102 protein-coding genes and 1 pseudogene (2 of these 103 cut by a window edge) are annotated in these 115,343 nt (G+C 30.5%); 49 read left to right on the top strand and 54 right to left on the bottom strand.

All coding sequences use genetic code 11. The features are described 5' to 3' along the window. Both Q0870_RS11880 and thrA read right to left on the bottom strand, forming a co-directional pair. Positions 1–570 carry the 5' portion of a homoserine kinase gene (locus Q0870_RS11880; protein WP_298555733.1) on the bottom strand. It extends 351 nt beyond the left edge of the window, so the window shows 570 of its 921 coding nt (coding positions 1–570); its start codon is at positions 568–570; its stop codon lies off the left edge, out of view. Between the two features lie 83 nt (positions 571–653). Beyond that, the gene (gene thrA / locus Q0870_RS11875) at positions 654–3,098 is read right to left on the bottom strand and encodes a bifunctional aspartate kinase/homoserine dehydrogenase I (RefSeq protein WP_298555732.1); all 2,445 of its coding nucleotides are present in this window, start codon (positions 3,096–3,098) and stop codon (positions 654–656) included. A 344-nt stretch (positions 3,099–3,442) separates the two neighbouring features. Between thrA and Q0870_RS11870 the strand changes: the two genes are divergently transcribed. Beyond that, complete coding sequence (locus Q0870_RS11870) at positions 3,443–4,993, top strand: NAD(P)H-hydrate dehydratase (protein WP_298555731.1); 1,551 nt, start codon at positions 3,443–3,445, stop codon at positions 4,991–4,993. 46 nt (positions 4,994–5,039) lie between these two features. Here Q0870_RS11870 and Q0870_RS11865 read toward each other — a convergent pair whose 3' ends face one another. From Q0870_RS11865 to Q0870_RS11840, 6 genes are all read right to left on the bottom strand, one after another. Continuing rightward, positions 5,040–6,413, bottom strand: coding sequence for a TlpA disulfide reductase family protein (locus Q0870_RS11865; protein WP_298555730.1), 1,374 nt, complete (start codon positions 6,411–6,413; stop codon positions 5,040–5,042). A 94-nt stretch (positions 6,414–6,507) separates the two neighbouring features. Further along, positions 6,508–7,362, bottom strand: a complete 855-nt coding sequence (locus tag Q0870_RS11860; protein WP_298555729.1) for a substrate-binding domain-containing protein — start codon at positions 7,360–7,362, stop codon at positions 6,508–6,510. Between the two features lie 13 nt (positions 7,363–7,375). Next, entirely contained in the window at positions 7,376–8,245 is an 870-nt protein-coding gene (locus Q0870_RS11855) for a nucleoside phosphorylase (protein ID WP_298555728.1), read from the bottom strand. Beyond that, positions 8,235–9,176: a DUF1835 domain-containing protein gene (locus tag Q0870_RS11850; protein WP_298555727.1), complete on the bottom strand. Its 942-nt coding sequence runs from the start codon at positions 9,174–9,176 to the stop codon at positions 8,235–8,237. Before Q0870_RS11850 ends, Q0870_RS11855 begins: the two co-directional genes overlap by 11 nt. A 3-nt stretch (positions 9,177–9,179) precedes the next feature. Then, entirely contained in the window at positions 9,180–9,509 is a 330-nt protein-coding gene (locus Q0870_RS11845) for a translation initiation factor (protein WP_298555726.1), read from the bottom strand. 27 nt (positions 9,510–9,536) lie between these two features. Beyond that, on the bottom strand, positions 9,537–10,487 hold the full coding sequence (locus Q0870_RS11840) for a 2-oxoglutarate and iron-dependent oxygenase domain-containing protein (RefSeq protein ID WP_298555725.1): 951 nt from the start codon (positions 10,485–10,487) through the stop codon (positions 9,537–9,539). Between the two features lie 222 nt (positions 10,488–10,709). Between Q0870_RS11840 and Q0870_RS11835 the strand changes: the two genes are divergently transcribed. Further along, positions 10,710–12,713, top strand: a complete 2,004-nt coding sequence (locus Q0870_RS11835; RefSeq protein WP_298555724.1) for a dehydrogenase E1 component subunit alpha/beta — start codon at positions 10,710–10,712, stop codon at positions 12,711–12,713. 88 nt (positions 12,714–12,801) lie between these two features. Here Q0870_RS11835 and Q0870_RS11830 read toward each other — a convergent pair whose 3' ends face one another. After that, complete coding sequence (locus Q0870_RS11830; protein WP_298555723.1) at positions 12,802–13,359, bottom strand: biopolymer transporter ExbD; 558 nt, start codon at positions 13,357–13,359, stop codon at positions 12,802–12,804. A gap of 595 nt (positions 13,360–13,954) precedes the next feature. Here Q0870_RS11830 and Q0870_RS11825 point away from each other — a divergent pair. Beyond that, on the top strand, positions 13,955–14,680 hold the full coding sequence (locus Q0870_RS11825) for a hypothetical protein (protein WP_298555722.1): 726 nt from the start codon (positions 13,955–13,957) through the stop codon (positions 14,678–14,680). 28 nt (positions 14,681–14,708) lie between these two features. On the opposite strand, the gene Q0870_RS11820 is transcribed toward Q0870_RS11825, so the two are convergent. Then, positions 14,709–14,876: a hypothetical protein gene (locus Q0870_RS11820; protein WP_298555721.1), complete on the bottom strand. Its 168-nt coding sequence runs from the start codon at positions 14,874–14,876 to the stop codon at positions 14,709–14,711. Positions 14,877–14,886: 10 nt separating this feature from the next. On the opposite strand from Q0870_RS11820, the gene Q0870_RS11815 reads away from it, so the two are divergent. Continuing rightward, the gene (locus tag Q0870_RS11815; protein ID WP_298555720.1) at positions 14,887–15,444 is read left to right on the top strand and encodes a T9SS type A sorting domain-containing protein; all 558 of its coding nucleotides are present in this window, start codon (positions 14,887–14,889) and stop codon (positions 15,442–15,444) included. Here the strand turns inward: Q0870_RS11815 and mgrA are convergent. After that, positions 15,441–16,454: an L-glyceraldehyde 3-phosphate reductase gene (mgrA, locus tag Q0870_RS11810; protein WP_298555719.1), complete on the bottom strand. Its 1,014-nt coding sequence runs from the start codon at positions 16,452–16,454 to the stop codon at positions 15,441–15,443. The two genes, Q0870_RS11815 and mgrA, sit on opposite strands and share 4 nt — an antisense overlap. A gap of 287 nt (positions 16,455–16,741) precedes the next feature. On the opposite strand from mgrA, the gene Q0870_RS11805 reads away from it, so the two are divergent. The 9 genes from Q0870_RS11805 to Q0870_RS11765 all read left to right on the top strand — a co-directional run bounded on the left by Q0870_RS11805 (position 16,742) and on the right by Q0870_RS11765 (position 26,194). Continuing rightward, positions 16,742–18,298 carry a DEAD/DEAH box helicase family protein gene (locus Q0870_RS11805; protein WP_298555718.1) on the top strand — a complete coding sequence of 519 codons (1,557 nt, stop codon included), beginning with the start codon at positions 16,742–16,744 and terminating at the stop codon, positions 18,296–18,298. A gap of 132 nt (positions 18,299–18,430) precedes the next feature. Next, a complete protein-coding gene (locus Q0870_RS11800) occupies positions 18,431–19,333 on the top strand; it encodes a hypothetical protein (protein ID WP_298555717.1) in 903 nt (300 codons plus the stop codon). 475 nt (positions 19,334–19,808) lie between these two features. Next, complete coding sequence (locus Q0870_RS11795; RefSeq protein WP_298555716.1) at positions 19,809–20,261, top strand: cold shock domain-containing protein; 453 nt, start codon at positions 19,809–19,811, stop codon at positions 20,259–20,261. A gap of 50 nt (positions 20,262–20,311) precedes the next feature. Further along, a complete protein-coding gene (locus Q0870_RS11790; RefSeq protein ID WP_298555715.1) occupies positions 20,312–21,226 on the top strand; it encodes an EamA family transporter in 915 nt (304 codons plus the stop codon). A gap of 16 nt (positions 21,227–21,242) precedes the next feature. Then, positions 21,243–22,058: a DMT family transporter gene (locus Q0870_RS11785; protein WP_298555714.1), complete on the top strand. Its 816-nt coding sequence runs from the start codon at positions 21,243–21,245 to the stop codon at positions 22,056–22,058. Positions 22,059–22,124: 66 nt separating this feature from the next. Further along, a complete protein-coding gene (locus Q0870_RS11780) occupies positions 22,125–23,171 on the top strand; it encodes a glycosyltransferase family 9 protein (protein ID WP_298555713.1) in 1,047 nt (348 codons plus the stop codon). Positions 23,172–23,306: 135 nt separating this feature from the next. Beyond that, a complete protein-coding gene (locus tag Q0870_RS11775) occupies positions 23,307–23,789 on the top strand; it encodes a DUF4251 domain-containing protein (protein WP_298555712.1) in 483 nt (160 codons plus the stop codon). Positions 23,790–23,908: 119 nt separating this feature from the next. Continuing rightward, a complete protein-coding gene (locus Q0870_RS11770; RefSeq protein WP_298555711.1) occupies positions 23,909–24,523 on the top strand; it encodes a hypothetical protein in 615 nt (204 codons plus the stop codon). A 369-nt stretch (positions 24,524–24,892) separates the two neighbouring features. Then, a complete protein-coding gene (locus Q0870_RS11765; RefSeq protein WP_298555710.1) occupies positions 24,893–26,194 on the top strand; it encodes an MFS transporter in 1,302 nt (433 codons plus the stop codon). A 152-nt stretch (positions 26,195–26,346) separates the two neighbouring features. Here Q0870_RS11765 and Q0870_RS11760 read toward each other — a convergent pair whose 3' ends face one another. The 3 genes from Q0870_RS11760 to Q0870_RS11750 form a co-directional block, all read right to left on the bottom strand. Next, complete coding sequence (locus tag Q0870_RS11760) at positions 26,347–27,276, bottom strand: M23 family metallopeptidase (RefSeq protein WP_298555709.1); 930 nt, start codon at positions 27,274–27,276, stop codon at positions 26,347–26,349. A gap of 205 nt (positions 27,277–27,481) precedes the next feature. Then, entirely contained in the window at positions 27,482–28,222 is a 741-nt protein-coding gene (locus Q0870_RS11755) for an acyl-CoA desaturase (protein ID WP_298555708.1), read from the bottom strand. 68 nt (positions 28,223–28,290) lie between these two features. Beyond that, positions 28,291–28,860 carry a Crp/Fnr family transcriptional regulator gene (locus tag Q0870_RS11750; protein WP_298555707.1) on the bottom strand — a complete coding sequence of 190 codons (570 nt, stop codon included), beginning with the start codon at positions 28,858–28,860 and terminating at the stop codon, positions 28,291–28,293. A gap of 184 nt (positions 28,861–29,044) precedes the next feature. Here Q0870_RS11750 and Q0870_RS11745 point away from each other — a divergent pair, with 184 nt between their 5' ends. From Q0870_RS11745 to Q0870_RS11730, 4 genes are all read left to right on the top strand, one after another. After that, on the top strand, positions 29,045–29,293 hold the full coding sequence (locus tag Q0870_RS11745; protein WP_363317961.1) for a cold shock domain-containing protein: 249 nt from the start codon (positions 29,045–29,047) through the stop codon (positions 29,291–29,293). 116 nt (positions 29,294–29,409) lie between these two features. Next, on the top strand, positions 29,410–30,723 hold the full coding sequence (locus Q0870_RS11740) for a DEAD/DEAH box helicase (RefSeq protein WP_298555706.1): 1,314 nt from the start codon (positions 29,410–29,412) through the stop codon (positions 30,721–30,723). A gap of 266 nt (positions 30,724–30,989) precedes the next feature. Continuing rightward, positions 30,990–32,444 (top strand): DUF3360 family protein, encoded by a 1,455-nt coding sequence (locus Q0870_RS11735; protein WP_298555705.1) that lies wholly within the window; start codon positions 30,990–30,992, stop codon positions 32,442–32,444. 15 nt (positions 32,445–32,459) lie between these two features. Then, positions 32,460–33,731: a hypothetical protein gene (locus tag Q0870_RS11730; RefSeq protein ID WP_298555704.1), complete on the top strand. Its 1,272-nt coding sequence runs from the start codon at positions 32,460–32,462 to the stop codon at positions 33,729–33,731. Between the two features lie 772 nt (positions 33,732–34,503). Here Q0870_RS11730 and Q0870_RS11725 read toward each other — a convergent pair. Beyond that, the gene (locus Q0870_RS11725) at positions 34,504–35,952 is read right to left on the bottom strand and encodes a toll/interleukin-1 receptor domain-containing protein (RefSeq protein ID WP_298555703.1); all 1,449 of its coding nucleotides are present in this window, start codon (positions 35,950–35,952) and stop codon (positions 34,504–34,506) included. A gap of 377 nt (positions 35,953–36,329) precedes the next feature. On the opposite strand from Q0870_RS11725, the gene Q0870_RS11720 reads away from it, so the two are divergent. From Q0870_RS11720 to Q0870_RS11690, 7 genes are all read left to right on the top strand, one after another. Then, entirely contained in the window at positions 36,330–36,974 is a 645-nt protein-coding gene (locus Q0870_RS11720; protein ID WP_298555702.1) for a hypothetical protein, read from the top strand. 4 nt (positions 36,975–36,978) lie between these two features. Continuing rightward, positions 36,979–38,058 (top strand): DUF2971 domain-containing protein, encoded by a 1,080-nt coding sequence (locus Q0870_RS11715; protein WP_298555701.1) that lies wholly within the window; start codon positions 36,979–36,981, stop codon positions 38,056–38,058. A 61-nt stretch (positions 38,059–38,119) separates the two neighbouring features. Further along, entirely contained in the window at positions 38,120–39,130 is a 1,011-nt protein-coding gene (locus Q0870_RS11710; protein ID WP_298555700.1) for an SIR2 family protein, read from the top strand. Further along, positions 39,117–40,988 (top strand): ATP-binding protein, encoded by a 1,872-nt coding sequence (locus Q0870_RS11705; RefSeq protein ID WP_298555699.1) that lies wholly within the window; start codon positions 39,117–39,119, stop codon positions 40,986–40,988. The genes Q0870_RS11710 and Q0870_RS11705 overlap by 14 nt, the downstream gene beginning before the upstream one ends. Before the next feature lie 841 nt (positions 40,989–41,829). Beyond that, complete coding sequence (locus tag Q0870_RS11700; protein WP_298555698.1) at positions 41,830–42,447, top strand: VTT domain-containing protein; 618 nt, start codon at positions 41,830–41,832, stop codon at positions 42,445–42,447. Between the two features lie 64 nt (positions 42,448–42,511). Beyond that, positions 42,512–42,802, top strand: coding sequence for a DUF3817 domain-containing protein (locus Q0870_RS11695; protein WP_298555697.1), 291 nt, complete (start codon positions 42,512–42,514; stop codon positions 42,800–42,802). Then, complete coding sequence (locus tag Q0870_RS11690) at positions 42,799–44,085, top strand: mechanosensitive ion channel domain-containing protein (RefSeq protein ID WP_298555696.1); 1,287 nt, start codon at positions 42,799–42,801, stop codon at positions 44,083–44,085. The genes Q0870_RS11695 and Q0870_RS11690 overlap by 4 nt, the downstream gene beginning before the upstream one ends. 276 nt (positions 44,086–44,361) lie before the next feature. Here the strand turns inward: Q0870_RS11690 and leuB are convergent, their stop codons facing one another. The 5 genes from leuB to Q0870_RS11665 all read right to left on the bottom strand — a co-directional run bounded on the left by leuB (position 44,362) and on the right by Q0870_RS11665 (position 50,186). Further along, positions 44,362–45,417: a 3-isopropylmalate dehydrogenase gene (gene leuB / locus Q0870_RS11685; protein WP_298555695.1), complete on the bottom strand. Its 1,056-nt coding sequence runs from the start codon at positions 45,415–45,417 to the stop codon at positions 44,362–44,364. A gap of 12 nt (positions 45,418–45,429) precedes the next feature. Next, positions 45,430–46,950: an alpha-isopropylmalate synthase regulatory domain-containing protein gene (locus Q0870_RS11680; RefSeq protein WP_298555694.1), complete on the bottom strand. Its 1,521-nt coding sequence runs from the start codon at positions 46,948–46,950 to the stop codon at positions 45,430–45,432. A 3-nt stretch (positions 46,951–46,953) separates the two neighbouring features. After that, on the bottom strand, positions 46,954–47,550 hold the full coding sequence (gene leuD, locus Q0870_RS11675; protein ID WP_298555693.1) for a 3-isopropylmalate dehydratase small subunit: 597 nt from the start codon (positions 47,548–47,550) through the stop codon (positions 46,954–46,956). A gap of 109 nt (positions 47,551–47,659) precedes the next feature. Beyond that, positions 47,660–49,054, bottom strand: a complete 1,395-nt coding sequence (gene leuC / locus Q0870_RS11670; RefSeq protein ID WP_298555692.1) for a 3-isopropylmalate dehydratase large subunit — start codon at positions 49,052–49,054, stop codon at positions 47,660–47,662. 244 nt (positions 49,055–49,298) lie between these two features. Beyond that, on the bottom strand, positions 49,299–50,186 hold the full coding sequence (locus Q0870_RS11665) for a DUF72 domain-containing protein (protein ID WP_298555691.1): 888 nt from the start codon (positions 50,184–50,186) through the stop codon (positions 49,299–49,301). Between the two features lie 268 nt (positions 50,187–50,454). On the opposite strand from Q0870_RS11665, the gene Q0870_RS11660 reads away from it, so the two are divergent. Then, positions 50,455–50,871, top strand: a complete 417-nt coding sequence (locus Q0870_RS11660; RefSeq protein ID WP_298555690.1) for a glyoxalase — start codon at positions 50,455–50,457, stop codon at positions 50,869–50,871. Here the strand turns inward: Q0870_RS11660 and Q0870_RS11655 are convergent. Further along, complete coding sequence (locus Q0870_RS11655) at positions 50,868–51,551, bottom strand: DUF2461 domain-containing protein (RefSeq protein ID WP_298555689.1); 684 nt, start codon at positions 51,549–51,551, stop codon at positions 50,868–50,870. The two genes, Q0870_RS11660 and Q0870_RS11655, sit on opposite strands and share 4 nt — an antisense overlap. 45 nt (positions 51,552–51,596) lie before the next feature. Then, positions 51,597–52,373, bottom strand: coding sequence for a tRNA pseudouridine(38-40) synthase TruA (locus tag Q0870_RS11650; RefSeq protein WP_298555688.1), 777 nt, complete (start codon positions 52,371–52,373; stop codon positions 51,597–51,599). A gap of 96 nt (positions 52,374–52,469) precedes the next feature. Here Q0870_RS11650 and Q0870_RS11645 point away from each other — a divergent pair, with 96 nt between their 5' ends. Next, entirely contained in the window at positions 52,470–52,883 is a 414-nt protein-coding gene (locus Q0870_RS11645) for a hypothetical protein (RefSeq protein ID WP_298555687.1), read from the top strand. A gap of 13 nt (positions 52,884–52,896) precedes the next feature. Here the strand turns inward: Q0870_RS11645 and Q0870_RS11640 are convergent, their stop codons facing one another. From Q0870_RS11640 to Q0870_RS11545, 20 genes are all read right to left on the bottom strand, one after another. After that, positions 52,897–54,300, bottom strand: a complete 1,404-nt coding sequence (locus tag Q0870_RS11640) for a right-handed parallel beta-helix repeat-containing protein (RefSeq protein WP_298555686.1) — start codon at positions 54,298–54,300, stop codon at positions 52,897–52,899. A gap of 71 nt (positions 54,301–54,371) precedes the next feature. Then, positions 54,372–54,971: a bifunctional phosphoribosyl-AMP cyclohydrolase/phosphoribosyl-ATP diphosphatase HisIE gene (hisIE, locus tag Q0870_RS11635; RefSeq protein ID WP_298555768.1), complete on the bottom strand. Its 600-nt coding sequence runs from the start codon at positions 54,969–54,971 to the stop codon at positions 54,372–54,374. 37 nt (positions 54,972–55,008) lie between these two features. Beyond that, positions 55,009–55,764, bottom strand: a complete 756-nt coding sequence (gene hisF, locus Q0870_RS11630; RefSeq protein ID WP_298555685.1) for an imidazole glycerol phosphate synthase subunit HisF — start codon at positions 55,762–55,764, stop codon at positions 55,009–55,011. Between the two features lie 57 nt (positions 55,765–55,821). Next, positions 55,822–56,556 (bottom strand): 1-(5-phosphoribosyl)-5-[(5-phosphoribosylamino)methylideneamino]imidazole-4-carboxamide isomerase, encoded by a 735-nt coding sequence (hisA, locus tag Q0870_RS11625; RefSeq protein ID WP_298555682.1) that lies wholly within the window; start codon positions 56,554–56,556, stop codon positions 55,822–55,824. A 48-nt stretch (positions 56,557–56,604) separates the two neighbouring features. Then, on the bottom strand, positions 56,605–57,186 hold the full coding sequence (hisH, locus tag Q0870_RS11620; RefSeq protein ID WP_298555680.1) for an imidazole glycerol phosphate synthase subunit HisH: 582 nt from the start codon (positions 57,184–57,186) through the stop codon (positions 56,605–56,607). A 60-nt stretch (positions 57,187–57,246) separates the two neighbouring features. Beyond that, positions 57,247–58,383, bottom strand: a complete 1,137-nt coding sequence (gene hisB / locus Q0870_RS11615; protein WP_298555678.1) for a bifunctional histidinol-phosphatase/imidazoleglycerol-phosphate dehydratase HisB — start codon at positions 58,381–58,383, stop codon at positions 57,247–57,249. After that, the gene (gene hisC / locus Q0870_RS11610; protein ID WP_298555677.1) at positions 58,383–59,417 is read right to left on the bottom strand and encodes a histidinol-phosphate transaminase; all 1,035 of its coding nucleotides are present in this window, start codon (positions 59,415–59,417) and stop codon (positions 58,383–58,385) included. The genes hisB and hisC overlap by 1 nt, the downstream gene beginning before the upstream one ends. Before the next feature lie 74 nt (positions 59,418–59,491). After that, complete coding sequence (hisD, locus tag Q0870_RS11605) at positions 59,492–60,778, bottom strand: histidinol dehydrogenase (RefSeq protein WP_298555676.1); 1,287 nt, start codon at positions 60,776–60,778, stop codon at positions 59,492–59,494. Positions 60,779–60,847: 69 nt separating this feature from the next. Next, on the bottom strand, positions 60,848–61,705 hold the full coding sequence (gene hisG / locus Q0870_RS11600) for an ATP phosphoribosyltransferase (protein WP_298555675.1): 858 nt from the start codon (positions 61,703–61,705) through the stop codon (positions 60,848–60,850). Positions 61,706–62,015: 310 nt separating this feature from the next. Beyond that, the gene (locus Q0870_RS11595; RefSeq protein WP_298555674.1) at positions 62,016–62,831 is read right to left on the bottom strand and encodes a prohibitin family protein; all 816 of its coding nucleotides are present in this window, start codon (positions 62,829–62,831) and stop codon (positions 62,016–62,018) included. Between the two features lie 10 nt (positions 62,832–62,841). Beyond that, positions 62,842–64,875, bottom strand: a complete 2,034-nt coding sequence (locus Q0870_RS11590) for a VWA domain-containing protein (RefSeq protein ID WP_298555673.1) — start codon at positions 64,873–64,875, stop codon at positions 62,842–62,844. 54 nt (positions 64,876–64,929) lie between these two features. Beyond that, the gene (gene fabG, locus Q0870_RS11585) at positions 64,930–65,676 is read right to left on the bottom strand and encodes a 3-oxoacyl-[acyl-carrier-protein] reductase (protein ID WP_298555672.1); all 747 of its coding nucleotides are present in this window, start codon (positions 65,674–65,676) and stop codon (positions 64,930–64,932) included. A 118-nt stretch (positions 65,677–65,794) separates the two neighbouring features. Continuing rightward, positions 65,795–66,667 carry a succinate--CoA ligase subunit alpha gene (gene sucD / locus Q0870_RS11580; protein WP_298555671.1) on the bottom strand — a complete coding sequence of 291 codons (873 nt, stop codon included), beginning with the start codon at positions 66,665–66,667 and terminating at the stop codon, positions 65,795–65,797. A 67-nt stretch (positions 66,668–66,734) separates the two neighbouring features. Beyond that, positions 66,735–67,667, bottom strand: a complete 933-nt coding sequence (locus Q0870_RS11575) for a UDP-3-O-(3-hydroxymyristoyl)glucosamine N-acyltransferase (RefSeq protein WP_298555669.1) — start codon at positions 67,665–67,667, stop codon at positions 66,735–66,737. Between the two features lie 5 nt (positions 67,668–67,672). After that, a complete protein-coding gene (locus Q0870_RS11570) occupies positions 67,673–68,437 on the bottom strand; it encodes a class I SAM-dependent methyltransferase (RefSeq protein ID WP_298555667.1) in 765 nt (254 codons plus the stop codon). A gap of 6 nt (positions 68,438–68,443) precedes the next feature. After that, the gene (gene efp, locus Q0870_RS11565; protein WP_298555665.1) at positions 68,444–69,010 is read right to left on the bottom strand and encodes an elongation factor P; all 567 of its coding nucleotides are present in this window, start codon (positions 69,008–69,010) and stop codon (positions 68,444–68,446) included. 4 nt (positions 69,011–69,014) lie between these two features. Next, entirely contained in the window at positions 69,015–69,800 is a 786-nt protein-coding gene (lpxA, locus tag Q0870_RS11560) for an acyl-ACP--UDP-N-acetylglucosamine O-acyltransferase (RefSeq protein ID WP_298555663.1), read from the bottom strand. Positions 69,801–69,802: 2 nt separating this feature from the next. Next, on the bottom strand, positions 69,803–71,209 hold the full coding sequence (locus Q0870_RS11555; RefSeq protein ID WP_298555661.1) for a bifunctional UDP-3-O-[3-hydroxymyristoyl] N-acetylglucosamine deacetylase/3-hydroxyacyl-ACP dehydratase: 1,407 nt from the start codon (positions 71,207–71,209) through the stop codon (positions 69,803–69,805). Then, the gene (gene lpxD / locus Q0870_RS11550) at positions 71,200–72,222 is read right to left on the bottom strand and encodes a UDP-3-O-(3-hydroxymyristoyl)glucosamine N-acyltransferase (protein ID WP_298555659.1); all 1,023 of its coding nucleotides are present in this window, start codon (positions 72,220–72,222) and stop codon (positions 71,200–71,202) included. Before lpxD ends, Q0870_RS11555 begins: the two co-directional genes overlap by 10 nt. Before the next feature lie 233 nt (positions 72,223–72,455). Further along, positions 72,456–73,676, bottom strand: coding sequence for an HD domain-containing protein (locus Q0870_RS11545; RefSeq protein ID WP_298555657.1), 1,221 nt, complete (start codon positions 73,674–73,676; stop codon positions 72,456–72,458). 135 nt (positions 73,677–73,811) lie between these two features. On the opposite strand from Q0870_RS11545, the gene Q0870_RS11540 reads away from it, so the two are divergent. From Q0870_RS11540 to Q0870_RS11525, 4 genes are all read left to right on the top strand, one after another. After that, the gene (locus Q0870_RS11540; protein ID WP_298555655.1) at positions 73,812–75,359 is read left to right on the top strand and encodes a bifunctional response regulator/alkaline phosphatase family protein; all 1,548 of its coding nucleotides are present in this window, start codon (positions 73,812–73,814) and stop codon (positions 75,357–75,359) included. 93 nt (positions 75,360–75,452) lie between these two features. Next, on the top strand, positions 75,453–75,863 hold the full coding sequence (tsaE, locus tag Q0870_RS11535; RefSeq protein ID WP_298555653.1) for a tRNA (adenosine(37)-N6)-threonylcarbamoyltransferase complex ATPase subunit type 1 TsaE: 411 nt from the start codon (positions 75,453–75,455) through the stop codon (positions 75,861–75,863). 190 nt (positions 75,864–76,053) lie between these two features. Beyond that, positions 76,054–76,278 (top strand): hypothetical protein, encoded by a 225-nt coding sequence (locus tag Q0870_RS11530; RefSeq protein ID WP_298555651.1) that lies wholly within the window; start codon positions 76,054–76,056, stop codon positions 76,276–76,278. Then, positions 76,247–76,780 carry a hypothetical protein gene (locus Q0870_RS11525; protein ID WP_298555649.1) on the top strand — a complete coding sequence of 178 codons (534 nt, stop codon included), beginning with the start codon at positions 76,247–76,249 and terminating at the stop codon, positions 76,778–76,780. Before Q0870_RS11530 ends, Q0870_RS11525 begins: the two co-directional genes overlap by 32 nt. Positions 76,781–76,802: 22 nt before the next feature. On the opposite strand, the gene Q0870_RS11520 is transcribed toward Q0870_RS11525, so the two are convergent. Further along, positions 76,803–79,226 carry an outer membrane beta-barrel family protein gene (locus Q0870_RS11520; RefSeq protein ID WP_298555647.1) on the bottom strand — a complete coding sequence of 808 codons (2,424 nt, stop codon included), beginning with the start codon at positions 79,224–79,226 and terminating at the stop codon, positions 76,803–76,805. 194 nt (positions 79,227–79,420) lie between these two features. Here Q0870_RS11520 and Q0870_RS11515 point away from each other — a divergent pair, with 194 nt between their 5' ends. The 4 genes from Q0870_RS11515 (at position 79,421) to Q0870_RS11500 (ending at position 82,811) form a co-directional block, all read left to right on the top strand. After that, entirely contained in the window at positions 79,421–80,623 is a 1,203-nt protein-coding gene (locus tag Q0870_RS11515) for an alanine dehydrogenase (RefSeq protein WP_298555645.1), read from the top strand. A gap of 32 nt (positions 80,624–80,655) precedes the next feature. Continuing rightward, positions 80,656–81,030 (top strand): hypothetical protein, encoded by a 375-nt coding sequence (locus Q0870_RS11510; RefSeq protein WP_298555643.1) that lies wholly within the window; start codon positions 80,656–80,658, stop codon positions 81,028–81,030. Position 81,031: 1 nt separating this feature from the next. Beyond that, entirely contained in the window at positions 81,032–81,625 is a 594-nt protein-coding gene (locus tag Q0870_RS11505; RefSeq protein WP_298555641.1) for a sugar transferase, read from the top strand. A 115-nt stretch (positions 81,626–81,740) separates the two neighbouring features. Beyond that, positions 81,741–82,811, top strand: a complete 1,071-nt coding sequence (locus Q0870_RS11500) for a polysaccharide biosynthesis protein (protein WP_298555639.1) — start codon at positions 81,741–81,743, stop codon at positions 82,809–82,811. Positions 82,812–82,815: 4 nt separating this feature from the next. On the opposite strand, the gene Q0870_RS11495 is transcribed toward Q0870_RS11500, so the two are convergent. After that, positions 82,816–83,991 carry a proline dehydrogenase family protein gene (locus Q0870_RS11495; RefSeq protein WP_298555637.1) on the bottom strand — a complete coding sequence of 392 codons (1,176 nt, stop codon included), beginning with the start codon at positions 83,989–83,991 and terminating at the stop codon, positions 82,816–82,818. A gap of 93 nt (positions 83,992–84,084) precedes the next feature. On the opposite strand from Q0870_RS11495, the gene aroB reads away from it, so the two are divergent. Next, complete coding sequence (aroB, locus tag Q0870_RS11490) at positions 84,085–85,155, top strand: 3-dehydroquinate synthase (RefSeq protein ID WP_298555636.1); 1,071 nt, start codon at positions 84,085–84,087, stop codon at positions 85,153–85,155. Between the two features lie 74 nt (positions 85,156–85,229). Here aroB and Q0870_RS11485 read toward each other — a convergent pair whose 3' ends face one another. From Q0870_RS11485 to Q0870_RS11455, 7 genes and pseudogenes are all read right to left on the bottom strand, one after another. Then, a complete protein-coding gene (locus tag Q0870_RS11485; protein ID WP_298555635.1) occupies positions 85,230–87,623 on the bottom strand; it encodes a polysaccharide biosynthesis tyrosine autokinase in 2,394 nt (797 codons plus the stop codon). Positions 87,624–87,638: 15 nt separating this feature from the next. Next, positions 87,639–88,415, bottom strand: a complete 777-nt coding sequence (locus Q0870_RS11480; RefSeq protein ID WP_298555634.1) for a polysaccharide biosynthesis/export family protein — start codon at positions 88,413–88,415, stop codon at positions 87,639–87,641. A 42-nt stretch (positions 88,416–88,457) separates the two neighbouring features. Next, the gene (locus tag Q0870_RS11475; protein WP_298555633.1) at positions 88,458–90,419 is read right to left on the bottom strand and encodes a nucleoside-diphosphate sugar epimerase/dehydratase; all 1,962 of its coding nucleotides are present in this window, start codon (positions 90,417–90,419) and stop codon (positions 88,458–88,460) included. After that, entirely contained in the window at positions 90,409–91,545 is a 1,137-nt protein-coding gene (locus Q0870_RS11470; RefSeq protein WP_298555632.1) for an aminotransferase class I/II-fold pyridoxal phosphate-dependent enzyme, read from the bottom strand. The genes Q0870_RS11475 and Q0870_RS11470 overlap by 11 nt, the downstream gene beginning before the upstream one ends. Positions 91,546–92,371: 826 nt before the next feature. Then, complete coding sequence (locus Q0870_RS11465; protein WP_298555631.1) at positions 92,372–92,728, bottom strand: transposase; 357 nt, start codon at positions 92,726–92,728, stop codon at positions 92,372–92,374. A 15-nt stretch (positions 92,729–92,743) separates the two neighbouring features. Then, positions 92,744–93,058 carry a transposase gene (locus tag Q0870_RS11460; RefSeq protein ID WP_298555629.1) on the bottom strand — a complete coding sequence of 105 codons (315 nt, stop codon included), beginning with the start codon at positions 93,056–93,058 and terminating at the stop codon, positions 92,744–92,746. Between the two features lie 63 nt (positions 93,059–93,121). Further along, a pseudogene (locus Q0870_RS11455) lies at positions 93,122–93,205 on the bottom strand (DUF4372 domain-containing protein); the annotation flags it as partial. 447 nt (positions 93,206–93,652) lie between these two features. Here Q0870_RS11455 and asnB (Q0870_RS11450) point away from each other — a divergent pair. Beyond that, on the top strand, positions 93,653–95,455 hold the full coding sequence (gene asnB / locus Q0870_RS11450; protein WP_298555627.1) for an asparagine synthase (glutamine-hydrolyzing): 1,803 nt from the start codon (positions 93,653–93,655) through the stop codon (positions 95,453–95,455). A 90-nt stretch (positions 95,456–95,545) separates the two neighbouring features. On the opposite strand, the gene Q0870_RS11445 is transcribed toward asnB (Q0870_RS11450), so the two are convergent. The 3 genes from Q0870_RS11445 to Q0870_RS11435 all read right to left on the bottom strand — a co-directional run bounded on the left by Q0870_RS11445 (position 95,546) and on the right by Q0870_RS11435 (position 99,847). Further along, entirely contained in the window at positions 95,546–97,390 is a 1,845-nt protein-coding gene (locus tag Q0870_RS11445) for an Ig-like domain-containing protein (protein ID WP_298555626.1), read from the bottom strand. Between the two features lie 375 nt (positions 97,391–97,765). Beyond that, positions 97,766–98,689, bottom strand: a complete 924-nt coding sequence (locus tag Q0870_RS11440) for a hypothetical protein (RefSeq protein WP_298555624.1) — start codon at positions 98,687–98,689, stop codon at positions 97,766–97,768. Beyond that, on the bottom strand, positions 98,690–99,847 hold the full coding sequence (locus Q0870_RS11435; RefSeq protein ID WP_298555622.1) for an MBOAT family O-acyltransferase: 1,158 nt from the start codon (positions 99,845–99,847) through the stop codon (positions 98,690–98,692). It lies immediately after the preceding gene. Positions 99,848–100,502: 655 nt separating this feature from the next. On the opposite strand from Q0870_RS11435, the gene Q0870_RS11430 reads away from it, so the two are divergent. The 13 genes from Q0870_RS11430 to Q0870_RS11370 form a co-directional block, all read left to right on the top strand. Further along, positions 100,503–101,549, top strand: coding sequence for a hypothetical protein (locus Q0870_RS11430; RefSeq protein WP_298555620.1), 1,047 nt, complete (start codon positions 100,503–100,505; stop codon positions 101,547–101,549). Between the two features lie 219 nt (positions 101,550–101,768). Continuing rightward, on the top strand, positions 101,769–102,752 hold the full coding sequence (locus Q0870_RS11425) for an SDR family oxidoreductase (RefSeq protein WP_298555618.1): 984 nt from the start codon (positions 101,769–101,771) through the stop codon (positions 102,750–102,752). 4 nt (positions 102,753–102,756) lie between these two features. Then, positions 102,757–104,136 (top strand): nucleotide sugar dehydrogenase, encoded by a 1,380-nt coding sequence (locus Q0870_RS11420; protein WP_298555616.1) that lies wholly within the window; start codon positions 102,757–102,759, stop codon positions 104,134–104,136. Positions 104,137–104,142: 6 nt separating this feature from the next. Beyond that, positions 104,143–105,423, top strand: a complete 1,281-nt coding sequence (locus Q0870_RS11415) for a nucleotide sugar dehydrogenase (protein ID WP_298555614.1) — start codon at positions 104,143–104,145, stop codon at positions 105,421–105,423. A 79-nt stretch (positions 105,424–105,502) separates the two neighbouring features. Continuing rightward, positions 105,503–106,453 carry a glycosyltransferase gene (locus Q0870_RS11410; RefSeq protein ID WP_298555613.1) on the top strand — a complete coding sequence of 317 codons (951 nt, stop codon included), beginning with the start codon at positions 105,503–105,505 and terminating at the stop codon, positions 106,451–106,453. Positions 106,454–106,463: 10 nt separating this feature from the next. Then, a complete protein-coding gene (locus Q0870_RS11405) occupies positions 106,464–108,017 on the top strand; it encodes a hypothetical protein (RefSeq protein WP_298555611.1) in 1,554 nt (517 codons plus the stop codon). Between the two features lie 18 nt (positions 108,018–108,035). Further along, a complete protein-coding gene (locus Q0870_RS11400) occupies positions 108,036–109,232 on the top strand; it encodes an O-antigen ligase family protein (RefSeq protein WP_298555609.1) in 1,197 nt (398 codons plus the stop codon). A 1-nt stretch (position 109,233) separates the two neighbouring features. Next, on the top strand, positions 109,234–109,812 hold the full coding sequence (locus Q0870_RS11395; RefSeq protein ID WP_298555608.1) for a serine acetyltransferase: 579 nt from the start codon (positions 109,234–109,236) through the stop codon (positions 109,810–109,812). A 19-nt stretch (positions 109,813–109,831) separates the two neighbouring features. Beyond that, positions 109,832–110,896: a glycosyltransferase gene (locus Q0870_RS11390; protein WP_298555607.1), complete on the top strand. Its 1,065-nt coding sequence runs from the start codon at positions 109,832–109,834 to the stop codon at positions 110,894–110,896. Between the two features lie 2 nt (positions 110,897–110,898). Further along, the gene (locus Q0870_RS11385; RefSeq protein WP_298555606.1) at positions 110,899–112,050 is read left to right on the top strand and encodes a glycosyltransferase family 1 protein; all 1,152 of its coding nucleotides are present in this window, start codon (positions 110,899–110,901) and stop codon (positions 112,048–112,050) included. A 1-nt stretch (position 112,051) separates the two neighbouring features. Then, positions 112,052–113,962, top strand: a complete 1,911-nt coding sequence (asnB, locus tag Q0870_RS11380) for an asparagine synthase (glutamine-hydrolyzing) (protein ID WP_298555605.1) — start codon at positions 112,052–112,054, stop codon at positions 113,960–113,962. 1 nt (position 113,963) lies between these two features. Next, positions 113,964–115,121 carry a glycosyltransferase family 4 protein gene (locus Q0870_RS11375; RefSeq protein ID WP_298555603.1) on the top strand — a complete coding sequence of 386 codons (1,158 nt, stop codon included), beginning with the start codon at positions 113,964–113,966 and terminating at the stop codon, positions 115,119–115,121. Positions 115,122–115,131: 10 nt separating this feature from the next. Continuing rightward, a protein-coding gene (locus Q0870_RS11370; protein ID WP_298555601.1) for a hypothetical protein crosses the window boundary here: on the top strand, positions 115,132–115,343 show its 5' end (the start). Its footprint extends 886 nt past the window's final position; the window shows 212 of its 1,098 coding nt (coding positions 1–212); the start codon lies at positions 115,132–115,134; its stop codon lies beyond the right edge, outside the window.

Raw genomic sequence — 115,343 nt, 5'->3', positions numbered from 1 at the left:
TTTGGGAAGCACTGCTCTAGATTCAGAGGTTTTAATTTCTATCTGCGGATGAATAATAGTTGCATATAAATTATCAGGAGAAGGAATTTCTAAAATTTTTAAAGGTGAAACACTTTTTACTAAAGTAAAGCCTCCAAAAAGGGCAGGAGCGAGGTTGTCAGCATGTTCACATTTACTTGCTAAAGCTTCACCTTTAATTGCGAATTCTGTGAGTTGTGTTTTATTGAATGGTCTTCCTAAAAGTTCATTCATACCAAAAACACTACCAACAGCACTTGCAGCACTACTTCCTATACCACTTCCTGGTTTGATGTTCTTATAAATTTCAATTTCAAAACCAAAATCAACATCAAGCGCATCATACATGGCTAGGGCAGAAACACCAGCAACATTTAACTCAGTTTCATAGGGTAAATCAAAATTTTTAATCTTGGTAATATGAATTCCTTTTTTATCAGTTTTTCTAATAACCATTTCATCTCCAATACTGTCTAAGCAAAAGCCTAAAACATCAAAACCACATGCTACATTAGCTACGGTTGCTGGAGAAAATATTTTTATTTCGTTCATTTCTATTGAGGAAAAAGAAAATAGAGAAGAGAAAATAGACAAAATATGTGTCTTGATTCTTGCTTCTTTACTCTCAGTCTTTTTTAATCGTTTCCAAGTCTAATAATATCTGCAAATAATCCTGAAGCTGTTACATCTGCACCAGCGCCAGCACCTTTAATAATCATAGGCTGTTTAGGGTAACGTTCTGTGTAAAACATGACTATATTATCACTTCCTTCTAAATTATAAAAAGGATGTCCTTCTGGGATTTCCTGTAAACTTACACTTGCTTTTCCATTATCAAATTTTGCTACATATTTTAATTGACAATTGTTCGCTTTCGCGGAAGCATATAAACTTTGATAATGTGCTTCATCTTCAATTAATGTTTGATAGAAATCATCAACAGTATCACTTTTCAACCCAGCTTCAGATAAGAAAGATGTGTTTTCAATATCTTCTAAATTCATTTCTACACCACTTTCTCTTGCCAAAATTAATATTTTACGTGCTACATCAACACCACTTAAATCTATCCTTGGGTCAGGTTCAGTATAACCCTCAGTGCCAGCTTGTTTTACAACATCGTAAAACTTAGTAGAATCATCAAAGTTATTAAATACAAAGTTTAAACTTCCAGATAAAACCGCTTGAATTGAGTTTACTTTATCACCAGAAGCAATCAAATTACTCAATGTGTCAATTACAGGTAAACCTGCACCAACATTCGTTTCAAAAAGGTATGGTGCGTTATAAGCTAACGATAACCTCTTTAATTCTTTATAATTGGTATAATCGCTAGAACACGCAATTTTATTACACGCTACAATAGCAATACTTTCTTTTAAATATTGAGGATATAAGTTTGCAACATCTGCATTTGCAGTAACATCAACAAAAATGCTATTACGCAAGTTTAATGCTTTTGCATTTTCTAAAAATCCTTGTAATGATGCTTTTTCACCATTAGCTAATTGCGTTTTCCAATCTTTTAAATTTAAACCAGATTCATCAAAAATCATAGTTCTAGAATTTGAAATTCCAGCTACTCGTAGATTAATTTTTAGGTTTTCTTTTAAATATTTCTTTTGCTGTTTTATTTGTTCAACCAAACGTTCACCAACATTTCCAACACCAGTAATAAATACATTAAGTTGTTTTGTTTTAGATTCAAAAAACTGTTCGTGCAAGGTGTTAAGTGCCTTTTTTACATCTTTTTCATCTATAACAGCAGTAATGTTTTTCTCTGATGCACCTTGAGCAATGGCTCTAATATTAATATTATTTCTACCTAAAGTACTAAACATTTTACCACTAATTCCTTGGTGGTTTTTCATACTATCTCCAACAAGAGCAATAATAGATAACCCTTTTTCTATAACGATAGGTTCAATTTTACCTAAGGCAATTTCATTTTCAAAAGTAGCATCAATGGCATCTTTGGCGTTCTCAGATTCTTTATCTTCTATCCCCAAACAAATAGAATGCTCTGATGATGCTTGCGTTATCATTATCACATTTATTTTCTCTTGTGATAAGGTTTCAAACAAACGTTTTGAAAACCCGGGAATACCAACCATTCCACTGCCTTCAAGCGTCAATAAAGCAATGTTGTTTATGTTGCTAATTCCTTTAACAGGACTTGAAGATTTTATGTCTTCATTAGAAATCACAGTGCCAACAGCATCAGGCTCTAAAGTATTTTTAATATGAATAGGAATACCTAAGCTAAGTACAGGCTGAACCGTTGGAGGATATAATACTTTTGCTCCAAAATGCGATAATTCCATAGCTTCTTGATATGAAATTTTACTAATTGGATACGCTTGTTTTACCAATTTAGGATTAGTTGTAAACATCCCACTAACATCTGTCCAGATTTCAAGTTGTTTAACATTTAGCGCAGCAGCAATAATAGCAGCAGTAAAGTCTGAACCACCTCGACCAAGTGTTGTCTGCTCACCAGCTTTAGAACTTGCTACAAAACCAGGTAAAATGGTGATGTTTTGAGGTGTAGAGCTAAAATAATCTTTTATGTTTTTGTTTGTAATTTTATAATCAACCTCTGCTTTTGTGTAATTAGAGTTTGTAATTACTAATTCTTGAGAGTTCTTTCTATCTGCAGATAAACCTCTATTTTTCATTGTTCCTGCTATGATAAAAGATGATAATCTTTCGCCATAACTCACTAATTTATCAGAAGTTTTTGGAGATAACTCATTAATTAAAAAGATGCCTTCCAATAAGTTTTTTAAACTGTTATGCCTTTCTTCGGCATACTCTAAAATGGAATCATTATTCTCAGGATTCAGTTCTTTTATAATACTAAAGTGTTTTTCTTTGATGAAGTTAAATGTTTCAACAAAGCTCCTATCTTTATTTTGAGCTTGTTTACCCGCTAACAATAATTTATCTGTAATTCCACCAACTGCAGAAACTACGCAAGCTATAGAATCTTCTTTTCCATAGTTTTCTAAAATATTGATGACGTTATTTATGTTTTTTGAAGAACCTACTGAAGTTCCTCCGAATTTTAAAACCTTCATGTTTTAATACCTTGTAAATTAAAAATAATGCTTGAAATATTGTAATTTTTTAAAATTACAAAAATAGTCTGCGGAATATATATAACTAGTAACCCCAAAGGGTTGTAGTATTTGTAGTTGTACCAAAAATAGACGTATTCCCTTTTGATAAAAAAGAAACAGCTGCAAATGTATTTTGGTTTAATTGATTCATTATAGTTATATAATACTCACCAAAAGTATTACTTTTAGCCTTATAAAAAAACTAAAATATTTTTTTTGCAATATTCTTATCTTGATTCAATATTCGTTTAAAAAAAACGACTAATTGTAATAAGAAATGAAAAATCTATAATTAATTATAAATGAAAGTATTTTCTAAAGAACAGATTTACGAAGGGGATGCCTTAACCTCAGAAAAACAAAAGATATCCTCAACCGATTTAATGGAGCGAGCTGGGTCACAAATTTTTAATTGGTTACATGCCCGTATGCAAGGTGCTCAAGTACCAATTCATGTGTTTTGTGGCATCGGAAATAATGGAGGCGATGGGTTAGTAATTGCTAGGCATTTAATTACTCACGGTTATAATGTAAATACGTATGTTATTAATTGTAGCGATAAGCGCTCTAAAGATTTCCTTATTAATTATGATCGTATTAAAAATGTTACTAAAAAATGGCCAACTCTATTAAGTTGTGCCGAAGAGTTTCCGGAAATGCATCCAGATGATATAATTGTAGATGCTGTTTTCGGAATAGGTTTAAATAGACCTATAGATGAATGGGTGAAGAAGTTATTTATGCATTTTAGAGCCAGTAAAGCATTTACATTATCTATTGACATGCCTTCTGGTCTCTATCCTGATAAAGCAATAGACGATGAAGATGCCGTTGTTTGGGCAGGATTCACGTTAAGTTTTGCATCGCCAAAATTAGTTTTCTTTTTACCAGAAACGGCTAAATACACTATACAATGGGAAGTTATTGACATTGGGTTAGATCAGGAGTTTTTGTTTACAACTGAAACCGAGGTTGAGTTAATAGGGAAGCATGAAGTATTACCTAATTACATTCCCAGAGAAAAATTTTCACATAAAGGACAGTTTGGTCACGCCTTAATTATTGGTGGTAGCTACGGAAAAATTGGCGCAGTTACTTTAACCAGTAGAGCAACTTTATCTGCAGGTGCAGGTTTAGTTTCAGCCTTTGTTCCAAAATGCGGATATCATGCTTTACAAGCCTCTTTTCCTGAAGCTATGGTGATTACTGATACAGATGAAGAAAAAATAACATCTATAAAATTTGACATTGAACCAACAGTTGTTGGTTTTGGAATAGGAGTAGGGACAGACGCAAAAACAATAACAGCTTTTACTTCTTTTTTGAAAAAAAACAAAGCGCCATTAGTCATTGATGCTGATGGTGTAAATATTCTTTCCAAAAAGAAAAATTTATTAAAATTATTACCGCAAGCTACCGTATTAACACCACATCCTAAGGAATTAGAGCGATTAATTGGTGTCTGGGAAAATGATTTTGATAAATTGAATAAAATAAAAGTATTTTCAAAAAAGTATAACGTCATAATAGTTGTAAAAGGCGCTAATTCAATTACCGTTTCTGAAGATAAACTTTATGTGAATACAACAGGAAACCCAGGACTGTCTACAGCAGGAAGTGGAGATGTTTTAACTGGCGTTATTACAGGATTAATTTCTCAAGGTTACAGCCCTTTAGTAGCCGCTATTTTTGGAGTGTATTTACATGGAAGATCTGCCGATATTGCTGTTGAAGATTTTGGATATCAAAGCCTAATAGCCAGCCATGTAATTGATTATATAGGAGAGGCTTACCTTGATTTATTTAAGCAACCAGAACAAGTTCAACCTCCGCAAGAGAATGGAAATGAATAATAAAAAAAGCCGCAAATTGCGGCTTTTTAAAATATAATTCAATTAGTTAAATATTATGACTATTAAATAATTCAATTAATTTTTCACTTGAAGGTCTTGGTGCATTTGAATCCACAATATTTCCTTCAGCATCTATTAAAATAAACTTTGGTATACCCTGAATTTGGTATTCTTGCACAAAATTAGAATTCCAATTATTATCTGCAATTAACTGTATACCACTTAATCCTTTTTCATTAACCATGGTCTTCCATTTTTCATGATTATTAGGCGTATCAATAGAAATACTTACAAATTCAATATTCTTATCATGATATTTTTTTTCTACCTCTTGTAAATAAGGTATTTGTTGTATACATGGCCCGCACCATGTTGCCCAAACATCAATATAAACATACTTTCCTTTTAAATCATCCAAAGACATTTTTCCACCAGCATGATTTTCATAATCAACAAATTTAGGAGATGGCTTTCCCTTCTTTAAAGCTGTAAGTTTATTATACTTTTCAGCAATTAATTTATTGTTTTTTTCGTTTGTAGAATTTTCAGTATACATCTTATAAAATGCATCAACATCTTTAGAGTATGGTATATTAAAGTTTGCAAAGTCAAATATGAGTGTATTTTTAATCGTTTCCTGTTCTATATTAGCCATACTACTTAAAAAAACTAAATCATAAGACATAGAATCTTTTTTACTTAACGCCCTTGCTTTAATACTATAATAGTCATTTACAAGACCCTTGTAATTACTAGAGAATTTAAAATCTTCAACATTAGTATAATCTAAATCTTTAAGCTCATTTAAAAAATTATCAGAAACTTTAAATTCCTGATTTTTTGTAAAATATTGATGTCCTCTTTCATAAGTATTCAGTTTACTTAAATACCCATAATTTAAGTCTCTCTTCTCTTTTTCAACATAATCACTTGGTAAACCTTTGGTATTATTTAATAATTTTTCTTGTGAAGCTTTAAATTCTAGCATACTCGTTTTATAGTCAGCTTCATTTTTTTGAAAAATTTCAGCACTCTTCTTTGAGAGATCCATTTCTGTTTTTCTTTTTGCAATAATATAATTATTAATCTCTGCGCCATTACCAGTTATAACTAATGAGTTTTCAAAATCTGTTGCATCGTAAGTTATATTTAAATTGTCCCCAGACTTAACTTTAAGAAAAACAGGATTTTTACTATCAAAAAGGATGTAAGAGCTTATATCTGTACTTAGTGTATCAGTAAAAGTACCGTCTGGAGCAACATCTATTTTCTCCTCAACACTTCTGTCTTCAGTATTAATAGTTAAATCTCCATTTTGTTTATTGGTTATTTTACCAGAAATGATAGCATATTCTGGTTTAACTTCATTTTTACATCCAATTAAAGTTATTGCAATAGCAATAAAAAAAAGTTTTTTCATTTTATGATTTTATTTAAGCACCAAAAATAGGGAATCGTAAAAGCGTTTCAATTCAATTTGATAAATTATTAACATTTAAAAAGCGTAGAGAACCTTACAACTTATAAATCAACTTTTCGTATTCAACAATCTCTGGGATAATATCAAGTGCAAACAGTTCTTTTTGAACATTCAAAACTGTTTTTTCATCAATTAACTCTTGAGACCATTCGGTAATACTTAACCATTCTTGAACATCTTCAAGCTTTTGCTCGTAACGGTTGGCAATGGATTTATCAATACTTGGTATATCTTTAAAGTCTGAAGTTGTGTTATTGATAATTTCTAAAATCGTTTTTAAATCGCTCTTATTGTTTTCAATAAAATCTTCTCTCACAGCAATAACAAAACAAGGCCATGGAGAAGGGCAGTTGTCAATGCGTCTAAACACACCACTATCTACAATAGGTTTTGTGGTGAATTTTTCCCATAAAAAATAATCAGCTTTACCTTTAGTTAAACCTTCAACAGCACCATCAAGATTTTTTATCACTTCAAAATCAAGATCTTTTTCTAAATTCCAATTGTTATTTTCAGCATTTATATATGCCATTAAATGCGAACCAGAACCATATCTACTAATTGCAGCTTTAGTACCTTTTAAATCTTTGACCTCTTTATAATTTGAATCGTGAGCTACATGAACACCCCATACAAGAGGTGTTTTTACAAATGTTTGCACAATTTTACTGGGGTTTCCGTCTATAATATCTTTAATAATTCCTTCAGTTAAAATTACAGCAATATCTATGTCGCCATTTCGTAATGCCTTACACATGGCACCAGTACCACCGTAATAATCATGCCAGCGCAAATTGATATTTTCATCTTTATATTCTCCGTTTTTTAGCGTTAAGTACCAAGCTAAGTTGAAATGTTCTGGCACACCGCCAATGTTTACTTTCTTCATTAAATCAATCCGTTTATTCTATAATTTTGTTAAGTGTGTATATTATTAAATTTTCAATAACTGTATTTGGGTTTTTACTAAAATCACCCAAAACTCTATTAGCTATAATGGCATTTAAAGATATAGCTTCATGTCCTAATAGCTTTGATAATCCGTAAATAGCCGAAGTTTCCATTTCTAAGTTAGTAATTTTAATACCATTGAAGTTGAAAGCATCCATTTTTGAATTTAATTCTGCATCTTGAATAGCTAACCTTAAAACCCGCCCTTGTGGACCATAAAATCCACCAGCTGTAGCCGTTAAACCTTTATGTGTTTTATTACTTTCAAACCTTTTTAAAAGCTTATCACTACTATTGACTACTATTGGTTTTGACTTGCTGGTATGCCAATGTGTTTGCTTAATAAAAGCATCTTCTATTTTTGTGTTACTTATTGTGTTTATTTGATACGCATGTAGCATTCCGTTAATATCAAGTGCATGTGCACTTAGTAGAAAAGAATCTACAGGAATATTATTTTGCAATGCACCAGAAGTTCCTATTCTAATAATATCAAGACTTATGAGTTTTTCTTTTACTTGCCTTGTTTTAAAATTGATATTAACAAGAGCATCTAATTCATTTAAAACTATATCAATATTATCAGGGCCAATACCGGTAGAAATTACAGTAATACGCTTCCCTTTGTAATGACCTGTTTGCGTTTTAAATTCGCGCTTTTGAGTTTCAAACTCAATAGAATCAAAATGTGCCGTCACTTTACTAACACGATCTTGATCTCCCACAAAAATGATAGTGTTTGCAATATTTTCAGGCTTTAAATTCAAATGATAAATACTTCCATCTGGATTTAAGATAAGTTCAGACTCTTTAATGAACATTCGTTACTGTTTTAACAAGTTTATTCAGTTTTTTGCTAAATTGAAAATCATATTTATTTACACCGCCAAATGCCATTTTACTATCAATTTTAGCAGAAAAATTTAGCTGACCAAGCAAAGCTTCATGCCCCATTCTATTGAGATTTAATAAATCATTTTCTTCAGTAAAAAAAATGTTTAACTTCTCTATTAGTCGTTCCAATTGCATATCGCCAAAACCATAGTAACCTTGGTAATTTAGCGCATAGCCTAATAAATGATGTTTTGATTTAATAGTGTTATCTCTTACAATTTCCAATATATTTCTTTCTAGAATATTTAATCCATCAATAGAGTCTGGAAAACGTTTAAGATGCGCTTTTAAACAATTACTTAAGTATTTAAATGAAGAACTTTGTACTATAAATGGTTTTAACAAATTATGGTCCTTACCACAATAAATACCCCAAACTGTTGTAGCTAAATTTATATCAGTTTTAGTTAAAATTACTTTGTCTTTATAATGGTTTAAGAGTTGTTCAGAATTTAGTTCACCTAAACCTTTTAAGGTTTTACTTCCAGATACTCTGCCACTACAAACTAAATATAGAGGAAGGCTTATCTTTTTTTGTTGAAGCAAGCTAATTACAGCTATCATATTTATATGACAAAACAAATCATATTCAAACCAAAGCACAATTTCAGAATAGCGTTCTGGATTACTCAATTGTTCTATTGCAAATTCTACTTTTTCTAGGTCTAATTCAACATTGTAAAACTTATTTAAAAAAGCCTCTCTTAATTCGATTAATTCTTTAGAATAAACTTTTTCTTTTGTGGGGCCCTCACAAAGCATTTCTTGCCAAGTAAGTTTCTCACCAACAATTTCTAACTCATTTAAATATTTAGTTACAACACCTCCGTTGGTAATATGTAATGGTTGTTTATTCATAAATTATCCGCCAACCCGTTTTACATTAAACCCTTTGTCTTTGAGCATTTGCATAATTTTATCACGGTAATCCCCTTGAATAATAATTTTATCATCTTTAAAACTACCACCTACACTCAATTTAGTTTTAATTTCTTTCGCTAGTATTTTGAAATCTTCTGTTGCACCAGTATAACCCTCAAGTATAGTTATTGGTTTCCCTTTGCGCTTTTCGTATTTGCAAAGTATAGGGTCATTCTGCATCCAAATACTTGAATCATTATTTGTATTAGGAGTTGTTTCTTCTTCAACATGACCTGGGAACAAATTTTTTAGTTGATCTTGTAAATCCATTGTTTTAGTATTTAATAAACTGAAAACTTATTTTTTCTTCAGTCCCAATTCAATTAAGCGCTCTTCTAGAAATTGGCCTGCTGTAATATCTTCAAATTGTTTTGGATTGTTTTCATCAATACAGCCTTCCAAAACATCTAATTTCATTTCACTAATAGGGTGCATGAAAAAAGGGATGGAATAACGTGATGTTCCCCAAAGTTCTTTAGGTGGGTTTATTACACGATGTATTGTCGATTTTAGTTTATTGTTTGTATGTCTTGAAAGCATATCGCCAACATTAATCATTAATTCATCAGCTTCTGCAATAGCATCAAGCCATTCGCCTTTATGATTTTGAACCTGCAAACCTCTTCCTTGCGCGCCCATTAATAGGGTTATTAAATTAATATCACCATGTGCAGCTGCTCTAACAGCTTCGTCGGGTTCTTGGGCTATTGGCGGGTAGTGTATTGGTCGCAAAATTGAATTTCCATTATGAATATAATTGTCAAAATAAGTTTCTTCTAATCCTAAATGTAAAGCCAAAGCACGTAACACATGTTTTGCCGTTTTTTCAAGCATTCTATAAGCTTCTTTTCCAATTCTATTGAATTCTGCTAGTTCGTTTACTACAACATTATCAGGGTATTCGGCTTTAAGTTTATCATTATTTTCAACATACTGACCAAAATGCCAAAACTCTTTTAGGTCTCCTTCTTTTTTACCTTTAGCACTTTCTTTCCCAAAAGACACATAACCACGTTGACCGCCAATTCCTGGGATTTCATATTTCTGTTTAGTTTCAGTTGGCAAACTAAAAAAGTTTTTTACTTCTTCATATAAATTATCAACTAAAGCATCATCTAAAAAATGCCCTTTAAGTGCCACAAAACCAATATCTTCATAAGCCCTTCCTATAGCTTCTACAAAATTTTGTTTTCTAACTGAATCATTAGAAAGAAAGTCTTTTAAATTAACACTTGGTATGGTATTCATAAGGTGCGATTTTAAAGTGAGTATAACACAAATGTACAAAAACATTCAAAGTTATTTATACTGCGTTATATGCAATTATTCCAACTAATAAACACTAATTATAGTATATTTGATAATGAAATAATCATTTCTTTGTGAAACTTCTAATATATCAGTCAAAACACAAAATGATAATTTTATGGAGGTTACATGTAACCATTAAAAAACAATAGATATTAGCACATGAAAACAATAAATTCTTTATCTAACATAGATTATAATACTACGCAATTAGATAATAGCATGCTACTTTCCCTATATAGGAATATGTTAAAATCAAGGTTGATAGAAGAAAAGATGCTTATTTTATTGAGACAGGGTAAAATTAGTAAATGGTTTTCTGGTATAGGGCAGGAAGCTATATCTGTTGGAGTAACTATGGCTATGCAAAGCAATGAATACATTCTACCAATGCATAGAAATTTGGGTGTTTTTACAACTAGAGAAATACCACTTTATAGATTATTTGCACAATGGCAAGGAAAAGCTTCTGGCTTTACAAAGGGTAGGGATAGATCATTTCATTTTGGAACCCAGCAATATAAAATTGTTGGAATGATTTCTCACCTAGGCCCACAATTGGGTGTTGCAGATGGTATTGCTTTAGCTTCAAAATTGAAAAACAAAAAACAAGTTACAGCAGTTTTTACTGGTGAAGGCGGAACTAGTGAAGGGGATTTTCATGAAGCATTAAATGTGGCATCTGTATGGCAATTACCTGTTTTATTTTGTGTTGAAAATAACGGTTACGGTTTGTCAACTCCAACAAATGAGCAGTATAACTGTAAAGATATTGCAGATAGAGGTTTAGGATACGGCATAGAATCTCATATTATAGATGGCAATAACATTCTTGAAGTTTACACTAAGGTTAGTCAATTAGCAGAAGATATTAGAAAAACCCCCAGACCTATATTATTAGAATTTAAGACTTTTAGAATGCGCGGACATGAAGAGGCGAGTGGTACAAAATATGTTCCACAAGAACTTATGGATACTTGGGCAACTAAAGATCCTCTAATAAATTTTCAAGCCTTTTTAAAAGAGAATAATATTTTAAATGAAGCTGATGAAGTGACTTTTAAAGAAGCCATTGTTCATGAAATTAATGAACATTTAAAAGTCGCTTTCGCGGAAGAAGACATCAAGCCAGATAAAACCAAAGAGTTAAATGATGTTTTTCAATTATTTAATTATCAAGAATTTAACCATAAATCAAACTCTGAAGAGATTCGTTTTATAGATGCGATTTCTAGTGCTTTAAAGCAGAGTATGGAAAAGCATTCTGATTTGGTAATTATGGGTCAAGACATTGCTGAATACGGTGGTGCTTTTAAAATTACTGATGGGTTTGTAGAGCAATTTGGAAAAGAACGCATACGGAACACTCCAATTTGTGAATCTTCAATCGTAGAAACCGCCATGGGGTTATCCATTGCTGATATAAAAAGTGTTGTAGAAATGCAATTTGCAGATTTTGTGACTTCTGGTTTTAATCCCGTTATAAACTATTTGGCTAAATCGTATTATAGATGGAATCAAAATGCCGATGTGGTTATCAGAATGCCTTGTGGAGGTGGCGTGGCGGCAGGACCATTTCATTCACAAACAAACGAAGCTTGGTTTACAAAAACACCAGGATTAAAGGTGATTTACCCAGCGTTTCCTTATGATGCTAAAGGCTTACTAAATACCGCAATTAACGACCCAAATCCTGTGTTATTTTTTGAGCATAAAGGCCTGTATAGAAGCATTCGGCAAGATGTACCTGTTGATTATTTCACACTACCTTTTGGTAAAGCATCACTTTTAAAAACAGGACAAGATATTACTATTATCGCCTATGGAGCAACTGTGCATTGGGCTTTAGAAACTTTAGATAATAATCTTGATATTTCGGCAGACCTAATTGATTTAAGAACACTTCAACCTTTGGATGTTGAAACTATTTATAATTCTGTTAAGAAAACTGGTAAAGCCATTATTCTTCAAGAGGATTCTCTTTTTGGAGGTATTGCTAGTGATATTTCAGCAGGAATTATGGAGCATTGTTTTAAATACTTGGATGCACCAGTAAAACGTGTTGCAAGTATGGAAACTCCAATCCCTTTTGCAAGTCAATTAGAACAACAATATCTTCCTAAAAACAGATTTGAAATGGAGCTGAAAGCTCTTTTAGCTTACTAAGTTTTTATTATTATTTAATACGGTATTTAAAACAAAAATGATTGAATCATTGTAGTTGCCGCCAAAATAACTCAATCATTTAACTATTTTATTTCGTTTCTGCTTCCGAAAGCATAAATGGATAAGCATCCTTTACTTGTTTTTCTTCTGTTTTTGATAACTTATCAGCAGTTTTACCAAGTACATTCAAACTATAAGTTTGTCGCAATTCATAATACGCTTTAGTTAATTCATTTTGAACAGCAACAAATGTTTTATAAGTGGTTTGCTTGCCGTTTTGTAAAGATACAACAGCTTCTTTTGGACTATCAGAAGACTTTACATCTTTAAATCCGTTACAATAGCTACAACTACCATCACCATTATTATCTAAGAAGGTTTTAGTGATGTCTTTTAAATATTCTAATGGGATGATTTCATTTTCAATCATGACTTCATCATTATTGTTAATTATAATTCGCAAAATGTTTCGTTCATTTATATTGCTCGTGCAATCTGTTCCTTGCGGACATGCTCTAGGGAGTAATCTGTTAATTCCTGCATCAGAAGATATTGTAGCGGTTACTAAAAAAAAGATGAGTAATAAAAATGCGATGTCTGCCATAGACCCCGCATTTACTTCTGGCACTAGTTTTGAATGTCTCATAAATTATAGATTTAAATGTTAATGTGTTGATTAATTCACAAAAACAATACCATAACTATAAGACCTTTAGATTAGTGAGCGTATCTCTTAGTACCTTTCCAGACGCCAAGATCTGAAGTTCGAAAATCTATAATACGCTTACTAGCCAATAAATTTTCTTGAGTAATACTATTTAAATGTTTTGATATTTTGATTATTGATTTCATTTTGATTGATTGATTGATTGATTGATTGATTGATGAAAGTTTGGTTTAAAAGGCGTTACTACTATTTGTAACGTCTTTTGCTATTCCATGTGTTACTTTTAGTGCCGTTTAATGTTCCTGTTAAATGGTTGTTGTTTAAAGTTCTCATAATTTTTGGTTTTAATTGATGATTAATTATTTATTGTTTTTTGATTATACTAGATAGACGACTAAATAATAATTTTGTTACAGTACTATGCATAACAAAGTAATAAATTAACAAATTTTAACAGTTTTTGGTAGGAGAGAAGTCATAAAAACAAATGATTATATGTTTTAGGAACGGTATTTGTTAAACCATTATTAAATAATATAATTAAATCAGGTGTATTTCTAATAAAGAAATATCTTTGAAAAATAATACAGCGTCATTTAGAATGATAAATTATATGAGATTGATGAAACCTTATGTTTTATTACTTTTTTTTATTGGCTGGTCAATAGCTACTCAAGCACAAATAGATAATAAAAAGAAATCTATTTCTATTCCTGCAGTTGAAAGCAAAAAAGACTCAGCAGACACAAGCTTACTAACCCCTTCAAAACCAATAGAAAACGAAAAAACTATTGGTTTGAATTTACCAAAGGCGACTCCAAACCTTGAATTACCAAAAAAAGAGTTTTCCATGTTTCCAGAAGAAAAATTTGGAAACCCTGGAGAATTGTATACTAAACAAATAAACAAAAATATAGATAATTTAAAGCTAAGCGAAAAGGAAGTAGCTTTAAGAAACGGTAGCAAAGTAGATCAATATTTTGGAGATTTTAAAAGCACAGCTAAGTTTGTAAATGTAGTATATCGTGATCACGGTTATGTTGACGGAGATATTATTCAAGTAAGGCTAAACGATGATATTATTCATGCCCGAGTATTTTTATCTGGAGGTTTTAAAGGCTTTAAGCTAGATTTACAAAAGGGATTTAATAAAATTGATTTTGTTGCCTTAAATCAAGGTGAGTCTGGACCAAATACTGCAGAATTTAAAGTTATTGATGATAAAGGCATCATAGTGTCACAAAACCAATGGAACCTTGCCACTGGTGTTAAAGCTACTGTTATTGTTGTTAAAGAGTAATCTTTTTATTACTTTAGCATAAAAATACTTACATGATGAAGTCACTGGTATTATCTTTTATTATTTTTTTATCATTTTCAAATTTTTCTTCATCACAGATGCTGGAAGAATACACTTGAATATTAGAAAACTTAAATATTAACAATGTAATATATCCTTCATCCTCGGAATACCCTATAACTGATGATGGCGGCAATAGAATTCTTTTGAATTTTAATGAATCCCTAAGTACATCTTTTGATACCTCAGTTTGTGGTTTGTTAGAATGTGAATTTAGTACAGTTCCAAATTCGTTAAATTTCGAAGTTTTATCTACTGAAACTACTTCTGATGCCTGTGCTAATTCAGGAGACCAAGAATTTGAAAATTTGTATTTTAATTTCTTTCAGCCATTGACCACATATAATTATTCAATAGGATGTCTACTTAGTGGCGATGCATGTTTCTTAACAATATTCGCACCAAATGGTGATGAGGCCAATTTTTGGAATGGCCTACTAACGACGACCACTAGTAAAAATAAAGAAATAGATGTATCAATCTATCCAAACCCCGTTAAAAACGAATTATTTATTTCATCTTCAAATAATAATCTAAAAAATAATGAAGTAGAAGTATATGATTTACTCGGAAAACTGAGAATTTCACAAACGCTATCTAATTCAAAATCTATACATGTGGAAGACTTATCAATAGGTGTTTACATGCTTAGAATAAAAGATGATTCTGGAAACACAACTACTCAGAAGTTTGTGAAAATTTAGCGAATAATTTCATCGATTATAATCAATTCCTCCTCAGAAAAATCCAAACAATCCAAAGCCTTCACGTTGTCTTTTAATTGATTAGAAGAGCTTGCACCAACCAATACAGAGGCTACCTGTTTCTGCCTCAATATCCAGGCAATGGCCATTTGTGATAGTTTTTGCCCACGTTTTACAGCAATAGTATTTAGGCTTTGAATCTTTTTAATATTAGTATTTACCGTATCAGCATTTAAAAATATCGAATCGTTTCCTGCTCTAGAGTTTTTTGGTATGCCTTTTAAATACCTATCAGTCAACATACCTTGTGCTAAAGGTGAAAAAGCAATACACCCAAGTCCAGTATCATCTAATGTATCTAAAAGACCATCTTCAACCCAACGGTCAAACATAGAATATTTTACCTGATTTAAAATAAAAGGCACATTTAAATCTTTTAGCATTGTAGCAGCCTTTTGAGTATCTTCTGGCCCATAATTAGAAATACCGGCATACAAAGCCTTTCCTTGGCGAACAATGTCTGCAAGTGCCCCCATAGTTTCTTCAAGAGGTGTGTCTGGGTCTGGTCTATGATGATAAAAAATATCAACATAATCTAAACCCATACGCTTTAAACTTTGGTCTAAACTTGAAATTAAATATTTTCTAGAACCAAAGTTACCATAAGGACCAGACCACATATCATAACCAGCTTTAGTGGCAATAAACAATTCATCTCTATAAAGCTTAAAATCTTGCTTAAAAATAGTTCCAAAATTAGTTTCGGCAGAACCGGGTGGTGGACCGTAATTATTTGCTAAATCGAAATGTGTTATACCTAAGTCAAAAGCAGTTCTAAGAATATCTCTTGAATTTTCAATATCATCAACAAAACCAAAGTTATGCCATAAACCTATAGACAACGCAGATAAGAGAACACCACTTTTTCCAGAACGTTTATAAGTCATTGAATCATATCTAGCTTTATTTGCTAAATATTTTTTTACTCCAGGTTTATCGTTGGTTTCCATGTTATAAAATTAATAGAATCAAATGTATAAATTGTAGTGATAAGATAAGTTATAGGTATTCAATAATTTTAGCAATTAAATTTAATCCTAAATAATAGATAGAGAATTTGGCTTTAATATTTTTAAATGAATTGTTTTTCAATAGCTTAGAAGTGTAATTTTAAAATAACTTCAAGAAATCATTTTAATTTTTTTCAAACTGTTAATATTACTTGAATAATTTCACCAAAATCATGCTTGAGAAACCCTTTAAAGATGTTATTTTTGCACGTTGCAAAATTTAAAGTATGTCTACAAAAGCAGAATTAGAATTAGAAGAAAGAGTAGAGGGCAAAAATTTATATAGTTACCAAAAAGGTGCTATAGATAAAATTTTTACAGCTTTTGAAGAGTCACCTGAAGATTACCACTTACTTTATCAATTACCTACTGGTGGTGGTAAAACAGTGATTTTCTCCGAAATAGTTAGGCAATATCTAAAACATCATAAAAAGAAAGTTTTGGTGATGACTCACCGTATTGAGTTGTGTAAGCAAACATCAAACATGCTAACAGAATTTGGTGTTCATAACAAAGTTGTAGATAGTAAAGCAGATTTAAGTGATCAAGCTGAGTATAGCTGTTTTGTAGCTATGGTAGAAACCCTAAATAATAGGCTAAATGATGACAAACTCGATATTTCTGATATTGGACTAGTTATTATTGATGAAGCACATTATAATTCTTTTACAAAACTATTTAAATTTTTTAGTCAATCTTTTATTTTAGGAGTTACAGCAACTCCTTTAAGTTCTAGTATTGAATTACCAATGACTGACAACTATGATGAATTAATTGTTGGTGAAAGTATAGAATCTCTTATAGAAAATGGTTTTTTGGCGCGTGCCGAAATGTTTACTTATAATGTTGGATTAACCTCGTTAGTAGTTGGTGCAAATGGTGATTACACTGTTAAATCATCAGAAGACTTGTATACAGATAACGACATGCTATCCAAATTGATACAAGCTTATGAGGAACGTGCAAAAGGTAAAAAAACACTTATTTTCAATAACGGTATAACCACGTCTTTACATGTGTATGACACTTTTAGAAGGGCTGGTTATCCTGTGGCACATTTAGATAATACAAATACTAAAAAAGAACGTGCTATGATATTAAAATGGTTTAAGGAAACACCTGATGCCATTTTAACTTCAGTAAGTATTTTAACCACTGGTTTTGATGAACCTACGGTTGATAGTATTATTCTTAACAGAGCCACAAAATCGTTAACACTTTACTACCAAATGATTGGTCGTGGGTCACGTATATTAAAAGACAAGAAAACGTTTTCGGTTATCGATTTGGGTAATAACTTCCATAGGTTTGGCCCTTGGGGAGATGGTTTAGATTGGCAACGTATATTTAAATCGCCTACCTATTATTTAGATTCTATTTTAACGGATGATGAGTTAGAAAGCAATTTTAGATATGAAATGCCTGATGCCTTGCGTGCTGAGTTTGCAAAATCTGAAGATGTACATTTTGATGTTCAAAAAACATATGTAGATTCTATTAGAGCTGGAGAATCTTCAAAAGTTGTGTTAGTTCGTTCTATAGAACAGCATGCTAAAATTTGCATTGAAAATAGTGAAGATGTTTATGATGCGCTTGCATTAGCCAAACAACTTGGTGATGATATTGATTTTAGAATACAACGCTATACCAAGTGCATAAGTAAAAGTACATACAATTTTGTAGATTGGTTAAAAGGAGATTATCGTAAAAAACTAAATTCTTATTTACGTACCAATTTTGATGAGGTATTTGAACAGATTCATGGGTTTCCGCCTGAGGATTAGTTTGTTAATATTATTTTGATTTCTATTGCTATTGTAAAAAAATTCAACTAACTTCGTTTAACGTCTGATATAAAACATTAAAACGTTTCATATCAACGGAACATTGTAGCCAATTTCAAAAAGCAATTTAGAATGTTGAATTTTTTAAAAAAAACTAAACCTAAAAACATTCAAATTAAGTGTTATGAAGCTCGATTAGAAATTAACGGAATTGTGCTAACTTTTCCAACTAACTACAAGACATTAGTTGAAATTTTTGGCGAGCCTTCTAAAAAAAGTAGAACAAAATTAACACGGTCATATATAAACTGTTGGGATAAATATGGGCTTTACTGTAATTATGCTTCTTCCGGTAATATTTTAGGATTTAGTCTTATTCTATCCAAAAATCACAGCCTTGAAAACTTCCCTAATCAATTCTTTAAGGGAGAAATTTTTGATTCTAACAAAAAAATAAACTATCACGAGCTTACACAAATAGGATTTGAAAATTATGTCTTGAAAAAAATGACATATCAAGGAAAAAAAAAGCCTTATGCTATTTCTATAAGGTTAAATCTAAACACTAGAAAAGAAATACCCCGCGATAAATATTTAATCAAAGAACAGAATGAGGAAAAAATCACTTTCAAGGATTTTGGGTTCAAATTAGCAATCATCCAAGAATTGATGTATAACAAAGAATTATTAAAACCGAAATTCAATCTAAATGAATTTGCTTTGTGGTATAAAAAGCGAAAAATTAATCTTGAAAAAGAGGGTTACGGACCGATTAAAGAAGTAACCCAGTATTTCAAAGATTTAACTATTCCCAAAAACTTAGCTTTCGAAATCAAGGAAATCTACCAAGATGGCGGAAACGAAATATATTTAAACTTGATACGTTTTGGGGACGGCAATGAAAAATATTGGGATATAGAGAGTTCTGAAGATGCGAAACACTTCGAAAATCTAAAAAAAGTGTCACTTTGTTATGCCAAAGAAAATGTTCTTAATGAGCTTAATGAAGCTGGAATAAAAACAGAATGGTTATAAAACTGGCTATAAAAAAACCTACAAACAATACGGGCATCGGGCTTAGTCGCAGGGTTTGCGTATTTTTATGATGTCCGCAAAATCTTTTGGATTTTGCTCTAGACAGGAAAAAACAAATCAAAACAAAAAATTTCGCTATGTGTGTGGCGGAAAGTAAACGCTAATTTACTCCCGTACTGTTCATAGCTCAACCGTAAACGAACCTCTACAAAAATCAACAATTTTCCATTTCAAAATATTATTTAGCAAACACGCACGCGTTAGGGATTGAGGCATTTGTTGAAGCTCCCCGACATAGGAGGGAGCGACTGCCGAAAGCCCGACCCTTGTGGTAACGCCCAAATAATTATTTTTATGCTTTTTATCCGATAATCCTGCGATGAGGCTATTAATACACTGATTATTATAGCGTCATGAAAATAAGGCGTATCTTTGTGATATATTAACTCATAAAACCCAGTAGGAGTATTAAACTATGGCAAAATCGCAAGTAACATTTAACAAAATTGAAAAAGAAAAAAAACGCTTAAAGAAGAGAGAAGAAAAGCAAAAAAGGAAAGAGGCTAGAAGAGCTGAAGCCAAAGAAAATCCACAAGGAATTCAGTTTGCTTATGTAGATTTTAATGGAAATTTAACAGATACACCGCCAGACCCGGCAATGCGTGAAAAGGTTGAAGCGGAAAGTATTGAATTGGGCATCCCAAAGAAAGAGGATAGAGAAGAGGAAGAGCCTGCAAACAAAGAAGGTAAGGTATCTTTCTTTGACCATTCTAAAGGTTTTGGTTTTATTATAGATAGTATAAACCAAGAAAAATATTTTGTTCATGTTAGTGGTTTACTTGAAGATATTGAGGAAAACGATAAAGTTACTTACGAGCTAGAGCGTGGGCAAAAAGGCATGAATGCTGTTAGAGTTAAGAAAATTTAAATTATAGTTTCTGGGGTTTTACCAGAAATTCATTATACAAAAGGCTAAATATGAATGTATCGCGAAAAACGATTCTTATCATTTTAGCCTTTTTTGCTGTTTATGTTATTTGGGGTGCTACCTATATGCTAAACAAAATAGCTGTGTCGCAATTAGCGCCCTTTTTTTTAGCTTCTATAAGGTTTCTTGTGGCAAGTGTTTTCATTTTTATTATGGCAAAATTGTCTGGTATTAGTCTTTCTATTACCAAAAAACAATTTATAAATGTAAGTATTGCAGGGTTACTATTTTTAACTTTAGGAAACGGATTAGCCGTTGTAGCTCTAAAATATATTGACAGTGGTTTTGCGGCATTAGAGATTTCTTCGCAACCGCTAGTAGTCCTAATTATGATGCGTGTTTTATTAGGAAAAAAAATAAAAATCATGTCTTATATTGGTGTGGCATTAGGGTTTATTGGTGTGTTTTTATTGGTAAGCCAAAAAGAACTTATTAGTAAAGATGGCCAAATATTTGGTATGATTCTAATATTTGTTTGTATGCTATGTTGGGCATATGCTAGCATTTTTGTGGGTAAAGCAGATATGCCAGTAAATCAATTTGTAAATACAGGTTACCAAATGCTTACAGGAGGTGTTATGCTAAGTATTACAAGTTTATGCTTAAATGAACCTTGGTTATTACCAAATGTTTGGCAAAAGGAAGTACAATGGTCCATGCTAGGACTTATTGTTTTTGGAGGCATAGTTGCTTTTACATCGTTTAACTATCTTTTAAAGGAGGTGTCGCCAGAGAAAGTGGCAACTTCAACGTACGTAAATCCTATTATAGCTTTAATTTTAGGCTGGTGGGTTTTGGATGAACATATAACCTTACAATCTATAATTGCAGCAGCAATTTTACTAACTGGCGTGTATTTTATAAATACTAAGCGCAAGTTTAAATTTAGAAATATTGGACGTTAAACAAGTCATAAAATTTATGATTATAAGCACTTTGTCCTTTGCTTGTATGAATGCTTTAGTAAAACATTTAACAGATATTAGTGCGTTTCAAATTGTGTTTTTTAGATCTGTAAGCTCGTTATTTTTTACATTTGGATTTCTACTAAAAAACAAAATTTCTATTTTAGGAAATAACAGAAAACTATTAGTTTTAAGAGGTCTAGTAGGCGTTACCTCCATGTCCTTGTTTTTTATGGCTACTAAATATCTACCTATAGGGGCCGCAGTTTCCTTGCGTTATATGGCTCCAATATTTGCCGCAGTTTTTGCTGTTTTCTTTTTAAAAGAAAAAATAAAATGGTTTCAATGGTTATTTTTTGCCATGGCCTTTGCCGGTGTTGTGATTTTAAAGGGTTTTGACTCAGACTTGGATGCTTATGGTTTAGTTTTAATTTTTATTTCAGCGCTTTTCAGTGGTCTAGTATATATTGTAATTAGCAAAATTGGAAAAGGTGATCACCCAGTTGTTGTGGTTAATTATTTTATGGTAATTTCTACTGTTGTAGGCGGAGTGCTATCTATTGGTAATTGGGTAAATCCTTTAGGCATACAATGGCCAATGTTATTAAGTTTAGGCCTATTTGGCTATTTTGGGCAAATTTATATGACCAAAGCTTTCCAAATAGCAGCCACAAACCAAGTGGCTCCATTAAAATATGTAGAAGTAATATTTACACTATTATTAGGAGTGTTATTATTTAGTGAAACATACACCCTTTATAGTCTTTTAGGAATAGCGATGATAATATCAGGATTAGTCTTGAACGCTTTATACAAAGGAAAAAATAGATGATACTAAAATTATAAATGGGATTATAATTTGTAATTTTGTTGCCATCTATTTTGTAAACCATAATTAATGACATTCAAAAACCGAATTAACAAATATAGAAGAAAAATCATGCACCGTATTACCAAAAATATTGGTAGTACATATTCTGAACCCAAAAAAGGTGAGATTGATATTTCTGAAATTAAACAGGTTTTAATTATAAGGCCAAATCATCGTCTAGGAAATCAATTATTACTAACACCACTTGTACAAGAGGTTATTAATACTTTTAAAGATTGTAAAATTGATTTATTTGTAAAAGGAGGTGTAGCACACCCGGTTTTTGAAAACTATACACAAATAAATACTATTATTAAGCTTCCTAAAAAGCCTTTTAATAACTTATTTCAATATGCAAAAAACTGGATATCAATTAAGCATAAAACTTATGATTTGGTTATTAATGGTGATAAAAACTCATCTTCTGGGCGCTTGCTAACGCAAATGGCTAAGGCAAAAATTAAAGTGTTTGGAGATGTTGATGAAATCGTACAAAAAAAATTTAAAGACTACGAACATATCTCAAAATATCCTATTTATAATTTAAGACATTATTTATCAAAACTAGGATTATCTGGCGAAGATAAAAGTATGCCTGTTCTAGATATTAAACTAAATGAAGCTGAAAAAGCAAATGGTAAAAAAATATTAAACGATATTACTAAAAACGAAAAAAAAACGATCTGTATTTATACTAATGCTACAGGAAATAAATGTTATTCGGAAGATTGGTGGGGAACTTTTTACAGCCAATTAAAAACGGAATATCCAAATTATAATATTATCGAAATGCTTCCTATCGAGAACATATCAAAAATTAATTTTAAAGCCCCGCATTTCTATAGCAAAGATTTAAGAGAAATGGGAGCTATAATACATAATACGAGCCTATTTATTGCGGCAGATAATGGCGTAATGCACTTGGCAAGCGCTTCTTTAACGCCTTGTGTTGGTTTCTTTAAGGTTACTAAACCAAAAATTTATGCCCCCTATGGAAATGGAAGCGTAGCCCTTCATACCAAAAAGACTAACATTGATGATTGGTTTGTGGCTATCGATAAGATTTTAAAATAAGTTTTAACAGACTATTTGGTATTAAATAAACTAAGATTTTTTAATTTTAGAAATAATGTTTATTTAATTGAAATGAAATTTTCCAGGTTTTTTGCTTGTTTGATTTTTATGGCTTTTTTGTCGTGTAAATCGTCAATGCCAAAGTATACGACTTCTCAACTAAAAACCTTTGAAACTCTTATTGAAAATAAAAAATTCACAATAGAGTCAGATAGGGCATATCCGCAGGTTAGTAATGCTATGCAACAAGTTTTAAACTCAGGTATTCTTTTACCTAATAGTTCCGCTGGTTCTATAAGCTTAATAGGGAATTCAAACTTTTTAACTATTTCTGGCAATAGCATATCGTCATATCTTCCATATTTTGGAGAACGTCAAATGAATATTGACTTTAGTGGTAGAGACAGTGCTATTCAACTTTTGGGGCTTATGGAAAACTATACAGTGATTAAAGGTAAAAACCATAGTATTTCCATAAAATTTGATGCAAAAAGTAAACTTGAAAGTTTTAAAACTTACATTATACTATATCCAAATTTAAAGGCTGATATACAAATAGTAGGAGCTACTAGATCTCCAATTTCTTATTCTGGCAAAGTAGAATTGTTGGATGAATAAGGCGTATTTTAAAATATGTATTTCATCTATTCATCGTGTAATTTCATAATTCAATCGATTTTTTTGCTCAACAACAACCGTAATTAGTTAATTTTGAGTCAATTAATAAAACATCCCTAATGAAAAAATTAATAGCCCTACTAAGTTTCACTTTCTTGTTTAATTGCTTTAACGCACTTCAAGCACAAGAAACGAGCGAAATTCCTGAGAATTACAAAAAACGCAGTCCTATCTACGATTATTCTGAAAGACAATTAAATAACGTTGATACTATTCCAGATTTTGCATCAAAATCACAAAAACTAAAAATCACAGGAACTATTTATGAAAGTGATGGTAAAACTCCAGCTAAAAATGTTCTATTATTTATTCATCATACAGATGAAAATGGAGATTTCAAGTTAAAAAGACAAAATAAAAAGCGTTATGTTCATCATAGAGGTTGGATAAAAACCAACGCAGATGGTAAATATACCTTTTATACTTTTGTTCCTGGAACTTATATTTATGGTAACGAATTAAAGCAAATACTGCCCATAATTAAAGTACCAGGTAAGCCAGAAACAAAAATTGAAACGTTTCTTTTTAATGACGACCCTCTATTAACAGGTAAATGTAGAACTAAAGTTGAAAAAACTAATCCAAACAGAATTCTTAAACTGGATAAAAAAGAAGGATTATTTGTTGCAATAAGAGACATTATTCTAGAGAAAGAAGCTACTACAGAGTACTAATATCTTATAGAAAACAAATTACAATTTCTATTTGATTTATGGCTGGTAAAATAAAACATCAATTGGTTAAAAAAAGTGATAAAATATCCATTTACATCCCTTAATTTTACAATCTTAATATTAGAATGAAACATAAAGTAATTGATTATTAAATCGCTAAAAAGAAACATTCAATAATTAAGAATATTTTAAAGCTCTCGTATATCGAGAGCTTTTATTTTTAAAGGAAATGTAACTTGAATATTACTACATTTGAATTTAAATAAAATCATTTAAAACATGAGAACTTCTTAGAATATTAAGCGCAGATAAATATTGAAGGAAGTTAGTTTTTTTGTATTAAAAAGTTAATTTCGCTTTTTTTAACTTATGTCCACTAATAGCTTTTCAATTATAAACCCTCAAAAATTCCCGTTTTTTTATGGGTACATCGTATTAGTTGTTGGCAGTATTGGTGTTTTATTTAGTATTCCTGGGCAAACTGTAGGTGTTTCAGTCTTTACAGACCCTGTGAAAGACGCTTTAAATTTATCTAGGAACCAATTTAGTAGTGCTTATATGATTGGTACTTTACTTAGTGCTTTTTTTGTAACGCGTGCCGGAATATTATTCGATAAATTAGGAGCAAGATATGTTGCCTTTTTTGCATCAGTATTATTAGGAGTAACCCTATTGCTATTTTCTCAATCTGTTAGCATTACTCAAACATTTCAAAATCTGTTTAGCACAACAAGTTGGCTGGTTGCTTTTACAATAATAACCCTACTTTTTTTCATACTTCGTTTTAGCGGTCAAGGAGTTTTAACGATGGCTTCTCGTAATATGGTGATGATGTGGTTTGATAAAAATAGAGGCAAAGTAAACTCTATAAGCAGCATTGCTGTATCCTTTGGTTTTTCAAGCTCTCCATTGCTAATAAATGCTCTAATTGATGATTATGATTGGCAAATAAGCTGGCAAATTATGGCTGTTGCATTATTTGTATTTTCTATCATTATACTTCAATTTTACAAAAACAAACCAGAAGATTTTGGTTTACAACCAGATGGCACAATGGTTTTAACTAAAACAAAAAGTAAAACCATTAATATACAGGTTAAAAATTTCACATTAAAAGAAGCAAAAAAAACGCGTGCATTCTGGATTATTGGATTGGTTTTAGCATTCAATAGCTTTTTTATTACAGGACTTACATTTCATGTGGTTTCAATTTTTGAAGCTCACGGTTATTTAAAAACGGAGGCTATTGCTATTTTTATACCCATTTCCGTTATAAGTATTATAGTTTCTACAGTAGCCAATATTTTAAGTGATTATATACAACATAGAATATATATATTAATCATGATTGCAAGTGGTATAGTTGCTGCTTTAGGACTATATTTTTTAGCATTTAAAACAGGAGTATACCTTTTAATTTTGGGACTTGGTATTTTGGGTGGCCTTTTTGCTGTGGTTAATGCTGTAACTTGGCCAAAGTATTACGGACGTAAACACTTAGGTGCTATTACTGGTAAAACTATGAGTTTTCTAGTTATTGCTAGCGCGTTAGCTCCAACCTTGTTTAGTTTTTCTTTTAGCATCTTTAATGATTATAAGTATGTTGCATTAATCGCTCTCTTATTCTTATTTGGATTAATTGTTGGTGCTTGGAGGTTAAAAAAGCCGTAATAGTGATTTGCATATTAACCATAATAAAAGTTAGCTTTAACTCAATACTGTTTAGTGTTTTTTTTGACAAAACACTATCTTTATTTTTTCAAAGGAAATTGAATCTGTTCTGAGAAGGCAATTAAAAAACTTTTGTTTTGCTAAAGGATTGATTAAGGGTATTTTTCAATCAATATTTTTTGTCCTATTTTAATCACAGAGTTGCGTCTAATATGATTAGCCTCACAGATAGAAGCAATACTTACATTATTGTTTTTAGAAATTCTAGATAAAGTATCACCAGGTCTCACCACGTAAATAGAACGCTGCTTAATTAAACTTGCTATAGCTTGTTCTTCAGTAAGCAAAGGTTTTATTTTGCTTTGTCTTGTTGAATTATGAAAAATAGGTTGTGTCCATTTTTTAGTTACCCAAAGTTCTTGGGCTCTAATTCTATTGTTATCATTAAAATGGAATAAATATTCTGGGTTTATAGAAATACCTTTATAATTTACAACCAAATGCAAATGGCTACCGCGGGCATTTCCTGAAACGCCTCCTTTACCTAAATAAGCACCTTTAGCTACAGTATCATTTTCTTTAACACCATATTTCGACAAATGGGCATACACCGTTTCTAGTCCGTTGTAATGCCTTATCACTACTGTTTTTCCATGACCGCTAGTGTATCTAGACATTCTTACAACACCATCAAGCATTGCAAAAATACTGTCGCCAGTAATAAGATCTATATCTATACCTTTGTGTGCTCTTCTACCTCTCCAACCATAGCGAGAAGTTATCACTTTAGCTTTTCCTATAGGAGAGCAGTATGTAGAATCTTCAAACTGTAATTGTAATGGAAATTGAAGTTTTATTTCTTTTTTATAAGGGTTATAAACAGTAGGGTTCCAATATTCAGCTTTAATATCTGGTTTTTCAGGTTTTGCAATGTTTTCTAATTTTGTTGTATTTACAGATTGAATAGAATCAGCAACAATAGCTTCTATAGCTTTAGAAAGCTTTAAAATATCATTTATTCGCTTTTGGCCAGAAGCATTCAATGATAAAAGAAAAAGTAAGGCAGCAATTAATAACTTCATTCTAAAAACTGATTAAATATAATTTTCAGGTTTTGCGAATTTAAATATTATTGGCCTCGTTTTAGTATTTCTAATATTTGAGTTATTAACATAGTATTTCACACAACTTAAATATTCTTATACTTAAAAAGTTATTTATGAAAGCAAATATGCAAGTTTATAAAGATGTGAGTCAGTAACAAAATAGCCGAACCACCCACAAATATTATTTCTTTACAGGAATTGGTTTTAATTTAATAAAACCTAAAGTATTTAATAGTTTTATAATTAAATACGTAATATCTATCTCATACCATTTTACACCAAAATTAGCTCTATTAGCATATTTGTGATGATTATTATGATAGCCTTCTCCCATCATCAAAAAATCAAACCGAAAAAGGTTTTTGCTCGTATTTTTCATTTTAAAATTCACATAACCATAAATATGACCAAACCAGTTTATAATTACACCGTGAATTGGAGCCATTAAAAACGTAATTGGTAATAATAGCCATTGCCACCAAGCCGTTACAAAAAAAGCGAAAAACAGAATGTAAATTGCTATCCAAAGTAATCTTGAAAAGCGAGAACTTGCAAATCCATCAAAACCTTTCCATTGCGGAACGTTTTTAGTAAAACGTTGATCAACAGTAATGCGCTCTTTATTAATATCTTGGTAGATGGTTTTTGTTCGCCACATCATAGCAAATAAATTAGCATCATGCGATGGCGAATGTGGATCCTTTTCGGTATCAGTATAGGCATGATGCATCCTGTGCATAATACCATAACCATACGCACTTAGATAACTAGAACCTTGAAAAACCCACGTTAAAATAAAGGTAATACGTTCCATCGTTTTCGACATGGTAAATACTTGATGTGCGGCATAACGATGTAAAAAGAAAGATTGAAAAAATAAACCTCCATACCAAAGTATTAAAACAAACAGAACAACAAGCATATATATTTTTTCACAAATATAATAGCACAATATGTTCTAAACAATGAACCTAAATCAATAAATATAAATTACAAACGTTTTCTAATACGGCTTAAGGCCTGTGCTGTAACACCTATATAAGAACTGATATATTTTAGCGGAATTACTTTTATAAGTTCTGGACGCTCTTTAAAAAGTTTTATATAACGCTCTTCAGCAGTAAGGTTTAATAAATTTTGCTCTCGTTTAGATTTTAATAAAAAAAGACGTTCTGCAGTTAATCGCCCAATTAAGTTTCCAATTTGAGTAGTTTTATAGACCGTTTGTAAATCATCATAAGTAATACTTACAATAGTTGTTTCTGTAAGAGCTTGCAATTGATATGCCGATGGTGTTTGTGATAAAAAGGAATCATAAGCACTTACAAATTGGTCTTTAAAGCTAAAACCGAAAGTGATTTCTTTTTCTGGGTTATCTTTTGGAATAAACAAACGCACCACACCAGACTCTATAAAAGAAATATGATTCTCTATAATATTTATCTTTAAAAATACAGCTTTTTTAGGTATAACACGACGCTGTAATTTGGATTTAAAAAAAGCCCAATCTTCTTGTGAGATGGTTGCCACCTGATCTAAATATGCTTTTATCTGTTCCACTACTAATAGACCTAAAAATTAAAAGTGTAAATATAAGGATTCATGTATTTAATAACACAAAATTAAAAGTGCGCCAGCTATAATTAAAGTATTTTTTTCAAACCCTTTTTTTTAACCTATTTTTGCAACTTTAGTAAATTAAAGAACTATTTAGTCAGACTTAAGACGAAAAATAATAGAAAAGATGTTTAGAAATTTTATAAATAAATTATTTAACCGAAATAAAGAATCGGACATTAAAGAAGGAAAGGTGAAATTTTTCAATTATAAAAAAGGATATGGTTTTATAACTGTTAAAGATTCTGGTGAGGAGATTTTTGTACACACTAAAAATCTTATCGATAAAATTAGAGATAAAAACAGAGTAACCTTTACTATTGAAAAAAGCGCAAAAGGCCCGATTGCCGTTAATGTGCGTGTCATAAAAAAATAGGTTTTAATACAAATTACAAAACCATCTTAGTTGATGGTTTTTTTATGACAGAAATGCTGAATATTTCGGCTAAAGGTTATTATCTAGCTTTTTAGCAAAAAATACAAAAAAATACTATGGTGCAAAGCATTAAAAACCAACAGGATATTTTAAAAAAATTAAATATTCAGTCCTTAAATCCAATGCAACAGGAAGCGATTCCTATAATCGAAGAAGCTACTAACACCATATTATTATCTCCAACAGGTACAGGAAAAACCTTAGCATTTTCATTACCGCTTTTAAAAGTATTAAATCCCGAATCTAAAGATATACAAGCTTTAATAATTGTGCCGTCAAGAGAATTAGCTATTCAAATTGAGCAAGTTATACGCTCAATGGGCTCTGGTTATAAAGTAAATGCGATTTATGGTGGCAGACCCATGTCTAAAGATAAAATTGAAATTAAACATAATCCTGCAATTTTAATAGGAACTCCTGGGCGCATATTGGATCATTTTGACGCTAATCGCTTCTCTAAAGAAAATATCAAAACCCTTATACTAGATGAATTCGATAAATCATTAGAAGCTGGGTTTGAAGATGAAATGAAGGCTATTATAACTCAATTAAAAACTATAAACAAACGCATTTTAACTTCTGCTACTCAAGGTATTACCGTCCCTGGTTTTGTTAGGTTAGATAAGCCAATAACTATCAATTATTTAAAAGAAAAAGGCGTTTCCAAATTAGCTATAAAAACTATAGTATCTCCAGATAAGAATAAATTAAATACATTATTAAAATTAGTTGAACATATTGGAAACGAACAAGGTATTATTTTCTGTAACTTAAGAAATAGTATTGATGTTGTTAGCAATTTTTTAAAGCGTAATAAAATTAGCCATTCTTGTTTTTCTGGCAGCATGGAACAAAAAGATAGAGAACGTGCTTTAATTACATTTAGAAATGGAACCTCGCAAGTTTTATTAGCTACAGACTTGGCAGCAAGAGGTATTGATATACCAGAAATGAATTATATTATTCATTATGAATTACCCCGTCATGAAGAAGAATTTATTCATAGAAATGGTAGAACAGCAAGAATGCACGCTAAAGGAACAGCTTATATTTTAAAATGGAAAGATCAACTTTTACCAGAGTTTATTCTAAATGTAAAAGGTATTAATATTGATAAAAAAGCTCCGCATAAACCGCAATACTGGCAAACTTTATTTATTTCTGGAGGAAGAAAGGATAAAATATCTAAAGGAGATATTGCTGGATTATTTTTTAAACAAGGAAATATAAACAAAAATGAACTAGGTATTATAGAGCTAAAACAAGACTGTGCGTTTGTAGCTATACCTTTATCTAAAGCGGAATATTTAGTGGGAAAACTAAATAATACCAGGTTAAAAAAGAAAAAGGTAAGGGTTACTATTTTGTAGAATCCTTGGTTTCTTGTTTTTTCTTCTAAAACTATATCTACAATTTTAATAGAACATACTTCTTTTACTTAGCAACAATAGGTATCCTTATTTTACTTTAAAATCTTAAAATCTCAAAAACTTAAAAAAGCTAAAAGCATAAGTATCTCATTTCTATCCGTCTTCAGAAATAATTTTAGTTAGTATTCACAAACCTGACAATTCTCATGTTTAAAAGTTATTTATGAAAGTAAATTTGTCGTTTCAAAAAGAGAACCATTTAAGCAATGAATAAAAACAATAAAAATTCTTATAATCAGAATCGTAAAAAATCTAGTGAGTTTGAAAAAAGAGAAGATTATTTAGAGCATGAGTTGCTAAGTATGAAATTCAGAAGGTGGAAAATTCATTTACCTTTTAGAGATTTTCATATAGAATTTGAAGATTTAGTTCCTGCACTAGCGGCCACAATAGGCAAAGTAGTTATGGTAACAGCAATGGTTGCTGCCTTTGCTGTTCAATTTGGGCTTTCTCCAGAGTTTGTAGCAGAAAATGTTAGATACGAATTACTAATTGCAGGCGGTATTTTTGTACTCATTTTTTCTGCAATCTTAAACCCTAGAGCAAATTTAGCAGGCACTCATGGCCCTATGATTCCTTTAATACCAATAATAGCAGCAGCTGGGGGGCATCCGTTAGCTCTGGGGATATTAATAGGTGTTTTTGGACTCATTCTAAGTATTACCAAAGGGGGTTCTAAATTAATGGAATTGACAGGCGTTGGTGTTAGAGGTGGACTTCTTATATACCTGGGAGCTGTTGGTTTAATAGGTCAGATATCTAAGTTTGAATTATGGGCTTCAAGTGAAAACGCAAGTACTGTATCTTTTGTGGTTATAGGAATAACCGTTTTAGTTTATGCCTATTTAGCAAGAATTAAAAAAAGGTGGTTGGCAATCCCTTTATGCTCTGCTATAGCAGGAATAACAGCTTATATAATGGGCGTTGGCTTTGAATTTACTACAGAGCCAGGCTTACCTCATTTTAACCCACTATGGTGGTGGGGAGAAGATACAGGTTGGCAAATAGGCTGGCCAGATTTTGGGCATTATGTTGCAGTAATTCCATTTGCCATTTTAGCTGTTGCTATGTGGTCTCCAGATTATCTAGGACATCGTGTTTTTCAAGAAATGAATTACCCAAAAAAAGCAAAAGATGTTTTAATGGATGTAGATGATACCATGACGGTTTCTTCAATCAGACAAGTAGTCGGAGCATTCTTAGGAGGTGGTAATATTGCTTCTTCTTGGGGTACCTATATGATTCCTGCAGCTATTGCAAAAAGACCCATACCTGGAGGCGCTATACTTACGGCAATATTATGTATTCTGGCATCAGTTTTTGGATATCCTATGGATTTAGCCATGTGGGAACCCGTATTAAGAGTAGCCTTAATAGTTGGTGTGTTTCTACCATTGCTTGAAGCAGGAATGCAAATGGTGAAAAAACAAAACGATTCTTTAAGTGCTGGTACATGTATTTTTGCCTGTGCCTTTGTTAATCCAGTATTTGGGTGGGCTTTAACTATGCTACTTGATAATTTAGGATTAATTGGTGATCGTGAAAGAGCAGAGAAATTAACATTAAAAGAGCGACTAATTATTCCAGGAGTTATGTTTTTAATATGCGTTATAGCACTAGCCTTAGTAGGTCAACTTCCTGGTATACCAGGCATATTCTAAAAAATGAAGGCAGTTATGGATAAAAAGATAGTCATTATAATGTTACTGTTAGCAATTCCTATGTTTTTGATAGCTCAAAAAAAAGAGCCAAAATTTACTGTAAAATTTAGTGGGTTTATTAGTAATGATGCTAGTTTAAATACGCGTCAAAGTATATCGGCTAGAGGAGAAGGTTTGTTTGTATTAGCCCCTAAGCCTGTTAAATTAGATGACGAAGGTAATGATATTAACAAAACACCTTCATTTAATTTTGTAGGAATTAATTCAAGAATTAGAACAAAAATAACAGGCCCAGATGCCTTTGGAGCAAAAACTTCTGGCATGATTGAAGGTGATTTTTTAGGAGTTAATACCGATTCAAAATTTAATTTTAGACTAAGACATGCCTTTGTGAAACTAGATTGGAAAAAGTCTCAACTATTAGTAGGGCAGTATTGGCATCCTACATTTGTTGTTGATTGCTACCCAGGAACAGTTTCTTTTGGTGCGGGTTCACCATTTAATCCTCTGGCAAGAAACCCTCAGTTTAAATATTCTTATAAACTTGGAAAAACAACCTTAAGCTTAACCCAATTAACCAATGGACATTTTACAAACAAAGGCGCTGTAGATGCACAATTTAACTCGTTAGTTCCAGAACTTCATTTTCAAATACAGTATAAAACCAATACATTTATTGGTGGACTAGGCTACGGACATCAAATTTTAAGACCTGAAATTGTTACTGCAAATAATTATATTATAAAACAGAAAGTACACAGTAATACCGTTTTAGCATTTGCAAAAGTAACTTCACCATTGCTTACCTTTAAAGGTTATGTTATTTACGGACAGAATAATGACAATCTAGTCATGATGGGTGGCTATGCAGCTATAGACAAAAACTACACTCCAGAGCAAATAACTAAAGGTATTGTAGAATATACAACATATAACAATTTTACATCTTGGTTAGATATTCATACTAATGGAAAAAAAATTATAGCTGGTGTTTTTGGAGGCTATTCTAAAAATTTAGGAGCCTCTAAAAATGTAGATGTTAGCACGTTTACAGGAAGATGGGGAGATGTAAAAGATATGATGCGTATTTCACCAAGATTAATATTTATTTCAGGTTCAACCATAATAGGAACTGAAATAGAATATTCATCTGTCAATTACAATAAAGGAAATCCAGATGGAGTAACAAATGAAGAAATAACAGGATATAATAGCAAAGGTTTAGTAACAAACTACAAAACTGCAAACAATTTAAAGTTCTTATTAAATGTTACTTATAAGTTTTAATTTGATTTTTTTATAAATAGTGAATCTCCTTATTATGATTGGTTAAAACCGAAAATTGTTACTACAGTTTCTTTAAAAAAACATTCTAAAAAGTTTCCTCTGCGGTTTTAACTGAGCACTTTTTATACAACGATATAGGAGGGAAGTGTAATGTATATGGAATAGTAATTTACTACTAAATAGATATTCCCTTAATAAAAAGTTTATTGTATTTTTAACACTCTTGATTTTAACAGCAGAAAAGTCTCCGACATTTTCCATGTCAAAATCATAGCTTACACCATCATTAGCATTATTTTTTTTTGGCGTTGGCAAGCGGCGGTAAATTGTGTTTAAAAATAAATGTTATTGAAACATTTAAATTTTTAAAAAGCAATCGAGCGATTGGCAGCGGCAATTTTACATAACGACAAATTATAATACAAATTTGTAAACGTAAAGTTTCTCGTGAATCGTTTATTTAAAAAAAACTTGAACAATTGTACAGAATATTAAAATTATACGAGAAGTACCTTACTAATGTTTAATGACCCAAGTACAAAGGTTTCTTATGAAAACAATACTTTCTGGGATATTTTACATAATACTACATTATAACTATCTAATTTTAATGGAATGAATTTGTATTATAATGTTCTGCGTTATGTAACTTGAGCTTTGGTTAAAAGCGAAAGTTGTTACTACAGTTTCTTTAAAAAATTTATTCTACAATGTTAATGGAATACTTTTTATGCGACGACGTAGGAGGGAAGCATAATGTGTGTGGAATGGATTATCCTTTATTAATAGTTTCTGCTAGTTTTTTATAGATACTTTTATCTGTGCCTTCCTTAAGTAATTTATACATCGGAGTTAATGGCGTATTAGCCATTTGAATAACGCCAAGACCTTCTTTTTCATAGTTACATTCTTCACAAAGTATTGTGTAAAGTCTGATTTTTTTCATTTCATATAACTTAAGTAAAGCAGGTAACTCAACGTTTATAACAGTCTTAGAAGCTAGATAGTTTTGACACAACATTAAAATACCAATATTTGAATTCTCTATCCCTTTGTTAATTTCTGCTAACCATTTTTCACCAGAATCAATATCATTTGTATCACGCCAGTACGAGATATCAGAATTGTGTTTTAAAAATTTTTCTAAAGTATTCGTGTATTTACTACTTGCACGAGCGTAACTTATGAAAATTCTGTTCTTAATGTTTGGGTTGTTTTTTCCATCATAAATGGACAATCTTTCATTAACCTTTGAAAATCCAGTAAAATGTTTATTAAAGAATTTGCTAATATTGAATGTTTTATCACTTAGCGGACTGTTAAATAGGTGTCTAATGCTATTTACGACTTTCGTTGTAACATTAAAGTTAAAATCTGCCATATTTAATTCAACTTTATTCATTAGAAAGTTTACATACTTAAATGAGCAGTAAAAATTTATTAGATGCAACCTAGTTTCTCTAAAATCAGACATATCGAATTTAGTGATGCTCTTTTTTCTTTCTAACAAAAATAAATCTAAGTTAGATATTTTACTGTTTTTATTGAGATAGTATGTATTGTAATTTAGTTTATAACTAAAATTTATTTTTTTCTTATATTTTGGCAGTTTATGGTATATGTGATCTTTATAATCAATTATTAATAAAGGCTTAAATACTTCAATATCACTTATATCTTTAAAAATTGAATCAACATTGCTTATTGAGTTATCCTTTATAGTTGGTGAGTAACAAATAATATTTTTAATCGATTTGGTTACAGATTCAATAGTTCCAGAACTCTTTATATCAAATTTGTTTTCTTCAATTGAAATATCTTTAGTAGCAATTTTAATTTGACTTATAAGCTCAATAAATTCATCAAAATTCACTTCGATATTATGTTTAGAAAAATTAAGGAATCTGATTCCAATTTCAATTCTAGAAGGACCATGACTATTATAAAAAAGGCGCCGAAAATCGTACTTTACTTTTAATTTTTTGAAAATGGGTTTACTTTGAGTTAGACTTGTTGTTATGAAGTTTGAAGCATCAAAATAGAAATCTTCATTATCTAAATAATCAATTGGACCTCTTGAACGTTTCTTTTGTAGACCAACTTTTTTAAAATAATATTTATTTTCATCAATAGGAACTTTTTTTAAATAATCATAAAAAGGTATTTGATCATTTTTCAAATGTCGAAGGTCTGCTATTGGATATACGATTGTTATAAACATATTTATATAGAAAAAACCTGAGTGCAATAAAGCACTCAGGTATAGGTATAATTAAGACATATACCTGATTCTCTCTTTTTTTAAGAATTAATATTCTATCATATAAAGAATTTGTCTAAATATAAATAAATTATTTAAGAATTAATAATATGAAAAATGAATAGGTCTTTCGAAATAAAAGGATTTCGTAAAATTTAGATTGATTTTAAATTATTGTCATACTTACTTTTACGGTTTTCCCTCAATACAATTCCTACAAAAATTGTTATATTTGATAGACAATATTTCTCCCTAATAGATTTAATTGATTTGCAATGACTGGAATGTTATAAAGATATTCAGTTGAATACTAATATTTTTAATTAAAATTAATTGATTTGGAAAAAGATAAAGAAGACCCAAAGGAGATTTCAAAAAAAGAATTCTTAAAAGAATTAAATGACTTCAATGATTTAGGGAAAAAAGAAAAGAAAGAGATTTTCAATATGGCTTGGGATTCAAGAAAGTTTGAGATAGAACTTTATTGGAAAAGAGCGGTTTATTTTTGGGCTTTTCAAGCTGTTGCTTTGGCTGGGTATTTTGCAATTTTATCTACTATTAATTTTTCAGAAAAAAATCATTCACTTTTTTACGCAACCTGTGTTGGTTTTATAACATCTTTAGGTTGGTACTTAATTAATAAAGGCAGTAAATCTTGGCAAAGACATTGGGAAAGTATAGTAGACATACTTGAAGATATGGTTATAGGGAAATTGTATAAGACAGTTACAACTAATAAGACTTTTTCAGTATCTAAGATTAATGAATTAATAAGCCTGTTTTTTACATTAATGTGGTTTGTAAATATGATTTCATTGCTGTTAGAAAATCATTTTGATTTTAAAGGTTCATTTGATTTTAAGGTGTTTATTCCATTAGCAATTACAATCTATATAAGTTATCAAATGTTTTTTGGAAAAGGCAGAGGCAGGTTTAAAGAACGTGAAATAAAGCTATATAGAAGAGCAATTAAAACCAAGTAATATTTTGATTGAGAAAGATTTTTACGAACATAATGGCTTCAAATATGAAGTAGAGTATAAGACTTATACCGAAAAAGACAAGATAAAGGTTGATCATAATATAGTTTATCCTAAAAAACTATTTAAATATTATTCTATTAGTGAATATAGTATCGATTCCTTTATTAATTCATATTTATATGCTTCTCATCCAATTGAACTTAATGATGTTTTAGATTGTTCTCCGTTTCTATGGTATACAGAACATCCTTTAGATTATAAATTATATGAAAGTTTATATCAAGATTCGTTGAGTCAAAAAGATTTGAAAGAACTTTATGATAATGATATTAAAAGGGATAGATGTAACACTTACATTGGAACTTATTGGGAGATATTATCTAATATGTACGGAATAATTTCTATGACTGGTAAAGAAAGTCATCCATTAATGTGGCCTCATTATACTAAAGAAAAAGGATTTAAGATAAAATTTGATTTAGAAAAATTACAAAATAGTCTAAAAAAAGGAGCAGAGCTAGATGGTTCATTGATGGGTTTGTTTCCAATGAATTATTCTAATGAACTTAAGCCAATTGACATATCACCATATTTACAAATGCTTGTTCCATTCTTTTATTCTGCTACAATTAAAGATATTGAATGGCAATATGAAGATGAGTGGCGTTTTATTTATAGTAAGCCACAAATGGGAGTTCCAAATAGAAAAATGGGGTTAACAAATAATAGAGTTGATTATCCTGGAATACCAGGTAATCGTAAAGCAAAATATGATTCAAATTTAGTAGAAGAGATAATGTTTGGTTTTGATTTTTTTAATGGAGAAGATTTTTTTATTAAATGGAATAAGGCACATACAAAATTCTCGATTTCTCCCAAAAAGAATAAAAAAGAAATAATTATGCTCCTTGATTATATATGCGATAATTTAAGCAATAAATTATTTTATTCTGGAGTAAAATATGAATTTAATGATGATAAAAAGTTGCAGTTATATAGAACAAAGGAAAAACTAAAAATAAAAAAAATTAGCATTCAAAAATATGAATTGGAAAGAACTAATGTTTTTGAAATTTTAAATTAAAATTTAACCATAATAATATCTAGTCTTAAATAAATGGACGAGTCATAAATCTATAATTGAAATGGAAGAAATAAGTATAAATGAATTGTCAGAAGTAATACAAAGTTCTAAAATTAACTTTCTTATAGGTTCTGGTGTTTCTAGACCTTTTCTTCCAGTTCTGAACAACATCGAAAAAAATCTAAACGATGCTACTACTTTAGCAGAAAAAGAAGTTTTTTATAAAGAATATTTAAAAGACGTTATGCTGCCTAATAAAAAGGTGGTTGAAAATAAACTGGACAAAGATGCAGATTTTCAGAAAACAAAAGCATCATATCAATCTTTTTGTCAAACTTTATGCTCAACTTTATTAAAAAGAAAAACTTCAATCTTACCAAAGCAAGCCAATATTTTTTCAACTAACATTGATGTATTAATTGAAACTGTTTTAGAATCCTTACAGTTTGATTATAATGATGGGTTTTCTGGTAGATTTACTCCTGTTTTTGGGCTTGAGAATTTTAAGAAATCCATTAATCAACGTAGTTTACATTTTGATCACATTTCTGAAATCCCAGTTTTTAATATTATTAAAATGCACGGTTCAATTACTTGGAAGTATAATAAATTAAAAGACAAAATCCTATTGTCTCCAAATTTAGATCACATAGATGATACTTTGATAATTAAAACAGGTTCAGATTTTATTGATGAATATAATAAAATACTTGTAGTAAATCCTGAAGAGGCGAAACATCTTGAAAGTGTTCTTATAGAATATTACTCTGAATTATTAAGACTATATTCAAGTGAGTTGGAAAAGGAAAATGCACTTTTGTTTATACTTGGGTTCTCAATGGAGGATAGACACATAAGAAAAATAACATTAAGAGCAGCCAAATCTAATCCAACCTTAAGAATATTTATATGTTGTTCTCAAAATAGTGAGGTAGCTATGAGAGTTAAAATGGAAACAGAAAAAAATCCTAATATTCATATATACACTCCAGACTCTGTTGGTGCTAAATATACTTTAGATTATTTTACTGATAATATCCTTAAAAAAGTAATTGAGAATGTCGATAAATAATTCAAATAGTATAAATAAAGCACTTTTAAAAGAGTCAATTTTTATAATTGGTACTGTTTCATCTGTAGAGGGTAGAAAAGTTAAAATAGAGGTTAAAAAAGATAAAAATTTATCTCACATTTCTTATAATGGTAAAACTATTAAAAATGTAGCTGTAGGTAGTTATGTTAAAATCGCTAAAGGATTTACTGAAATAATTGGAAAAGTTGAAGGAGAGTATATTACAAAAGAAAAAATATATAATAAGGAATATAAAAAGGAAGAGCTCAAAATTTTAAGATTTTTAGAAGTTGTATTATTTGGCAATTTCGAAAAAGGATATTTTAAACAGGGAATAAAAGAAATGCCTCTAATAGATAATGAATGCTATCTTTTAGATAAAAATGAATTCAATAAACTACATCAGTTTTATAATGAAAAAGAAAAAACTATTCTTCTTGGTTTTTTAACAGAGGAATCGTCTCAACCAATAAGATTGAGTATTAGAAAACTATTTGCCAGCCATATTGGGATTTTTGGTAATACTGGTAGTGGTAAATCAAATACTCTTGCAAAAATATATACTGAATTATTCCTCCAATCAAAAGAGTCAATAAACTTTAATAGGAAAGCTCATTTTGTTCTTATCGATTTTAATGGGGAATATGTAAGACCTAATCTAATCACTACAGACAAAAACATATATAATTTATCTACTAGATCTGTTGAAGGTGATAAGTTTTATATTAAGCAAGGAAATATAGAAACCCTTGAAATTATTTCAGTTTTATTAGAAGCTACAGAAAAAACTCAAAAACCTTTTTTAAGTAGAGCTATTAAAAACAATTTCTATGAAGATAATTTTGATGAAAGATCAAGAGAAAATATAAATAAACTATTAAAAGATATACTCCAAAAAGCAGATCCAAATTTACAGGTTAACATTTTTAGTGAAATATTTGAACACCTAAAAAAAATAGAACTTCCAAATCAAGAATATGGTTATATAACAGAAAGAATATTGTCAAAAATTGAAGGAGGAGAGCTTAAGTATCATTCAGATAGTAAAACATATTACGTTGGGAATATTTATTCAAATGCGAATTTACAAGGTGTTTTCGATACCATTTTCCCGAATATTGACCAAGTTAAAATAGATCCTTCTAAATTCGGTAAAATAAAATTTAAAATTCTTTCACAGTATTTTTTTGAGGTCACTAATGGATATTCTATTCAAGAACATATAAGACCTTTAATTGGTCGGATGATTAAAAAGTTTAATACTCTTGAAAGATTAATAACAATCGACCCGAATGAAAAGAAAGAGTATAAAAATCTTGAAGTGATTAATTTAAGTAATGCAAACCTTGAGATGAAGAAAACTTTACCACTAATTATCTCAAAGCAACTTTATGATGAACATAAAGAAGTAGGGGAGTTTGAGGATAAATCACTTCATATTATTATAGATGAAGCTCATAATATTTTATCTTCCACATCAGAAAGAGAAAGTGAAACTTGGAAAGATTACAGATTAGAAACTTTTGAAGAAATTATCAAAGAGGGAAGGAAATTTAGTACTTTCTTAACTATTTCAAGTCAAAGACCTTATGATATTTCACCAACAATTATTTCGCAACTGCATAATTATTTCATCCATAGACTTATTAATAATAATGATATTAATGCAATTCAAAAAACCGTTGCATATCTAGATAAATTATCTTTTGAATCAATTCCTTTGTTGCCAGTTGGAAGTTGTTTTGTTGCAGGTCAATCATCAGATATACCTGTTAAAGTTGAAGTTATTCTGTTAGATGAAAACAAGCAACCTAAAAGTGAAACTATCGATTTAGATAAAGCATGGTTTGATTCGTAGAAATATTATGTAAAATAGAATTTCGATGTTAAACTTGGCCTCATAAAATTTTGGATAAAACAATAGGTGAAATGAGCGTGCATATTTTAGGGGTTTTGTAATACAGTTTGTTAAGAGTTTCGATTTAACAAAGGATTTCAAAGTAATGTAAATAGTTACAATGTTTCCTAAAATATAGCGAATAAGCCGTTAATTGTTTCCAAAATTATATGCAGCCCTGATTTTTTTGTTTCTTTTTTTATCAAGAAAAAAAGATTAGAATATTTTAAAAAAGGATTTATTGAAGTTCTAAATTTAACAAGTGTATAGAAATTTATTTTTCTTAAATTTTATACTCTTGTGGCAAGCTTACGAGAATCGTCTAAAATTTTTTATTACGTACATTTTATCGAATACGCGATTTTTAATAAGAGCAAAAAGGTTAGCTTTTATTTTGGCGTTGGCAAGCGTTGGATAATTGTGTGTAAAATAAATTGTCAGAGCAATTTGATTTTATAAAACAATCGAGCGCTTGGTAGCGGTTATTTTACATAACGGCTAATTATAGATACAAATGTTTTTAAACGCTGCGAAGCAAACCGCTTATTAGTTTAATGACCCAAGTTCCAATTATTCTAATGAAAACAAATGCTTCTGGGATATTTTACATAATACTACATTATAGCTATCAAATGGACTCCTCTCATAAAATACCAATAATAACATTTGTACTATAATTTATATTATGTAAAATAGATTAATTAAAATACTTCTTACCCTGTTAAAGTTATTCTAAAACAAAAACTATATTTTCCTTAATAAAAATCAAGCCTTATATTTGTAGTCCCTTTATTTATTGAACATGAAACCTAAACAGAAAAACAAAACTGAAAAGTCGCGATTGCGATTACTACATCAGTACTATAATTACACAGGGTTCTACACATTTGTTTGGCAAGCCGTTAAAAAGGCATTTCCATATATTATAGCTATTGTTATTGCTATATATGCTTTAAATCATTTTTATAACATTAATGAAGCTTTAGTTCGTCTAACAGAAATATTGCCAGCTTATGGTGTTTTAAGTTTCTTTTTTGTTTCCGAAACACTTCTTGGTCTTGTACCACCAGAAATTTTTATAGCCTGGGCAGGTAAAATGTATAGCCCTTGGTTTTACTTGGGTCTTTTAGCATTTCTATCTTACGGAGGTGGATTATTATCATATTGGATGGGGCGTTCTATTACTAAAATGCCTTCTGTTCATAATTACCTAGAAACTAAAATGGAAAAGCAACTAAAAAACTCAAAAAAATGGGGTGGCTTTCTTATTATGGTTGGCGCAGTATTACCACTACCCTTTTCTATTGCTTGTATTGCTGCGGGTATTATAGAATTTCCTTTTAAAAATGTAATGCTCTATGGTTCATTAAGGTTTCTACGCTTTGCCATTTACGGGCTTATCATTTTTAACGTATTATAAAAAAAACTTAAAAATTACTGTTATTATTTGATTGTGAACTACTTTTGCACAAAAATAAATCAGTATGCTTTCTTCATTAAATACATTCAGAATTATTGCGCTTTTAGAAGGTGTTTCATACATCCTACTTCTGTTTATAGCTACTCCAATAAAATACTTGCTAGACGAACCTCAATATGTTAAATTATTAGGTATGCCACATGGTGTATTGTTTATAGCTTATGTGGCTTTAGCGTTTCTATTTAAAAAAGAATTTTCTTGGACTAATAAAGAATTTTTCATAGTACTTATAGCTTCAATCATACCTTTCGGTACCTTTTATATTGATAAAAAATATTTAAAGCCAGCAAAATGATTCAAGATAAAATCAATAATATTGAAGATACTGTACACCCCCACCAAGATTTAAAGCACATTATTTCTGAATATTTGATAAACCTTGGTGTTTCTGAAGCTGTGGCTCAATATCTAAATATGATTGTTTTAGTTATAGGTTTACTTTTAATAATATTTATAGTTGATATTGTTATTAGGAAATTATTAATAGGTGCATTTACACAGTTTGCAAAAAAATCTAAGACAAATTTTGATGACTTTTTAATTTCTAATAAGGTTCCAAGAAATATTGCACATATCATTCCTTTTTTAATAGCATTAAAATTTGCACCAAATGTATTTGCAGATTTTTATAATTTCGAAATTATAATAGAAAAAGGATTAAAAGTATTCGCTATAGTTTTAGCGTTATGGGTTGTTAGAAGCCTTTTAAACACGCTAAAAGATTATTTAAAAACCTTACCCAGATTTAGAGATAAACCCATAGATAGCTATATCCAAGTATTTATGATTTTTGCATGGTTAGGTGGTATTATGTCTGCTATTGCTATTATTACTGGAATCCCTTTCTTTAAATTTTTAACAGGTTTAGGAGCTATTTCTGCGGTTATTATACTTGTATTTAAAGATACAATTCTTGGTTTTGTGGCCAGTATTCAAGTTTCAATAAACGATATGGTAAGAATTGGAGATTGGATTACTTTTGAAAAGTACGGAGCCGATGGCGATGTTACCGAAATTACATTAGCTACAGTTAAGGTTCAGAATTTTGATAAAACCATAACCACAATTCCTACCTATGCCCTAATCTCTGACTCTTTTAAAAATTGGAGAGGAATGACTAGTTCTGAAGGCAGACGCATTAAAAGAGCCTTAAATATTAAACAAGACTCCATAAAATGTTTATCTGAAGTTGAAATAGAGTCGCTTAAAAATATTGAACTCTTAAAAACCTATTTAGAAACTCGTCAAGCAGATATTTCTGATTTTAATAATTCGAATAATGTTAATAAAGAGATTCCTATAAATGGAAGGAATCTAACTAACATTGGTGTGTTTAGAAAATATATTCAAACGTATATAGAAAATCATTCGGCTATAAATAAAGACATGACTATTATGGTGCGTCAATTAGCGCCAACTCCACATGGTTTGCCAATTGAGATTTATGCGTTTAGTTCTGATAAACGATGGGTAAATTACGAGTACATTTTGGCTGATATTTTTGACCATATTCTTGCTTCTGTTCCTTATTTTGGATTGGAAATATTCGAATTACCTACCTCGTTCTCTAATAGTTAATAGACTTTAGCTAAAATTTGATGCTTATTCCTGACTTTGGCGGATAGTTGCGTTAGGGGTTGCAACGGCATCCTTTTTTTTTAAAAGAAATTACAACTTTGTTTTGGACTAAAATTTAACAGATAGCCACGTCCTTCGTCCTCGCTATGACGTAAAAAAAAAAGATATAGTGGAAAGCCCGACCCCTTTTTGGGGTAACGCCCAAAAACATTTTAAACAACAAAAACCCTGTAAATAATCTATTTTACAGGGTTTTTAAATATAATTTTAAGATGTCTAGATATTAGCTGCTAGCCAATCTCCAACTTCTTTAGTACCATAAGATTTTCCACCATCGGCTAAGTCTTCAGTAACCATACCTTTTTCTAAAGCGCTATTTACAGCATCTCTAATGGCTTTACCTTCATCTTGTAAACCAAAGTTTTCAAACATCATTGCTGCAGACAAAACCGTAGCCATTGGGTTAGCAATATTCAATCCAGTAGCTTGTGGATAAGACCCGTGAATAGGCTCAAACAAGCCAATATCAGACCCTAAAGAGGCCGAAGGCATTAATCCCATAGATCCAGAAATAACCGAAGCCTCATCCGTTAAAATATCTCCAAATAAGTTTTCAGTAATCAACACATCGTAACTATTTGGCCATTGTACCAAACGCATCGCTACGGCATCAACAAACTCGTAACTTACTTCAACCTCAGGATAATCTTTTTCCATAGCTTGAACCGTTTCTCTCCATAATCTTGAAGTTTCCAAAACGTTAGCTTTATCAACACAACATAATTTCTTAGAACGTGTCATTGCTAATTCAAAACCTTTTTTTGCTAAACGCTGTACTTCTGCTCTTGTGTAAACACAGTTATCAAAAGCCGTTTCTCCACCATCTCTTCTACCCTTTTCACCAAAGTAAATACCACCAGTAAGCTCACGTAAAAACACCAAATCAGTACCTTCAATACGCTCTCTTTTTAAAGGCGATTTTTCTAATAATGAAGGAAATGTGAATGTTGGACGTACGTTAGCAAACAAACCTAAAGCTTTACGCATTTTTAACAAACCTTGTTCTGGTCGAACCTTAGCAGAAGGGTCATTATCAAATCTAGGATGACCAATAGCACCAAACAATACTGCATCAGAACTTTTACAAATCTCATGAGTTTCATCTGGATAGGGTTCACCAACAGCATCAATCGCTGCTGCTCCTGTTAATGCAGGTCTCCAATTAATATCGTGTCCAAATCTCTTTGCAACTGCATCACTAACTTTTACAGCTTGATTTATTACTTCTGGTCCAATTCCGTCACCAGCCAAAAGTGCTATATTTAATTTCATCTATTTATATTCTTAATTAATAATAATATTTAACATTTTTTCTGTTGCCTTAATTGCAGATACTGTTTGATCTGAATCTAAACCTCTAGTTTTAAATTCCTTTTCAGTATTCTTCCAAGTAATAATCGTTTCACACAACGCATCAGAATTACTACCAGGAGGAATCCTTACCGCATAATCAATCAAATTAGGCAATATCATTTTCTTTCTTTTAAAAACACTTTTTATTGCATTCATGAAAGCATCAAACTGACCATCACCTTGTGCGCTTACCTCAAAAGTCTCATCCTCAATAGTAATAGAAACCGTAGTAGATGGCTTTAAACCTTTAGAGTGTGTTAATACATAGGAGTTTACTTTTACCTTTTCTTCATACGTTCTATCTAAAACATCAGAAATAATATATGGTAAATCCTCTTTAGTAACTACTTGTTTCTTATCGCCTAACTCAATAATACGTTCGGTTACTTTCTTTAAGTCCTCATCATCAAGCTGAAGTCCTAATTGCTGTAAGTTTTTTTGAATATTAGCTTTTCCTGACGATTTTCCAAGGGCATATTGGCGTGTTCTACCAAAACGCTCAGGCATTAAATCGCTGAAATATAAATTATTTTTATTATCACCATCTGCATGAATTCCAGCAGTTTGCGTAAATACATTAGCGCCAATTATAGGTTTATTTGCTGGTATCATAACTCCTGAGAAATTTTCAACCAACTTACTAACTGTATATAGCATCTTTTCATTTACACCAATTTTAATATTTGGCATAAAATCATTTATCACAGCAATAGTACTAGACATGGGCGCATTTCCAGCGCGTTCTCCCATACCATTAACTGTTAAGTGTAATCCATCAGCACCGGCTCGTAAGCCTTCCATAGCGTTCGAGACTCCTAAGTCATAATCATTATGTGCATGGAAATCAAAATGTAAATCAGGATATGTATCTTTTATTTCCTTTATAAAATCATAAGATTCTCTAGTGGTTAAAACGCCTAAAGTATCAGGAAGCATAATTCGAGCAACATTTTGAGTACTTAAAAACGCTAAAAATTCATAAACATAGTCTTTAGAATTTCGCATTCCATTACTCCAATCTTCTAAATACACATTGGTTTCAATACCGTTTTTTTTCGCAGAAACGATATTCTCTTTTATTTCCTTAAAATGCTGATTTGGAGTCTTTTTAAGCTGATGAGTTAAATGATTTAACGAACCTTTAGTTAGTAAATTTTGCACCTTTGCTCCTGCTTCTTGCATCCATTTAATGGATACGCCTTTATCTACAAAAGTTAATACTTCAACCGAATTCAAATAGCCGTTTTCTAAAGCCCATTCAGTAACGTCTTTAACCGCTTGTAACTCACCTTCAGAAACTCTAGCCGATGCAATTTCAATACGATCTACTTTTAATTCTTCTAGTAAAAGTTTGGCAATAGTTAATTTCTCTGAAGCAGAAAACGACACACTCGAGGTTTGCTCACCATCGCGTAATGTCGTATCCATTATTTCTATGCGCTTTACACCCATTTTTTAAAAAGGACGAGATTCAGTAAATGTTTCAATCTCACTTTTCATACTTTGCAAATAGTCGATGTCATCAAAACCATTCAGCATGTTTCCTTTTTTGTAGCCATTAATATCAAATGATTCTTTTGAACCTGAAGATAATAATGTAATAGTTTGAGCTTCTAAATCAATTTCTAATTCAGTATTCGCATCTGCATATATAGCCTCAAAAATTTCATTTGAAAATTCTGGACTTATTTGTACTGGTAATACACCAATATTTAAACAGTTATTTTTAAATATATCAGCAAAGAAACTAGATACTACACAACGGAAACCATAATCGTAAACCGCCCAAGCAGCATGCTCTCTAGAAGAACCAGAACCAAAGTTCTTTCCTCCTACTAATATTTTTCCCTTGTAAATTGGGTTATTTAAAACAAAATCTTGCTTTGGGGTATCATCACCATTATATCTCCAATCACGGAATAAATTATCTCCAAAACCTTCACGTTTTGTAGCTTTTAAAAAACGTGCTGGTATAATTTGATCAGTATCTACATTCTCAATTGGCAATGGAACTGCAGTACTCGTTAATGTTGTAAATTTATCGTAAGCCATCTTTTTATTGTTATTAGTTTTTTGTTAATAGTTATTGGGTGTTCATTTTAATGTTTAAAGTCTATGATTGTTAGATACTAATAACCAACAACCACTAACCAATAACTATCTATAATAATTCTCTTGGATCTGTTACAACTCCAGTAACTGCAGCAGCTGCAGCAACTAACGGACTTGCTAATAATGTTCTTGATCCTGGCCCTTGACGACCTTCAAAGTTTCTGTTTGATGTACTCACTGCATATTTTCCAGCAGGTACTTTATCATCATTCATTGCTAAACAAGCAGAACAACCTGGTTCTCTAAGTACAAATCCAGCTTCTTCAAAAATATCTAGTAAACCTTCTTCTTTAATTTTAGCTTCAACAATATGAGACCCTGGAACTAACCATGCAGTTACATTATCAGCTTTTTGGCGTCCTTTTACAATAGATGCGAAAGCTCTAAAATCTTCAATACGCCCATTAGTACAACTACCAATAAATACGTAATCGATTTTCTTTCCAATCATTTGATCGTTTTCAGCGTAACCCATATAAGCTAAAGACTTATCATAAGTTGCTTTTCCGCCTTCAACAGATTCAGCAGTTGGAATATTATTAGAAATACCCATACCCATACCAGGATTTGTACCGTATGTAATCATCGGTTCAATATCGCTAGCATCAAAAGTTAATTCTTTATCAAAAACAACACCTTCGTCTGTTTTTAATGTTTTCCAATATTCCATAGCGGTATCCCAATCTGCACCTTTAGGCGTTTTTGGACGACCTTTAATGTAATCGAATGTTTTCTCATCTGGAGCAACCATACCACCACGTGCACCCATTTCAATAGATAAGTTACAAACCGTCATACGACCTTCCATTGTCATGTTTTCAAAAACATCTCCTGCATACTCTACAAAATAGCCTGTTGCACCAGAAGTTGTTAATTGAGAAATTATATATAATCCAACATCTTTTGGCGTAACACCTTTACTCAATGTGCCATTAACGCTAATACGCATTTTCTTTGGCTTTGGCTGCATGATACATTGCGTAGTCAATACCATTTCAACTTCTGAAGTACCGATACCAAAAGCAATAGCTCCAAAAGCACCATGCGTTGATGTATGCGAATCTCCACAAACAATTGTTGCTCCCGGAACTGTAATACCATTTTCTGGACCAACAACGTGAACAATACCATTATTTTCATGACCTAATCCCCAGTGACTAATACCATACTTGTTCGCATTATCTTCTAATGTTTTTAACTGATTAGCAGATAACGGATCTTGAACTGGTAAATGTTGGTTAATCGTTGGTGTGTTATGATCGGCAACTGCAAATGTGCGTTGTGGATATAAAACACTTAAACCTCTACTTTCTAATCCAACAAAAGCAACAGGACTTGTAACTTCGTGAATTAAATGACGATCTATATACAGGACGTCTGGTCCATCTTCAATCTTTCGCACCACATGCGAATCCCATACTTTGTCAAACAATGATTTGCTCATAAATATCTTTAATTATTGTGTTTAAATGTCACTAAGGACATTGTAAGTACACAAATTTAAATTTAATTACAGTTATTCAAAACATTAGGCGCTATTGTTATTGAATTTTTATAAAATTGCCAATGATTAACGTGTTATTTGAATTTTATTCAACAAAACAATAATATTGGTTGTAATTTTTAAACTCGTAATTGATTGTTAGTGTACGTCTATACTTGTCAGGTTTTGAAAATCTGACAGGTCTTTAAAATAAAGTTTGTTGCTCGTCTTCATTAGGAATGGTTAGTGAATAGCCTAATTCTGAATTTAACTTTTTTATGAAATATGCAGATAGTAACGGAGATTCTTTTTCGATGTTCTGATGAATGAAAAAATCGATTTCTTTTATGCCTTGGTCTTTCCATAATTTTAGGCGTTCAATCCAATCATCCAAACGCGTATAATCAGTTGGATGATTTGCGCCAACATAACGCACAAAGGCAGTTGCGTTGGTTAATCGCATGTGCATTAAATCCCGTCTTCCAGCTGTATCAACAATGACGTTTGAGATATTATTTGCTTCTAAAAGTTGATATAAACCTTCTGCAACAGCTTTGTCGTTATACCAATTGGTATGACGAAACTCTATGGCTAACGGAATTTCTTTTGTCCAACTTTCCACGAAAGTAATCACTCTATCAAAATCTTTAGGTGCAAAATTAGAATGCATTTGCAAAAAGATTGTGCCTAATTTTTCTTTTAAGTTTGAAGCATTATATAAATAATTCTCAACTACTTCTTGAGTTTCATTTAAGCGTTTCCAATGGCTAATTTCTTGATTTAGTTTCGGGAAAAATTTAAAACCTACAGGTGTTTTATCATACCATTTAGCAAATTGTTCCGCAGGAAATATTCTGTAAAATGTGGCGTTCATCTCAATAGAATTGAACTGTGACGAGTAATAAACCAATTCATCTTTTGTCCCTCTTGGGTAAAAGCCTTTTAAATCTGCCCTATTCCATTTAGCGCATCCTACATAAATTTCTGGAATGTTATCATCCTTAACTTTTTCAAGCACTTTCTTGGTGTCAGGATGGTCTTTAGGGAATGTAAAGTCTATTAATTCTGGATTATCAACACTTCCGAATTTCATTTATTTAATTTTTTCATAAAGATAAAGAAATCTTATAAGCAGGTTTTAAGAATCAACGAAATAGATGGTGTTACCTTGAACACAGTCGAAAGGTTTTTAAAATCGATAAATTCTTTAGGTTTCGAATGCGCTCAACCTGACAAATCATTAATTGTTAAGATTTTTTTAAGCATAAAGTTTATGCTATGTTGATAACCTCGTTAACAATTATAAGTTGAAGTATTAATTCCAACATGGATATTCGATATTTTTAATAAAAATATACAACATGGACTCTAGGCAATTCAATCTTAAAAGTATCAGACCAGAAATTTTAAGTACAACTATTAATGATAGTATGAGTACTGATGAGCGCTTTCAGAATTTGGTACTGCGACCAATCATCAAATTTCAAAATGATTTATTTGTTGAAGTTTTTAGAAATTACATCAAAAAACACAAATCGGTTTTTTATGATTTGTCTTTAGAAAAACGCATGATTTATATTGAAAACGCCATTCAAAAAGACATGAAACTTCGTAACTCCATGAAAGGCATGATTATTGGTCAGTTTACTGTTGAAGAATATCTAATCTATATTGAAAATTCTTCGGCATTAAATAAACGTATGATGAATATTGTAAAGCAGCGTTTATTGAGTCATATTCAGTTGTTTGAGAAACCTGGGCTTTTGGAGGCGGTTTAATCAATCAAAGAAACCCCATTCAAATCCGTAGTTAACACATCACTCATATAATCAAAAAATGGGCGAATAGCTTTAAATGAGGTGTCTATTTTATTTAAAAAATTAGCATCAAGCACTTCTTTATCTGTGAATTTCTTAGTGAAGATGTATTGCTTTTTCTTTATTAAATCAATGGCTTTATGGTCTTTTGCAAAACCTCTTGGAGCCGACTTTACTTCATCTCCAACAAAAGTATCTCCCCAAACCGAATTGAATTTTTTATCAGCAAGAATCTCACGAATTTCAGAGTCATCCATTTCAAATTCTTTACGAATACGCATTAAGTCTTCTTTAGCAGGTTCCCAAAAACCAGTAGCAATAAAACTCTCATTGTTTGGTTGAATATGTAAATAATAACCGCCTCTCAATCTTGGTTTTGTTCTATGAAAAGAACCTCCAAAATGGGTTTTATATGGGAGTTTATTTTTTGAGAAACGAACATCTCGATAAATTCTGAATATCTTCAATTTATCAATCTCATCATGTACATTTAAGTTTTCAAAAATAGAATTATAAACAGCTTTCACATCTTTTTCAATAGCCTTGAATTCTGGCTTGTGATTATTAAACCAATCACGGTTATTGTTTTTTTCTAATTTTTTAAAAAACGTAAATACTTCTTTTGAAACTGCTAAACTCATAATTCTATATTTTTTATAAAACTACAAAAGTTTAAATGAGTTCAACTATTCAAATTCTATTTTGTTAAGAATCAAACCAGAAGCTGGAGCTATATAGTCCATTTTAACGTTACTATCTGGCACTAAACTGTTTTTAATATCTTGTATGGACAACTTACCTTTTCCCAAATCTATTAAGGTTCCCATCATCAATCGTATTTGATTTCGCATAAAACCTTTTCCTCTAACTTTCAACAAGTAAGTCTTCTTTGGGAAGTAATTTGCCTTGTAAATCGTATTTTCAATCAATTCACAAGTCAAAATAGTTCTGGTATAAATCCCATTATCTGTAGGTTTATAGCAATATGATTTAAGATAATTTTCACCTTCAAAAAGTTTAGCGCCTTTTTTCATATGCTCAATATCCAAATCATCAAGAATGGTGGTCATAATGGGTGCACAAAACGGATGGCATTTTTCGCCACAAGTGAATAAATACAGGTATTCCTTAACTTTTGAATGATTAATAATATTGAATTGTGCATCCACCTCTTTAATTGACAAAGCTCTAATATCTTGAGGAAGGTTGGTATTAAAAAGTTCAAGAAAAGTTTTTTTATCTGCTATAGGTTCTTTTAAAAATAATTCAAAAAACGCACTTTCAGCTGAAACCATGGCATCTGTTCTTCCAGAACTCAAGCTTTTAAAATACTTGCCTTCTAAAATGAAATTTAGTGTTCTATCAACCATTAAATGCAAAGTTTTTACATTAGGTTGCTTTTGCCAACCATGAAAACGATAACCTAAATATTGAATATTTATAACGTAAAAATATTTTTTCATTTTGAAATAAAAATAGATTTTGAAAATAGGTTATTTATTGAATGTGACAAAAAAATTATACATTGTATTACTTTTTGCTAAATAAAACTAATAATTATGACTAACTCAACAAACAAACCACCAATCTGGTTGATAGTAAGTATTATTGCTTTGGTCTGGAACGCCATGGGTGTAAATGCTTATTTACAACAAGCTTACAATACTGAAAGCTATCAAGCTATGTATAGCAAAGAACAATTAGAGATTGCTTCAAATATGCCTGCTTGGGTTACGGCAGCATTCGCATTAGCTGTTTTCGCTGGAGCTTTGGCAGCAATAGGATTGTTACTTAAAAAATCTTGGTCTGTAAAACTATGGTTGTTATCATTACTAGCTGTAATAATTCAAATGGGCTATACTCTAATTAATGGATACGAATCAAGTATGGTTATGACTATCATGATAATAGTTTTCGCATTTATTTTTATTTGGTTTTCAAGAAAATCTGAAGCTAATAGGTGGCTATCGTAGTTAATCTAATATTTTACTTTATCCAACAACCATTCCATGTTGCATCTGTAACTAAAGGTATATTGAATGCTTCTCCATTATAGGTGTTGTCTGATGCGTTACCACTAACTTCTAAAAAGCGGTAGGCCCAACATTTGTTATCATGATTCACATGGTTATTGGTTAAGGTTAAATTTTCCATCTCTTTAAATGCTAAATGCCCACGATACATATAGTTATTATAAATCTCTAAATCGGCGCCTTTATACATATACATCCCACAATTATTTAATGTATTGTCGTAAATATATGTTGTTTCTGGATTGGTTTTTGGATTATCATTAGAATACATAATAATACCATTCCAATTATTAACGGAAACAGTTCGCATAGTTATACTGTTATTTCTAATCGTCCAGTCTGCATTTTTCCAATATACAATGGGACCATCTATATATTCACTATCATCGCCTTGCAATAATATGTTATATTCTACTAGCACATTTTTACCATCAGTATTCACAATATCTCCTCCTCTATTATTATGAAAATAATTATTTCTAATAGTAATATTTTCATTTGTTCTTCCTGCACCTTCTAGATCTACACCAAACTGAGGCGATGTGCCATTGGTATGATGAATTTCGTTATGTTCTATTAACACATCTGCACTACCTACAAGAGAAATGCCTTGTCTTCTATTATCTGAAAAGTTATTCTTCCTGATAGTAATGTTTTTCAAATTTTGGACTTCCCCTTTTTTATTTCCAACCATTAAAATTCCATCGCCATTAGCTTTCCCTAATACCACATTTTCTACCGTAACAAATTGGCTTTCTCCTTCTATACAAATTAAATGTCCTTCATCATGGGCCGCGTCTCCATCTGCTCTTGGGGTAAAAATATGATTATCTCTATCACCTAGGATTGTTCCTCCAGAAATAACAACGTTAGCTTTATTTCTTACTGCTATGGCACAGTAATTCCATTTGTCGTTAGGAACCATTTCTATAGTAGCATTTTCATCTAGTAAAAATGCTACGTTATCATCTAATGTAATACCTGCTTGATATATATCGTTACCGTACTTACCTATTAAATAATGTCCTGCTGGTAAACGAATAATGCCATAGGCTTGCGAAATAGCCCAATTTATTGCTGATTGTAAATTATCAGTAGTTTTTACAGCTTCAGTTCTATTGTTTGGGATGTCCCAACGTTCTAACTCTATTACATACGTTTTTGTAGAAATCTCTGGATAAGGTAAAACCTCTATAGGTCGCATAACACCATTAAATGGATTTGGGTTATTGGAATCTGTATTACTTAAAGGTGAAGATGAAACATCTTTTGAATCGTCCTTATCGTTATAACATGAAAAGATTAAAGTACTTATACAAAAATATAAGTACCATTTGGAAAGCGTAGGTTTAAACATAATATAGTAGGTTTTTTGGGGGTTACTATGTACTATTATTTTACGCTAAAAGTAATAAAAGATTTTTAATATTACTTATGTCTACTTTGTAATTCGTTTTCAATATCCTTTAAAGTAAAACCTTTGGCTTGTAGCAACATTAAATAATGAAATAACAAATCTGCCGATTCGTATAAGAAAAGCTCATCATTATTATCCATAGCTTCAATAACAGTTTCAACAGCCTCCTCGCCTACTTTTTGAGCTACTTTATTAATACCTTTTGAAAACAAACTTGCCACATAAGACTTTGTAGTATCCTTATTGGCAACACGTTCTGCAATCACATCTTCTAGAGTTGAAAAGAAGCCGTAAGACGCATTGTTTTCTTCCTTCCAGCACGTATCTGTTCCTGTATGACATGTTGGTCCAACAGGATTAACTTGAATTAATAGTGAATCGTTATCACAGTCATTTTTTATATCCACAAGATTTAAAAAATTGCCACTTTCTTCGCCTTTAGTCCATAAGCGTTGCTTACTTCTACTGAAAAAAGTAATCTTTTTAGTCTCTATAGTTTTTTGATATGACTCTTCATTCATGTAACCTAACATCAAAACATTCTTTGTCGTGGCATCTTGAATGATTGCTGGTACTAATCCGTTATTGTCGTATTTAATTTCCATCTTTATTTCATTATGAGATACTGAAACAAGTTCAGTATAACGACTAAAGTCGCACTTCTATATTATTTTGTTTTAATTCTTTTTTTAAATCTGGTATTGGTATTTCTCCAAAATGAAATACACTTGCAGCTAGAGCTGCATCCGATTTTCCATCAACAAAAGTATCAATAAAATGCTGCACATTCCCTGCGCCACCTGATGCAATTATAGGAATATTCAATTCTTTAGATAATTTTGCTAAAGCCTCATTTGCAAAACCATTTTTAGTACCATCATGATTCATGGATGTGAATAAAATTTCACCTGCACCACGCTCTTCAACCTCTTTTGCCCATTCAAATAGTTTGATATCCGTTGGAATGGTACCTCCTGCAAGATGAACAAACCACTCTCCTTCTATTTTTTTAGCGTCAATAGCAACAACCACGCATTGGCTTCCAAACTTATCTGCTAATTCATTAACTAGTTCTGGTCGCTTAACAGCTGAAGAGTTAATAGACACTTTATCTGCACCGCATTGTAATAAGGCATCAACGTGCTCCACGCTTGAAATACCACCACCAACTGTAAATGGAATATTTACTTGTTCAGCAACATGTAAAACCATATCTAAAACAGTTGCTCGTCCTTCTAATGTTGCTGAAATATCAAGAAACACTAGTTCATCAGCACCATGATCTGCATATTGTTTAGCGAGTTCTACTGGGTCCCCAGCATCACGTAAATCAACGAAATTCACACCTTTTACGGTACGTCCGTTTTTGATATCTAAGCAGGGTATAATTCTTTTTGTTAACATTTTATAGCTTTTTGGCTTTTGACAATTAGCTAACGGCTAAAAACTAATAGCCATTAATTATACAAATTTTTCTAGTTCGTAAAGACTAATTCTATTTTCATAAATAGCTTTTCCTATAATAACGCCTTCACAGCCTAATTCAATTAATTTCGGCAACTCTTCAATAGTTGAAATACCTCCAGATGCAATTAACTTAATTGATTGGTCATTACTGCTATTTGAACATTCTGATATAATATCGTTATACAAATCAAAAGAAGGCCCTTCAAGCATACCATCTTTTGAAATATCAGTACAAATAACATATTGTATCCCTTTCTTCTGATATGCTTTTATAAACGGAATAACTTCTTCAGTGCTATCTTCTTGCCAACCACTAATAGCTATTTTACCAGCATTACTATCGGCTCCTAATATTATTTTTTCACTTCCGTACTTAGATATCCAACCTTCAAAAGTTTCTCGGTCCTTAACTGCAATACTCCCTCCAGTAATTTGTCTCGCACCAGAATTAAAAGCAATATGTAAATCTTCATTAGTTTTTAAACCACCTCCAAAATCAATTTTTAATTTTGTTTTAGAAGCTATTTGCTCAAGCACCTTATAGTTCACAATATGTTTTGCTTTTGCTCCATCTAAATCTACTAAATGTAAATATTCTATACCTGAAGCCTCAAACATTTTTGCTACCTCAAGTGGATTTTCATTGTATACTTTTTTAGTATCATAATCCCCTTTAGTTAAGCGAACACACTTTCCATCGATGATGTCTATTGCTGGTATTATTCTCATTATTTTTAGCTATTTGCTTTTGGCTTCTAGCTATTAGCCAAAGACTGTTTATAAATTCAAAAAATTCTCTAATATTCTTGCTCCTGCAGTACCACTCTTTTCTGGGTGAAATTGTGTCCCATAAAAATTTTTATGTTGTAATGCTGATGCATAATTGATACCATAATCTGTTTTAGCTATCGTTTCATTACAATGTTCTGCATAATAGCTGTGTACCAAATACATATATTCATTTTCTTTGATGTCTTTAAACAAATCGGACTTTAAATCCTTAATGACATTCCATCCCATTTGTGGTACTTTTACATCGTTTGAAAACCGTTTTACATCTGTTTGAAAAATACCAAGACCTTTTGTATTGCCTTCCTCTGTTGATTTACAAAGTAATTGCATCCCTAAACAAATTCCTAAAACGGGTTGTTTTAATTTAGGTATCAATTCATCCAAACCACTTTCGCGAAGCATTTTCATAGCAGAACTTGCTTCTCCAACACCTGGAAAAATTATTTTATCGGCAGCTACTATTTCTTCTGGGGTATTTGACAAAACAGCATCAACACCCAAACGTTTAAAAGCAAATTGGATGCTTTTTATATTTCCTGCACCGTAATTAATTATAACTAATTTCATTCTATGGCTTTTAGCTATCGGCTTTTAGCTATTGGCAAACAGCTAAAGGCTAATGGCTTTTTATAACATTCCTTTTGTACTTGGTAAAATCATTTTTTCAATATCACGCTTTACAGCCATTTTAATAGCTTTTGCAAACACTTTAAAAATAGCTTCTATTTTGTGATGTTCATTGGTGCCTTCTGCTTTTATATTCAAATTACATTTTGCACCATCAGTAAATGATTTAAAGAAATGATAAAACATTTCAGTTGGCATTTTGCCAATCATTTCACGTTTAAAATCAGCTTCCCAAACTAACCAGTTTCTTCCCCCAAAATCGATAGCCGCTTGTGCATAACAATCATCCATTGGTAAACAGAAACCGTAACGTTCTATACCTAATTTATTCCCTAAAGCTTTATTAAAAATTTCTCCTAAGGCAATAGCGGTATCTTCAATAGTATGATGTTCATCAACTTCTAAATCGCCATCAACCTTAATATTTAAATCTAATTGACCGTGGCGCGCTATTTGGTCCAACATGTGGTCAAAAAAAGCAATTCCGGTATCAATTTTACTTTTTCCTGTACCATCAAGATTTATCTGAATAGCAATTTTCGTTTCATTAGTATTTCTAATTAAACCACCAGTACGTTCATCAGCTTTTAAAAAGGCATATATTTCTGCCCAATCTGTGCTTGTTAAAGCTATGCAATCTAGAATTTCTTGTTTAGAACTTTCTATTTCATCAGCTCCCAATTCGGGATTTTCAGACAAGTAAATACCTTTTGCTCCTAAGTTTTTAGCGAGTTCCATATCGGTAATTCTGTCGCCTAAAACAAACGAATTTTCTAAATCATAATCTTCTAAAAAGTATTGAGTTAACAGGCCTGTTCTTGGCTTACGAGTCTCCGCATTCTCATGAGGAAATGTTTTATCAATAAACACTTCAGAAAAAGTAACACCTTCTTTAGCAAATGCATCAATAATTTTATTTTGAGCAGGCCAAAACGTATCTTCAGGAAAACTATCAGTTCCTAAACCATCTTGATTGGTTACCATAACTAATTCATAATCCAATTCATTAGCTATTTTAGCCATGTATTGAAATACTTTAGGATAATATTCCAGCTTTTCTAAACTATCTAATTGATAATCTACTGGTGGCTCCAATACCAATGTGCCATCTCTATCGATAAAAAGTACTTTTTTCATTATATAGAATTTAGAGTATCTATTAATATTTTATTCTCTTCAGAAGTTCCAATTGTAAAACGCAAACAATTTTCGCATCTTGGTTGTGTAGTTCTATTTCTAATAACGATACCTTTTTCAATTAATTGATTGTATCGTTTTGTAGCATCATCAACTTTTGCTAAAACAAAATTTGCATCTGATGGGTATACTTTTGAAATGTAATTTACGTCCTTTAACTTGCTAACTAAAACATTACGCTCTTTTAAAATATTTGAAACTTGTTGTTTAGTTATTTCGTTTTTCTCTAATTGAGAAATCGCTTTTTGTTGCGTCAATTCGTTTACGTTATAAGGCGGTTTAATACGATTTAAAACCGAAATAATCTCGCTCGAAGCATAACAAATTCCTAAACGAATTCCTGCCATTCCATAAGCTTTAGAAAGTGTTTGCGTCACTATCAAATTTGGAAATTCGTTTAATCGACTTGCCCAACTTTCTTCATTTGAAAAATCAATATAAGCTTCATCAATAACCACTATCCCTTTAAATTCTTTTATTAATCTCTCAATAGATTTAGCCTCAAAACTATTTCCTGTTGGGTTATTTGGCGAACATAAAAAGAGTAATTTAGAATTCGAATCTGCTATTTTTAATATGGCATCAACTTTAGGCTGAAATCTGTCATCAAGTTGAACACTTTTAATAGCTATAGCATTGATATTAGCCAACACACTGTACATCCCGTAAGTTGGTGGTAATGTGATGATATTATCTTGATTGGGCTCGCAAAATGCTCGGAATATTAAATCTAAAACTTCATCACTTCCATTTCCAAGAAGAATATTTTCTTGAGGAATCTCTTTAATTTTAGAAAGGAGTGATTTCACAGTACGCTGTTGTGGGTCTGGATAACGATTTACACCATTTTCAAACGGGTTTTCATTCGCATCTAAAAACACCATAGCATCACTATTACCTTGAAATTCATCTCTTGCCGATGAATACGGCTTTAGTGCTTTTATGGTTGGTCTTATTAAATCTTGAATATTCATTTTATCGTTACACTGAATTTATTTCAGTGTCTTATAATTATGTGTTATGCTGAAACAAGTTCAGCATGACACAGCTATTTTTTTAAATCCTTTAATCTTATGGTTACTGCATTTTTGTGCGCTTGTAAGCCTTCTGCATCCGCCATTAATTCTATAGTTTCTCCAATATTTAAAAGCCCATCTTTTGAAATTTTTTGAAACGTCATACTTTTTAAAAAACTATCTAAATTAACTCCAGAATATGCCTTTGAAAATCCGTTTGTTGGCAATGTGTGGTTAGTTCCTGATGCGTAATCTCCAGCACTCTCAGGTGTATAGTCTCCTATAAATATGGAACCAGCATTATTTATACCGTCCACATACAAATTTTCATTCTTAGCACAAATAATAAAATGCTCTGGGCCATATTCATTAATTAATTCAAGTGCAATGTCATCATTTTCAACATAAATCAACTTCGAATTTGCCATGGCTTTTTCTGCAATCGCTTTACGCGGAAGTACATCTAACTGTTTTTCAACTTCCTCTGAAACTTCATCTATTATTCGTTTTGATGTTGAAACCAAAATGACTTGACTGTCTGTACCGTGTTCAGCTTGACTTAGTAAATCTGAAGCTATATATGATGCATTTGCTGTTTCGTCTGCAACTACTAACAATTCACTTGGCCCTGCTGGCATATCAATAGCTACACCATGCTTTGTGGCTAATTGTTTAGCAACAGTTACAAACTGGTTTCCTGGTCCAAATATTTTATAAACTTGCGGAATTGTTTCTGTTCCAAAGGTTAATCCAGCAATAGCCTGAATACCTCCAACCTTTATGATTTTAGTAACCCCACAAAGCTGAGCTGCAAACAAAATTTCTGGTGCAAGCTTTCCTGCTTTATTTGGAGGTGAGCACAAAACGATTTCTTTACAACCTGCTATTTGTGCTGGTACTGCTAACATTAAAACGGTTGAAAACAAAGGCGCTGTTCCTCCTGGAATATATAATCCAACTTTTTGAATAGGCCGTTTTTCTTGCCAACACTGCACACCAAGGGTTGTTTCAATTTCTATTTTTGATGACTTCTGAATACCATGAAATGCCTCGATATTCTTCTTGGCTATTTTAATGGCGTTTTGAAGTTTTTCGGGTACCTGCTTAACGGCGTCATTAATTTCGCCAATAGATACAATATTTGACTTCATAGAAATTCCATCAAAATAAGACGTGTATTTCTTTATGGCTTCATCACCCTTTTGAGAAACTTCATCAAAAATTTGATTGACCGTATCCTCAATATCATCAACCGTTTGAGTAGGTCGCTTTAAAACGTCCTTCCAACTAACTTTATTTGGATTATTAATTATTTGCATTTAAAAAAGCTTTAGACTTTTGATTTTTGGCTATCCGCTAAACACGAATAGCAAATTGCTAAAAGTTATTTATAAAACCATTTTTTCAATAGGACAAACCAATATACCTTCCGCACCATTAGCTTTTAATGCGTCTATAACGTCCCAAAACTCATTTTTACTAATTACTGAGTGCACAGAACTCCATCCCTTTTCGTCTAGTGGTAAAACTGATGGGCTTTTCATACCTGGCAATACATTTATGATATCTTGTATTTTATCATTAGGCGCGTTTAGTAAAACATATTTTGAATCCCTACCTTTTAAAACCGATTGAATTCTAAATTGAATGGTATCAAGAATTTTTTGCTTTTCAGCATCAAGAACTGGAGATACGGCCAAAACAGCCTCAGACTTTAACAAAACTTCAATTTCCTTTAAGCCATTTTTAAATAAAGTGCTTCCACTAGAAACAATATCACAAATTCCGTCTGCTAATCCAATATTGGGAGCGATTTCAACAGATCCGTTAATAATGTGTAATTGTGCATCAATATTTTGCTCTTTTAAAAACTTCTTTACCGTTTCAGGGTATGAAGTAGCTATTTTTTTTCCGTTTAAATCTTTTAGAGAACTATCATCAGAATCTTTCGGAACCGCAATAGAAACTTTACATTTTGAAAACCCTAAACGTTCCACAAATTTTAAATCATTCCCTTTTTCAATTAAGACATTCTCGCCAATAATGGCAACGTCTACTACTCCGTCTTTTAAATACTGAGGAATATCTCCGTTTCTTAAATAGAAAACCTCTACGGGAAAGTTTCTAGCTGATGCTTTTAATTGGTCTTTTCCATTATCAATAGAAATTCCGATGTCTTTTAATATTTTCATCGAGTCTTCGTTTAAACGACCTGATTTCTGTACTGCAATTCTTAATTTACTCATTATGTTGTTTTTATGAGTTTGAAACAATCTAGTTGGCATTAGAATTAAAAAACCCGCTTGATTGTCTCAAACGGGTTTAAAAATATATGCTGATTTTACTCAATACATTTTCACTTCGCTTGAGAGCAAATATGAAAATGATGATGTGATTGAATAAAAGTCATGTCTTTTTTTTAACAATGCAAATATCTATAATTTATATGATTAAATCCAAATTATAAATACAATTCTTAAAACAATTCAATATTATTAATATTTACCTATAAAAAAATTAATAATTTTTAATGAATGTATTAAAAGCTCAATTATTTTATTGATTTCCAAGGATAATTGGCATTCCACTATCTCCAGAACCAATAACAATTACTTTGCTATTTGAAGATTCTGATAGCTTAACCGTTGCCTCAATACCTTTATCTTGAAGAATCTTATCAGTTAATGAAGCACTTAAAATCCTGTTAGCATCTGCTTTACCTTTTGCTTCAATAATTACTTTCTCAGCTTCTTTTTCTGCTGTAACTAATCTAAACTCATATTCTAAGGATTCTTGTTCTTGTTTTAATTTACGTTCTATGGCATCTTTAATTGTTGGAGGTAAAGTTACATCTCTTACCAACACTTCATTTAATTGAACATATTGCTTATCAAGTATTTTCTTAGTTTCTTCAAAAATTTCAACCTGAATTGCGTCTCGTTTTGTTGAATACAAATCGTCTGGGGTATAACGCCCAATAACACTTCTTGCTGCACTACGAATTGCAGGTTGAATAACACGTTGTAAATAGTTTTGACCAAGAGACTGGTGCAAATTACCTAATTCATTATACACAGGCTCATACCATGCCGAAGCATCAATTTGAATTTCTAATCCGTTTGAAGACAACACCTTCATTTTTTCAAAAAGTTCTTGCTGTCTTACTTCATAAACATATACCTTGTTCCAAGGTGCAACAATATGAAACCCTTCTCCCATTGGTGGCTCATCAACGACAACACCATCTCCAAAGGTTTTAAAAAGCACTCCAGCCTCCCCAGAATCTATAGTTATTGCTGATTTTGCTAATACGACTACTAATAATATTGCCCCAATTATAAAAGGCAATGCTACTTTTGGTAATTTTTCCATTTTTTTTTATTTAAATTAATCCGTTATATTTTCTTAAAAACCACTCAACACCTAAGCTAAGTGCTATAATGGCTAGAAGGTATTTCCAATCTATCAAAGGTATGGTATTTTTACTGCTTTTTTGAATTGAAGTGAAACGATTATCATTCAATAAATCGTTTACCACTTTTTCTGTTTCAGCAATAAAATAACTTGAACCCGAACTGTTAGTAGCTAACTGCTGTAACTTTGTTACATCGGCATTTAAAAATTGTTGTTCTACATTATATTCTAAGATTTGAAAACTACCAGATTTAGATAGATTTTCATTTGTAGCTTTTACTGTAAAACTGTATTCTGAGGGTAACAAACTGCTTAAATCGACTTGATAATTATTGTTCTTTAAAATTAGAGGAAATGTTTTTTTCTCTTTTGAAACCTTATCTGTAATTACAATATTTAAAGATTCACGCGTGTCAAAAACATAGTTTTTATCAAAAAACTCTGCTTTAATAATAATGTTTCCGCTTCCGTTATAAAACGATTGATAGTCAATATTAAGTCTGCTTTTTTTCTTATTAGTCGCTAAGTATTGAATGAGTTTCCCAATAAAATTATCAAAATCGTTAAATGATTTTTCATTTAAATAACTTTGAGCTCTCCATTGCCATATATTTTCACCAAATAAAACAGCTTCTCTTCTACTGTTAGTTTCAAATGTTGCTAAAAGTGGTTGGTTTATTGTAATACCGTTAACTCTTTTGTTTAATATTGTTTGGAAAGGTGTATTAAATTTTACTTCTCCGTAATTTGAAAGTAATGGTGGAAATGACTCAAAATTGATATCATCAATAATAAACGGAGAATAATTTATGTTTAATTCTGCTTGATAATTTTCGGGTTGACCAGTTATTACATGAGAATAATTTTCAGAAACTTTATACATAAAACTCAAGTCTGTCTTAGCACCAATAATTATAAATAGATTTTTATTTAGCGATTCTAACCTACCAAACAAAATATTAAACTTGTTATTTGGTTGATAGACTATAATTAACTGAAAATCATTAATTTGATTAATCACATATTTAGGTGTCAATATAGAAACAGAGCGCTGTTCATTACTTTCAATACTCTTTTTTAAAGCACCTAAATCTGGATGTGAAAAATCACTAACTATAGCAATTTTTGTTTTTTGATTAATAACTTCAACTGCAAAATTCTTTGAATTATTTATTTTATTTTTTTCACTTTCTAAAGGAACTAGTGTCGCTTTATAATTACTAATACCCACTCTATTTGTTGGCAAAGTAAAATTAACAACCTTAGAATTATCATTTTTAGAAAAGTTAATTGTTTTTGAAAACACTGTAACATTTCCAATTTTAACCACAAACGTTGAATTAATATTATCGTTTCCATTATAAACTAAAATAGTTTCAACAGGAAATCTATTTTTTAAATACGCATACTTATTGACGTTAAGCTGTTGAATTTTTAAATCGACATAAGTAATCGTATCACCCAAAATTATTGGATAAATGGGTTGTTTGTATGTGTTCGACACAAACTGATAATCATTCCCATAAGTTTGGTTTCCATCTGTAACAAGTAAAGTTGGAGATGTTGTTTGCTTATAGATTTGATTTAATTGACTAAATGCCTTAGAAATATTTGTTTGTTTATCTAAAAACGTAATAGAGTCAGATAAAATTAAGCTTTCTCCAAAGGCATAATAATCTATATTAAATTTCTTTTGAAGGTCATCATTAGCCTTGATTTCTTCAATAAAATCAATCAGATTCTCATTCTGTTTTAAATGTTTTACAGAACTTGAATTATCAATAGCAACAATCAAATTTGGCTTTTCAACTGAAACCTTTATTTGATCAAAACTTGGATTAATAATTAATAGCAGTACTGAAAATATACTCAAAAACCTTAAAAACGAAAAAAGCATGTTCAATTTTGACATGCTCTTCTTTTTAATAAAATACTGAAATAGCGCTAAACCTAGCGCTATAATTCCAGCAAGTATGATGTATAATAGAGTTTCAGAACTCATTAATAAACTTTAAATTTAATCTTGATAAGATTCCTGCCTCCGCAGTAATGACAATTAAGTAAGCATTCCGCCATCAACGTTTAACGTTTGGCCTGTAACATACGCGCTCATGTCGCTAGCTAAAAACACACAAACATTAGCAATATCTTCTGGAGTTCCTCCTCTTTTTAAAGGGATTCCTGCTCGCCATCCTTTAACAATTTCTTCATCTAATTTAGCTGTCATTTCGGTTTCTATAAAGCCCGGTGCCACGACATTGCTTCTTATGTTTCTTGAACCAAGCTCTAAAGCTACAGATTTTGAAAATCCAATAATTCCTGCCTTTGAAGCTGCATAATTAGTTTGCCCTGCATTTCCTTTTACTCCAACCACAGAACTCATATTTATGATAGAACCTTTTCGTTGTTTAAGCATGGTTCTTTGAACTGCTTTTGTCATATTAAAAACAGATTTCAAATTGACTTCAATAACGGTATCAAAATCATCCTCTGTAATACGCATTAGCAAATTATCTTTTGTGATTCCTGCGTTATTAACTAAAATATCTATACTTCCAAATTCTTTAGCAACTTCATTTGCTAACTCTTGGGCTTCTTCAAAACTTGCTGCATCACTTTTATAGCCTTTAGCCTTAATTCCTAAAAGATTAAGTTCTCTTTCTAATTCGTTTGCTGCTTCAACCGAAGAACTATATGTAAATGCTACATTTGCTCCTTGCTCAGCAAAAACTTGTGCAATTCCTTTTCCTATTCCGCGACTAGCTCCTGTAACTATAGCGGTTTTTCCTTCTAATAATTTCATTTATAGTGTGGTTAATTATTATTAATCTTGATCTATTCAAATATAATAAATCAAAATGGTATCAAATCAAAAAACCTTACAAGATTGCAAGGTTTTATTAATATACGTGTATTACTTATTACGCTAAAACTTCAGCTATCTTTTTTCCTATTTCGGCTGGAGAATCTACAACGTGAATTCCACATTCTCGCATAATTGCTTTTTTAGCTTGAGCAGTATCATCACTACCACCAACTATAGCGCCAGCGTGACCCATTGTTCGTCCCGCAGGAGCAGTTTCACCAGCAATAAAACCAACTACTGGTTTTTTACTTCCGCTTGATTTGTACCAGTGTGCAGCATCAGCTTCTAACTGGCCCCCAATTTCACCAATCATAACAACAGCTTCAGTTTCTGGATCATTAACTAACAACTCAACCGCTTCTTTAGTTGTTGTACCAATAATTGGATCCCCACCAATACCAATAGCAGTAGTTATACCTAAACCTTGCTTTACAACTTGGTCTGCAGCTTCATAAGTTAGTGTTCCTGATTTTGATACGATACCAACTTTTCCTTTCTTAAAAACGAATCCGGGCATAATACCAACTTTAGCTTCTCCTGGAGTAATAACACCAGGACAATTAGGACCAATTAATCTACAATCTTTATTTTTAATATAACTCGATGCTGTAATCATATCAGCAACTGGAATTCCTTCTGTTATAGTAATAATTACCTTTATACCTGCATCGGCAGCTTCCATAATGGCGTCTGCAGCAAATGCTGGAGGCACAAAAATTATAGTCGTATCTGCTCCAACTTGCTCAACAGCTTCTAAAACCGTATTAAAGACAGGTTTATCTAAATGTTTTTGACCACCTTTACCAGGAGTAACACCACCTACTACATTTGTTCCGTATTCAATCATTTGACTAGCGTGAAACGTACCTTCACTTCCAGTAAAACCTTGAACTATAATATTTGAATCTTTATTTACTAAAACACTCATATTTTTCTATTTGAATATTGTTTTACAAATGTAATTTTTTGAAATCACTTTTGTATCTTAAAATTTCTTAATTTTTTAATTGTTTTAAAATATTTGGAATTTGTTTAATTGATGCCATTTCTTTTAATTTTAAACGGACTTCTTGTATTGGTGTACCCCAATAGGTTTTTCCACCTTCAATTGATTTTGTAATTCCTGATTGCCCCTGTACAATAGCTTTTTTTCCTATAGTTATTCCACTAGTAGTACCAACTTGTCCCCAAAGAGTAACTTCATCTTCTATAATAACGCAACCAGCAATACCAACCTGCGATGCTATTAAACACTTTTTACCAATAACAGTATCGTGACCTACTTGAATAAGATTATCTAATTTTGTTCCCTCTCCTATTTTAGTATCACCAGAAACACCTCTATCTATAGTACAACTGGCACCTATATCAACATCATCTTCAATAACTACGCGTCCACAAGATTTTAACCTATCAAAACCTTCTGTCCTCTTTTTATAATAAAAAGCATTTGCTCCTATTACTGTTCCAGCATGAATGGTAACATGATTACCTATTACAGTGTCATCATATATACTAACATTAGAATGTATAATGCAGTTATCACCTATTATAACATTATGACCAATAAATGTATTTGGTTGGATTACAGAATTTTTACCGATTTTAGCTGAAGTAGAAATGGAACTATTTGAGGCTTGGAATGGTTTAAAAAAATCAGTTAATTTATTAAAATCTCTAAAAGGGTCATCGCTTACAAGTAGTGCTTTACCGCTAGGGCATTCAACTTCTTTATTAATTAAAATAATTGTAGCTGCCGATTCTAATGCTTTATCATAGTATTTTGGATGATCAACAAAAACAATGTCTCCTGATTCAACAACATGAATCTCATTCATACCCAATACTTGAAAATCATTAGCACCAACATATTTACAATCAATCAGGTCGGCTATTTGCTTTAAGGTATGTGGTTTAGGAAACTTCATGCTATTTATTTTTTACTTCCAAATATGATTACTCTTGCAAAAAGAAAATGTAAAAAAGGAATTTTTGAAAAGAAAACATCTAAATTATATCCTAGCTTGTTTATCCAATTATTGTAGTTTTTATCGCCAAATAGTTTTAGCGCTATAAAACCGAAAACAACTGAGAAGAAATCAAAAAAGTAATGATTAAACGTGAATTTCTTTTTTATAATTTTAAAATCAGACGACACTAAAGCATGCTCATCGGGTGTTCTTTCTTTTGGATTAAGCTTTCTGTAGATTTTATAAATAGGGTTCATATTTAAAGGTTCTAAAAAAACAATTTTTCCATTGGGTTTTAAAACTCTATGAATATGACCAATTGATTTTTCAACATCTAAATGATGTAAAATAGCACCTCCAAAAACAATATCGAATGATTCATCCTTAAAAGTTAATTCATTGGCATCCATTAAAAAATGCGCTATCGAAAAATTTTGGTTTTCGGCTAACTTCTTACCATTTTCTAATTCAACTTCAGAAATATTTATACAAGTCAATTTTTTAGGTTTTGTGTTTTTATTAAACCAAAATGACCATGTATAAGAACCAATTTCTAAAACTTCTTTATCATTAAAATCTTCTAAAAGCTGCTGGAGTATTTTTTTTTCTCTTTTGTACGAATAAAAAAAAGCATGTCGCCTTAATTTTTTTATCTTTCTTCTATCAAGCTTAGCCTCATTCCAATAATCTTTTTCAGTCTGATTAATCTCCTCTCTAGATTTGGCCATAATATGCTATTCTTTAACACGCTCTTTATATGTGCCTTTAGCAGTTTCTATTTTAATTTTGTCACCTTCGTTTATAAATAAAGGCACATTAACTGAAGCTCCCGTTTCTACAGTAGCAGGTTTAGTTGCATTAGTAGCCGTATTACCTTTAACACCTGGCTCTGTAGCTGTTACTTCTAAAATTACACTGGCTGGCAAATCAACAGATAAAGGTGCATTGTCTTCTGTATTAATTAACACTGTTACTACTTCCCCTTCTTTCATTAAACCAGGGTTATCTAGAGCGGCTTCTAACAAACGTATTTGTGTATAATCAGATTCATTCATGAAATGATAAAACTCACCATCATTATATAAATACTGAAACTTATGAGTTTCAACTCGAACATCTTCTAATTTATGACCAGCAGAAAACGTATTATCTAGTACTTTACCGCTAGTTACACTTTTCATTTTTGTTCTAACAAACGCAGGGCCTTTACCAGGTTTTACGTGTAAAAATTCTATTATTTTGTAAATATCGTTGTTATAACGAAGACATAATCCATTTCTAATGTCGCTTGTAGTTGCCATATAATTAATTTGATTTGAAATATCCTTTCATGATACCTCGATGTGAATTTTTAATAAACTGAAGGATTTCATCGCGTTCTGGAGTTGCTTCCATTTCCGCTTCAATAATTTCTACAGCTTGAGTATTATTATAATTTTTTTGATATAATATTCTGAATATATCTTGAATTTCTCTAATTTTTTCTGTTGTATATCCTCGTCGTCGCAAACCTACTGAATTTATCCCAACATAGGATAGAGGCTCACGTGCAGCCTTTACAAAAGGTGGAACATCCTTTCTAACTAAGGAACCACCAGTTACAAAAGCGTGATTTCCAATTGAAACAAATTGATGCACTGCAGTCATACCCGCAAGTACAACATAATCACCAATTGTTATATGCCCAGCTAAAGTGCTATTATTAGAAAAAATACAATTATTGCCAATAATACAATCGTGAGCAACGTGGCAATATGCCATTATTAAACAGTTGTTACCTATAACCGTTTTCATTCTATCTGTTGTACCCCTATTAATTGTTACACACTCTCGTATAGTAACGTTATTACCAATTTCGACTGTAGTATCTTCATCGTTATATTTTAAATCTTGAGGAACAGCTGAAATTACTGAGCCAGGGAAAATACTACAATTTTTACCTATTCGAGCACCTTCCATTATAGTAACGTTACTACCAATCCAAGTGCCCTCACCAATAATTACATTATTATTAATCGTAGTAAACGGTTCAATAACAACATTTTTTGCAATTTTCGCACCAGGATGCACATAAGCCAAAGGTTGGTTCATAATTATTTTACTTTAGATATTTGAGCCATTAATTCAGCTTCTGCACATAATTTACCATTTGCATAGGCATACCCTTGCATATGACAAATCCCACGACGTATTGGTGTAATTAAAGAACATTTAAATATTAGCGTGTCCCCAGGACTAACCTTTTGTTTAAATTTAACCTTATCCATTTTCATGAAAAAAGTCAAGTAATTTTCAGGATCAGGAACGGTGTTTAAAACTAAAACACCACCTGTTTGAGCCATAGCTTCAACAATTAAAACTCCTGGCATTACTGGAGCACCTGGAAAATGGCCTTTAAAAAACTCCTCATTCATAGTCACATTTTTCGTGGCTAAAACATGATTATCCGAAAGCTCAAAAACCTTATCTATTAACAAAAAAGGTTGTCTGTGAGGCAGCATATCCATAATTTGAACAACATCCATTAAAGGCGGTTGATTTAAATCAATTTTAGGAACGTTATTGCGACGTTCATTTTTTATCAGTTTTGCTAATTTCTTTGCGAATTGTGTGTTTACAAAATGACCTGGTTTATTAGCAATAACTTTACCTCTAATTCTTGTGCCAACTAGTGCTAAATCGCCTATAACATCCAATAATTTATGTCTCGCTGCCTCATTTGGATGATGCAAAGTTAAATTATCTAAAATTCCATTTGGCTTAACCGCTATGGAGTCTTTTTTGAAAGCGACCTTAAGCCTCTCCATAGTATCAGAAGACAGGGCTTTGTCTACATAAACAATAGCATTGTTTAAATCCCCTCCTTTTATTAATCCAGTTTCCAATAACATTTCAATTTCATGCAAGAAACTAAATGTTCGAGAATCTGCTATATCATTTTTAAAATCAGAAATACGATTTAAAGTTGCATTTTGAGTCCCTAAGACTTTAGTACCAAAATCTACCATGGTAGTTATTTGATACTCTTTTGATGGCATTACAAGAATTTCACTTCCTGATTCCTCATCAACATAAGATACAATATCGGTAACAACAAACTCTTCTCTAAAAGCATCAAGATCTACAACTCCAGCTTTTTCAATGGCTTCAACAAAAAATTTCGATGAGCCATCTAATATAGGAGGTTCGGAGGCATTCAGTTCAATAATTGCATTATCTACATCTAAGCCTACTAAAGCTGCCAAAACATGTTCTGACGTTTGAATTGCTACTCCATTTTTTTCTAAACAAGTACCCCGTTGTGTATTAGTAACGTAATTTGCATCAGCTTCAATAATTGGTTCTCCTTCTAAATCAACTCTTTTAAAAGAAAAACCTGAATTAGCAACAGCAGGTTTAAAAGTTAAGGTTACATCTTTTCCTGTATGCAAGCCTACTCCGGTTAAAGAAACATCTTCTTTAATAGTTTTTTGTTTGATTTCGGTATTAACTATTCCCATTTATTCTTCTCTAAGTTATATATGTTTTTAACAATAGCAGGTAAGTTTTTAAAATGAACATACGATTTATTGTAATCACTTAATTTTAACGCAGGAGACCCTTGCAGAATCTCATTATCTTTTACATGTCGACCAATACCAGACTGTGCTTGTATTTTAACATTATCTCCTATAGTTATATGCCCAGCAATACCAACCTGACCTCCAATTTGACAATTTTTACCAATTTTTGAAGAACCAGCAACACCAGTTTGCGCTGCTATTACTGTATTTTCTCCTATTTCGACATTATGAGCTATTTGTATTTGATTATCTAATTTTACACCAGCTCTAATTATTGTTGACCCTAAGGTTGCACGGTCAATAGTTGTAGCTGCTCCTATATCAACAAAATCTTCAATAATCACATTTCCTGTTTGTGGTATTTTACTGTAGCTACCATCTTCATTTGGCGCAAATCCAAATCCATCAGCTCCAACTATGGCACCAGCATTAATAACACAGTTTTTACCAATTATAGTTTCTGAATAAATTTTTGCTCCAGAAAAAATTATTGTATTATCACCCAAAACAACATTATCGCCAATATATGCACTTGGGAATATCTTTACATTTTCACCCATTACAACATTTTCACCTATATAACTAAATGCACCAATATACACATCCTTACCATATGTAGCTGAATCGGAAACAAAAGACGGTTGCTCAATTCCTGTTTTATTTAGTTTTACCGAGTTATAATAATCAAGAATTTTTGAAAATGCCAAATAAGCATCTTCAACTTTTATTAAAGTCGTTTTTATTTTATTCTCAGGCGCAAAAGATTTATTTACAATTACAACAGAAGCTTTTGTTGTATATATATGGGGTGTATACTTAGGGTTTGCTAAAAAAGTTATAGTGCCTTCAAAACCTTCCTCAATTTTAGCTAATCTTGAGACTTCAATATCTGGATTCCCAACTACATCACCTTCTAATATTTCTGCTATTTGCTGTGCTGTAAATTTCACACTTTGTAGTTTGACGCTGTTTTTTGTTTGATTGACGCAAAAATAGGAAAAATGTACTAAACCCTCGTTATACATTAGCGAATCTATTCATCTAAAAAATTAAAGAAGAATAATACACGATTTCCTTTTTTTAGGTTTTACTATAAAGTCGTTACTATAAAACAGTAAAACACTATACTTTATTATAAAGTACATCAAAAACTTCGCATTATTATTCTAAATATTTAATAGAACTATAATTTAGCTTTTGGGTAACACAAAAAGTACTTAGTAACAGGTTTTGCTAACGCCTTAAGATTCAACTGATCTGAAGCTTTTACTATATCTTCAGTTTTTCCAGATTTATGCAAAACATTTATACCTTTTGTATTTAATTTATAAGCTTGATTTGAAATATATCCATGAAACACAAAGTATTTAGCTTCATCTTCCGAAATACTATGCTTCTTTTTAAAAACATCAATATGCTTCTTTAAACTACTTTCTTTGACTTTTTTATTCTTTAATTTTATTTTAAGCAAGTTTCTATTAATTATCATCTCACAAAGATTACTAAGAACAAAGTCACTATGATATTGCCATTGTTTCATTGCCGATATAATATCAAAATCATCTAATCGAGAAAAGGTTTCAAGTGTTTTATTAGTGAAATTTTCAATCTCTATTTTATTTTCCAAAAAGTATAATAATGCATTACTTGCCTGCAATTTATTTCCAGATTCGTGCAATTCCTTTGCACGTTTCAAAACCCTTATAAGTAACTGTTCTGCAACTAAACTTGTTTTATGCAAATACACTTGCCAGTACATTAACCGCCTTGCAATAATAAACTTCTCGACACTATAAATACCCTTTTCTTCAACTACCAATTCATCATCAACCACATTCAACATGGTAATTAATCGCTCACTATTTATATTACCTTCAGCAACCCCAGTATAAAAGCTGTCACGTTTTAAATAGTCAGCTCTATCCATATCTAATTGCCCAGAAATAAGCTGACACATAAACTTTCTAGGATATTCACCTTTAAAAATTTGAATGGCAAGCGTTAAACTTCCGTTAAATTCTTCATTTAAACGCTCCATAAAAAAGAGTGAAATTTCCTCATGAGACAAATTATTTACTATACTATGCTCCATAGCATGAGAAAAAGGTCCGTGGCCAATATCATGTAAAAGTATTGCTATATAAAGCCCTTCTTCTTCTTTCTGACCTATTGTAACACCTTTAAAACGAAGTACATTAACAGCTTGTTGCATTAAATGAACGCAACCAATAGCATGATGAAATCTAGTATGATGTGCACCAGGATACACCAAATAAGACATACCCATTTGTGTAATTCTACGGAGGCGTTGAAAATATCTATGTTGTATTAAATCGAAAATGAGTGAATTTGGAATTGTAATAAATCCGTAAATTGGGTCGTTTAATATTTTAAGTTTATTCAAACTTTGCTTTTTACATTAAATAATTACAAATATAATGATATGAGCCCATAGTGGGTTGATGAAATAAAAACGTTTTTACAATTAAAAAACCTAAATATTTCAACAAATTTTAATAAAAAAAACAAATACAACGATATGATAAAAATACTTTGGGTTGATGATGAAATTGATTTACTAAAACCACATATTTTATTCCTTGAAAAGAAAAATTACAAAGTAAAAACTTGTAATAGTGGTACTGAAGCAATTGACGTTTTAGATGATGAAAATTTTGATATTGTATTTTTAGATGAAAACATGCCTGGACTTACAGGTTTAGAAACCCTAAACGAAATTAAAGAAAAAAAAGATACGCTTCCTGTTGTTATGATTACAAAAAGCGAGGAAGAATACATTATGGAAGAAGCTATTGGTAACAAAATAGCAGACTATTTAATAAAGCCAGTAAACCCAAATCAAATTTTATTAAGCTTAAAAAAGAACCTTGATCATTCTAGACTAATCTCTGAAAAGACAACCTCAAATTACCAACAAGAGTTTAGAAAAATTGCTATGGATTTATCTATGGTAAACAGTTATGAGGAATGGGTTAATTTATATCAAAAACTAATTTATTGGGAAATACAGTTAGAAGATATTGAAGATGCCAGTATGTTCGAAATTTTGGAATCTCAAAAAAATGAAGCTAATATTCAATTTGGAAAATTTATTGAAAAAAATTATGCTGATTGGTTCTTACCACATACAGATGCTCCGGTAATGTCGCACACCCTATTCAAAGAAAATATAGTTCCTGAAATAAGTAAAGAACAACCAACACTTTTGGTTGTAATTGATAATTTACGTTATGATCAATGGAAAGTTTTTGAGCCTATAATAAATAATTATTTCAAAAAAGAGAAAGAAGAAGCTTTCTTTAGCATTCTACCTACCGCAACACAATATGCGCGTAATGCTATTTTTTCTGGGTTAATGCCTAGCGATATGGAAAAGTTATTTCCAGAGTATTGGAAAAATGATAATGATGAAGGCGGAAAAAACTTGTATGAAGCTGATTTTTTAGAAGCTCAATTAAAACGATTAGGATTATCAAATTTAAGCTATGAGTATCATAAAATAACTAATTTAAAAAATGGAAGAAAATTAGCTGAAAATTTTAAATCATTAAAAAACAATGATTTATCTGTTATTGTTTACAATTTTGTTGATATGCTATCCCATTCAAAAACAGAAATGGAGGTTGTTAAAGAGCTAGCTTCTAATGATAAAGCTTATAGATCATTAACTTTAAGTTGGTTTAAAAACTCTCCGCTTCTGGACATGATTCAGCAGGCTCAACAAATGGGCTTCAAATTAATTTTAACCACAGACCATGGTACTATTAATGTAAAAAACCCATCCAAGGTTATTGGAGACAGAGACACAAGTTTAAATTTACGTTACAAAACGGGGCGTAGTTTAACTTATGAAGAGAAAGATGTTTTAGAAAGTAAAGACCCAAAAGAATTGCACCTGCCTTCAATTAATATGAGTAGCTCATTTATTTTCGCTAAAAACAATTTGTTTTTCGCTTATCCAAATAATTATAATCATTACGTTAGTTATTACAGAAATACCTATCAACATGGAGGTGTTTCTTTAGAAGAAATGGTAATTCCATTTACCGTATTTAGTCCTAAATAAATCTACAAAAAGCACATATCATCGACGAAATGCGCTTTTTTCTAGGTTTTCTGATTATTTATAACTATTATTGCACTTAAATATCAAAGGAAATTGAAAATTTATTATGGAGTTGATGAAGTTGAGTATATTGCAAAGCAACTCATTAAAAATGTAAAAACGAAAACATTATTATTTTACGGTGATATGGGTGTTGGAAAAACAACACTTATAAAAACCATAGTAAAAGTTCTCGGTTGTGATGATGTCGTTAGTAGCCCAACATTTTCAATTGTAAATGAATATATATTAAATGAAGAAAAAATTTATCATTTTGATTTATACAGAATAAACGATGTTGAAGAAATTTACAATTTTGGAATTGAAGATTATTTAGACTCTGAATATTGGAAATTGATTGAATGGCCAGAAAAAATTGAACCAATTCTATATGATGATTTTGACGTTATTGAGATAAGTTTAGACTCTAAAAATAACCGGAATTTAATTTTAAATAACAAATAAAAACCTAATAATCAGTAAGCTTATGACGCATAAATAACATATTCTCCTATTATATTTTGAAGTTTTACGGGAAACCCACATTATGAATTTTAAAAAACAGTATTTTTAACATAATTTTAACATTTCGAGATTTACTTCAAGATGGTCTTTATATACTTTTGAGTATTAATTAATTAAATCCCTTAAAAATATGAAGACTAAAAAGTACTTAATTGCTTTTGCATTAGCTGGAGGTTTGTTGTTTACTACTTTTACAACCGAAACGATAAGCCAAGATGAAGCAAAAACAAAAGTTGACAGAAAAACAAGAAAAATCCTTGCAGACACAAAAGCAGACGCAAAAGTTGACAGAAAAACAAGAAAAATTCTTGCATGCACAAAAGTTGACAGAAAAACAAGAAAAATTCTTGCATAAGGAGAAATTTACTAATTCTAATAAAGGATTAGTATTAGGTAGTCTTATAGCTACTTTAATAGCAATAACACCTTATTTATTTTCTTTATATGAAAGTGTCCCAGCTACAAAAAGTTGGGACACTTTTTTATTTACATATACAAGTGATACATGGGAAGATGCAAATTATGCCATGTGGACTTTAACTGGCAAAGCTGTTCCTTTAATGTTACTTTTTTTATGGTTTTTTACTTGCAGACATTGGTGGTATCATGCTTTATTAGTGCCCATAGTTATGTACTTTTTTCAAATTGGAGTAATATTATTTGGTGATGTAGCCATAGATGAATTCCAATTAATTTATTTAATACCTGTAATGGCTATAGTAATACCAACAATATATTTGATTAGAGCACGAATATTCAACAAAATGAATGAAGCATCAAAATCAATGCAACAGTTAGAGGATGAACTTAAAATGTCCCCAAAAGGTCTTTGGGGTAAGATTAGTCAATATTTTTAATTTTAAAAAGAAACCAACAATTTTAGTTGCTTTTCAATCTATTACGCTCTACTAAATCTATCTCCTTTTTATTGTTTTTTAATTTAAAATTTCCGAATTTATAATTAAATCCGAATACTAACATTCTGTTTTCAAATTGAAATTTCGAAAAAATATCTTGATTTAAATACCTAGTTGTTGTATTAAAATTTTGTGTATTAAAAACATCTAATACACCTAAATTAAAAGAAGCTCTATTTTTCCATAGCGTCTTTCTTATACTAACATCTAAACTCGATATAAAGCTAGTGTTACTTGGCCCATCATTAGTTGGAGATAAATAATTAAAAGACACGTCTGCGACTAAGCTTTTGTCCTTTAAAAAAGTGAAATAATTAATAATTTCTGAGTATAAACTCCATTGCTCTCCTTCAAAACTAACTATACTACTGCCTATTGGAGTGAAATTATTCTTATAATAAAAAATTGAAGATAAAACATATAAATTCCAAAAATCGTTCAAAGCTACATACGTTGTGAAATCTAAGCCATAAGAAATTGATTCATCTAAATTGGTATACTGGTACACTAATATATTTTTATCGTTGTCTTGATAAAAATATTGTAAAGCAGGGTTATCTTCATGCCTATAATAAAGTTCAAAGGTATAATCCTTATTAAAGGTATAACCCAATATAAATTGGTTATCTATTCGAGGAAGTAAATTTGGGTCTCCTGTTATAAATGTATTATCATTTAAAAAATATTTGAATGGGTTTAATTGTTTATAACGTGGGCGATAAATACGTTTACTATAATTAAAATACACTTCATTTTCTTCATTTAGACTATGTGACACAAAGAGTGAGGGGAAAAATTTTGAGTATTTAGTATTATTAATATTATTATTAGATAATGAGTTTCCTTTAATACCAGTTAATTCGGTTCTTAAACCTAACTTCAAACTCCAAGAATCCCAATCTTTAGAATAACTTAAATATGCCGCATAATTAGTTTCATCATACAAAAACGTATCAGAGTTTTGTAAATCTTCTTCTTTTTCACCATTTTCAAAATTGTCCTGCCTTAAAATGCTTTTTGAATTTATATTAGAAATCTTAGCTCCTGCTTCAAATACACTAGAATCATTTATAGGCAACTCATAATCTAACTGACCGGTATACAATTTAATCTCTTGGCTAGAAAATGTTTGAAACTGATTGTTCCTAATAAGAGATTCATCTGAAAATAAATATCTAGTATCTACATTCTGAAAGCTAGAAAAATCATAATTAGTATGATGTGCACTTATTAAAAGCTTCTCCCCTTCTTTTTTAAACTTGTGCATATAATCAAGAGTAAAGGCTATATTAAAGGTTTCGTCTACTTTACGATTATCAGTAATAAATGTAGAATCTAACACTTTACTGTTACTAAAAACATCGGTTATAGAATTTGAATTAGTTTGCGTGTTTGCTCGCGGTGCTATAAGCATACTTGTGGAAAAACCTAAACTATTACGCTTATCTAACTCATAATCTATATTCGCATTTATATTTTGATTTGACGTTTCGCGGGTTCTTTTAAAGTCAGTTTCCCAACTTGAAGTCACTTGATTATTATCTATAAAATTTACAAACTCATCATTATTTCGAAAATCTTTTCTTGGGCTAATACTATAATTTAAATAGGTATTGAGTTTTTTACCTTTAAAAAAATGACTCGTACCAAATGCATATTTCGGAAACTCGCTACCCTGTTTATAATTACCGAAAACACTACCACTATATCCTGCTATAATATTTTTACTGGTAATAATGTTTAAAACCGCTCCTCCTTCGGCTTCATATTTTGCAGGAGGGTTTGTTATTACTTCTATAGATTTTATGTTGCTTGCAGATGTACCTTCTAAAAGTTGTTGTATTTCACTTGAGGATAAGTGCACCTTTCTATCATTAATATAAATTGTTGGTGTAGACTGTTTTATAGTAATACTTTCATTATTTACTAAAACACCAGGAGTATGCTTTAAAACGTCTAAAATATTATTATTTGAAAGTGTTGAGTTTTCAACATTAAAAACCAATCTATCAACCAGTCTTTTTACAGTTGGTCTTTTAGCAATAACCGTTACACCTTCAAGCTCTTCTAAACTTTCATTAAGTGTTATTATCTTTAAATCTACATTCCCAATTAAATTTAATTTTATTGAGTAGTTTTCAAATCCCAAAGCACTTACTTCTAAAACATAATCACCTTTATTGAGGTCTTCAATTTTAAAAACACCATCTTCATTAGTTGTAGTGCCACTTACATCGTCTGGATTTTCTCTATTAACAATTACAACATTAGTATATGCAATAGGCTCGTTATTTCTATCGTTTACTATTGCACTAACACTAAATTGTTGGGAGAAACAAATCGATGTAAATACTAAAACAAAACAGAATATTAATCTTTTAAACATACACTAAATTACAAAACAAACTTATAATAATTAATTTATACCTTTAAAAATAAAGCGGTAAGTGGTTATTTTATCTGATATATGCAATCGATATAATACAATATAATACTTAGAATAGTAAAACAATTATTTTTAAGATTCTATTTTAGTTAAAAATTTATTTGTAATTTGAAATTTAATAATTTAATCTAAGCATGTCTAAGCAACCACTTTCACCATTTACCAAACAACAACTTCTACCACAAGAAGAAACACTTGAGGTATTTAAGAAAAAAGGAGAATTATTTATTGGTGTTCCTAAAGAAACAGCTTTTCAAGAGAAACGGATTTGCCTAACACCAGACGCTGTTTATGCGCTAGTAAATAATGGTCATAGGGTTTTAATAGAGTCAGGTGCTGGTAATGGAGCAAATTTTAGTGATAAGGATTATAGCGAAGCTGGTGCCGAAATAACTAAAGATACTGCAAAAGTTTTTTCATGTCCTATGATTTTAAAAGTTGAGCCTCCTACATTAGATCAAATAAAATTATTAAACCCTCAAACTATTTTGATTTCTGCTTTACAACTAAAGACTCAAACTAAAAAATATTTTGAAGCACTTGCATCTAAAAGAATAACTGCATTGGCTTTTGAATTTATTAGAGATACGGATGGAACCTATCCTGCGGTACGATCATTGAGTGAGATTGCTGGTACGGCGTCTGTACTGATAGCTTCGGAGTTACTATCTGACACCAAAAATGGTAATGGATTAATGTTTGGAAATATCAGTGGCGTTCCTCCTATCGAAATAGTTATTTTAGGAGCTGGCACCGTAGGCGAGTTTGCAGCAAGAAGTGCTTTAGGTCTTGGTGCTGGTGTTAAAGTATTTGATAATTCAATAACCAAATTAAGACGCATTCAATCTCAATTAGGACGCCCTCTTTTTACCTCTACTATTCAACCTAAAAATTTACTTAAAGCACTAAAACGTTGCGATGTTGTTATTGGAGCTGTTAGAGGAACAAACAGATCTCCAATAGTAGTTTCAGAAGATTTAGTCCAATCTATGAAAAAAGGAGCTATTATTATTGATGTAAGTATTGATATGGGTGGATGTTTTGAAACGAGTGATGTAACCTCTCATAGGCAACCAACCTACATTAAACATAATGTAGTACATTATTGTGTACCTAATATTCCTGCAAGATATCCGCGAACCGCAACAGTTTCTATTAGTAATATTTTCACGCCTTATTTACTTAAAATTGCTGAAGATGGAGGTATAGAAAATTCTTTGAGATTTGACAAAGGTTTAAAAAATGGATTGTATTTTTACCACGGTATTTTAACAAGCAAACCTGTTGGTGAATGGTTCGATTTAGAATATAACGATATCAATTTACTTATATTTTAATACAATAACCATTCAAAACACAATTATCTTAAATGAAACTTATTCAACGTATTGGTTATTATCTAGGTGGTTTTTCTATAGGATTAGTCATTTTAGCTTTTTTTTTAAACGGAAAAAAAACGTCTTGTAGTTATGGCCCAGAATCTCGAGTTCTAAAAAACATTAATTCAAAAAAAATTGTTTTTAGCCCAAGTATAATTGAACTTCTAAATAATAAAAAACTTGATTCTGCCGATTTAAGTTATATTCTTAAAAAAGGTGATATAAATTTTTCTGATAGTAACCCAAGGCAAGAACCTTGTGGAATTTATATTGTTGAGGGTACACATAACGAAAATGAAGCCGTTTTAACTATTGAAAACTGTGATAGCATAGCAACCATTTTAAATTTAAAATTTAATAAATAAAATGTCAAAACGCTTATTTGACATTACTTTTTCTGTTATCGGGTTAATACTACTATTCCCAATTCTATTGTTAATTGCTATTCTAATTAAAATAGATTCAAAAGGCCCTGTTCTTTTTATTCAAGAACGTGTTGGAAAAAACAACAAAGACTTTAATATTTATAAATTTAGGACAATGAGAGTCCTTTCTGATAAAAAAGGGCTACTTACTCTTGGAAATAATGATTCTAGAATTACAAGAATTGGTTTTTTTTTACGTCGGTTTAAAATAGATGAATTCCCTCAGCTAATAAATATCATTAAAGGTGATATGAGTTTTGTAGGCCCTAGACCTGAACTAAGATATTATGTTAATTTTTATAATGAAGAAGACATGCTGATATTTAAGGTTAGGCCTGGTATTACAGGATTAGCTTCTTTAAAATACAGGAACGAAGTGGAGCTTTTGAAAGCCGCCAAAGACCCTGAAACATTTTTTATCAATACAATTATTCCTGATAAACTGAAATATAATAAAGATTATATAAAAAGAAAAAACTTCTTTTTTGATTTAAAACTCATTGGGCTTACTATTGTGAAAGTAGTTACTAAATAGTCTTAATGGAAAATTCTATTTATATAGGTTATTTGCAGTAAATTATATTTATCCCTAATTTGCAGTAGCATTTTATCATAACACCATCCATTCAAACAAACTTTAAATAGCCATTATGACTAAAGAAACTGCAAATCATATTGATGAGCTATTATATGGTTCAGGTTTGTTTTCTTCAACTACCATAAATCTTAAAAGTAAAGTTTTTTTCGATTTCTCTGATGAAATCATTTTAATTACTGGAGCAGCAGGCTCTATAGGAAGTGGACTCACTAAACAATTAATAAACTGTAAGTACCAAAAACTCATTTTAATTGATAAAGCTGAATCAGATCTATATGAGCTAATAAAAGATTTAGAATTTGAAAAAACTATAAACATAGAATTTATTCTACTTGATATAATAGATGAAAAGTCTATAAAAAAACTCTTTGAAGTATACAAACCCTCTATAGTTTTTCACACAGCAGCATACAAACATGTTCCATTAATGGAGAGTCATCCATATGAAGCAGTTAAACTGAATATATTTGGAACAAAACTACTTGCAGATTTATCTGTTTATCAAAAGGTTAAGAAATTCATATTTATCTCTACCGATAAGGCAGTAAATCCAATTAATATTATGGGCATCTCAAAAAAAATTGGAGAAAACTATTTAAACTTTTTAAATGCACAAAGCAACACGCTATTTATTACTACAAGGTTTGGAAACATATTTGGCTCTAATGGGTCGATAGTCCCTTTAATAAAAAAGCAAATTGAATTTGGGAATCCAATAACTGTTACTGATATCAATATTTCGAGGTACTTTATAAGTAAATATAGAGCATGCGAATTAATATTAAAACTGGCTTCATTACAAAATTATAATTCTAGATTGTACACATTCAATATGGGTAACCCTATCAAAATAACAAATATTATTGAACGATTAATTTCATTTTATGGTAATCCTGAAAAAAAATCGGAAATTAAAATTATTGGCCTACGTCCTGGGGAAAAACTTAAAGAAGACATTATTGCTGAAGATGAACTTTTTGGCAAAACCGAAGATTCAGATATTCTATCTGTGACCAATATTAAAAAGCCAATACCGCAAAACATAGATTTTAAAGAATTGCAAAATATCACACCATTTATGACTAAAAAGGAAATAAAAAATATTTTATTAAAGTATATTTAAATATTTATAGCGATTTTCTCCGCTTCTTTTCTTTAGTTAATAATGCTAATTCCCTTCCAGTTTGTCCAGCTACTGAAGTGTTTTCTTCTGCCCTTCTTATCAAATATGGCATTACATCTTTTACAGGGCCAAACGGTATGTACTTAGCAACGTTATAGCCCTTATAAGCTAAATTAAAACTAATATGATCACTCATTCCATACAATTGACCAAACCAAACTCGAGGGTCATTATTTAACAATCCTTTTTCACGCATTAATTTCATTAACAGATATGAGCTATCTTCGTTATGTGTTCCAGCAAAAATGGACATACGGTCTAAATTATTAATCATATAACGTAGACCTTCATTAAAATTTTCATCAGTTAAGGCCTTGCTTGCACAAATAGGCGATTGATATTTTTTTTCTTCGGCCCTATCCATTTCTTTTTCCATATAGGCACCCCTAACCAATTTAAATCCAAGAAAATATTTACCATCTATAGCCTTTTTATGTTCATCTTTCAAAAAAGATAGCCTATCATGTCTATACATTTGCAACGTATTATATACAATAGGTTTTTCAGTATTATATTTTTTCATCATTATAGTAACTAAATTATCAGCAGCACCTTGCATCCAACTTTCTTCTCCATCAATCAAAACTGCAACATCATTAGCTTTTGCCTTTTTACAAACTAAATCAAACCTATTAACTACTCGCTCCCATTCTTTCTGCTCGGATTCTGTTAAACTATAACCATTAGTTATCTTTTCATACAAATGAAAGCGTCCAAAACCGGTAGGTTTAAATACCGCAATTGGAATGGCATCAATTTCATTAGCAAAGTCTATAATTTTCAAAATTTTATCTCTTGCAGAATCAAATTCTTTTTCACTTTCTTTTCCTTCTACCGAATAATCTAAAACCGAACTAACCCCTTTTTCATACATGTTATTAATTACAGATAAACAATCGTCTTCATTTACACCTCCACAAAAATGATCAAAAACAGTAGACCGAATTAAACCCTCAATTGGCAAATGTGCTTTTATTGCAAAATTAGTTGCAGCAGTACCTATACGTACTAATGGCTCTATTGAAATCATTTTGAATAAGAAATATGCACGCTCTAACTCAGAGTCTGTCTTTAAAGAAAAAGCAACTTCAGTATTGTCAAAAATTAAATCTGTATTCATTTCAATAAAATTTGCATAAAGATAATTATAGCTAAGTTATCATTTTATGTAAAAACTTCTTAATTTCACAGCCTTAAAACAACACCATAATTTATGGATTCCATTAAGGCAAACAATAGTATTATACATTTTAACGAAAAATGTTACATCTCTATAAATCAACATATTAAAAAAAATAATTTTTCTAAAGTTTTTATTTTAGTTGATGAAAATACAAATCAATATTGCCTACCAAAATTTTTAGAAAATCTTGAAACAAAAAAGGATATTGAAATTATTGAAATTGAATCTGGAGAAATAAACAAAAATATTGACACTTGTGTTGGAGTCTGGAATGCACTTTCTGAACTTGATGCTGACAGAAAAAGTTTAATGATTAATATTGGTGGTGGTGTAATAACAGATTTAGGTGGTTTCGTTGCTTGTACTTTTAAAAGAGGTATTACATATATTAATGTTCCTACTACTCTATTGTCAATGGTTGACGCCTCAGTTGGAGGTAAAACAGGTGTTGATTTAGGTCATTTAAAAAATCAAATTGGTGTTATCAGTAATCCAGATTTAGTTCTTATTGATACTAACTTTTTGGACACATTACCTAAAGAACAAATGCGTTCAGGATTAGCCGAAATGCTAAAGCATGGTTTAATTACGAGTAAAACCTATTGGGATAAATTTCAAAATTTGTCTAATCTAAATCTTCATGATTTAGATGAATTAATACATGAATCTGTTATTATAAAAAGAAATGTTGTAGAAGAAGATCCTTTTGAAGATGGTATTCGAAAAACTTTAAATTTTGGTCATACACTTGGGCACGCCATTGAATCTTATTTTTTAAGCAACCCAAACAAAACAACACTGTTACATGGCGAAGCAATTGTAATAGGAATGATATTAGCAAGCTATATATCAACTAAGTTAGTTGGTTTCCCTAAAGAAACAACTTTAAGTATAAAAAAATTATTTCTTAGTTATTATGATAAAGTAATTATTGATAAAAGTGATTATCCTGCTATTATTGAGTTACTTAAATATGACAAGAAAAACAACCATGGTAATATTAATTTTGTGCTTTTAGAAGCTATAGGGGAATGTAAAATTGATTGCTTAGTAGATAACGAAATAATAAAGGATGCGTTTGAGTTTTACGCTAGTGAATAACCGACAATTTATTTTAACTTTTATAAAAAAAAGCATCTTTTAAAAAGATGCTTTTTTTGTCTACTTAATATAATTTAACCCTTTTTGAACCTACCAAAAATTCCTTTTTTTTCTGGGACTCCATAATAACCGTATTTAGCACCGTAACCAAAATTTGATTGTTTAACATCATTAACCACAAGCATCATATTATTTAGTTTGTTTTCTGCGTGTAATTCTTTGGCAAAATTCAATATTTTCTTTTCGGTATGATCAGCTCTTGTCATATATATTGTATGTCCAGCATATTGACTAATCAATAATGTATCAGTAACTAACATAGAAGGAGCTGTATCAACAATAACATAATCATAGTCATTTGAAACTTTATCAAATAAATCTTTTATTCTATCATTCATAAGTAGCTCAGCAGGATTTGGTGGTACTTTTCCAGAAAGTAAAATATCAATATTTAACCCATTAATTTCATAAGTATTAATGGTTTCAGCTATACCAACTGATTTATCAGCCAAATAGTCCGTTAATCCCAATTTTCCACCATTATCTTTATCCTTTTTCTTTGTGAAAGACGAATAAATTTGTGGATTTCTAACATCAGCACCTATCAATAGAACTTTTTTACCAGTGTTGGCTATTGTAAGCGCCATATTTAAACTGAAAAAAGATTTACCTTCACCATTTATAGTAGATGTTATAAATGTGACATTACTATATTTAATATCTTTCTTTGAACGTCTTAAATAATCAAAATTGGTTCTTATAATTCTAAATGATTCAGATAAGATAGATCTATCATTTCGCTCAATTAAATTCTTATTACTTCCTGTAATTCTTGGGATTTCACCAAGAACTGTTATGTCTTTAATTTCTTTTTCTAAATCTTCTTTATTATGCATTTTTGTGTCTAATAATCCTTTTACATAAATAAAGCCAAAAGGAATACCTAAACCAACTATTAAAGCTGCTAAATATACCATGTTTTTTTTTGGGGATACTGGCATGTTGTTTGAATGAGCATCATCTATTATTTTTGCATTTGGAGAAGTAGAAATTAATGAAATTGTAGCTTCCTCACGTTTTTGAAGTAAATACAAATATAAAGATTCTTTAATCCCTTGCTCACGCTCGATATCTCTAGATTTCCTTACTTGACCAGGAACAGCATAAATTTTTGAACTAATTTTTGCTGATTGATTTTCAAGACTCCTGATTTGAAGAGTAACTGTTTCTGCAGAATTGTCCAAAGTTTCTTGGAGACTGCTTTTCAAAGTACTTAATTGTTCATCTAAATTAACAATTATAGGGTTTTTTTCATTAGAACTTTTTAAAAGTCTATCCCTACTATCTAAAAGCTCATTATATCTAGTGGCAATTGAATTTACGGAACCATCAGCTAAACCTATATTTGCTGGTATCCTTTCAAAAGAGTCTTCATTTAACTGGTTTTTCATGTAATTAATTTTGTTAAATTCGGTACGGTTATCAGCTAGTTGTTGTTCTGTTTGCGCACTAGAATTTAAATATAAATTAGCTTCAGAGGTTATGTCTGTAAGTTTATTACCAGTTTTAAACTGTTCTATTTGATCATCAACATCTGAAAGATCAGTTGCAATTAAATCAATTCTCTTATTAATAAATTCTGCTGTATTATTAGATTTAGCACTTTTATCTTCAATTGAGACTCTATTGTATTCATCAATTAAATTATTTATAATAGCCTTTGCTTTATCAACAGAAGCATCAGTAAGAGATAGATTAATTACCTTAGACCCTTCTGCAGCAGATGAAATTCTAATGCTATTTTTATATTTCTCAGCGACTTTATCTAAAGATATAATTTTAATATATACCGCTTGATTAACAAAGTTAGAAATTTTATTTGTATTCGGCGTAACAACTATATCTCCAATAGGTGTTTTAACATTTTTTCCAAAAGACATTTTATTTACAACGTCTTCCCCTGTAACACTTGATTTATAAATAAAATCAAATTTAGTTTCAGAAGTGATTAAAATGCTAAAGCTAAAATTAGATTTAAATATAACAGAGTCAGAGGCTATAAAATTCACTTTAATTGGAGACTTATCAATAGGGAAATATTGTGTATCATGAAACCTTCCTTTTGCAAAAAACTGCTTATTTAATTGAAGTTTTGTAACAACACCTTGCATTAAATTTCGAGACTTCAGTACTTCTATTTCGTCCTCAATCATTTTGCCATCAGTATTAGAAATCTGTCCCATATCCTTAAGCATTATTTCAGCAGGATTAGAAACACCATCATCATCAACTAACATTATTTTTGCTTTAGCATTATACTCTGGAGTAGCGTATCTTAAATTAAAAAATGCCAAAATCACAAAAATACTACCACATAAAATAAACCAAGGCCATTGCTTTAAATATGTTCCAATAATTTTTTGAAGGTCTAAACCATCTCCTGAACTTGTTGAATTTATATTATTCATAGTAGAATTCATAAATTAGTTTCTGGTAACAAATATTAGAGCTGTAGTTATTAAAAAAGATGTAATACTAATAATTGTCCCAATTCTAGTATCACCAGAAGCATTACTCACAGCCGAATTATTTGGTTCTACATATATAACATCATTCTGCGTCAAATAATATACAGGAGAGTTAAATATTTCTTTACTCGTTAAATCTACTCTAGTATAAGTTTTTGCGCCATTAAAATCTCTTATAACCAATACATTTTCTCGATGCGCCTTTATATTTAAATCACCAGCCAAAGCAATAGCTTCTAAAATGGTTATTCTTTGTCCAGAAACCTCATACCTACCAGGAGACCTAATTTCCCCAAGTACAGATATTCTAAAATTCAAAATTCTAATATTAATTATAGGGTCTTTTAAATAGATAGATAGTTTTTCTTTAAATAATTCCTGAGCTTCTTGAACCGATAGCCCTAATAGTTTTATTTTTCCTAAAACCGGATAATCTATATTTCCTTCATTATCAATTAAATAATCAATAAACTCTGGGTTTACAACACCTTGTCCACTACCTTTAAAAATATTGAAAGGCTTAACAGCTTCTAAATCAAACGTAGAAACAAAAATACTAACAATGTCGTTGACCTTGAATTTTGGTGTGAATGTGTCAGTATCTACAATGGTTTCAAAGTCTTTTGCATTCTGGAAGTATACGACTTCTTTTTTCGAAACACATGATGATAATGAAAGTAAAACAATTACGTAAGCAATTGTAAACTTCTTGTTTATACAATTTAAAAACATTCTATAAAGATTTGGGGTAAAATACGAGATTTTAAATAAAAACTATTGAACAGACTTAAAAATTTTAGAATTTTTAGAGTTATTTTCAATAATTCCTTTAGCTTTTTTATAAATCTTAACTCTAGTATCGAACTTTTCGTATTCTGAATTATTTGATTTATACTCAGGTATTAAACTCTTCATTTTCATTACAATATTATTGTTTTGGAAACGATTAGTAATACAAAGCTCTTCTATTTCTGCTTTTATTCTAGCATAATCTAATTCTCTAGTTTTACTTATTAATATTTTTTTATGATAAGTAGATAAAGTGTTTTCTCCATTAGCTAATAATTCTTCATACAATTTTTCACCTGGTCTTAACCCAGTAATTTTAATATCAATATCTTCTGGATATCTTAAACCAGATAGTTTAATCATATTCTTAGCTAAATCATAAATTTTAACTGATTCTCCCATATCAAAGATAAAAATCTCTCCTCCTTTACCCATTGTACCTGCTTCTAAAACTAATTGAGAAGCCTCAGGGATAGTCATAAAATATCTAGTAATATCTTTATGAGTTAATGTTAAGGAACTTCCAGCTTCAATTTGCTTTTTAAACAACGGAATAACTGAACCATTAGAACCAAGAACGTTACCAAAACGAGTAGTAATAAACTTTGTTTTACTTTCTTTTTGAAGGCAGCTAATATACATTTCTGCCATTCTTTTTGTCGCTCCCATAACGCTTGTAGGGTTTACAGCTTTATCAGTAGAAACAAAAACGAACTTTTTAACATTATAACGAGATGCAGTATCTGCCAATAATTTAGTTCCATTAACATTTATTTTTATGGCTTCATAAGGCGATTTTTCCATTAACGGCACGTGCTTATACGCTGCGGCATGAAAAACCATAGTTGGTTTATGAATTTGAAAAATAGTGTCAATTCTTAATCCATCTCTAATATCTGCTACTATTGCTGTATAATTATGCTTTCCGTCGCGCTTTAAATCTTGTTGCACATCATAAAGTGCTGATTCCGCTTGATCTACTAGAATCAAATGTTTTACATCAAAATTTGAAAGTTGTTTTACTAACTCACTACCAATAGAACCTGCAGCACCAGTTACAACAACTGTTTCGCCTCTAAATTCATTTAATAAGTTAGGATTATCAATTTCAATTGGAGGACGACCTAGCAAATCTTCAATTTGTACTTGCTTAATTTGTTTAGCACTTAACTCTCCATTAATCCACTGTTCAATCGGTGGTACTTTAGTTACCTTAACTTCAGAATCTGATAAATTATCAATAAGCTTCATTAACTTATTAGTATCCGTCTTTTGGTGAGCAACTATTACCTCATCTATATCATTAGATACTACATAATTTTCATCTAAATTAAGGTAAGATAATATTGGAACTCCGTTAATAACTTTCCCCTTCTTTTTAATATTATCATCAACAAAAGCAATAATATTATAGCTAGTACTTGCATTATTTAATAATGCATTATAAGTTACTATTGCTGAATCTCCAGTACCATAAATAAGTACGCGTTTAGTTAATAACAACTTACATTTCAAGTATTTGTAGGTCATTTTAAAAAGCAATCTGCTCGCACTAAGTACAACAAAACTTAACAAAGCATGCATAACTATAATTGAAAGCGGAATAGTAAATCCTGAAACAATATCAGTAAGCCTATTAAACAAAACTATAGCAATACATGTGAAAGCCATTAAAGCTACAGATTTAAAAACGTTAACAACATCAGTAAAACCTGTATGTCTAATAACACTTTTAAAGGAACCAACAACTAAAAAACTTAATGCAGAAACAGCAAAAACAAATGGTAGTTCTACAAAAAATTGACTTAAATCAAAATTCAATGTAAAGTTAAATCTTATAAAATATGCCAAAAAGAATGTAAATAGTATTAACGTTAAGTCAATACCAAAAACAAGCCATTTTGAAGCGTATTTTTGAGAGTAATAGGCAAAGTAATTATTTATCATAATTTAGGGTATTTAAAATATTGTTTAGGATTCTCGCTAAATCATCCTGTGTTAAATTAGAGCCACTTGGCAAACAAAGACCTCTATCAAAGAGTCTTTCGGACGTACCGTTGGTAAAATGTAAACAATCTTTAAAAATTGGCTGCATATGCATAGGTTTCCAAAGTGGTCTAGATTCTATATCATCTTTCAATAATTCTAATCTTATTTTTTCTCTTAATTCATAGGATTCAGTTTCAATACATGTAATCCATCTATTTGAGAAGAAATTATCAGGTTCTTCCAAAAATGTAATCTCTTTAAAATCAGATAAATGCTTTTTATAAAAATTAAAGTTCTGTCTTCTAGCATTTACTCTATCATCAATAACTTCCATCTGCCCTCTTCCAATTCCTGCTAAAACGTTACTCATTCGATAGTTAAAACCAATTGATGAATGTTCATAATGAGGAGCGTCATCTCTTGCTTGTGTAGACAGAAAAACAGCCTTCTCTTTCATTTTCTGAGATTTGACAATAAGAGCTCCACCTCCTGATGTTGTTATTATTTTATTGCCATTAAAAGATAATATACCCATATCCGATAGTGCACCACACTCCCGATTCAAATATTTACTACCCAAAGCTTCGGCACTATCTTCAATAACAGGAATATCATACTTTTGGGCTATTGCATTAATCTCATTGGCCATATATGGCATACCATACAAATGAACAGCAATTATAGCTTTTGGTTTTTTATATTTTTCAATTCTATCTTTAATTGCTATTTCCAATAATTCAGGAGACATATTCCATGTATCCAACTCACTATCAATAAATATAGGTTTTGCTCCTTGATAAACAATTGGATTAGCAGAAGCTGAAAAAGTAAAACTTTGACATAAAACTTCGTCACCTTTAGAAACATCAAGTAATTGTAAAGCAATATGAATTGCAGCTGTTCCTGAGCTTAAAGCAGCAACTTGATTATTGCCTCCTAAATATGTCTCTAAATCATTTTCAAATCCATCTACATTAGGTCCTAATGGAGCAATCCAATTTGTTGAAAAAGCTTCATTAACAAATTTTTGCTCAGAACCTCCCATGTGAGGAGATGAAAGATATATTTTTGTTTTGGTCAACATTTATTTAAAAACTAAACTTTTAAAATTATAGCATAAGTTTACATCCATAGTTTAAATAACTATGCTCTATAAAAGCATAAAATAATTTTTGGATATTCCCTCTTTTGTACATATAACAAAATCAATTCTTTTTATAATAACTTATTTAACTTGTATTAAATAGTCTTAAAATATCTACAAATTAACCTTACTTAATGTAACGAGGTTGTAATCGAGAGTTTTAAAAATATTTTATTTCGCTTATTTAATACAATTAAATCAATTTGCTATTAATCAATTCAATTCTGTTTAACGGTGTAAATTTAGTAATTGTTTTAATGCAACAAAGCAAGTAGAAGGTTATTTCGCCAAAAGAGTAATTAAAATCGGTTAACTACATATCATTGATTATAAAACAGGAAAAACAGTCGATTATCGATATGAACTTTCAATTTTAAAAAAAAGACATAAGCAATTCAAATATATGACTTCAAATGGTTTGAAATCAATCCTGTCCTAAATAAATATTAGGCATATTAAATCGAATCGTTTTACTGGTTTGATAGACTGTTTTGCTACTTTTTCAAAAAAGAACCCCTTGTATAATATATATATCCTTAGCGGAGGTTGTTCTTTTACAAACGGATTATCGAGCCATTTGTTTAAATCAACTTTCACAAACAAGTTTAGTCTTATAAAAGCAACTAGATTGGATAAGTACCAACCGTGTTTTGCTTGTGTTTTCAGCACCTTAAATATCAGTATTATTATCAGTGCAGTCCATATCTGTATCATCACAGCATTATGACTGGTACCTATAAAAGATTTGATGTGTAGCTGTTTATGTCTATAAAAATATTTCAACCTCCCATCTAGCCTTATAGAGCTCAATTATGGTGTTTGCTGTCCAAGACATTTGGTTTGTTATAACTTCTATGGTCTGCTGATTTTTTTCATCCCACAATGCTACCCTGCGTAGTTTTCTTAGGTATTTCTCTTTTGTTTTAGTACCTGTAAGTTCAATAATTTCATCTTTTAAGACGTGTTGGTGGCGTTGCTCTGGAAGCTCTAGTTCTTTTACGGTCTTAAATTTTATATTGTTCTTGTGCCTAACAACAAAATAAACTTGGTTGTTGTCCCAAACATTTAAGAGTGAAAAATCATTATATAACCTATCAGCAACAATAACACTTGCTTTGAGCAATGGTATATCGTAAGCTCATTTATTGTCTGCGGTCTTGCCATCAGTTATATTTACATAGGCAGGTAAATATCCATCATAATCAAGCAAAGTATGCATTTTTATCGCTCCCTTTTTGGTCTTATATTTTGCCCAATCAAATAGGCTCAAACAAAGGTTTATGGTAGTGGCATCCAATAAGAAGATTTTTGAGCTTATCTTGAAATTTGTACGTTTAAAATGTGCTTGCTGTCCTAGACCTTTAAGTAAAACATAATAGTAATCTCTGAAAAGTTCCCAACTCCTGTTTTTATTCTGGTAACTTAGTGTAGATTTTGAAGGTACCCTGAGCATCTCTATATGATTCAGGTTGCCAGTTGCTGAGCGCAATCCATTACTTATGTTCCTTAAAGATTGACTGTTGGCAAATTGGCAAAAGAGCATTGAAACCAAGTGAGACCAGCTATCAAATCCTTTTTGATGCTTATCGCTCCGACGCAGCTTAACTAAGCTTTTGGATTTTGATGAGTTTAACTTTGAGATTATTTAAGAGAACAATGTTATATTTATCATCAGGGAAAGGTGTTTTTTGTGTTACACCACATAGGTAACTTTGAGGAACAAATTTCCCTTTCTCTTTTTTAAATGTTTAGGATGCTATTGGTTTGAAAACCAAAAAATCAAGTACGCGTGTTACAATTAATTGAAAGGTTCTCATGACTAAACTAAATGAGAATTCAACTAAAAATAAATTTCTAATTCTTAATGTTTTATGCTTTTCAATCTCTATTTAAAAACTCATAAAAATAATTTAAACAAAACATTAGAAATAATTTTAGCTAGCAAGTTTTACCACATCATGACTTAACTTTTACTCCTTTTATAGATTTTATAGATTTTATATTGTATTTATTAAAAATATATGCGTGCTTTACAAAAAAAAACAGCATGTGCGGTATATATTTAACCAATATTCCTTATGAAGAAGGTCTTGTAAGAGAAAAATTAGAATCCATTTCGTTTAGAGGTCCTGACTATACAGGTGTAAAAAAAACAAACAATCTCACTCTTGGCCATCTGAGACTTTCAATTTTAGATCTTGATGAGCGCTCACACCAACCTATGATTCATGAGAATCTCCACATTGTATTCAATGGTGAAATCTATAACTATAAAGATATTAAAGATGAGCTCTTAAATAAAGGTTATAAATTCAGAACTGAAAGTGATACTGAAGTTCTACTGGTAGGTTACAAAGAATGGGGAGAAGACATACTAGAAAAGATAAACGGCATGTTTGCTTTTTGTATTTACGACTCATTAACAAATACAGTATTTTCTGCAAGAGATAGATTGGGCGTTAAACCATTTTATTATTATTGGAAAGACGGTCAATTCGAGATTTGTAGTCAAATAAGACCGTTACTAAAAGCTAAAAAAATCAATAAAGCTGCCATTTCCATGTTTTTGGATTGCATGTTCATACCAAGCCCTTATACAATAGCTGAAGATATTTTTAAATTACCTCCAGGTAAATTTATGAAAATAGATTTAAATTCTAAAACCTTAAAAGTTGATGAATATTGGAATTTAAAAAATGTTGAAGTAAAAAATATATCTTATGAAGAAGCTAAAAGCGACCTTCATAATTTATTAAAAGACGCTGTTAAAATCAGATTACAATCTGATGTCCCTATTGGTTCTTTTTTATCTGGTGGTATTGATTCGGCTTTAGTTTCAAGTATTGCAGCAAAAATATCAGACAAACAAATAAATACGTTTTCAATTGGATTTGATGATCCAAAATTTGACGAAAGTAAAATTGCAGAACAATATGCTAAAATAATTAACTCAAATCATACGACAACCATTTGTAGTTCTGATGATATCTTAAAACTTATACCAAAGTTAGTAGAAGTTTATGATGAGCCATTTGCTGACAGTTCAGCTCTACCCTCGCTTCTCTTAAACTCCGTAACTAAAACACATGTAACAGTTGCTCTTTCTGGTGATGGTGGAGATGAAAGCTTTATTGGGTACAATCATTTTGATTCACTTGTTAAAAATGAATCGATAATGAACATACCCTTTAGTATTAGAAAATTTTTATCAAAACCATTATTATTGAAAATGTTCGGTTTAAATTCACATAGAGTAAGAAATGCCTTAAACACTAAGTCAAAGAACGATTTTATCGAAAATATTTTTTCTAGAAAAGGTTTTTTGCTTAATAAAAAGGATGAAGACTACATGAAACATTATCAAGGTTATAAAAAATGGTCCAACATTTTTTTACAGAAGGCTGCTGATTTAAACATAAAACTATGGCTTGAAAACGATAGTAATGTTAAAGTAGACCGTGCAAGTATGGCCTATTCTGTTGAAGTTAGAAGCCCTTTTCTAGACTATAGGGTTATAGAATATGCTAGGTCTTTACCTATGTCATACAGATACGAAAAAGGTAGACAGAAAAAGATTTTACGAGATATTTTAAAAGAATATATCCCTGAAGAAGTTTTTAATCAACCAAAAAAAGGGTTTGCTGTACCAATTGGTAATTGGATGAGAAATGAATTAAAGGATGAGTTTACAACTGCTTTAAACGATGATTTTTTAAATATAGTTCCAAATTTGAATGTACCAAAATTTAAAAGAATACTTCATGAACATATGAATGGAAAACAAGATCACACTGCAAATATTTGGAAGTTATACACACTAAGCAAATGGTATAGTGAATTCAAAATATAACTAAATGTAGCTTATCTATTTAAATAATATGTCTGAAATCAAATCATTTACTAAAAAAGATTGTACAATCTTTTTTAAATCTAATATTTTTCACATATCCACAAGATTCAAAAACTCTTCTAAATCAGTATATCCGTCCCCATCCAAATCTCTTTTCCCTGTTCTTTTTAAATCTCCAAAAGTGGCTTTTTCCCAGATATCTGCCATACCATCGTTATCTGTATCATATCCAGCTGGTCTAATATTAACTGGTATAGATGAAACACTTGCTTGAAAATTCAAAAATCTAGGTTCGTTATAAAAACTCCTATCTTCCGGATGATTTCCTCCCTCGTAAGGTTCATAATGACCTCCACCTACTGCCGTTATCGCTAACATATCAGCATCTACTGAATCATAATACCTAGTAACACTACCGTCAGCATTTAAACTGGCATTAGCTCCTACATCTGGATTATTTCTAATTTCGTCAACTGCCTCTTGTGCTGTTCTAATAGGAACCGGGGCACCAATCAGTGGGTGCATTTTATCAACAAAATTTTCTTCACTTGCATAAATATTTTGAGCACCTAAATCAAAATTAGACCACATTGGTTTATTGTCTGCATTAGGGTCTTCAAAGAACCCCTCAATAATATTTCCTGCAGAATAAATTTGATGAACATGATTTTCTGGCTCTCCAACTTGATTCAAATATTTTTTACCACTTGGTGTACTTGGATTAGTGTGAACACCCATTATTGCATAATTATTTATATGATTCAGTTTAGTGTCACCATAGGCGTTAGTTAGTCTACCTATCCAATTCATAATAACGTTATTAATAACCTCTATTTCAACACCTGATGTATTAGGAGTTCTATGTCCAATATTGTAAAAGAAGTTATTCAAAAATGAATTAAAATTACTCTCATCTCTAAAATTAGGGTCTGTATCTCCAAATAAAACACCTACTTTACTATCACTTAGGAATCCTCTTTGAAAAGTAATATTAGTAGTTCTCTCTCCTCTAAAACCAAATGCGGCAGATGAGGAATAACTTGTTGATAAATGGTCAAAAATCATATTTCTACCATATACACCATTACTATACATCTCTATTCCACTATTAGACTTAAGAGGCCTAAATCTAAAATATCTAAGAATAATATTTTGGCATTTACCCATTGTTAATTTCGAATAATTATCTGTAGTAATAGTTATACCACCTAAAGGTGCTGTTTGTCCAGCAATAGTTAAATCATCCCCCTCTATAATTAACCAATTTTCTAGTTTAATTGTTCCTGATACATCAAAAACAATAGTTGCAGGTCTAGGTCTGTTAATAGCATCTCTCAAACTTCCTGCTCCACTATCATTAAGATTTGTAACGTGGTATACATTACCTCCTCGTCCACCAGACGCATAAGCTCCACCACCATATGCAGTCGGAAAAGCTTTTAATTCACCTGAAACATCAGGTGCATCAATAGAGGTTATAGTTATACTAACTAAGGCAGTGTCACAATTATCACTATTTACAGAATCACAAATAGTATATTCGAAAGAATCAATCCCAGAAAAACCAATATTTGGGGTATATACAATTGTATCATCCAAATGATTATCTTTTGTATCATTATTATTAATAGTTAAAACCCCGTTAGCTGGATTAGTATTAGAAACTATTATACTTTCAGGTAAATTAATATCATTTATGTATACTGCAATACTAACAGGTGAATTTTCTGTAGTGGTCAAAGTATCATCGATTGCTTCAATATTAGTCAATGTATCTTCACTATTAGTGTTATCATCTTCTATATCTTCAGTTTCTTCACTAATTATTGTAGATTCCTCTACGACAAATATGTCTTCATTATTACAAGATGGTATCAATAGTAACAAAAATAAAATAATAGCCAATGTTTCTGTGTTTACAAGTAGGTTTTTCATAATTTATTAGATATATGGAGATTACAAATATAAAAGCTTTAAAACGATTTAATTTGCATTTCATCGAAAACAATGTATTTTTTTGTAAACAAATACTTCAAATGGTATTTCATCGATATTAAAGTTTCATTATATACGAAAGTATTATGATTGCAGACTATAATTACAAATAAAAAAAGTATATTTCGGCGCAAAAATAAGTAGTTAATCGGTTATTCCAAAGTATTGTTAATAACCTAATGATAAGTTTTAATGAACAGTAAACAACCTCAGTTAAAAATAATACCAAATAATAAAAAATAAATCACATTCTGAATCACTTTTAAAACCTTAACCAAGCAAAATAGATTGATAGCTTTTAAATTGTATGAGTATTTAGTTTAAAATATCTTCTTTGATTTTTTTTGTAAATAAGTTAGCTCCCTTTTCTGACATATGAGTGAAATCTTGCCAATTGCTAACATCTGATATATCAATGAATTTAGAGTAATCATAATAAATTACCCCCTTAGAGTTAAAATATTCTTTAGTTTTTAACAATAGGCCTTCTTGATTATTTTTAAGCGTAGGAGAAGTAAAAAACACTAACTTAGAATTATTTTTTTTACATTTTACTTTTATTTTTTCAATAAAACTATCAACTATTGGATTTGGCAAAATTGAAATTGAATCTGAATAATTAAAATTTTTAAAATCTGTTTTATCAATTAATTTTTTAAAAATCTCTTTTTGTTCTTGATTTGGTGTTAGAGGATCATAACCATAATAATGGTTAACATCATATTTTGGCGAAAAATAATTTTTTAACAAACTTAAGAATTTTCCATTATAGACATAGCAGTTAAATATTTTTGATGTATATATCTCTTTTGGGTGAATCTCTGAAATAAAACGACTTATATCTTCATTTTTTGAAGCTAAACTCAAGAAGCTTAAAACATCTTTGCCTTTGTATTCTGAATCATAAATATCCCAATGATCTATGTGTACTAAAATAGTTTGCTCTTTCTTTTCCAAAACAGATACAAGTGCTGTACTATAACCAATCCTACTACCATCTGCACCTGCATTATAAGAAATGGAATCTAATAATTTTGTATCCAAATGATGGCTAGCTCTTGAGTTACCAAAAACCAATAAATTAACTGAATCCTTTAGAGTTAAAAATTGATTTACCTTTCCACCAGTTTGTCCAGTAAACACCTGTTTATCTATACTACTAATAGTATTGTACACTATCCTATCTGCTGCAAAAAAAAGCAAACTAATTAGTGAAAATAGTTTTATAGATTTTTTCATTTAAAATTGAAAATATATAAAGTTGCTAGCACTGGAGTAAAATAAAACTATGTTTATTAATATAAAAACAGATATTACTGCAAAACTAACAGTTTTTAAAGTAGACCCAAAATTCTCAAGTGGAATATTTCTTTTAAACAGAATCACATCAAAAAGTAAAGCAAAAAACAAACCATACAACAAAATGATTAAACTGTTAATATTTCCTATATACGGCATTAAATAATGACCAGTGAAAATTTTCTTAAAAATTAAAGTAGAATCGTGAAAATTTAAAGATCTAAAAAACACCCAAATTAAACTAACACTAAAAAAAATAAACCCATTTTTAAAAAAATTATACTTTCTTGGAATCAAATTAAATCTTTTCTCAACACTTAATATAATACCATGTATTGCACCCCAAATGACAAAATTCCAAGAGCTACCGTGCCATAAACCACCTAAAAGCATTGTTACAAACAGGTTTCGATATTGAATCTTGACTCCCTTCCTATTACCCCCTAGCGGTATATACAAGTAATCTCGTAGCCAGTTGGACAAAGACATATGCCAGCGTCTCCAAAATTCAGTTATTGAAACAGAGAAGTATGGAAGGTTAAAATTTCGTTTAAAATCAAATCCTAAAAGTTTTGCTGTACCTATTGCAATATCTGAATAACCACTAAAATCAAAATAAATCTGGAAAGAATATAAAACAACCGCCATCAAAACACTTGAAGCATTATGAATATCCGGTTCATTATATATACCATCAATTACAGTTCCAATAGCATCAGCAACAACCACTTTCCTAAAAAAACCTATTAATATTTGAAAAAAGCCATCTTTAAATCTTGCATGACTCCATTTTCTTTGATTTTCTAATTGTGGAATTAAATTTGAAGCTCTTTCAATTGGGCCAGCAACTAATTGTGGAAAAAAGCTAACAAAAGTTGCAAAATTTATAAAACTTTTTGTGGGTTTTAATTCTCCTCTATAAATATCAATAGAATAAGACATAGTCTGAAAAGTATAGAATGAAATACCAACTGGCAAAATAATATTTAATGTAGACATGGTCATTTCATATCCAAAAATTGACCAAAGATTAACCCAAGAGTCAATAAAAAAATTAAAGTACTTAAAAGTTGCTAAAAGCCCTAAATTTGTTGTCAAACTTAGAATTAGATAAAACTTTTTTTTGGTTTCTGTCTCGTCAATTTTTAAACCCAATAAATAATCCACAATTGTAGAGAAAGCAATCAAGGAGAGAAACCTCCAATCCCACCATCCATAGAATACATAGCTAGCAATTAGCAGTAAAACATTTTGGGTTTTGAACTGCTTTTTAAGGATAAACCAATATAGTATAAATACTATTGGAAAAAAAATCAAAAAAGCTAGTGAGTTAAAAATCATATCTGTTTTTTAATGAATATAACTAGATTGGGTAAAATTAGAAATTTAATCAGAATAAACAAGTTCGAGAATCAAAAGAACATAAAAGTAACTCACCTCTTAGAAGTTCAACAAAATTAATAGTAAATATTTTCAGAAGAATATTTTACTGAAATACTACTATTGCAAGAAATCAACATAGCTTATTCAACAAAAACTCGAACATGAGTTACAAAAAAGCAAAATCACAAACAATTCAAAATAATTATAAATCAAGTTTTAACAGATTTGTGAACTACTATTATTTTTTTGTAATAAAAATCAATACTTAGAACAATATTATGATATTGATTAGATATTTTTTCACATCTTTGCAAAAACTTAATTACTTACTAATCCTAAGAAACTTTCGAATATTTATAAGTAAAGAACCATGAAACCATTATTTAAATGTGAGCTAAATTATTTTCCATCACTACATCTATCCCAAATATATGATGGGTTTGAAAAACTCAAGAAATTAGGAATCATAGATCTTTCAGTAAAAACTTTTACTGGTAATGCTAATATACCAATACTAAAAGTAGTTATTGACAATAAATATACTGTGATTTACGATACTTTAGATGGCTTTAATTGGATAAAAGGCTCAGTTCAAGAAAATCTCCAATACTTTAAAGACCACATGAATGTGGATTATTACTTTAAAAGAAGTTATAATAAACAAATTCTTGATTATAAACCGAATAATTGTAAAGTTTATCCTTTAGGTTTAAATATAGGTATACAACCAGAAGGTAAATTCAAAAAGGGTCTTATAGAAAACAGTAAGGATTTTATAAAAAATAATTATATTATTTCAAAATTTTATAAAAAAACATTCTTTTACAGTAAAGATTTCGAGTTTTTTCCTATTCCGCACAAAAACACCAAGATTTTATTCATAACACGTTTATGGGATCCAAACAGTGAGACACTAAATCATTTGAAAACCGAAAGAGAACTTATTAACAAAAATAGAGTACGTTGTATCAATGTCTGTAAAAAAGAATTTGGGAAGCAATTTACAGGAGGTCTTCAAAAAGATTTTTTTTCAATTAAATATTCAAATGACCTAATAATGCCAAGTTCTTTAACAAATAGAGAATCTTTTTTAAAGACAATAAGAGAACATAATATTTGTATTTCCACTAGTGGATTACACAATTCCATTGGCTGGAAATTTGGAGAATATGTTGCTGCCTCTAGGGCTATAATATCAGAACCATTAATATATAAACCTTCCGGAAATTTTGAGAATACTAAAAACTACCTAACATTTAATAATGAAGATGAATTAATGAATCAAACTCATTTTTTACTAAAAAACAAAGAACTATTGTCTGATATGATGAACAGGAACTATAAATATTATAATGATTATATGCGACCAGATAAATTAGTTTTAAATACTTTATTGCAGATTTATGAAAATGACTAGTACCCTAAAAAACATAAAATATATCCTTTTCTAAAATTACAGATAATTATATAGCAATTAAAAAAGTTTAAAATAGATATATGTTCGATTTCATCGATTAAGTTTTATTCTCAAATAAAATGAATTTTATCGTAAAAAACACCTAGTTTATATAATAATCCGAATTGTTAAGATATTTTTTCTAATATTTGCGCCGAAATACATTTAAATCCAAATCGAATGATTGAAAGATTACAAAAAAACACTGTTCTTGTTACTGGGGGCGCTGGTTTTATAGGTTCTAACCTATGTGAAACACTTTTAGCGAATAATATTAATACTGTCTGTTTGGACAATTTTGCAACAGGTAAGCGCAAAAATATTGAGCCTTTTCTTGAAAATGAAAATTTTAAGCTTATAGAAGGTGATATAAGAAATCTTGATGATTGCCATAATGGTTGTAATGGTGTAGATTTCATCTTGCATCAAGCTGCACTAGGGTCTGTACCTAGGTCTATAAATGACCCAATAACTACAAACGATGTTAATACTTCAGGATTTTTAAATATGCTTGTAGCTGCTAGAGATGCCAAAGTAAAGCGATTTGTTTACGCAGCTAGTTCTTCAACTTATGGTGATTCAGAAGCCCTTCCTAAAATTGAAGATAAAATTGGGAACCCCCTTTCCCCTTATGCTATTACAAAATATGTAAACGAATTATATGCTGAAATTTTTAATAAGACCTATGGTTTAGACACTATAGGCTTACGTTATTTTAACGTATTTGGAAGGCGACAAGACCCTAACGGTGCTTATGCTGCTGTTATTCCTTTGTTTGTAAAACAATTCATTAATCATGAATCTCCCATAATTAATGGAGATGGCACATATTCTAGAGATTTTACGTATATTGATAATGTTGTACAAATGAATATTAGAGCTATAACTACCGAAAACAAGGAAGCTCTAAATAACGTTTATAATTGTGCTTATGGAGAAAGAACTACATTAGTTGAATTAACCGCTTATCTAAAAGAATATCTTTCAGAATTTGACAGTAAAATTAAACATGTTGAAATTAAACATAGAGAGAACAGAGCTGGAGATATCCCTCACTCCTTAGCTTCTATTGATAAAGCAAAACAATTATTAAATTACAACCCCAAATTTGATATCAGCAACGGGTTAAAAGAAGCTGTAACTTGGTATTGGAAAAACCTATAAAATTATGTTAGTAAAAAGTATTTGTTGTATTGGAGCTGGCTATGTAGGCGGTCCCACAATGGCTGTAATTGCCAAAAACAATCCAAATCTAAAAATCACTATTGTTGATATAAATTCTGAACGAATAGCGGCTTGGAATGATTCTAATTTGTCAAAATTACCAATTTACGAACCTGGTTTGGCAGACATAGTAAAAGAAACTAGAAATAAAAACTTGTTTTTTTCTACAGATATTAATTCTGCCATAGATGAGTCTGAAATGATTTTTATTTCGGTAAACACACCTACAAAAACCTATGGTAAAGGTAAAGGAATGGCTGCTGATCTTAAGTATATAGAACTATGCGCTAGAAATATTGCTGATGTCGCAAAAACCGATAAAATCGTAGTTGAAAAATCTACGCTTCCTGTGAGAACAGCAGAAGCTATTAAAAGTATTCTTCATAATACAGAAAATGATATTAAGTTTCATATTCTATCTAATCCAGAATTTTTAGCTGAAGGTACAGCTGTTGAAGATTTATTAAATCCGGACAGGGTATTAATTGGAGGAGAGTCAGAAATGGCCATTGAAAGTTTAGCTGAAATTTATGGAACATGGGTTACTCAAGAAAAAATTCTAAGAACCAATCTTTGGTCATCAGAATTATCAAAATTAACAGCCAATGCGTTTTTAGCACAACGTGTGTCTTCTATTAACGCAATTTCAGAATTGTGTGAACAAACTGGAGCCAATGTAAACGAAGTTGCTAAGGCTATAGGCATGGACACTAGAATTGGTTCAAAATTTCTGAATGCTTCTGTAGGCTTTGGGGGTTCATGTTTTCAAAAAGATATTTTAAACCTTGTGTATATTGCCAGAACATACAATTTAAATGAAGTAGCAGATTATTGGGAGCAGGTTATTATAATGAATGACCACCAAAAAAGACGATTTTCAGATCAACTAATAAAAACACTTTATAATACAGTTTCGGGCAAAAAAATCGCCCTATTAGGTTGGGCTTTTAAAAAGGACACTAATGATACAAGAGAATCTGCAGCTATCTACGTTGCTGACCATTTATTAAATGAGCAAGCAAACCTTTCCGTTTATGACCCTAAAGTTCCTGAAAATAAAATTTTGAGTGATTTAAATTACTTAGATACAAGAACTGAAGAAGAAAACAAGAATGGAATCTTATGTACATCATCGCCATATGATGCTATAAAAGACGCACATGCAATTGCTATTATGACTGAATGGGATGAGTTTAAAGCCTATGATTGGGAAAAAATATATAAGCAAATGAAAAAACCAGCTTTTATTTTTGATGGTAGAAGCTTATTAAATAAAGATAAAATGAATGCAATTGGATTTAATTATTATTCAATTGGTCAATAATTAATTATGAATAAAGATAAAATCGCTATTATTGGATTAGGCTATGTTGGTCTGCCTCTAGCAAGACTTTTTGCAACAAAATATAACGTCGTTGGTTTTGATATTAATCAAAATAGAATTAATGAATTATCAAACGGAAACGATTCCACCCTCGAGGTTGAGTCTGTTGTTTTAAAATCAGTTTTAAAATCTGAACAGAATAATGCTAATGGACTTATCTGTTCTGCAAATCTTAATGATATAAAAGATTGCAATTATTATGTAATAACTGTTCCAACACCGATAGACAAGAATAATCGACCTGACTTAACACCACTTTATAAATCTAGTGAAACTGTCGGTAAGGTTTTAAAAAAAGGAGATATAGTTATCTATGAATCTACTGTATATCCTGGTGTTACCGAAGACGAATGTATACCCGTTTTAGAAAAAGTGAGCGGTCTAAAATTTAACAAAGACTTTTATGCAGGTTATTCTCCTGAAAGAATAAATCCAGGTGATAAATTACATACCGTAGATAAAATTTTAAAAGTTACTGCTGGTTCTACTCCTGAAATTGGTAAAAAAGTAGATGCCCTATATGCAAATGTTATTACAGCTGGAACTCACTTAGCTCCAACAATTAAAGTTGCTGAGGCTGCAAAAGTTATAGAAAATTCGCAACGCGATATTAATATTGCTTTTGTTAATGAACTTGCTAAAATATTCAACCTAATGGATATTGATACACATTCGGTTTTAGAAGCAGCAGGAACTAAATGGAACTTTTTACCATTTAAACCAGGTTTAGTTGGAGGACACTGTATTGGTGTTGACCCCTATTATCTTGCTCAGAAAGCTCAAGAAGTAGGATATCATCCTGAAATAATTTTAGCAGGACGTCGAGTTAACGATGGAATGGGACAATATGTCGCTTCTGAGATTATAAAACTCATGATTAAAAAAGATATACATATTAAAGGTTCTAAAATTCTAGCCCTTGGTATCACTTTTAAAGAAAATTGTCCTGATGTTAGAAATACTAAAGCTGTAGATGTAATCAACCAATTACAGTCTTACGGGACTGACATCACCATTTACGATCCTTGGGCAAGCCCGGAAGAAGTAAAGCATGAATATAATCTAGAAACTACTCAAAAACTAATGAATGATAATAAATTTAATGCTATTGTATTAACAGTAGCTCATAAAGAGTTTTTAGATTTAAATTTAGAGAATTATTTGAACCCAAATGGAATTATTTATGATGTAAAAGGTATATTAAAAAAATCTGATGGTTGTCTATAAGACAAGCTTATATAAACTCAACATTTTATAGGTTTAATTAATTTAAAAATACTATTCGATATTCAAAAAATAACTTAACGTGAAAAACAAGATTAGTATTATTGTACCTGTCTATAATGTTGAACTTTACTTAGAGAGGTGTATTGATTCATTAATCAATCAAACTTATAGAAACTTAGAAATTATTTTAATTAATGATGGTTCAACGGACAATAGTAAGATTATTTGTGATCAATATGCCGAAAAAGATTCGCGCATTATAGTAATAGATCAAAAAAATAGCGGTTCGAGTGTTGCAAGAAACTCAGGGTTAGAAACAGCAACAGGTCAAATTATTTCATTTGTTGATAGTGATGATTCTATACATAGTTCTATGTTGGAAGTAATGGTTAGGTTAATGCTTGAAAATAACCTTGAAGTTTTAGAAATTGAACCTGACACTATTATTAAAAACAGAAAATTCGATAATAAATTTGTTATACAAGACGCCCTCACCGCTACTAATAAAATTATAAAGACCTCAAGTTTTTCTGTTTGGAGAAGAATTTATAAAAGCTCACTTGTTAGTGATATGCGATTTATTCCTAAAATTATACATCAAGATGTTTTTTATACTATCGATGTATTAAAAAGAGTGTCTCACATGGGGTATTTAAATAGTCCTTTTTACCACTACAACACGGATAACATGAGTGTTATACGTAGTGAGTATACTCTAAAAAAAACAAAAACAGGTATCCGAGCTACAGAGTATATAAAAAATAACGTGCCAAATCACCCAATGATTAATAGAACTGTAAATGACTATATAACTTATTATTATACTGATCATTTTTTTCTTTTAAGTAGAAACAAACATATCGATCCAGACTGTAAATTCAGAAAAAAAATAAAAACTGAAATTGCTAGAGTAAAACATAGCGAAAATAAAAGCTTAAGAGCATCGATGGTTATAAAACTTCCTATTAAATTGATGGAGATAATATCATTATTATCACAATTTGTTAGAACTAATAAAAAAAGGAAGTGATTTTTATAAAATGTCTAGATTAAGTTTAACCCTAAAAAACGGCTGGATTGCGCTAGTTTTCCAATTAGCCTATGTTGTCGTTCAATTTTTTGCCAGAAACATTTTTTTGGAAAATTTAGGAGATGAGTTTTTAGGTGTTGAAGGCACATTGAGAAGCATGCTCATGTTTTTAAACTTGTCTGAGCTTGGTATAGGTGCCGCAGTTGGATTTTCCCTGTATAAACCTATTTTTGAAAACGATAGAGAAAAAATCAACGAAATTATTGGTTACTTAGGCTATTTATATAAAAAAATCGGACTATTTGTCTTAATATCTGGTTGTACACTGATTCTATTTTTTCCTTTATTATTCAAAGAAACAGATACAAGTCTTTCAATAATTATTTATTTGTTTTTCTCATTAATAGTAGGAAATCTAATTAATTACTTTTTTACTTATCACATGTTTCTCTTAGAAGCTGATCAAAAGTCTTATGTGAATGTCAAAATTTATCAAACTATACACATTAGTAAATTAATAGTTCAATGCTTAGTTCTTTTGTATTTTAAAAGCATTACTCTTTGGGTAACTTTAGAACTTTTAGCACCGTTTATTGGAGTTTTCATTTTACGAAAAAAAATAAAAAAAATTTACCCATGGCTTATTTTCAATTTTAAAACTAATCAAGAGGTAAAAGAAAGAAACAAACCTCTTCTAAAAAAAATCAAACAAATAAGTTTTCATAAACTAGGAAGTTTCGTTACAACTGGGACAGATAATATTGTGATATTTGCTTTAATAAACCCTGCTGCTGTTGCATTTGTGGGTAATTATCAAATGGTTATGGGAAATATTAATATTCTAGTAAATAAATTATTTGATGGTACAAATGCAAGTGTTGGTAACTTAGTTGCCGAAAATGACATCAAGAATATGCTCAAAGTGTTCTGGGAAATGATGGCTTTACGTTTTTATTTTGCTGGCACAACGCTACTACTAATGTATATAGGCCTAGATGATTTTATTATTTTATGGTTAGGTGAAAAATATTTGCTAACAAATTCTGTTTTAGCTGCTCTGGTAATCATATTTTTTATTTTTCAAACCAGACAACCCGTAGACAGTTTTAAACAAGCGTATGGACTGTATGACGATATTTGGTCACCAGTTGTGCAAAGTATTATAAATTTAGTATTCTCTATTTTTTTTGTTATAAAATATGGTATACTAGGTGTTTTTATTGGTACTATAATAAGTCAATTTATTGTAGTTATGCTTTGGAGACCTTATTACTTATTCGCAAAAGGTTTTAAAGTTAGTACGGCGGTTTATTGGAAAGGATTTATTCAACATTTAATTTATTTATCATTTGCAAGTGGCTTGTTTTATTTTATATTCCATTTATTTGATACTGAAATGAGTAGCAGTATATTTATACTGATATATAAGTTAACAAAACTTGGAATTGTTTTTTTATTGGTTTATTTTATGGTTTTAAGATTATTTAGTAAGGGGTTTAAAAATTTAATAAATCGTTTTTATCCGCTCATTAAAAAAAAATTAAAAAAAAATCATAAGCACTAAATCCATTAACAATTAAAAATGAAATATATTCTCGGTGTTTTACTTGTTTTATTTGCTTCTTACTCGGATATTTTTTTGTACCGTATTAATATTGTTCCTGTAGCTCCAGCATCATTTTTTATTCCTTTATTCATGGGATTATTTATATTAAACTATTCTATAAAAGACTTTTATAGTACTTTCAAAAGTCATAGCTTTAAGTTTTTATTTTTTATAATTTTAATTTCTATCGTTTATTCTTCTTTTTCAGACGCTCCAATTGATGTAATAACTACAGAAATAGGATTAAACTTTATGACTTTAATACTCTATTCTTTTTCACTGCACTTCTTTATTGTTGAAAGCAAACAAACGGTGCTATTGGTATTGGCAACAGCACTTTTAGTTTTAGGAGGGAGTTTACTCTACGATTTCTTTATAGGTTTACCAGCATATAGTAAAAAATTATCTGAAGCTGTAAGAAAAGGTGGTTTTGGAGAAAACCCAAACCAAGCAGCCTCTGGTATAAAATTTTTAGCCCTTGGGGTCTTAGTTTTGGTAAATAATAACAAAAAATGGAGATATATTACTATTACATTTATGTTAGTAACGGTTTTTTTAACACTTTCCCGGGGCGGCATGGCATCAGTTATATTAATTTTAGTTTTAGGGACTATGAATGATTGGAGCTCGAAATTTCTAATCAAACCAAAAACAGTCATGATTAACTCTATAAAATTAGGATTACTTTTATCAATACTATTCATAGCATTATTATCTTTTTCAGAAGTCATAAAAGAAAATTTTCCTGCATTTTCTAGAGGAGCTGCTGGCGAACGCATGGACATGTTCTTAGGAAAAAGTAAAGTTACTATTGATGAAGGTGGTAATTCTGGTGGTCGAGCTGTAGTATTAATGAAATATTGGAATGATTTTGAACAAAAGCCTTTAGGGTACGGAACCAGTTATACATCTGATAGAAGGTTTAACTCTCTAGACACTCACAATTACTTTTTATATTTAGCAGTAAATTTCGGTATTGTAACATTAATCATATTTTTAATCTATTTAGGGTATAGTATAAAACTTGCTTTTGAAACACCTCAATTTTTTTATTTAATTTTTATTGCATTAATTACTTTTGAATGCTTTTTAGCTAATAATATTTGGTATACTAGGACTCTAATCATATCCCTTGCATTTTTTGATAGTTCGGTTTATAGAAAAAAAATATAACATGATTAATTCGAAGCAAACTTATAAATCCTATTTGAAAGCTGACAAAAAAGCGCTTAATACAGAAGAATACAGTATTATTCGAAAAATTATTGCACCAAATTATATATGGGAATTTCAAAAAACTTTAAGAAAAGTTGAATATTACAATAACTGTAAACTAAATAGTTTATTAGGGAAAATTATTTGTAGTTTTCTTAAATTAAAGTTTCGTAAACAATCTTTAAAACTTGGATTTTCAATACCAATAAATGTATTTGGCCCTGGGCTATCAATAGTTCATTACGGAACTATTGTAATAAACAGTAATACTAAAGTTGGTGCTAATTGTAGAATTCATGCCTGCACAAATATTGGAGCATCTGGCGGAAAACCGGAAGCCCCACAAATAGGTGATAATGTATACATTGGACCTGGAGCCAAAATATATGGAAACATAAAAATTGGAAATAATGTAGCCATTAGTGCTAATACTGTAGTTAATAAATCTTTTGAAGAAGATGGGGTTTTATTAGCAGGTAACCCAGCTGAAAAAATTAAAAAAATTGATATTAAAAGAATAATTAAGCATATTAAATAAAGTCTTATCATTTCATCATATGAAAAAAAAAATACTCTTCATTCTACCTACGCTGACAGCTGGGGGCGCAGAACGTGTTATTTCTTTTATTGCTCAAAATATAAATCAAAATAATTATGATAGTCGATTACTAATAACAGGTTATAAAAAAGATTCTGCCTATTCTATAGATAGTATAGAAGTTGATTTTTTAGAAAAACACAGAGTTTTACATGCAATACCTTACATATTCTGGTATTTATTAAAACACAAACCTAAAGTAGTTGTAAGTTCTATTGGACATTTAAATACAATTATGGGACTCATGTCTCCTCTTTTTTATAATACTAGATTTATAATTAGGGAGGCTAGTGTTATTTCTTTAATGGGGAAAATCCATGGTCAACAAAAAGCAAAAAAAATATTTAACATTTATTCTTTTTTGTCTAGAAAAAGCTATAAGATGGTTGATAAAATTATTTGTCAGTCAAAAGATATGGCTGAAGATTTTGAAAACATCTATAATGTTAATAAACAACGTATTGTTATTATAAATAACCCTATAACAAATTTGCCTTCTTTAAAGGAAATTAATATAAGTACTCAAAAAGTAATTAAATTTATTACTGTTGGAAGGTTAAGTAAAGAAAAAGGGCAATTAAGGGTTATCAAATTGCTTTCTAAATTGAAGTTCCCATTTCATTACACAATCATTGGAGATGGTCCATTAAAAGAAAATATACTCACAGCAATTAAAACCAATGAGCTAGAAGATAAATTTACATATATTCCATTTACTAAAGAAGTCTCAAAATATATGGCTTTAAATGATCTGTTTCTTCAAGGGTCTTATGTAGAAGGGTTTCCTAATACCGTTTTAGAAAGTTGTTTTGTAGGCACACCTGTTTTAGCTTTTAATGTTCCCGGAGGCACTAAAGAAATTATTGAACATCAAGTTAACGGGTATTTAGTTGAAAACGAAGAAGATTATTTTTACTATTTAAACAATAGACTACCTTTGCATCCTCGAAATGTAAGAGCTACAGTAGAAAATAAGTTTGATAAAAAGAATATTATTAAACAATACGAAACGTTATTTAATTAATTATGGATAAGGAAAAACCTATTAGAGTTTTACAGGTTTTAACAATAATGAATTTGGGCGGTGCAGAGACTATGATAATGAATTATTATAGGCATGTAGACAGAACCAAAATACAATTTGATTTTTTACTTCATAGAGAAGAAAGAGGTTTTTTTGATGATGAAATTGAGTCGCTCGGAGGTAAAATTTATAGAATGCCTTCAATATCTCCAAAAAACTATTTCTTATACAAAAAAGAATTAAATATCTTTTTTGAGAAACATCCCGAATATTTGATAGTACACTCTCACTTAAACGCTCTTAGTAGTATTGTTTTAAGTGTTGCAAAAAACAAAAAAATTCCTTGTAGAATAGCACATAGCCACTTAGCTGTAGAGTCTGGAGTATTGAAAAAAATATTCAAAAAAAACACAGATATTAAAGCAACTATCAAAGATTCTATTCAATCTTTAATAAGAGGAAAAGTTGCCAAAGTTGCTACTCATTATTTTGCATGTGGCGAAAAAGCTGGAGATTGGCTTTTCGGACTAAAAAGCAAAGAAAATGTAATCATTATAAATAATGCAATTAACGCTTCATTGTTCACATATAATCCAGAAAAATCCAATACGATTAAAAAAGAATTTAACTTAACTAATAAGAAAGTAATTGGACATGTTGGGCGTTTTAATGAACAAAAAAATCATTTTTTATTAATAAAAATCTTCAATGAAATCTATAAAAAAGATAATGATTGCGTATTGCTATTAATTGGAGAAGGCAATCTAAAGAAAAAGATAAAACAAGAAACAGAACGCTTAAATATTTCTAAAAATGTACACTTTTTAGGTTTGAGAGATAACATCCCAGAGTTACTGCAAGGCTTTGATTTATTTTTATTCCCATCCTTATATGAAGGTTTACCAGTAACTTTAGTAGAAGCTCAAGCTTCTGGCTTAAAAATAGTAACCTCAAGTACAGTTACTAAAGAAGTCGATATTACTGGACTTATAACTTATATAGATCTGGATAAACCTGAATTATTATGGGCAGATAGTGCTTTATCGCAAATTAGTTATACTAGGAAAAATACTTTAAATCAAATTAAAAAGGGAGGATATGACATTTATGAAAATGCAAAAAACCTACAGACCTTTTATTTAAACAAGAATTAAAATGTGTGGAATTAACGGATATATAAAATTTAAACGCGAAAGCGAAGAACAGCTCAAAGCTGATATGAATAAAATGAATACCTTAATTTTTCATCGTGGCCCTGATGAAGATGGTGTGTTCTGCGAATCGAATGATTCACACTCTATTGCAATGGCAATGCGTAGACTATCAATTATAGATTTAAGTTCTGGTAAACAGCCAATTTTTTCTGATGATAAAAGTATTGTAATTGTTTTTAATGGAGAAATATATAATTACAGAGAATTAAAAGAGAAATTAAAAAATTTAGGGGTAACTTTTAAAACAACAAGTGATACTGAAGTTATTTTAAAGCTATATGAAAAGTTTGGTGTAGAGTCATTTAAAGAGCTTGACGGCATGTTTGGTTTCAGTATTTATGACAAAAACAAAAACAAACTATATGTAGCAAGAGACTTTTTTGGAGAAAAACCTTTATACTATTACAAGAGCGAAAGTCAATTCATTTGGGCTTCAGAATTAAAATCTGTTGTAAGTATTATTGACAAAAAGCCAGCCATTAACAGTAAAGGTCTTAATCTTTATTTTAGACTTACATATATTCCAGCACCATATACAATCTATGAAGATATTCATAAATTAAAACAGAATCATTTTATAGAATTTAATTTAGAGAATAATAACTTTTTAATTCACCAAATAGAAAAAGAAACTAATAATAAAACATCAAAAAATGATATTTCTTTTGATGAGGCCAAAAGAAATGTAAAAGATTTAATGTACGAAAGTGTTACAAGTAGAGCCGTATCTGATGTGCCTATTGGTACTTTTCTTTCTGGTGGAGTTGATTCCTCAGTTGTTTCACTATGCCTATCTCAATTTACCTCTAAACCTATTGATACATTTTCTATAGGGTTTGAGAAAAAATCTTATGATGAAAGTGATAAATCTAGAGTTGTAGCAAAATTGATTAATAGTAATCATCATGAATTCATTATAAATGAAAAAGATTTAGCTCAAGATGTAAATAAAATATTATTGAACTTTGATGAACCTTTTTCTGATTCTTCCTCACTCCCAACCTATTTAGTTTCAAACAGAACCAAAGACCATGTTAAAGTAGCATTAACTGGTGATGGTGGCGATGAAGTTTTTGGAGGATATAATAAATACTATATTGGGAAATTAAACACAAAATACACCAACCTAATTCCTAAAGGTTTACATAATCTAATTACAAGTACAACTTCTCCTCTACTTAAAACATCTAGTGATAAAAGAGGTAAAAGATTTAAAGTTAAAAGATTATTAAACTCTATTGATTATAACGGTGGTGAATATTATTGGGATATCTTATCATTAGGCTTTCAAAAAAACGCTTTAGGCGATTTTCTATTACCAAAATATTTAAATGAAGAATTATTTGGAGTCTATAAAGAAGATACGGGTATCAAACATCCTAAAACTTTAACTGACTTTAGGTTAATTGACAAGGTAACCAGTCTTGAAGGAGATATGCTAGTAAAAGTTGATAGAACCAGTATGCTAAATTCTTTAGAATGTAGAGCACCTTTTTTAAATAAAAAAGTTTGGAATTACACCAATACCTTGCCAGAAGAATATTTAATGAAAGGTTGGAACAAAAAATATATACTTAAGGAAGCTTTTAGAGACCAGTTCCCAAAGGACTTCTTAGATAAAAGCAAAAGTGGCTTTGGCGCTCCGGTTGGAGACTGGTTAAAATCTGGACTTAGAGCTGAATTAGAAAGTTATATTAATGAGAAAGAGTTAATTGATCAAAATATTTTTCATGTAGATAACATGATAAATTTGGTAAAAAATCATATATCAGGAAAAGAGGATAGCACCTTTAAAGTATGGACTTTTTATTGTTTTCAAAAGTGGTATCACAACATATATAACCGCCTCTAATATGAAGAATAAAATTATTAGAGTTACAACTGTTCCTGCTTCTTTGGGTGGACTTCTTTCTGGACAATTAAAATTTATGTCCAATTATTACGAAATTTTAGGAGTCTCATCAAAAGGAGATGATAACCAAATTGAAAAAGTTGGTGCTAAAGAAGAAATTCGTATTGAGGCTATTGAAATGACAAGGCAAATAACCCCAATTAAAGACATTGTTGCTGTCTGGAAGCTTTATAAGCTTTTTAAAAGAGAATCACCAGATATTGTACATTCACATACTCCAAAAGCAGGAACTTTATCCATGCTTGCCGCATATTTAGCCAAAGTACCACACAGGCTTCATACTATAGCAGGTCTGCCTCTTCTTGAAGTAACTGGCTCAAAACGTAACCTATTAAATATAGTTGAAAAATTCACCTATAAATGTGCTACAAAAATATATCCCAATTCTTATGGTTTATTAAATATAATTTTAGAAAATAAGTTTACCAATAATGATAAACTAAAAGTAATTGGCAAAGGAAGTTCTAACGGGATTGATACCTCAGATTTTAATCCAAATTTATATGATACAAAATTCAAACAAGAGTTAAAAGAAAAACTTGGCATCTCAAAAGACGATTATATTTATGTTTTTGCGGGAAGAATAGTAAAAGATAAAGGTGTTAACGAATTAGTTCAAGCTTTTAATAAATTAAATCAAAAAATCAATAATATAAAATTATTAATGGTTGGTGATTATGAAAGTGAATTAGACCCATTACTACCCGAAACAATAAAAATTATTAATAAAAATAAAAATATAATTTCTACAGGTTGGGTTCAAGATGTAAAACCATATTTTTCAATTTCAGATGCACTTACCTTCCCTAGTTATCGAGAAGGATTCCCTAATGTTGTAATGCAAGGTGCAGCTATGGAATTGGCGTGTATCGTTTCAGATATAAATGGATGCAATGAAATTATTGATCATAATGTAAATGGATTAATTATACCAGTAAAAGATAGTGAGGCCTTAGCTAATTCTATGAATTTTGTTTATTTAAATAAAGTAGAATCTAAAAACATGGGGGTTAAATCAAGAAAAAATATTGTCTCAAATTATGAAAGAAAGGAAGTTTGGGAGGCTCTATTAAAAGAATACCAAACACTACTCAAATAGTAATAACTATATGAAATCAGAAGATTTAGAAATCATTACGTTAACTAAAGCTCTTCTAAAAGAAGCTGTTGATAATAACACCTATTGGGGTTATCAATCTAAAAATATTCCTTTTTCTAAGAGCAAGGCAAAATGGCTACTTGAAAATGATAGAATTGAAAATGACGATGTATGTGCTATTCTAGGTTATGAAAAACAAGATATAGTCGCATTTATTTATAT

The organism is uncultured Algibacter sp. (assembly GCF_947487575.1).
Classification (GTDB): Bacteria; Bacteroidota; Bacteroidia; order Flavobacteriales; family Flavobacteriaceae; genus Algibacter_B.
Note: the sequence above shows the minus strand (reverse complement) of the source record. Positions and strands in the feature narration are given on the sequence as shown.

Bases quoted from the DNA above. Each gene is read 5' to 3' on its own strand.
- hisA (WP_298555682.1), bottom strand. From the start codon at position 56,556: ATGAGAATAATACCAGCAATAGACATCATCGATGGAAAGTGTGTTCGC.
- hisC (WP_298555677.1), bottom strand. From the start codon at position 59,417: ATGAATATTCAAGATTTAATAAGACCAACCATAAAAGCACTAAAGCCG.
- hisH (WP_298555680.1), bottom strand. From the start codon at position 57,186: ATGAAATTAGTTATAATTAATTACGGTGCAGGAAATATAAAAAGCATC.
- asnB (WP_298555605.1), top strand. From the start codon at position 112,052: ATGTGTGGAATTAACGGATATATAAAATTTAAACGCGAAAGCGAAGAA.
- Q0870_RS11440 (WP_298555624.1), bottom strand. From the start codon at position 98,689: ATGAAAAAATCTATAAAACTATTTTCACTAATTAGTTTGCTTTTTTTT.
- Q0870_RS11660 (WP_298555690.1), top strand. From the start codon at position 50,455: ATGGACTCTAGGCAATTCAATCTTAAAAGTATCAGACCAGAAATTTTA.
- Q0870_RS11415 (WP_298555614.1), top strand. From the start codon at position 104,143: ATGAATAAAGATAAAATCGCTATTATTGGATTAGGCTATGTTGGTCTG.
- Q0870_RS11680 (WP_298555694.1), bottom strand. From the start codon at position 46,950: ATGGGTGTAAAGCGCATAGAAATAATGGATACGACATTACGCGATGGT.
- sucD (WP_298555671.1), bottom strand. From the start codon at position 66,667: ATGAGTGTTTTAGTAAATAAAGATTCAAATATTATAGTTCAAGGTTTT.
- Q0870_RS11790 (WP_298555715.1), top strand. From the start codon at position 20,312: ATGAATGTATCGCGAAAAACGATTCTTATCATTTTAGCCTTTTTTGCT.
- Q0870_RS11745 (WP_363317961.1), top strand. From the start codon at position 29,045: ATGTTTAGAAATTTTATAAATAAATTATTTAACCGAAATAAAGAATCG.
- Q0870_RS11830 (WP_298555723.1), bottom strand. From the start codon at position 13,359: ATGAGACATTCAAAACTAGTGCCAGAAGTAAATGCGGGGTCTATGGCA.
- Q0870_RS11805 (WP_298555718.1), top strand. From the start codon at position 16,742: ATGTCTACAAAAGCAGAATTAGAATTAGAAGAAAGAGTAGAGGGCAAA.
- Q0870_RS11655 (WP_298555689.1), bottom strand. From the start codon at position 51,551: ATGAGTTTAGCAGTTTCAAAAGAAGTATTTACGTTTTTTAAAAAATTA.
- Q0870_RS11870 (WP_298555731.1), top strand. From the start codon at position 3,443: ATGAAAGTATTTTCTAAAGAACAGATTTACGAAGGGGATGCCTTAACC.
- Q0870_RS11395 (WP_298555608.1), top strand. From the start codon at position 109,234: ATGATTAATTCGAAGCAAACTTATAAATCCTATTTGAAAGCTGACAAA.
- Q0870_RS11850 (WP_298555727.1), bottom strand. From the start codon at position 9,176: ATGAATAAACAACCATTACATATTACCAACGGAGGTGTTGTAACTAAA.
- Q0870_RS11505 (WP_298555641.1), top strand. From the start codon at position 81,032: ATGTCAAAACGCTTATTTGACATTACTTTTTCTGTTATCGGGTTAATA.
- Q0870_RS11575 (WP_298555669.1), bottom strand. From the start codon at position 67,667: ATGAAGTTTCCTAAACCACATACCTTAAAGCAAATAGCCGACCTGATT.
- Q0870_RS11650 (WP_298555688.1), bottom strand. From the start codon at position 52,373: ATGAAAAAATATTTTTACGTTATAAATATTCAATATTTAGGTTATCGT.
- Q0870_RS11420 (WP_298555616.1), top strand. From the start codon at position 102,757: ATGTTAGTAAAAAGTATTTGTTGTATTGGAGCTGGCTATGTAGGCGGT.
- Q0870_RS11705 (WP_298555699.1), top strand. From the start codon at position 39,117: ATGTCGATAAATAATTCAAATAGTATAAATAAAGCACTTTTAAAAGAG.
- leuD (WP_298555693.1), bottom strand. From the start codon at position 47,550: ATGGCTTACGATAAATTTACAACATTAACGAGTACTGCAGTTCCATTG.
- Q0870_RS11485 (WP_298555635.1), bottom strand. From the start codon at position 87,623: ATGAATAATATAAATTCAACAAGTTCAGGAGATGGTTTAGACCTTCAA.
- Q0870_RS11570 (WP_298555667.1), bottom strand. From the start codon at position 68,437: ATGGCCAAATCTAGAGAGGAGATTAATCAGACTGAAAAAGATTATTGG.
- Q0870_RS11375 (WP_298555603.1), top strand. From the start codon at position 113,964: ATGAAGAATAAAATTATTAGAGTTACAACTGTTCCTGCTTCTTTGGGT.
- Q0870_RS11710 (WP_298555700.1), top strand. From the start codon at position 38,120: ATGGAAGAAATAAGTATAAATGAATTGTCAGAAGTAATACAAAGTTCT.
- Q0870_RS11700 (WP_298555698.1), top strand. From the start codon at position 41,830: ATGAAACCTAAACAGAAAAACAAAACTGAAAAGTCGCGATTGCGATTA.
- Q0870_RS11735 (WP_298555705.1), top strand. From the start codon at position 30,990: ATGAATAAAAACAATAAAAATTCTTATAATCAGAATCGTAAAAAATCT.
- Q0870_RS11665 (WP_298555691.1), bottom strand. From the start codon at position 50,186: ATGAAATTCGGAAGTGTTGATAATCCAGAATTAATAGACTTTACATTC.
- Q0870_RS11500 (WP_298555639.1), top strand. From the start codon at position 81,741: ATGACTAAAGAAACTGCAAATCATATTGATGAGCTATTATATGGTTCA.
- Q0870_RS11425 (WP_298555618.1), top strand. From the start codon at position 101,769: ATGATTGAAAGATTACAAAAAAACACTGTTCTTGTTACTGGGGGCGCT.
- Q0870_RS11475 (WP_298555633.1), bottom strand. From the start codon at position 90,419: ATGATAAATAATTACTTTGCCTATTACTCTCAAAAATACGCTTCAAAA.
- Q0870_RS11555 (WP_298555661.1), bottom strand. From the start codon at position 71,209: ATGGGAATAGTTAATACCGAAATCAAACAAAAAACTATTAAAGAAGAT.
- Q0870_RS11780 (WP_298555713.1), top strand. From the start codon at position 22,125: ATGACATTCAAAAACCGAATTAACAAATATAGAAGAAAAATCATGCAC.
- Q0870_RS11740 (WP_298555706.1), top strand. From the start codon at position 29,410: ATGGTGCAAAGCATTAAAAACCAACAGGATATTTTAAAAAAATTAAAT.
- Q0870_RS11400 (WP_298555609.1), top strand. From the start codon at position 108,036: ATGAAATATATTCTCGGTGTTTTACTTGTTTTATTTGCTTCTTACTCG.
- Q0870_RS11690 (WP_298555696.1), top strand. From the start codon at position 42,799: ATGATTCAAGATAAAATCAATAATATTGAAGATACTGTACACCCCCAC.
- Q0870_RS11645 (WP_298555687.1), top strand. From the start codon at position 52,470: ATGACTAACTCAACAAACAAACCACCAATCTGGTTGATAGTAAGTATT.
- Q0870_RS11515 (WP_298555645.1), top strand. From the start codon at position 79,421: ATGTCTAAGCAACCACTTTCACCATTTACCAAACAACAACTTCTACCA.
- Q0870_RS11795 (WP_298555716.1), top strand. From the start codon at position 19,809: ATGGCAAAATCGCAAGTAACATTTAACAAAATTGAAAAAGAAAAAAAA.
- Q0870_RS11725 (WP_298555703.1), bottom strand. From the start codon at position 35,952: ATGTTTATAACAATCGTATATCCAATAGCAGACCTTCGACATTTGAAA.
- Q0870_RS11390 (WP_298555607.1), top strand. From the start codon at position 109,832: ATGAAAAAAAAAATACTCTTCATTCTACCTACGCTGACAGCTGGGGGC.
- leuC (WP_298555692.1), bottom strand. From the start codon at position 49,054: ATGAGCAAATCATTGTTTGACAAAGTATGGGATTCGCATGTGGTGCGA.
- Q0870_RS11755 (WP_298555708.1), bottom strand. From the start codon at position 28,222: ATGCTTGTTGTTCTGTTTGTTTTAATACTTTGGTATGGAGGTTTATTT.
- mgrA (WP_298555719.1), bottom strand. From the start codon at position 16,454: ATGGAAACCAACGATAAACCTGGAGTAAAAAAATATTTAGCAAATAAA.
- Q0870_RS11785 (WP_298555714.1), top strand. From the start codon at position 21,243: ATGATTATAAGCACTTTGTCCTTTGCTTGTATGAATGCTTTAGTAAAA.
- Q0870_RS11385 (WP_298555606.1), top strand. From the start codon at position 110,899: ATGGATAAGGAAAAACCTATTAGAGTTTTACAGGTTTTAACAATAATG.
- Q0870_RS11730 (WP_298555704.1), top strand. From the start codon at position 32,460: ATGGATAAAAAGATAGTCATTATAATGTTACTGTTAGCAATTCCTATG.
- Q0870_RS11540 (WP_298555655.1), top strand. From the start codon at position 73,812: ATGATAAAAATACTTTGGGTTGATGATGAAATTGATTTACTAAAACCA.
- hisF (WP_298555685.1), bottom strand. From the start codon at position 55,764: ATGTTAACAAAAAGAATTATACCCTGCTTAGATATCAAAAACGGACGT.
- hisD (WP_298555676.1), bottom strand. From the start codon at position 60,778: ATGCAAATAATTAATAATCCAAATAAAGTTAGTTGGAAGGACGTTTTA.
- Q0870_RS11405 (WP_298555611.1), top strand. From the start codon at position 106,464: ATGTCTAGATTAAGTTTAACCCTAAAAAACGGCTGGATTGCGCTAGTT.
- Q0870_RS11840 (WP_298555725.1), bottom strand. From the start codon at position 10,487: ATGAATACCATACCAAGTGTTAATTTAAAAGACTTTCTTTCTAATGAT.
- asnB (WP_298555627.1), top strand. From the start codon at position 93,653: ATGTGCGGTATATATTTAACCAATATTCCTTATGAAGAAGGTCTTGTA.
- Q0870_RS11530 (WP_298555651.1), top strand. From the start codon at position 76,054: ATGAAGACTAAAAAGTACTTAATTGCTTTTGCATTAGCTGGAGGTTTG.
- Q0870_RS11865 (WP_298555730.1), bottom strand. From the start codon at position 6,413: ATGAAAAAACTTTTTTTTATTGCTATTGCAATAACTTTAATTGGATGT.
- Q0870_RS11800 (WP_298555717.1), top strand. From the start codon at position 18,431: ATGTTGAATTTTTTAAAAAAAACTAAACCTAAAAACATTCAAATTAAG.
- fabG (WP_298555672.1), bottom strand. From the start codon at position 65,676: ATGAAATTATTAGAAGGAAAAACCGCTATAGTTACAGGAGCTAGTCGC.
- Q0870_RS11430 (WP_298555620.1), top strand. From the start codon at position 100,503: ATGAAACCATTATTTAAATGTGAGCTAAATTATTTTCCATCACTACAT.
- efp (WP_298555665.1), bottom strand. From the start codon at position 69,010: ATGGCAACTACAAGCGACATTAGAAATGGATTATGTCTTCGTTATAAC.
- Q0870_RS11590 (WP_298555673.1), bottom strand. From the start codon at position 64,875: ATGAGTTCTGAAACTCTATTATACATCATACTTGCTGGAATTATAGCG.
- Q0870_RS11640 (WP_298555686.1), bottom strand. From the start codon at position 54,300: ATGTTTAAACCTACGCTTTCCAAATGGTACTTATATTTTTGTATAAGT.
- hisG (WP_298555675.1), bottom strand. From the start codon at position 61,705: ATGAGTAAATTAAGAATTGCAGTACAGAAATCAGGTCGTTTAAACGAA.
- Q0870_RS11860 (WP_298555729.1), bottom strand. From the start codon at position 7,362: ATGAAGAAAGTAAACATTGGCGGTGTGCCAGAACATTTCAACTTAGCT.
- Q0870_RS11595 (WP_298555674.1), bottom strand. From the start codon at position 62,831: ATGGAAAAATTACCAAAAGTAGCATTGCCTTTTATAATTGGGGCAATA.
- Q0870_RS11445 (WP_298555626.1), bottom strand. From the start codon at position 97,390: ATGAAAAACCTACTTGTAAACACAGAAACATTGGCTATTATTTTATTT.
- Q0870_RS11510 (WP_298555643.1), top strand. From the start codon at position 80,656: ATGAAACTTATTCAACGTATTGGTTATTATCTAGGTGGTTTTTCTATA.
- lpxA (WP_298555663.1), bottom strand. From the start codon at position 69,800: ATGAACCAACCTTTGGCTTATGTGCATCCTGGTGCGAAAATTGCAAAA.
- Q0870_RS11855 (WP_298555728.1), bottom strand. From the start codon at position 8,245: ATGTTCATTAAAGAGTCTGAACTTATCTTAAATCCAGATGGAAGTATT.
- Q0870_RS11835 (WP_298555724.1), top strand. From the start codon at position 10,710: ATGAAAACAATAAATTCTTTATCTAACATAGATTATAATACTACGCAA.
- Q0870_RS11765 (WP_298555710.1), top strand. From the start codon at position 24,893: ATGTCCACTAATAGCTTTTCAATTATAAACCCTCAAAAATTCCCGTTT.
- Q0870_RS11495 (WP_298555637.1), bottom strand. From the start codon at position 83,991: ATGAATACAGATTTAATTTTTGACAATACTGAAGTTGCTTTTTCTTTA.
- leuB (WP_298555695.1), bottom strand. From the start codon at position 45,417: ATGAAATTAAATATAGCACTTTTGGCTGGTGACGGAATTGGACCAGAA.
- Q0870_RS11460 (WP_298555629.1), bottom strand. From the start codon at position 93,058: ATGCTCAGGGTACCTTCAAAATCTACACTAAGTTACCAGAATAAAAAC.
- Q0870_RS11845 (WP_298555726.1), bottom strand. From the start codon at position 9,509: ATGGATTTACAAGATCAACTAAAAAATTTGTTCCCAGGTCATGTTGAA.
- aroB (WP_298555636.1), top strand. From the start codon at position 84,085: ATGGATTCCATTAAGGCAAACAATAGTATTATACATTTTAACGAAAAA.
- Q0870_RS11480 (WP_298555634.1), bottom strand. From the start codon at position 88,415: ATGTTTTTAAATTGTATAAACAAGAAGTTTACAATTGCTTACGTAATT.
- hisB (WP_298555678.1), bottom strand. From the start codon at position 58,383: ATGAAAAAAGTACTTTTTATCGATAGAGATGGCACATTGGTATTGGAG.
- Q0870_RS11775 (WP_298555712.1), top strand. From the start codon at position 23,307: ATGCCAAAGTATACGACTTCTCAACTAAAAACCTTTGAAACTCTTATT.
- Q0870_RS11770 (WP_298555711.1), top strand. From the start codon at position 23,909: ATGAAAAAATTAATAGCCCTACTAAGTTTCACTTTCTTGTTTAATTGC.
- Q0870_RS11695 (WP_298555697.1), top strand. From the start codon at position 42,512: ATGCTTTCTTCATTAAATACATTCAGAATTATTGCGCTTTTAGAAGGT.
- Q0870_RS11520 (WP_298555647.1), bottom strand. From the start codon at position 79,226: ATGTTTAAAAGATTAATATTCTGTTTTGTTTTAGTATTTACATCGATT.
- Q0870_RS11470 (WP_298555632.1), bottom strand. From the start codon at position 91,545: ATGTTGACCAAAACAAAAATATATCTTTCATCTCCTCACATGGGAGGT.
- thrA (WP_298555732.1), bottom strand. From the start codon at position 3,098: ATGAAGGTTTTAAAATTCGGAGGAACTTCAGTAGGTTCTTCAAAAAAC.
- Q0870_RS11760 (WP_298555709.1), bottom strand. From the start codon at position 27,276: ATGAAGTTATTAATTGCTGCCTTACTTTTTCTTTTATCATTGAATGCT.